The following is a 115,343-nucleotide window of genomic DNA, read 5'->3' on the forward strand; positions in this document are numbered from 1 at the left end:
AAACAAGAACATTTAGATGCCTTAAAACAGGCATCTTTTGAAAATATTAAGATGCCTTTGGAAATCGAGGGATTATGCTTATTTGAGATGATAATGGAATAAGGTTTACATCATCCATTCCACTGGAAAATAAGACACGAAATGCATGCTAAACCTTTGGAATCTAGTGCTCTCAGGGTCGTGATGATGTTCAATGACTTGACCATTTTCCTTATGTTCATACCAGACAATATTGCCATCTGCATCAAGTTTAAGTTGATAGGCGACTTGTAGCATGTGTTCATCCAGAAGTGCGGTAACTTGATTCTGTAATTGATCTGATTCAACCACCAAACCGACCTCGGTATTTAAATGCGCAGAACGAGGATCAAAATTAAAAGAACCAATAAAAACTTTACCATCTACATCAAAGAATTTTGCATGTAGGCTTGAGCGATTTTTACCTTTTACAGGAATCACGCTACCCGTTGCGATTTCATACCAAGTCCGTTTTTTTCTTTCGATGTTGGGTTTGAACTCGTAAAGTTGTACGCCATTTTGTAGAAGCGGTTTACGGTATTGACTATAAAATGAATGTACCACAGCGACATCATTTGCGACCAAACTATTGGTGAGCACCCTAACTTTGATACCGTTATTCGATAATTGGCTTAAGTATTCTGTTCCGCGTTGCGTTGGCACAAAATAGGCCGAAACCAACTCCATGTGCTGCTCGGGTTTCCCCATAATCTTTAAGACTTGTGCATAAAGCAGTTCTTGCTCTTTTGCTTGTCCCGATGCTTTATTCGGTCGATCCGCAACAAAGTGTGCTTTTGCCCATTGAACAGGGTAGTTTTGAAGACGGATTTTTAAATAATCCTGCGCAGCTTCAAGCTTCTTTTCAGTAAGCGTATTTTCTTCATCAAAAGCCTGATAACTTTGCCTAATACTTTCAAATTGCTGCGGTGTGCCTTGGCCAAGTAACTGTTCAGTAGAATAACTTAAAGGACTTTGCCAAAACTCGTCGAAGACCTCAGCAGCGTGATCAACAGACGCGCCATAAAATAAAATGTCCATGTCACTAAATTGGAATTGATCACTGGCGTCAAAGTATTCACTACTAATATTTCGACCACCAGTAACTGCGATTGATGAGTCAGCGATGGTGAGTTTATTGTGCATGCGATGGTTAATTTGATTTAACCTGAAAATATAGTCAATAAATCGCAGATGTCTAAACTTATACGGATTGAAAATACGAATGTCTAGATTTGGATGTTGCGACAGTGCTTTAAGGGTTTTATCGAGTTTGACTCCATTTTGGTCATCAATGAGTAATCGGATTTTTACCCCTCGGTCAGCAGCATTGAGTAATTCATAAAGCATCAAGTTGCCAATTGGATCATCATTCCAAATGTAATATTGCAAATCTAAACGATGTTTAGCATTCCTGATTAAGTGAATACGAGATGCGATACTTAAAAATGCATCATCCAAAGCTAAAAATGCAGTTAAACCATTTTCAATATTAAGATCGGTTTGAGGATCATTTATCCATTTTGTTTTTGTTTGCAAGGGATTACTCCGATCATGGTTTTGATTAGGCGGCAATGAACAGCCACTTATTGCTAACATAATAACAAGTGTCATTATCTTGAAAGGGTATGAATTATTTTTCATTTTATTTATCAAGCGTATGAGTCCAACAATAATTTGTAGATTATTAATTTTCTTATATATCTAAATACGTTTTCTTTCCAAGGTTTAAATGTAATTATAAATATAATCAACAGCTTATATTTTAATTTATATACTTTCCCTATGTAAATACTCTGAATCAATACAGATGTAAAGTGTATAAATCAATAAATATTGAGCCATAGTACTATACTGGTGTATAGTATATTTTTAGATTTAATGTGATCGACATTATGCCTAAGCAATTAGAGGACAAAAAAAAGATCCTCACTCGTGTAAGACGCATCCAAGGTCAAGTCCAGAGTGTTGAGCGTGCTTTGGAAAATGACGCAGAATGTGCAGATATTTTGCAGCAAATCTGTGCAGTTCGTGGTGCTATAAATGGTTTGATGAATGAACTTCTCGAAATTCATTTAAAAGATACTTTGGTTGTCGGTGACTCTTCTGAGTTGCAACGCAGTCAAGAGCTCATCCAAGTCAGTAAAATTCTTAAATCTTATTTAAAGTAAAATTCAGGAGTGTCATTGTGATTAAATCTCGTGCAGCCGTTGCTTTTGCCGCTGGTGAACCATTACAAATCGTAGAACTTGATGTTGAGCCACCGAAAGCAGGCGAAGTCCTCATTAAAATTACGCATACAGGTGTATGCCATACAGATGCCTTTACTTTATCAGGTGATGATCCCGAAGGTGTTTTTCCTGCCGTTTTGGGTCATGAAGGCGCAGGGGTTGTGGTTCAAATCGGTGAAGGTGTAACCAGTGTTGCGGTTGGCGATCATGTGATTCCGCTTTATACGGCAGAATGTAAGGAATGTTTATTCTGTAAATCGGGCAAAACCAATCTATGTGTAGCGGTTCGTGCAACTCAAGGTAAGGGTGTTATGCCTGATGGCACAACCCGTTTTTCTTATAATGGTCAGCCAATTTATCACTATATGGGTTGCTCAACCTTTAGTGAATATACGGTTGTGGCGGAAGTTTCTTTGGCAAAGATCAATCCTGAAGCCAATCATGAACAAGTCTGTTTGTTAGGTTGTGGGGTGACCACTGGTATTGGCGCAGTTCACAATACAGCGAAAGTACAGGAAGGCGATAGCGTTGCTGTGTTCGGTTTAGGTGGAATTGGTTTAGCCGTTGTGCAAGGTGCACGCCAAGCCAAAGCTGGACGTATTATCGTAGTTGATACTAATCCAGATAAATTTGAACTTGCAAAACAGTTTGGTGCAACGGATTGTTTAAATCCAAAAGATTATGATCAACCCATCCAACAAGTGATTGTCGAAATGACAGGTTGGGGCGTTGATCATTCTTTTGAGTGTATTGGCAATACCAATGTGATGCGTTCTGCTTTGGAATGTGCACATCGTGGTTGGGGGCAATCCGTGATTATTGGCGTGGCAGGTGCAGGTCAGGAAATTTCGACACGTCCTTTCCAACTAGTCACAGGTCGTAAGTGGATGGGTACAGCCTTTGGTGGGGTGAAAGGTCGTTCGCAACTCCCGAAAATGGTAGAAGATGCAATGAAAGGTGAAATCCAACTGGAGCCTTTTGTAACGCATACCATGCCACTTGAGAATATTAATGAAGCCTTTGATTTGATGCATGAAGGTAAATCTATCCGTACTGTGATTCATTTCTAATTTTTAAGTTTAGATTTGATGGTGCAAAAAGTGCCATCAAATCATCTATGAGCATCTATTCATGACGAAAGCACGTTTAAAACTTCATGTTCGTATATTGTCTGAAAATGAAATTGCTTTTGGACCTGGAAAAGCTGAGTTACTTGAAGCGATTCAACGTACAGGTTCAATATCTCAAGCCGCTAAATGTATGAATATGAGTTATCGGCGTGCATGGCAGTTGGTAGAGACAATGAACCAATGTTTTCGTTCCAATCTTGTTGAAACTCAGACTGGCGGAATACATGGTGGTGGTGCAGTGGTCACGGAATTAGGACAATTGGTATTAAATAAATTTAGAATAATGGAGCAACATGCGATTCAGGCAGTCGAATCAGAATTTGAAGAGCTATCAAATTATATGAAAATGAAATGAAGAATAGGAAGATTGTCCAGTGAATTTTTAAAAGGCATCCACTCTATAATGGTGACACAAATCGTCACAAATAGACGAAACTGTCTGAACATATCATCCATTTTTCCTGTAAAATGCCTTTACGTTTAAAAAAACTCAATAAGAAGCAATGTTCAAGACTATTTTTTCTGCATTAGAACAACTTGGCTTAACTGCACAAAAACGTGCAATTCATATTCAATTTTCGAATCCTGCTTTAGCCAATCAGGTGTTTTTGCAGCGCATTGAAGGTGTACATGCCATTAATGAAGGTGTAAATGCCCAGCTTATCTGCCTTTCAACGAACGCGACCATTCCATTAAAACAATTCATTGGTTGCCAAGTTGCTGTCGATACCGTTACGGACACAGGTACTTTATTTAGAAACACAGGTATTATCACTGAAGCCGTCCAAGGGCAAAGTGATGGTTCACTGACTTTATATAAACTCAAACTACAAGACGCCACCGCACTGTGGCATAAACGCCGAAACTCCCGCGTGTTTATGAATAAGACTGTTGTGGATATCGTACAAATACTGTTCAAGGAATGGCAGTCCAAAAGTCCATTATTCGCATCTAGTCTCACACTTGACCTCAGTGGACTCACTCAAGATTACGATGTCCGCCCCTTTGTGATGCAGTCCAATGAACTTGATATTGCGTTTATTCAAAGATTGCTAGCCTCTGAAGGAATTAGCACTTTAATCGATGAAGCCCAACTGACGGTTCCCAACAGCAACAGTCCAATCCAAGCTCAAAAACTGCGCTTGATCGATGATAACAACCAATACCAAGCCCTTACTCGAAGAAATATCCGTTACCACCGTAGTAGTGCTACCGAACAATTTGACAGCATGACCAGCCTCATTGCTGAACGTAGTCTACAACCGACCGCAGTCCATATCCAACGCTGGCAAGCCGATGCCCTAGAACAAGAGGACGGTGCAGGCAGCGTCCAAAGCAAACATCGGCATAGCCAACAACATGATGTCGCATCACTTGGACTTGAAGATGCATGGTGCATCACGCCTGCATGGATGCAAGACCTCAATGGTGAAGATGGCGCAACACCATCAGGCAACAACCAAATTGAAAAACTTAATCAAAACCTCGGTCATTACCATGACGCTCAAGCCAAACAGTTTATCGCCAATACCACGGTACGCGATACCCAAGTGGGCTACTGGTTTAAACTAAACGAACACCCTGAAATCGATCAACACAGTGGATCAGACCAAGAGTTTCTAATCATCAAAAAAGATTGGTTTAATCAAAATAATTTACCTAAAGACTTAAATCAACAAATCAGGCAATTAGTTGAACAAAGCCAATGGCAATATTCAAACAATAGCGGAGAACGCCAAGCCAACCAACTGACCCTACAACGTCGTAATATCAAAACTGTACCCGAATACCAACCCCTACAACACCGTCCAGCAGCTCACCCGCAACGAGCCAAAGTGGTTGGACCATCAGGTGAAGAAATCCATGTCGATGAATGGGGACGCATAAAAGTTCGCTTCCTGTTTACTCGAAATGACGACCACAGTCATGATGGTGGTGCAGGCAGCAACGACAACGATACCGATTCAGCATGGGTGGATGTACTAACCCCATGGGCAGGCGAAGGCTACGGGGCACGCTTCCTGCCACGCATTGGTGAGATCGTGGTCATCGACTTCTTTGATGGCAACATCGACCGACCTTATGTCACAGGACGACTGCACGAAGCACAGCGTAGCCCGACTAAATTCGACGACCAAGGACAACTCCCCGACACTAAGAAACTGGCAGGGATTAAGTCCAAAGAATACCAAGGCTCAGGTTACAACCAACTGCGCTTTGACGACACCACAGGACAGATCAGCGCTCAACTACAAAGCAGCCATGCGGCAAGTCAACTCAATCTCGGTAAACTCAGCCACCCTAAAGCCCAAGCAGAAAGCGAAGATCGAGGCGAAGGCTTTGAACTCCGCACTGACCAATGGGGAGCGATCCGAGCAGGCGAAGGCTTACTGATCACCACCCATGCACAAGACCAAGCTGAAGACGATCATCTCGAAGCGCAAACAGCCAAACAACAACTAGAAGGCAATCAAAGTAATGCCAAAGCCTTAAGTGAAGTGGCAAAGAACCAACAGACGGATGAACTCGAAGCTTTAGAACAACTCAAAGCGTTCGCCGAGACAATTCAAGACAAGATTGCTAAATTCAATGAAGCAATCCTATTACTTAGCTCACCGAATGGTATTGGACTGAGTACTCCAGAAGACATACACCTTTCAGCAGATGGACAACTGAACCAATTTGCAGGGGACAGTATTAACCTGAGCACACAAAAGAACCTAATCGCCCAAGCCAGTCAAAAGATCAGTTTATTTTCAGCGCAAAGCGGGATTAAACAGGTTGCAGCAAAAGGTAAGTTTGAGATACAGGCGCAAAGTGATGGTCTGGATATATTCGCTAAAGCGGGGATACAAATCATCTCGACTGAGGATTCAATACATTTTATTGCGAAAAAGAAAATCGTCATGGTTGGCGATAGTTCGCAACTCGAAATTAGTGGTGGTGGTATTTTTCCAACCACAGGTGGAAAGTTTGAATGTAAAGCTGGGCAGCATTTGTTTATGGGAGGTTCTAGTGTGAATCTGAGTGTTCCTCAGTTACCTGTTTATGGTGAAAAAAATCACCACAATTTACGGTATCTTTTGAAAGATAAAGAAGATATTCCATTTGCTCATCATAAATATATTGCTTTTATGCCAAATGGAGAAAAGCTAGAAGGTCTGACTGATGAAAATGGATATACTCAATTATTTAATACTGTACGCCCAGAAGATATATCTATCCACTTGTATAATAATGAAGAACTTGATATAGATTAGCCATGAAAAAATTCTATCCATATATTATTTTAAAAACCAATGTTTCAACTAAGTTGTTGAAATATAATATCTACATATATAATACAGTGCTCAATAAGGCTGAGACAGCTATTGTTTTTAAAGATAGTGCATTTAAAAAAATAGGTGATCAGCTTTATCAAACCAAGCCAGTCGAAATCGATAGTTCAAAAATAGGATTAGAAAGACTTAGAGACTGCGTTATTATTCTTAATTTATATCGACTAACTTCATCAGGGAAAGAAAACCTAGTGATAAGTCGTTACATTATTCCAGATAAAATTGAATCTTACCCTTATCAAGATCATGCAAAGAACAAAAATATTCCCGTAACAACGTACGTTGAGTCAACGGCTGTAACTAAAATTGTCAAAGATGACATCTCTAAAAATGATTTTGAACTCGCTTTAAATCGAAATAGAATTTTTCAGTGTATTGATTCTGGCTGTAGACCAGGAGAAACTAAAGATCCTTTTTCTAAGGCTCAAATTGAGGCTGGACTACAATCGAGATTAAATGAACCTCTTCCAAATCAAGATCAGACATCTCTATGTGGTCCTGCTGCATACTTTTTTTGTTTAATCAGTTTAAGTCCTTCCAGATATAAATTAGCAGTAAAGCAGCTATGGGAAGTAGGTCAAACCAAAATTGGAGAGCTTGATATCAAACCATCACTGAATGGAAGTAGACGAGTAAAGAATTTCTATCGTCCTAATGGTGCGCCTAATATCCCGCCAATTGATTGGATTACATTTGCGAGTTTACGTGAATCTGAGAACTTAGCTCTTACGCTTAGTGATCCTGAACAAGAAGTAGCAGGAATTACGCTCTGGACAGAATTAAGTAGCTGGTTTAAAAGAACAGGCTTTAAGGGTTTAAAAACATATCCCTTTTATCTTAATGGATACAATCCCAGTTTAATTGGTGAAATTAATCAATATGCTGGTGAGGAATATTATGTAGTCACATTAATATCAGCAAGTCTTCTAAGTAGTGGTAGTAGTTCTGGAACTCAAAGTTTTCCCGATCATTGGATTGTCTGGACAGATAAATTAAGAGATACAAAGGGACAAGCTATTACAAGCTATTCAGATCCTTATAGAACTGAAGTTAGACTAAAAATGTTTACTTGGGGGGAAAACACACAGAGACTCGGTGCAGGAATATCTCTATATAATTTTGAAAAAAAAGTATTTTTTGCCTTACTTATTAAAAAGGAAAAATTTTGATGAAAATTAAGCTGATCGTTATTTTTTCAATTTTGTTGATACTTGTAGGCTGTGGTAAAAAATATACCATTACTCCCGATAGCTTGCCTGTAGCTAGTGTTAATCAAGAATACAAACAAACTATAAAAATATCTGGGGGTAAGGTTGTTGATCAATACGCTAGTTTAGAAACAAATATTCCAAAAGAATTAGGAATAATTATTCAACCTGTAAATGAACTAGATGGATATAACATTATAGAAATAAAAGGTACACCAAAATATAGTGGAGAATATACTATAACGATAAAAGCGGACTTTTTTGGTGGTGGCGGCGCTGAAATCAATAAAACATATACGCTTACAGTTCAGTAAGAGCTTTTAAGAGATTAAATTTTTTGGGCCTGTGCTAGATAGCATTGTGACAATCTACTTTTATGAAGATAACTAGACGTAGATTAAATTGCAGGTCCTTAAGGATTCTTTTCTGGAGGTTTTTATAGTAATTGGAATCGTTCATACTCGCCCTTATCGGTTGGGTAAATAACGTATTCACCGCGATTACTTGTGCATATTCCCAATGCGCCTCATTTGGGAGATTCATCGGTATCCCCACTTGTTCACCTATCCACTGACAGTAATCATTGGCTTGTTGCCAACTTGATCCCAGCAGGTGCATTAGGAACATGGTTAATTTTAGAGATTTCTTGCATCCCAACTTTGTGCTATCCAGTTGCTTTTGTATAGATATTAAAGTCGTTGAAAGTAGTTTTATAGGCATTTAGGCTAAAACTATCGAGCGTGACTTTGTGTACTAGCATGGGCTGCATAGAGTCCCGTGATCAGTAATTTATCCTTGGGTGCGTAATGGGGTTTCCCATCATAAAAGAACCACCTTCGACAAAGTGCAGTTAAGGCAATACTAGAAAGTAATTTGGACATACTAGATAAAAATTTCATTCTCAGCATTATCTCTAGAATTGTGCAACAACAGTGATTTCAGCACCAATAATAAGCATATTTATCAGACCTAAAAATAACACAACCATAAATACATGATTTATATTAAAAAATAATTGTGGCATGGTTTCTGCTTTTATTAATTCAAACTTGTATACAAGATAGGATTCATAAAGTGCACGAAATTAAAACTTTAGGCTGGACAATTTTTGAATGGCAAACGGCTTACTTAAAAAAAGAGATTCAGCTCGATACTTTAAAAGATTTAGTTGCAGCAATTGACTCTCAAGACAATGCATGGATTTCAATTGCGACGGTAGATCAAATTGAACAACAAATCCAAGCATTGAATCACTCGACTCAAGATGCTGAGAATCTGCATAAACAATTTCCACTTTACGGCGTGCCATTTGCAGTTAAAGACAATATTGATGTTGCTGGATTTGCAACGACAGCCGCATGTAAAGCACTAACCGAGATAGCAGAACAAGATGCAGAAACAGTACGTTTGTTAAAACAAGCGGGTGCGATTGTGATTGGAAAAACCAATCTTGATCAGTTTGCTACAGGTTTAGTGGGGACACGTTCACCATTTGGTGCAGTGCCAAATACATTTAAAGCTGAATATGTCAGTGGTGGTTCAAGCTCAGGTTCAGCAAGTGCTGTAGCTCGTGGATTCGTGCCATTTGCATTGGGTACAGATACTGCGGGTTCAGGTCGTGTACCTGCGGCATTTAATAATATTGTCGGTTTAAAGCCGACCAAAGGGCGTTTTTCAAATCGTGGCTTAATACCTGCGTGTAAAAGTCTCGATTGTATTTCGATATTTGCTTTAACGGTTGCCGATGCGGATCTAGTCGCTCATCAAATCGAAGCCTACGATGCTCTGGATAGCTATTCACGTAAGCACCCTAAAAATGTGCCTGCACGTTTCTCTAGCAAATTAAAATTTGCAATTCCAAACCAACTGAATTTCTTTGGTGATCAGCAAGCCGAAAAAGCATTTCAACAAACTGTGCAATTGCTGGAAAGTTTAAACGCTGAAATCACCAAAATTGATTTTTCAGATTTTGAGAAATTAGCAGCGCAACTCTATCAAGGTTCGTGGGTCGCAGAGCGTACTGCTGCTGTTGAAGAATTACTCAAATCTAATCCTGAAGCTTTTGATCCAACCGTATTGGAAATTATTAAAAATGGAGAAAATTATTCAGCGGTTGATGCCTACAATGCAGAATATTTAAAACAGGATCTTGCTCGAAAAATCCAACAACGATTGGCTGAATTTGATGCCTTAATCGTACCAACAGCACCAACCATTTATACCATTGAGCAAGTACAGCAGCATCCAATTGAATATAACGCTCACTTTGGCACATATACCAACTTTACCAATTTAGCTGATCTCAGCGCACTGGCATTACCAGCAGGCTTTAGAGCGGATCACTTACCGTTTGGCATCACGCTAATCGCACCTGCTTGGCACGATGCGGCATTGGTTCATTTCGGTAAGGCATGGCAAAACTACTTGTCACTTAAGTTAGGTGCTTTAGATAAGACTCAGCCTCTAGGTTCTGTAACTCCAGTTTCTCCTCATCATATCCGTGTTGCTGTGGTCGGTGCGCATCTCACTGGGATGCCATTAAATTTTCAATTGACCACACGTGATGCAGTGCATATCGAAACCACAAAAACCTCTAAAAATTATGCGCTCTATGCTTTAAACGGCACAGTTCCGCCAAAACCAGGCTTAGCTCGTCAACAAGACGGACAAAGCATCATTGTTGAACTTTGGGATGTTCCAACCGCTCGATTTGGCGAGTTTGTAGCAGAGATCCCAACACCTTTGGGCATGGGCAATGTCGAGTTAGAAGATGGTCGTTGGGTTAAAGGCTTTATTTGTGAGCCTTATGGCATAAATGATGCAGAGAATATTAGTCATTTTGGTGGATGGAGAGCCTATATCCAGCATCGTAACAGTCAAGCGAATCATCAAACAACAAACACAGCGAATTAATTGGGGGAGTCATCATGTTTAAAACTGTACTTATTGCAAACCGTGGTGAAATTGCTGTTCGAGCGATTCGCACACTGAAAAAATTAGGCGTGACTAGTGTTGCTGTTTATTCAGATAGCGATTGTTATGCACAACATGTTGAAGATGCTGATATTGCAATTGCATTGGATGGCTTAAAACCAGCCGATACTTATTTAAGTATTGAGAAATTAATTCAAGCTGCTAAACAAACGGGTGCTGAGGCGATTTTTCCGGGTTATGGTTTCCTCTCAGAAAGTGCTGATTTTTCACGTGCATGTGAAGAAAATAATATTGCCTTTATGGGACCAACTGCCGAACAAATTTTAGAGTTTGGTTTAAAACATCGTGCCCGTGAATTGGCCGCAGAGGCGAATGTGCCAATGACACCAGGGACAGGATTACTGGATAGTTTAGAAGAAGCATTGACTGCTGCTGATCGTATTGGCTATCCAATTATGCTGAAAAGTACCGCTGGCGGTGGTGGTATTGGCTTGACCCGTTGCGACACCCCGCAAGCATTGACCGATGCCTATGAAAGTGTCAAACGTTTAGGCGAACAGTTCTTTAAAGATGCCGGCGTATTTATTGAGTGTTTTATCGATAAAGCGCGTCATGTCGAAGTGCAAATCTTTGGTGATGGCAAAGGGCAAGTGGTTGCTTTTGGTGAGCGCGATTGTTCTTTGCAACGTCGAAACCAAAAAGTGGTTGAGGAAACGCCTGCGGCAAACCTACCAGAAGCAACACGCAAAAAATTGCATCAGGCTGCGGTGGAGTTAGGCAAATCTGTTAATTATCGCAGTGCTGGTACAGTAGAATTTATCTATGATGCCAATCGCGATGAGTTTTATTTTCTTGAAGTAAATACGCGTTTACAGGTTGAACATCCAGTCACTGAAATGGTGACTGGTTTAGACCTCATTGAATGCATGCTCAAAGTGGCTGCTGGTGATGAACTTGATTGGGCATACCTTAGCAATATTCAGCCTAAAGGTGCAGCGATTGAAGTACGAGTTTATGCCGAAGATCCTGTTAAAAATTTCCAGCCAAGTCCGGGTGTTTTGACAGAAGTGAGTTTTCCAGAAGGAATTCGTGTTGATACTTGGGTCAAAACAGGTACAGAAATTTCGCAATATTTTGATCCAATGATTGCCAAGATCATCGTTCATGCTGAAGATCGTGCTGCTGCGATTGAGAAACTACAAACTGTCTTAGCTGAAACTCGTTTAAATGGGATCAGCACCAATTTAGATTATGCGCGTGCCATTATTTCTGATGAACGTTTTGAATCCATGCAGATTTGGACACGTATGTTGGATGACTTCAACTATACGCCAAACGTGATTGAAGTGGTTCAAGCAGGAACTTTGAGTTCAATTCAAGATTATCCGGGTCGTACAGGCTATTGGGATATTGGTGTGCCACCATCAGGTCCAATGGATGATTATGCATTTCAGCTTGCCAATCGTATTGTGGGAAATGATACTAAAGCGGCAGGGTTTGAATTTACCTTAGTTGGGCCAACATTAAAATTCCATGCGGATACAACCATTGCTTTAGCAGGAGCGAGTTGTAAAGCATTCTTGGATAATGAAAAAATTGATTTTTGGCAACCTGTTGAAGTCAAAGCAGGGCAAACTCTTAAAATCGGTCAAGTTGAAACAGGCTGTCGTACTTATTTAGCTGTGAGAAATGGCTTAGATGTGCCTGTTTATCTTGGCAGTCGCTCTACTTTTGCACTTGGTAATTTTGGGGGGCATGCAGGTCGTACCTTACGTGTCGGTGACATGATTAAAATGGTTGATCCAACATTTGCCAGTATAGAACTTCCAATTGCAACTGACGTGCCTCAAGCATTATCGGCTGATCTGATTCCTGAATATGGCAATGAGTGGGAAATCGCAGTTTTATATGGTCCACATGGCGCACCTGACTTCTTCAGGCCTGAATATGTGGAGGAGTTTTTTGCATCTGAATGGACAGTACACTTCAACTCTAACCGTTTAGGTGTACGTTTATCAGGTCCGACACCAAGCTGGGCGCGAGAAAATGGTGGTGAGGCAGGCTTACATCCATCCAATGTTCATGACTGTGAATATGCCATTGGCGCAATCAACTTTACTGGTGATTTCCCTGTTATTTTAGCAAAAGATGGTCCGAGTCTAGGTGGCTTTGTATGTCCTGTGACCATTGCCAAAGCAGAACTTTGGAAAGTTGGACAGTTAAAAGCGGATGATAAAATTCGTTTCTACCCAATCACGGTAGAACAAGCCAATGAATTAGAACGCAAGCAAATTGAAAATATCCAAAACTTTGCTGATGCGACCAAAGTCGTGGAGACGATTGAGCCAACTCAAGATGTGTTAACAACAATTTTGGCACAACGAGAACCAACTGATTTATCCCCAAAAACAGTTTATCGCCAAGCAGGTGATAGCTATATTCTCTTAGAATACGGCGAAAACGTTTTGGATTTGGCTTTACGTTTACGTGTGCATCAATTGATTCAAATGATTCGTGCAGCAAATATCGATGGCGTATTAGAACTCTCGCCGGGTGTACGTTCACTGCAAATTAAATATGACGGCTTAGTAATTCCACAATCAGAACTGATTACTCAATTACTTAAACTTGAAGAAGAAATGGGAGATTTGAGTCAGTTAAAGATTCCATCACGTATCGTGCATTTGCCAATGGCATTTGAAGACAGTGCAACTTTAGGGGCTGTTGAGCGTTATCAAGAAAGTGTTTGTGCCAAAGCGCCTTGGCTACCAAGCAATGTTGATTTTATTCAACGAATTAATGGTTTAGCTCATCGTAATGAAGTCAAAAATATTATTTTCGATGCGAATTACTTAATTCTTGGTTTGGGTGATGTTTATCTGACTGCACCATGTGCCGTTCCAATCGATCCACGTCATCGCTTACTCAGTTCTAAATACAATCCTGCACGTACCTTTACCGCAGAGGGAACAGTGGGGATTGGCGGTATGTACATGTGTATCTATGGTATGGATTCACCGGGAGGCTATCAGCTAATTGGTCGTACTTTACCGATTTGGAACAAGTTTAAGAAAAATAAACAATTTGGTAATAAGCAATGGTTCTTACAGTTCTTTGATCAAATTAAATATTTTGAAGTGTCTGAAGATGAACTGAATTTATGGCGTGCAGATTTTGAAAATGGTCGTGCGGAAATTCAGATTGAAGAAACTGAATTTGATTATGCGGACTATGTAAAATTCTTAGAGAATGAAGCCGAAAGTATTGCTGAGTTTAAAGCCAAGCAGCAACAAGCATTTACCACCGAAGTGAGCCGTTGGAAAGAAGAGTTTGCTGCACAGCCAGAAGAACAGATTGAACTTTGTAACAATGCGGACTATAGCCATCTTTCATCCCTCAACGCATCGATGACTGGCAATATCTGGAAAATCTTTGTTGAAAGCGGTCAGGAGGTTAAAAAAGGTGAGACTATTGCTATTATTGAAGCAATGAAGATGGAACTTCCTGTTTATGCAGAAGAAGATGGCATCGTGAAAGCCATTATTTGCAGAGCAGGGCAAACGGTACATAGTGGCGAGCCACTGGTCTATATGGAATAAGGCAAGGCTGCATGAAAGAAACCAAAATAAAAACAACAAAGAGCTCAGACAACTTGTCTGAGCTAGTTTACCAACGCATCAAGAATGATATCTTTGATTTCAAATTGATGCCGGGTGAACGCTTCACTGAATCCGAAGTTGCAAAAGCTTATGATGTGAGTCGTACCCCAATCCGACAAGCCTTATATCGTTTGCAACAAGAGGGTTATGTCGATGTGAGTTTTCGTAGCGGTTGGCAAATCCGACCGCTCAATTTTCGTTATTATGAAGAACTTTATGATGTGCGGATCGTGTTAGAAAAAGATTCGATTCGTAAACTTTGTCAGATGGATCATCAAAACTCGGTTGAGTTATCCGTTTTAAAAGATTTATGGATGATCGAATCGCATCAATATTTAAAAGACATCAAACAACTCTCACAACAAGATGAAGATTTTCATTGCGCATTGGTTCGTGCCTCAGGTAATAATGAAATGGCAAGGATTCATCGTGATTTGAGTGAACGCATCCGTATTATTCGTCGTTTGGATTTTTCCAAAGATTACCGTGTAGAAGCAACTTATCAAGAACATCAAAAAATATTAGGTTTTATCTTCGATCGCAAAGTGGATGAAGCAATCCACGCGATTGAAGCGCATATTATGCAAAGTCGTGATGAAGTGAAAAAAATTACTTTGCAAATGTTAGATTCGAGTCAGTTTTATTGATTTATGAGTTATGGATTACGAATGCTTAAAAATGAGTTAACTTATAGTATTCAAAAATTTATAGATAAGAAGGATATATCTGTAAAGAATGCTAATAAAATTGAATTTTTGCTTGAAAGTTTAAATTCAGAGCAGGAGTTAGTTGAAAATACTATTTTAATGTTGGCTTCTTATCTACCTAATGGTGGAACGTATATGTACGACGAAGACCAAGTTGCTTATGAGCTAAAGAAAATATTGAAAATTTTGTAATAGATAATTAGGTTTTATTTATCACGATTAGAATAAAAAATTAATATTCTATTAAAACACTCTAATTTTCATGCCTAATCCTGCATAAAACTAACATCTTTCATTACTTTTCTATTTAATAATAAAGATCAAACTTCCAATCATCAGATGAAACATGATGAATGATCAAACACTCACGGCACTATTTCTAAAAATCGTTCATAAAGAAGGCTTTTTTACTACGGCAATAGATGGCATTACCCTGATGCGAGTCGATCATGACACACCGCCGATTGCTGTATTGCAAGAACCGACTTTAGTTTTTGTTTTACAAGGTCAAAAACGTGGCTATATAGGAACAGAAACCTATACATTTCAACAAGGAGAATGCCTGATTGTTTCGGTATTGATGCCATTTGATTGCGACACAATTGCAAGTCCTGAATTCCCCATGATTGCGATTGGTATGAAATTAGAGGTTGATACTGTCAATGAATTATTGGCAAAGACCTATTTTGAGAATTATCAGTTTAAGCCGTTAACGACGGGAATGAGCGTCATTCAGTATGATCAGAACATCTCAAGTGTATTATTTAGGCTACTCAATACGCTTACATCTGAGCAAGATATTTTGATTTTAGGTGATCAAATAAAACGAGAACTCTTATATAGAGTGATTCAACACTCAGGTGCAGATGCTTTAAAAGGGCTAGTGGCTCAAGGAAATTTAAGACCAATTTATAAAATTTGTGAATATATTCAACATCATTTTACTGACAAGCTAACCGTTGAAATGCTTGCTGAGCAAGCCAATATGAGTACTTCCGCTTTCCATAAAGCCTTCAAACAAGTCACCCAACATCCACCTTTGCAATATTTAAAAATAGTTCGATTGCATAAGGCCAAACAATTGTTGCAAAACGAAAACCAAAGCGTTGCTCAAGCCGCTTATGCTGTTGGTTATCAAAGCTCATCACAATTTAGTCGAGAATTTAAAAAACAGTTTGGTTTTTCTCCTAATCAGGCTGAGTTAAATAAGGAATAAACAAATCATGAATCATAGTCGTGTAGATCAAATGAAATATATCGAAATTACTCAAGCTGGCGGTCCTGAAGTTTTAAAAGTTGTGCAAGGCGATCGTCCAGAGATTAAAGAAGATGAAGTGCTCATTGAAGTCTACGCAACAGGTATCAATAGGCCTGATATTTTGCAACGTCAAGGACTTTATCCAATGCCGAAAGGCGTAACACAAATTCCGGGGCTGGAAGTTGCTGGCGTTATTGCACAAGTAGGAAATAAGGTACAAAAATTTAAAATCGGCGATAAAGTTTGCGCACTTACCAATGGTGGTGGTTATGCTGAATACTGTGCTGTGCCAGAGAATCAAACTTTAGCTATTCCCAAGAATCTCAGTTTGATAGAAGCGGCTGCTATTCCTGAAACTTACTTTACGGTATGGGCAAATTTATTTCAGATCGGGATGTTAAAGAATCATGAAACGGTCTTAATTCATGGTGGTGCGAGTGGTATTGGTTCAACCGCAATCAGTCTATGTCATGCGATGGGAATTCAAAATTTTTCAACAGTTGGCAGTGACGATAAGGTTGAAAAACTAGCTTCGATGTCTCAAGTTATCAACTATAAGACTCAGGATTTCGAAAAAGAAATTTTAGAACGCACCGATGGTCAAGGTGTCGATGTGATCTTGGATATTATTGGCGCATCTTACTTTAATAAAAATTTACGCTTGCTAAAACGAGATGGTCGACTGGTCATCATTGGCTTTATGGGTGGCAGAAAAGTCGATGGCTTTGATATACAAGAATTGATGTTAAAACGTGCGACTGTTACAGGTTCAACCATGCGAGCGAGAACCAACGCAGAAAAAGCAGAAATTACCGAAGACCTTGAGCAATACGTATGGCCATTGATTGAAGCAGATCAATGTAAACCGATTATTTATAAAACTTTTGCTTTTGAAGATGTCGCGCAAGCTCATCAATGTTTGGAGAGCAGTCAACATATTGGCAAAGTTGTACTCGAAGTTAAAGCTGAATTTGCCTAATTATATTCATTACATGCCTGTTTATGCAGATCAGTTGAGCATGACCCAAATCTTGAGCAGTATGTATAAATAAAACAATCCTATGAGGACACTCAAAATGACAACTAATACTGATGATCGTAACCCAACGCCTGATGTTGCTGAAGATAATGCTTTTTTCCCATCGCCATATTCATTGAGTCAGTACACAGCACCTAAAACGGATTATGATGGAACAACCTATCCAAATCCGTATCAAGGCGATAAAAAAATTCTTATGATCGCAACGGATGAACGTTATATCTTGATGCAAAATGAGAAATTCTTTTCTACAGGTAATCACCCTGTTGAAATGTTATTACCGATGTTTCATTTAGACAGTGCAGGTTTTGCATTTGATGTTGCAACGCTGTCAGGCAATCCAGTCAAACTTGAAATGTGGGCGATGCCCAAAGAAGAGCAAGTTGTTTTGGATACCTATAAGAAGTATGAGAAACAACTTAAAGCACCCCTGAAATTAGCCGATATTTTGGATAAAGCACTTAGTAAAGACTCTCCTTATGTTGGTGTCTTCATTCCTGGTGGGCATGGCGCAATGGTAAAAATACCGCATAGTAAAGACGTTAAATCCGTGTTGAAGTGGGCTGTTGAAAACGATAAATATGTGATCACACTTTGTCATGGCCCAGCATCATTACTTGCAGCGGCAGTCGATGAACATCCAAACGATTATCTCTTTAAAGGCTATCAAGCCTGTGTGTTTCCAGATGCTTTAGATACAGGTGCAAATATAGATATTGGCTATATGCCGGGTCAACTACCGTGGCTGGTTGGTGAAAGTTTAGAGAAACTCGGTGTGGAAATCCTAAATAAAGGAATCACAGGTCAAGTTCATCAAGACAGAAAATTATTAACAGGTGATAGTCCTTTGGCTTCAAACAATTTAGGTAAGCATGCAGCGAATGCTTTATTAGCAGATACAAATATTGTTTAAAGGAATACATCCCCAAACGAATAAAACCGCCTTCAAGTTGGTGATTTGTCAAACTTCAAGGTGACAATAAAAAACAGCGTATCACTTGATACGCTGTTTTTTATTGAAGAATAAATCTATTAGGGTGTTGTGACCGCGTCCTTAGGACCAAAACGAATGACCCAGATCCCAAAAATAGTCGCAAAGATATACATAAAAATAGAATAGACCGCAGCAGGCATTGCAATGGTAGTGCTCGCCATCACGGTAAGCGCAATCGTCATCGCTAGCGTACTGTTATGGATCCCAATCTCAAAAGCACAAGCACGCGCTTGAAATGAGCTAATGCCGAGCAGACGAGGAACAAAATAACCAACGCATAAACTAATCGCACAGAATAGAGCAGTGGCTAAACCAATTTGGCCAATGTACTCTACTAAATTTGCACGTTCTGTGATGATTGCACCTAAAATAATAATCACGAGGAAAATGACGGCAAAAATACGTACAGGACGATTCAATTTTTCAGCAAAATGCGGCGCATAGTGACGAACAAGCATCCCAATACCAACAGGCACTAGAATAATTAAAAATACCTGCATTATTTTAGAAAACTGTAGTCCAACTTGTTGACCCTCATTCATAAAATGTAGGATGGAGAAATTGACGATAAAAGGTAAAAAAACAGCGGCGAGTACAGCATTGATCGCAGTTAGGCTAATATTTAACGCAATATCACCTTTATATAAATAACTAAATAAATTTGCGGTCGTTCCACCGGGTGAGGCCGCAAGGAGCATCAAGCCAACAGCCAATAATGGTGGTAAAGCTAAGATTTTACAGATTAAAAAGGCTATGCCGACCAATAAGACCAATTGACAGAACAGTGCAATCAGGACAACTTTGGGATGTTTACTTACTCTGGCGAAATCTTTGACCGTTAACTCTAAACCCAAACCTGCCATGACGATTGCAAGGGCGATAGGTAAAAAAAGTGTGATCAATCCTGAATCCATAATCATTTTTTCCTTTTAATAGATATTATTTATATGAAAAGATGTTGTTTGGTCGTACCCAGTACGAAATCGAATCCTTCGATTTGTATCGCTCTTGGGAAAGCTGGTACGACACAAGCAACAAATTTAAAAAACCAATACTTTATGCACCATGAATTTAGTTATTTTTACTAAATAATTTCACTTATTAATATGTGCATTTCTCCATTGGAATGTGTCTACTCTACGACAATTTCATAAAATTTTAATATGTCACTTTTAGACTGAGCATTCATTTTCTATGTTTGGTTACATATTTACGACGATTGAGGGTGATGACCGTTCTGTCTTGATCTTGAAGCAAAATGTTCAATCTAGACTGATTTTAGACAGGTTTGTAGTGTTCACTTATCTAGTAAAAGTTCAATATAAACAATTACATATTTCTATTCGGTTAGGCGGATTACGATCAAAGCACAAATAGTAATGATTATTGTTTCACTGATTTTTTTTGAAAAGTAATTGGCATAAGTGCACAACTGTATCTTAATTGTGGTCAATGACACTAAATTACATCGAGCATGATAATTTGCGCCAATTTGATATTTGTAACTATTTATTTGGCCTGAATAAGTGAAAGTTATAGAAATCTATAAATCGAAATAGAAGAATTTATATTACAACATGTGGAATAAAATATGGATACCATAGCTCGTGTAGAGGTGGGAACGGATACGAAGGTCCAAAAAAAGCAAAAAGTTACTTGGATCGTTTTTTCACTACTTTCGCTATTTTTATTGATTGGGGTAATGTACTACTTCTTTGTTTTTCGATTTTATCAATCTACCGATAATGCTTATATCCAAGCCGATGTGACATGGGTCATGCCGAAAATTTCGGGTGAAGTTGTTGAATTAGTCATAAATGACAATCAGTTTGTAAAACAAGGTGAGACCCTAGCCATATTAGACCAGCGTGATTATCAGGCACGTTATGATCAAGCCCAATCTTTGGTGACATTAAAAGAAGCTGCGCTTATTGTTCAGCAACAAAATGAAAGGTCGGCAAAATCAACCATTAATGAAGCGAATAGCGGGGTGCTTGCTGTACAAGCAGATTTATCTCGTTTGAAAAAGGATTACGCCCGTTACCAAGACTTATTAAAAGACGGCGTGATTACGCGTCAAAACTTTGACAGTATTCAATCCCAATATCTTTCTGCTCAAGCGCAATTAAACAAAGCATTAGCAACCGTCAATTCAGCAGAAGCGCAGCTCGGAAGCCTACAAGCAGGTCGAGCACAACTTTTGGCAGATATTCAAAATGCAAAAGCAAGCTTGGATCTTTTTCAAATTGATTTAGCATCTGCAAATGTGACTAGCCCTGTCTCAGGTAAGGTAGGGAGTTTAGCGATACAAAAAGGTTCTCGTGTTGGCCCGCAAACACGATTAATGGCGATTATTCCAGAAAATAGTTTATATGTTCAAGCCAACTTCAAAGAAACACAAATAGAAAAAATGCATATTGGTCAAGAAGTTAAATTAAAAATAGATGCGTATCCAAGTTTAACCTATACCGGAAAAATCGAAAGTTTTTCACCTGCATCAGGTGCAACGTTCTCACTGATGCCACCAGATAATGCAACAGGCAATTTTAATAAGGTCGTTCAGCGGATACCTGTGCGTATTGCGATAGACAGCAACGCTCATATCGATCTGATCAAACCCGGTATGTCGGTCAAAGCTACCGTGAATTTAAGAACTTAATCATCGCGATTTTAGGTGCTAAACATGGATAAGCGTTTAGATGAGGACTGGAAGTTCCCGACCAAAGTCGCGTGGGTGATTTTTATTGCCATGATTTTTGGCAATTTTATGGCGATTTTGGATATTCAAATCGTCGCAAGTTCTCTGAATGAAGTTCAAGCAGGTATGAGTGCCAGTCGCTATGAGGTGACATGGGTTCAAACTGTGTACTTGATTGCTGAAATCATCGCTATTCCGATGTCCAGTATTATTGCGCGAGTGTTATCGACACGAATTTATTACACCATTTGTGCGGTTGGATTTACGATTAGTTCTTTACTGTGCGCGATGGCTTGGAATCTAGAAAGTTTATTGGTATTTCGTGCAATTCAAGGCTTTATGGGAGGCGGCATGATTCCGACTTCCATGACCGCTTTATTTCTACTATTCCCTGAAGCGAAACGTACTTTGCCACTGGTACTCTTTGGCATGATCAGTACTTTAGGACCAGCTATTGGGCCGACTGTGGGTGGGTGGCTCACCAATAGTTTCTCATGGCACTGGATGTTCCTGATCAATATTATTCCAGGCATCATTATCGCAACCATTATTTTCTCTGGGCCTGATATTGATCGTGCTGATCATTCTTTGCTGAAAACAATGGACTGGATCGGTCTTATCGCGATGGCAATGTTCTTGGGTGGATTGGAATACTTTTTAGATGAAGGCGCTCGACATGATTGGTTGGTGGATAGTGGAGTGCGCATGGCATTTATTATCTGCATTCTCGGCGGTATTACGTTCTTTTATCGGAGTCTTACCCAAGAAAAACCCTTATTGGATTTGAGTGTTTTTAAGAATAAAAATTTTACCTTGAGTGCAATCATCACCTTTGTTATTGGCATGGCACTGTACGGCTTGGGTTATATGATTCCTGTTTTTCTTGGGCAAGTTCGGGAAATGAACAGCAGTCAAATCGGCCATATTATGATGGTAACAGGCGTAGTCATGTTCTGTTTTGCACCATTCCTTGCATGGTTGATTCCAAATTTTGACACTAGAAAAACGGTCTTTGTGGGCATGATCTTGGCTGGATTTGGTGTTTGGTTAAATTCGCATTTAAGTATCCATAGCGATTATGACTTTATGTTTTGGCCGCAAATCTATCGTGGTATTGGCTTAATGATTTGTTTGATTGTAGTTTCGCATTTAGCCATGAGTACCTTGCCGATGAGTAAAGTTGCTGATGCCAGCGGTATTTATAATCTAATGCGCAATATTGGCGGTGCAGTGGGACTTGCTTTGATCAACTCTTCCCTAGATTGGCTTACGGCGATCCATGTCACTGAGCTAAATCAATATATGACGCCTCAGAATTGGATTTTTGTAGAACGACTTGAACAACTCACCGCGCAATATCAAGAAGTGGGTTCAAATGCGCAGCAAATCGCGCTGAGTATTATTTATCGAGATATTCATTATCAAGCACTGACATCAAGTTTTAATGATTTACTGCGTATGCTGTCTATCATTATGTTCATTGCTGCTTTCCTTACATTTTTTATGGATAGGGGGAAGAAAATGAATATGTAAAAAACATATTAGAGGGTGAGTTTTTTTAATTAAAAAACTGGAAAGGTGTATCTCTGTATATGCCCTTTAAATAAAAATAATAGTTATATAAGTATCGAGATGTCTTGGGGACAAGAATACTTATGTATAAATTTAAAGGTTAAAACTATGATTAAGACAACATATAAGCTGATTTCTAAATTAAACAATAAAGAAAGCACTTATGGCCAATATATAGAAAAAGAGAAGATTGATATTGATAAATTGAAAACGATGTATTCAATTTATGAGCAATATTATGAAAACACCAAGTTTTCAGTCTTTGTTGAAGATTTCCAAAAGAAAAGTGGCGCTATATTAATTTTCAACAAAGAAAGTAATGAAATTGTCGGTTTTTCAACGGTCGCTGTACAACATTTCTATTTTGAAGGTAAAGATTACACCGTTATATTTAGTGGTGATACGGTTATTTTAAGAGCGTATTGGGGGACTCGCACCCTGCAAAGTACCATGTTCAAACTGATTATGAAGTTAAGAGTTAAATATCCATTTAATGAACTTTATTGGTTATTGATATCTAAAGGTTATAAAACATACTTGTTATTGGCAAATAATTATTATGCATACTATCCAAACATAATGGATGAAAACCAACACTTGTCAGCGGTGGTAGAACATTACTGTGAGAACTTCTTTGGTGAATATTATGACAAAGAAGTCGGCTTATTAAACTTTGGTAATGACTATCAACCATTAAAAGGGGAAGTCGCACCAATTACGGATGAGATGAGAATAAAAAATCCAAAAATTGAGTTTTTTGAGCAACTCAATCCAACTTGGACAGTCGGAACGGAGTTACCGTGTATTGGACGTTTGGCTTGGAAAGATATTGCCCGTTTCCCAGCAAAACTAATCTCGAAGCCGATCAGCAAAGGTCGATGCGATGCAATTGTGACCAAGCACACACGTCAACGAGGAGCCAGCAAATGAGATATCAAGACTGGCTGACCTCTGGATCGCATTTTATTTTAAAACACTGGTGTGATATCGCAGATCAAAAGTTTAAGAAGGGTTTTAATGATCTCGAAGCAGCGCAACGTCAAATTTTAAGTGTTATTTTACAATCATCTACTTTGGCACAACAGAACGATGTCAAAGATTATGAACAATTCGTCGTGTCTTTTCCTGCAACGCGTTATAGCGCATGGCGAGAGGATATTCAACTTTATCGGGAACAGAAATCCTCACTTTCCAGTAGTAAATTGATCCGTTTTCAGCCAACCAGTGGCTCAAGTGAACAGATCAAATTTATCCCTTATACCCAAGCATTTTTGCATGAACTTGACCATGCCATCGCACCTTGGTTAGCGAGTATGTATCGTAAATGTCCGCAATTACAATCAGGCACTCATTATTGGTCAGTTTCATGGTTGCCTGAAAGCCAGCGTGAGGTTTTAAAAGATAAAAACTTAAATGATGACAGTGCATTACTCGGTATAGGTAAGCGCATCTTATCCAAGTTTACTCAAGCAGTTCCGAGCAATATCGCCTTTGCAGCAAACGCTGATGATGCCTTGTTTGCCACAATCTGTTATTTGGTTGCAAACCGTAATTTAGCCATGATCTCAGTGTGGAGTCCGACTTTTGCTTTGCAATTGTTAGATCGCTTGGAAGCGATGCAACAAGACGTTGCAGAAGTTCTATGCAGTGGTTCATGGGGTGCGCGTCAGCTTTCTTTGCAACAAGTTGATGCTCCGCATAGTCCAGAAAGCGCTGAACGTTTAATTGATTGCTCGGATGGTGAGCAAATTGATTTTAAAGCCTTATGGCCGAAACTCAGTTTAGTCTCAAGTTGGGATACCGCTGGTTCAAAAGCTTGGGCGGATCAATTACGACAGAGGCTGCCTGCGGTACAGTTTGAAGGCAAAGGTTTGTGGGCGACTGAAGGAGTGGTTACGATCCCTTATGCAGATCAATATCCACTGGCGTATCAAAGTCATTTTTATGAATTTGAATATTTAGAAGGCGAAAAACAAGGGCAGATTATCCCATCTTGGGCATTGAAACTTGGTGATGTTGTGAGTCCAATCATTAGCTCAGGTAATGGTTTACTCAGATATTGTTTGGATGACTGCTTAATTGTGACTGGTTTCTTGGATCAAATTCCGTGTTTTGAGTTTCAAGGGCGGCGGTTTGGTGTCGATCTTGTGGGAGAAAAGCTAGCACCTGAAACAGCACAACAGCTTTTATCTCATTTAAATCAAACGAATTCTAAAGCGATTTCTTTACTCGCGATTGATACGCAGCAGCACGTTAAACCGTTTTATTGCGTATTGTTTGAAGGCGATATTCATCACACCGTTGATCATGACTATATCGACAATATTTTACGTCAAAATTTTCATTATGAATTGGCACGGAATTTAGGGCAGTTGGATCAACCTCAGATTCGACAGGCAAAAAATGGTTGGAATGCCTATAAAAAGTTGGTGATGTTCGATGGCATCATTGAAGGCAATATTAAGCCAGAACCTCTGAAAAAAGTGAGCTTGAATAGTTTGGCTCAGCTATGAAACAAGGAGGATGCAAGGTGCAGCGATTCAAAAAGCGAGTGTTAAAACTTCATTCTTTAATGTTTGTCAGTGTTTTACTCATGTCGGGGGCAGTCAATGGAATGACTTTAGAGCAAGCCTTGAGTGCGAGTTTAAAACATGAAAGCCAACTAGAACTGAGCCGTTTAAGTGTCAATCAGTCCACTGCCATGCTTGAACAAGCAAGACAACGTGATGGTTTAAAAGTAAATTTGGTGGGGCAGTTGGACTATGAAAAAATAGAGACACCGGCAACAGTTTTATTTCCGACAGAGGGAAATAGGCGTGGTCGCAGCTTACAACTACAGATGGACTATCCGATTTACACATCAGGTCGTCATCGTTTGGGTGTAGATGCCGCTCAAAGTCAGCTTTCTGCACAGACCCATGCATTTTCCGATCGACGATCTGAAACGATTCTAAATACAGTGATGGTCTATACCGATGTACTCAAAAAGCAGTCGATTTTAGCACTTAGAAAAAAAACACTAGCGAATCTACAACGCTCGCTTTTTGAATCACAACGGCGCTTTGATGTTGGCATGATTACCCGTGCTGATTTGGCTCAAGTCTTGGCGCAGGTCGCGCAAGGGCAAGCAGATGTGACTCATGCACAATCGAGCCTCAGCATTAGCGAAGCGCAATTTTATCAAGTGACAGGTGTTCGAGCTGATCAATTGGTTGCCATCACTCAAATCCCAAATCTATCAAATGATTTAGAAGACATCCTATCAAAAACCAAAAATCATCCAGCATTGATCCAAGCCAAATATCAAAAGCAAGCGGCAGAGCAACAATTCGCCTTAACAAAACGTGAGCTTTGGCCAACTGTGATGTTGACCAGTCGCGCTGGGAAACAAGAAGAAGCGAGTTACATTGGTTCTGAAAGTAATAATTATATGGTGGGCGTACAGTTAAATATGCCTTTGTTTGATGATGGTTTAAATCGCGCCAATGTGCGAAAAGCACAAACGGATGTGGATCTCGCCAATCAGAAAATTAGAAGCCTAGAATTGGATCTGAATCAACGTGCGCAAACGACCTATGCACAACTTTTAAGTATCCGTCAAAATAAAAATGCACTAAAAAATGCAATAGATGCAGCAGAAATCGCGCTGCTATACACACGTAAAGAATTTGAAATAGGCACCAAGACAACCTTTGACTTACTCAATACAGAGCAAAAATTGTTGGATGTTCAAACTCAGAAAATCGTCAATGAACAAGATGAAATCGTATTTGTCTATCAGTTATTGGATCAAATGGGCGAGCTAAATCATCTGGTGTCTAATCAATATCCTGAACAGGTGAATCTACAATGAATATAAATCCTGCATTACAACCGCCTGAAAAAAGTCATCTCATTACAAGGGAAGCAACATTAGAAGATGACCAAGCCTTGCGAGCATTGATCGCTGTTCCAATGACAACGAAAGGGGTTCAAATCAGTTTTCAACGTGAGCCGAGTTATTTTAAAGCATCCGATATTTTGTATAAGCATAAATTACATGTGGTGATTGAAGACACTGCGAGCCAGAAAAAAGTGGCTTGTTATAGCAATGGCTATCGTCCGTGTTATGTCAATCGCAGCATACAGAATTTTCGATATGCCAGTGACCTGCGCGTTGATCATCGCTATCGAGGAAAATCATTAGTTAAGGTGCTCGGTGCACATGTAAAAGAAAATATGCATGCGCCTAATTTTAGTCAGATGATTATTTTTGATGATAATCATGCAGCCCGTGCTGCGATACAAGCGCCTAAAACAGGTATGCCTGATTATTATGATGAAGGACTCATTGAGACTTTAACGCTGACAGATTTAGGCCCACGAAGAAAAATTACGACTTTCCTGAATGCTTCAAACCCACATCATACGGACATAGCGCAGATTCAATCTTGCATAGCCAAACCAGAACATATACAGGCGATGAATCAGTTTATTACCGAGATGTCAGATTACTATAACTTTATCCCTGCTTATAATTTCGAAGAATTGGCTGAGGGGAATTGTTATTTTTCTGGCATAAAACTATCAGACTTTCTTCTTTATTTTCAGAATGACAAAATTGTTGGCATGTTTGGGTTATGGGATCAGCACGGCCTCAAACAAACCAAAATATTACATTACAGTCCAATGATCGGTGTACTCAGACCGATATATAACTTTTACACCAAGTTCAGTAAAAGCATGCCTTTGCCCAAGCGAGGTGATGCGGTGAAATATCATGTACTGCATACTTTATTGTGTCATCCAACCGCTTTGTCTTTGCATCATCAGATGTTAAAAGACGCCTATCATCGTTCTAAGCAACTGGGTATTGGTGCTGTTAGTTTTACGCTATCGCATAAAGATCCTCGCTTTCAACTGAATCAATTCTATAAAGGAGAACGGTTGACTGGTATGCATGGTTTTATTAGCTTTGAGGCAGATCCGCGTCCTAGCTTTGATCAAACACTCATTCCATATCTTGAAGTGGGGCGGATTTGACGCTCAATCAAAATGGCTGTGAAATGTTTTATTGAGCAGTCATTTTCTATTTAACATGCTTCAATATGGCGTATTTTTAAGCCATTCCTTTTAAATCCATTAGAAAAACAGACAAAAGTTATCAATTTCATAAAATACTTCTATAATAATGCCCATCATTACGAGTTGCAGTGAGTCGTATGACGACTACGATCAATTGCAACTACGCATTATTAAGTCAATTTTAACGCTATAATTCGGCTTATTTATCAATATTTTCAATCTCTTGTGTTAAAACACATCAGATCAGTTTAGGTGCTAGCATGGAAATCAAGGTTAATTACCTCGACAACCTTCGACAAGAAGCCAAATTCGATGACTTTACCGTAATCGCCGACCAACCGATTCGCTACAAAGGAGATGGTTCAGCACCGGGTCCATTTGATTATTTCTTGGCATCATCAGCATTGTGTGCTGCTTATTTTGTAAAAGTGTATTGTGCCGCGCGTGATATCCCGACTGATAATATTCGTTTATCGCAAAACAACATTGTAGATCCAGAAAACCGCTACAAACAAATTTTTAAAATTCAGGTTGAATTACCTGCTGATATTTCAGAAAAAGACCGTCAAGGTATCTTGCGTTCAATCGACCGTTGTACAGTGAAGAAGGTCATACAAACTGGCCCAGAATTTATTATTGAAGAAGTCGAAAGTATTGATGCCGATGCACAGGCATTGTTGATGCCAAGCTTAGCATCGGAAAATACGACCTATATTGCAGGTAAGGATCTGCCATTAGAAGAAACCATTGCCAATATGTCAGCGATCTTGGCTGGTTTAGGCATGAAGATTGAAATTGCATCATGGCGCAATATCGTGCCGAATGTTTGGTCACTGCATATCCGTGATGCCCAATCTCCAATGTGTTTTACCAATGGTAAGGGCTCAACCAAAGAAAGTGCTTTGGCTTCAGCACTCGGTGAGTTCATTGAACGTTTAAACTGTAACTTCTTCTACAACGATCAATTTTGGGGTGAAGAGATTGCAAACGCTGAGTTTGTACATTACCCAGATGAGAAATGGTTTAAACCAGGTCCAAATGGCGAATTACCAAAAGAAATTTTAGATGAATACTGCCTAGAAGTTTATAACCCTGACGATGAGTTACTGGGTACACATTTGTACGATACCAACTCAGGTAACATGGAACGTGGTATCTGTTCACTGCCATTTGTGCGTCAATCTGATGGTGAAACAGTCTATTTTCCATCAAATCTAATTGAAAACCTATATCTAAGTAACGGTATGAGCGCGGGGAATACTTTAGAAGAAGCGCAAGTACAATGTTTATCTGAGATTTTTGAACGTGCTGTAAAGCGTGAAATCTTAGAAGGTGAAATCACATTACCAGATGTACCTGAAGAGGTTTTAGCGAAATATCCAAGTATCGTGGCAGGCATTCAAGGGCTTGAAGAGCAAGGTTTTCCAGTATTGGTTAAAGACGCTTCTTTGGGTGGTCAATTTCCAGTGATGTGTGTCACTTTGATGAACCCACGCACAGGCGGTGTGTTTGCTTCATTTGGTGCGCATCCAAGCTTTGAAGTCGCTTTGGAACGTAGTCTGACTGAGTTATTACAAGGTCGTAGTTTTGAAGGCTTGAATGACTTGCCACAACCAACCTTCCAAAGTGAAGCAGTGACCGAACCAAATAATTTTGTGGAACACTTTATTGATTCAAGTGGTTTAGTCTCTTGGCGTTTCTTTAGTGCCAAATCAGACTATGATTTCGTCGAGTGGGATTTTACCAATGATGGTGAAAACTCAAATGCTGACGAAGCCGCAGAACTGTTTGGTATTCTTGAAGAAATGGGCAAAGAAGTCTACATGGCTGTCTATGAGCATCTCGGTGCAACAGCTTGTCGTATTTTAGTACCTGATTATTCAGAAATTTATTTGGTTGAAGATTTGGTTTGGGATAATACCAACAAAGCTTTATTGTTCCGTGAAGATATTTTGAACTTGCATCGCTTAGACGATGAGCAACTTGAAGCATTGCTTGAACGTTTAGAAGAATGTGAATTAGATGATTATACTGAGATCACTACGCTGATTGGGGTTGAATTCGATGACAATACCGTGTGGGGACAGCTCACACTGCTCGAATTAAAATTATTAATCAATCTTGCATTGCAGCAATTTGAAGAAGCCAAAGAACTGGTCGAAACGTTCTTGCAATACAATACCAACACAGTTGAGCGCGGCTTGTTCTATCAATGCATGAATGTCGTGCTAGAAGTCATTCTCGATGATGAGATGGAATTGGAAGATTACGACAAAAACTTCCGTCGTATGTTTGGTGATGAACGTATGGATGCGGTAATCGGTTCGGTCGAAGGCACTGTTCGTTTCTATGGTTTAACGCCGACCAGCATGAAACTTGAAGGCTTAGATCGTCATTTACGTTTGATTGAAAGCTATAAGAAATTGCATGCTGCTCGTGCGAAATCAGTGATAGTAAGCTAGGAACGAGAATACACGACACTGGACTGCAAGATGATATTCATTGAGCAGTCCAGTATTTTTTAAATATCTAGCACATTTGAACAAAAAAATTAAAGAAATAAGAATGACATAAATATTTAGCTTCTGTCGGTATTTCAACTATGCATTACGCTATTAGCTAAACCCCTTTGATCATTATTTACACTTGCTGGTATTACCCTTATTGAGATAAACAAAAGGAATTTATATAAGAAGTGTGTTGCTTTAGATTATGAATATAATTCATATTTTTACATTAGAAAAAATCATTTCATGCATATCCAAATTGTTTGTAAGCTCGGAAAATAAGTTAGAGATGGTCATCATCTAATAACCGAAGCTATTTATGTATGAATAAATACAAAGATGCGTTTATATATAATCAATAGAGTAGAAAAATGAATCCCTTAGATTTCGCAATTATCGATCCACATATACACCAATGGGACCCTTATCACACACCACATTCAGCAGCTCTATTGGTCAAAACATTGGGGAAATATCCAGCGCTCATGGATAAGGTGATTCGTCTAGTAAAGCCCAAGCCATTATTAGATACGCTCGGAAAGACCGAACACATCTTAAATCCTTATTTACCGATGCATTACCATCAAGACTTAGGCGGTTTGAATGTAGAGAGTGTGGTGCATGTTGAAGCCAATTGGCATCATCATAAAGGGTTTGACGTTGTTGAAGAAACGAGCTGGTTAAGCCATTTAGATTTTTCAAAATATGATTTAAAACTTGCTGCAATTGTTGCCACGGCAGACCCAAGTCACCGCAAATTCGTCGATATTTTAAAAGCTCATCGAGATGCAAGTCCTTTGTTTAGAGGAATTCGAAAGATGTCTTCTTGGCATGAAGATGACGGCATCTATCGCTGGTCTAAAACACCTCATTTATATCAGTCTAAAAAATTCTTAAAGGGATTTGAACAACTCGCCAAAATGAATCTATCTTTTGATGCTTGGGGCTATTCAACTCAATTAAATGAGATCACTGCCTTGGCCAAGCAATTTCCAGAAACACGCATTGTGGTGGATCATCTTGCAACACCTGTTGGTTTGTTTGGTGCAGTGGGTAAGAAGACTGGAAAAACAGCAGCTCAACGTGATGCAATATTTCAGCAATGGCAAAATGATCTGAGCACTTTGGCAGAACAGCCGAATGTAAGTGCGAAAATATCAGGTCTCATGATGCCTGTATTGGGACATAGATTTTATAAAGAAAATCGGACGGCAACTGTTGCTGAAATGGTTCAATTATTAACCCCATTGATACAGCATGCGATCCATGTCTTTGGGGTAGATCGAATTATGTTCGCTTCGAATTATCCAATGGATAAACCTAACGCACGTTTAAATGATCTGATAGAGGCTTATATCAAAATGATTGAGCCTTATGGTGCTGAAGCTTTGCAAGCGATTTTTAGACAAAACGCAATCCATTTTTATCAATTAGACATCAACTAAACAACGAGCCATGCTATGAAAAATTTTAATCAAAAAGTTGCCGCGATTACAGGTGCGGGTTCTGGAATCGGTCAACAACTCGCTATCTTATTGGCACAGCAGGGTACACATTTAGCCCTGAGTGATGTCAACGAGCAAGGCCTAGCTGAAACATTAGAGCTCGTTAAATCTTATCCGATCAAAGTGACACTCACGACTTTGAATGTTGTTGATCGCGCTGCTGTAGAGGAATGGGCTGCGAATACCGCTCAAGAACATGGAAAAATTAACCTCATTTTTAATAATGCAGGCGTGGCATTGGCAAGCACGGTTGAAGGAATGAGTTATGAGGAAATGGAGTGGGTATTTGATATTAATTTTTGGGGTGTAGTACATGGTACCAAAGCATTTTTACCCTATTTAAAGCAAAGTGGTGAAGGGCATATTATCAACATTTCCAGTCTATTTGGTTTAACAGCACAACCAACGCAAAGTGCATACAATGCGACTAAATTTGCAGTGCGTGGTTTTACCGAATCACTTCGTCAAGAGCTTGACTTACAAGCCAACGGCGTAAGTGCAACTTGTGTCCATCCAGGAGGAATACGCACTAATATTGCGAATAGCGCACGCATGAGTGATAGTATTCGGGCCTTAGGACTAAATCCTGCAAAAGCCAGTAAAGCTTTTAATAAGGTGCTCAAAACGCCACCTGAAGAAGCAGCAAAAGTAATTTTAAATGCGGTTAAAAAAGATCAGCGCCGAGTTTTAATAGGCAATGATGCCAAAATTTTAGATCTAATTCAGCGTGTAGCACCATCACATTATGCGCAAGCATTGAATTTGTTCACCAAAAAGAAGAAGTAAGATTTGAGTTCATCTTTTATTTGATTCACAAAGCTCTAAAGTGAAATGTAATATAGGGCTTTGTGAATCAATGGTTTATGTTAAATATTGAATGTTAAATTCTCTATAAAACATTCCCAAAGCCAACATAGCCATCATGACAGACAGTGTTCTTAATAAAATGGTTTGTACTTTTATATCACTGAGTACTTTCTTTAGATTCCACGAAAAAAAGACATAAAGTCCGCCAATGATGGCAAGCGTGAAGATGGTAATAGACACTAAAAACCAGCTTTGCTTTTGCAATGACTGCGCGCCGAAGATAGCAGGTACAATCGCAAGATAAAATGAAATAGTTTTAGGATTACTCAAGGTAATTAGCAGCCCATCTTTATAGGAAAAAAGCGTGTCTTTGAGATTTGCAGGCGCTTCGCTTTCTAATAAATTACCTTTAAAAAACCAAAATTTATAAGCTAAGTAAAGCAGGTACGAACTTGATAGTAGTATCAAATAAAAAGCCAAATGTGGACTGAAATGATGAAGAGAAGAAAAAAGAAAAATTGAAACCAATAAAAAAGTGATATCTCCCGTGATGAGGCCAAACAGCATCATCAATCCATTTTTATATCCCTGCACTAAGGTTTTAAACATAAGACCGGTCATGCCCGGTCCGGGGAGTATCGCTGCTAAGGCCAAAGTTAAAACATAGGTCATTGTTTGTGTGAGATGTTCCATGCCAATTAAAACCAAATGAAATCGGATCTCTATTTTTTAATAAATACACAGGTAAATTTGATCTATATATTCTAGTAAATATCAAAAATAGGGTATAAATAACCCTATATTTAACTTTTATGAAAATATTATGCCTAATTTAAAAATTGATAAAACTGATGCAAGAATTTTAGAGTTGTTGCAAAAAGACTCAAGAACCACAAATGCTGACTTATCTGAACAGTTAGGTCTTTCAACCTCGCCATGCTGGCGAAGAGTCAAACATTTAGAAGACACCAACGTCATCAAAGGATACGGCGTTTTACTTGATCGCAAAAAACTTGGCCTAGGCGTGATGGTGTTTGTACGTGTATCGATAGATAGCCATAGTGAAAGAGAGGCAAAAAAATTTGAAGAAGAAGTCACTGCTTTAGATTATGTCGTTGCATGTTATAGCATTGGCGGCGATGCTGACTTTTTGTTGCAAGTCGTATCACCAGATCTCGATACCTATGCTGAGTTTTCAATGACCACCATTCGAAGATTGCCCGGAATCAAAGAAATGCAAAGTATGTTTGTCCTGAAAGAAATAAAGCCCTTTTTATGTTTTCCAGTAAAGCCTCAGAAATAAACACTAGTGCACTGATTTTGACTGATCACAGTGCATAGAAAATAAAAATGCATTGTTTTAATGCCAAAAAAGTATGACGAAATAGAAAAATCGTATTACTAAACTGGCACGCCATTTGCTTCATTAATTCCATCATAAAGTGATCTAGGGTTCCGATAGACGACTGCTCAAAGTTGGCTATGACTGAGACCGAGAGTTCACGGTTCGCAAGAACTACACGGAGGGATAAAAGCCCGGGAGGTTGGACTTAAACCTTAAAAGAGGTCATGCGAATGAGCGAATATCATAACAACCAGATCCTTTGGACTGAAAAACTACCGGGTGGTCATCATTGGTCTGGACGAGTTCAGAAAGGGACCGTTCTTCAGTTTAAAGCTCTGGCTTCAAACGCCAATGTTTCACTGTTTTGTGTGAATGCTGAAGATAAACTCGAACGTTACAACATGCCAGACACCTTAAAAGGGCAACACACTGCATTTTTAACGACGGGCAATGTTTTGTATTCAGATTTAGGGCGTGTCATGGCATCGATCGTTAAAGATGACCATGGTTGGAATGATACGTTCTGTGGGGCGAGTCGTCCTGAGCAAATCAGCAAACAGTTTGGTCAACGTCGTTTTCAAGATGCACGAAATGAAATGTACCAAAACGGTGTAGATGGCTTATTGGTAGAGATGGCGAAATTTTCACTGTCACAAACTGATTTAAGTGCAACCGTAAACCTTTTCTCAAAAGTGAGCCCCAATGATCAAGGTGCTCTAAGCTATACCCAATCAGACAATACCAGCCAAATCATTGAATTACGTTTTGAAATGGATTGTTTGGTTTTCCTTTCTGCTGCTCCCCATGGTTTAGATAACAGTTTGCTCTACCAACCAAGCGATATTCAATTGTCTTTATATAAAGCCAATCCTTTAGCTAACCACGATATTTGTCGTGATGCCTGTGCACAAAATCAGCGTGCTTTTCAAAACAACGCACGTTACTACGCATTAAGTTCAGCATATTAAGCTATAGGAGAAGCATCATGACGGTCTTACATACTTTTGAAAAAGCTACATTAAATGAAGTGTGTCCTGCGGGTGAAGCATGGATGTGCGAAGTCAAAAAAGGGCAATACTTTCGGATTATCGATTTAGAGGGCAATCAAGCTGTTGATACATTATTTATCTCAGCAGAAAATCCTGAAGAGCGTTATAGCGCTACAGATACGCTTGCCATGAATCAATATATCTATTTAGAAAAAGGTACATCTTTATACAGTAACTTTGGACGGCTAATTGCAGTCATTCATGATGATAACTGCGGTCGTCACGATACGTTGGGTGGCGCATGTTCTTGCGAAAGTAATACTGTGCGCTATGCACATGAAACTTATCCTATGCATAGTTGCCGTAACAATTTCATGTATGCCTTAGCTAAACATCCCATCGCGAAAAAGCACAATTTGAATGTGCGCCACATTGGTCCAAATATCAATTTCTTTATGAATGTTCCAGTTACATCTGATGGACATTTGAAATTTGATGATGGTATTTCTGCACCGGGTAAATTTGTCGAGATCAAAGCAGAAATGGATTTAATCGTGCTGATCTCTAATTGCCCGCAACTGAATAATCCATGTAATGCCTATAACCCAACACCGATCCAATTAGTGATTCGTGATGGTGAGGAGTCTTAGTCTATGTTTAATAAAGTTTTAATCGCCAATCGTGGTGCGATAGCATGTCGTGTTATTCGAACACTAAAAAAATTAGGTATTCAATCGGTTACTGTCTACTCTGAGGCCGACCGAGATTCATTGCATGTGACCTTAGCAGATGAAGCGATTTATATCGGTGATGCACCTGCGAGTCAGAGTTACCTCAACGTTGACAAAATTTTAGAAGTCGCCAAACAAACAGGTGCAAATGCCATTCATCCGGGTTATGGTTTTCTATCTGAAAATGCTGAATTTTGTGATTTGTGTGAATCACAAGGAATTGCATTTATCGGCCCAAACTCAGCTCAAATGCGTGCATTTGGCTTGAAACATACCGCACGAGAACTTGCAATCGAAGCAAATGTGCCACTATTGCCAGGTAGCCAACTTTTGGCTGATGAAGCAGAAGCATTGGTTGAAGCCGAGCGCATTGGTTATCCTGTGATGCTAAAAAGTACCGCAGGTGGTGGTGGTATCGGCATGCGCTTGGTATGGAATGCTGAAGAACTTAAAGATGCTTTCGCAACAGTTTCTTATCTTGCGCAGGCAAACTTTAAAGATGCAGGACTGTATTTAGAGAAATTCGTACAGAATGCTCGCCACATCGAGGTGCAAATATTTGGTGATGGTCAAGGACAAGTTTTAGCGCTAGGTGAGCGGGATTGTTCTGTTCAACGTCGCAATCAAAAAGTCATTGAGGAAACGCCAGCACCACATTTAAATGATCAACAACGTTCATATATTCAGACTGTTGCGATTCAACTCATGCAATCCGTGAATTATCGTTCAGCGGGTACTGTTGAATTTGTGATGGATACGGACACACAAGACTTTTATTTTTTGGAAGTAAATACCCGTCTACAAGTTGAACATGGTGTCACAGAGCAAGTATACGGCGTGGATTTGGTTGAATGGATGATCACACTTGCAAGTGGCGACTGGACAGCACCAACGCAACCTTTGAAATCAGAAGGACATTCGATACAAGTTCGTTTGTATGCTGAAGACCCGATCAAAAACTTCCAACCGAGCGCAGGTTTGCTGACCTTTGTCGAATTTGATGATCAAGCACGTAATGAAACATGGGTAGAAACTGGCTCAACTGTTTCCTCATTTTACGATCCTATGATTGCCAAAATTATCGTCATGGCAAATGATCGAGATGCGGCTATTCAAGCAATGAATCATACCTTAGCCAAAACTCAGGTGGCAGGTATCGAAACCAATCTTGAATATTTACAGAATATTATTGATTGTGAAGTGTTTAAAGTAGGTACTCAGACCACACGTTTCCTCAATACTTTTGAATGGAAAACTCAAAAAATCGAGGTATTGCAAGCAGGTATTCAAACTTCCATACAAGATGTCACTGGGCGTTTAGGTTACTGGGATGTGGGTGTACCACCGTCTGGAGCAATTGACCCTTTATCTTTAAATGTGGCAAACCAACTACTTGGTAATGCATCTAATAGTGCAGGTCTAGAATGTACCTTGCATGGACCTACACTAAAGTTTCACTGTGATAGCCAAATCGTTCTTACTGGTGGTGACATGCCATCAACCTTAGACGGTGAACACCTTCCAATGTGGCAAACGGTGAATGTCAAGAAAGGGCAAATTCTTAAATGCGGTAAAATCATTACAGGATGTAGAACTTATATTGGCATCAAAGGTGGTTTGAATGTTCCCAAATACTTGGGTTCACAAGCGACATTTACTTTAGGTCAATTTGGTGGTCACGCAGGGCGTAATTTGTTAATTGGTGATATGTTGCCCATCACTGCTTTTAGTTCAGATCAACAAACAAGTTTGAATGCAGAACAAGTCCCGACATTTTCAAACAGTTGGGAAATTGCGGTAATGTATGGTCCGCATGGTGCGCCTGATTTTTTCACCAAACCAGATATTGATACATTCTTTGAGCATTCCTTTGAGGTTCATTTCAACTCAAGCCGTACAGGGATTCGATTGATCGGACCAAAGCCTGAATGGGCGCGTGAAGATGGAGGCGAAGCAGGTTTACATCCTTCCAATATTCATGACAATGCCTATGCTATTGGAGCAATCGACTTTACTGGAGACATGCCGATCATTTTAGGGCCTGATGGTCCGAGCCTTGGGGGGTTTGTTTGCCCAGCGGTCGTTGTTCATTCTGAACTTTGGAAATTAGGTCAACTAAAAGCAGGAGACAAAGTCAAATTTGTTCCTATTCGATATGAACAAGCAACTCAATTAAATCAAACATATCATCATATGCTCAGTACGGAGCATCTAAATGATGCGCAATTTGGTCAAAGCTTTTATGCTGAATTTGATAGTTTAAATGATGCTGTATTGGATCGTTTAGATGGTCAAGATCATACGCCAAATGTAGTGTATCGCCCCGCTGGTAATAACTACATGTTGGTTGAGTATGGCGAATTGGTTTTAGACCTGAATTTGCGATTCCGCATACATGCATTAATGCAGTGGGTTAAAGATCAAAACATCATAGGTATCATTGATTTAACACCGGGAATACGTTCACTTCAAATTCATTTTGATTCACTCAAACTTGATCAACAGAATTTATTGAATCTACTCAAACAAGCCGAAACAGAATTACCTGATGTGACTGAAATGCAAGTTCCTTCACGTACCGTATATTTACCTTTGGCTTGGGAAGATTCTCAAACGCAGTTGGCAACTGAACGTTATATGCAAACAGTGCGTCCTGATGCACCGTGGTGTCCAGACAATATCGAATTTATCCGTCGCATTAATGGTCTAAAAGATAAACAAGCTGTAAAAGACGTGGTGTATAACGCAAATTATTTGGTGATGGGCTTAGGTGATGTATATCTCGGTGCTCCAGTTGCGACACCGCTTGATCCACGTCAACGACTCGTAACGACCAAATATAATCCTGCTCGAACTTGGACACCTGAAAATGCAGTCGGGATCGGCGGTGCGTATATGTGTGTCTATGGGATGGAAGGACCGGGTGGCTATCAGTTTGTGGGTAGAACAACGCAAATGTGGTCTCGCTATCGTAGAAATGCAGATTTTGAGCAAGGTAAACCGTGGTTATTACGCTTCTTTGATCAGATTAAATTCTATGAAGTTTCTGAAACGGAACTCATGCAAATGCGTGAGGATTTTAAGGCAGGACGACTCAAACTCAGAATTGAGGACGGTGTTTTAAATCTCAAAGAATATAATCAATTTTTATCAGACAATGCTGAAACCATTTCAAGTTTTAAAGCAACTCAACAAGCTAACTTTGATGCTGAACGTCGTCGTTGGCATGAGGCAGGGCTAGCAGAATATGTCTCTGAAAGTTTGGATGCAGTCGATGGTGGTGAAACCGTCATCATTCCTGATGGTGGTTGTGCTGTTGAATCACATATGCCGGGTTCGATTTGGAAAATTGAATGTCAATCTGGGGATATTGTTGAGGAAGGAGCAACACTTGCGGTCATCGAGGCTATGAAAATCGAAATTCCAATTCTTGCACCCGAACGTATGAAAGTTGAAAGCATTACTATTGAAAAAGGACAAACAGTAAAAACAGGACAGGTATTATTTACTTTAGCGCCAGTGGCTTGATGAAAGTAGTGATTTCAAGGGACCTATTAATAGGTCTCTTGAAAGGTCTGATATGCTCAGCCACACATTGATGCATTTAGCGTACCTAAATGGTGCGAATTGGTACATTTTTTAGGCATTTTTAAAATGAGGAAATTAGCCTCAATTCTTGCTGCCTACACCTATGTAGCTTATTTATCTTGTTATTCTGACCAAATCCACACTATTTGATATTTTGGCATGCTTTGTGCTTTTATTTATATACAACATAAATAGAGGAGAACAATAAACTTGATCACTAAATCACACACATCGGTTCATTCCAACATGTATAAAAAGAATAACCAGTACATGAGCAGTAACAATGGAATAAACTGATGAAATACTCTGCTTTCAAGCAAGCCCCATCTCAACGTAGTGGGGCTTTTTTATTATTTAATTTAAGTTTATTCAACTAATCTCAATCACTATAAATTGGCACATATTCTGCATTCTAAATAAGTAATACAAAAACTAATTTTAGTAATACCCCTATAGGAGCTGCAATATGAGTGAAGCCAAAACCAACACTGTAGAAAAACACCCTATTAAGAAATTCTTAGTCGATTTATTCAGTGCAAGAGCAGGTCTGTATTTCAAACAAAATCACCAAATAAGCAAAGTAAAGGGATAAGACTGTGGCCAAGCAAAAGTTAGCTCGAATCAGTATTACCGTACCTGAAACTACATTGAATGCGCTGGATCAAAAAATCGTAGATCAACACTACGAAAGTCGTTCACAAGCGATTTTGGACATGATCAATCGGCACTTAATCGATGACCTAGCTAAACGCGATGAAGTGATGGTTGGCACATTAACATTGTTATATGACGTGAGCTTAAAACCACTGCGAACGCAACTTGTTGATTTGCAGCAACAATACTTAGCTCAGGTGATCAGTTCATTACATATTCAATTGGATGATGACAAAGTTCTACAAGTCATGTTGATGCAAGGTGTGAGTAGTGATTTGAAAGCCATCAGTCAACAGTTCATTGCATTAAAAGGGGTGATTAAAGGGCATTTGGAATTGATGGATGCCGTCATGCCACCAATCGCACAAAACACTTAGGCACATAAACATTCGTAAAAACGAAAAGTTCTCAATATCAGAGCACAATAGGAGCAAGCATAAGATGATCAAAAAAACACTGATTTCAGCATCTGTGCTGACAGCGATTTTTTTAGGGGGCTGTGACAACACAGCAAAAATTCCAGAGTCTAAAGCAAAAACTGAAGGTAGCACCAACACTAAACCAATCACGATTGGATATAGTGATTGGCCAGGTTGGGTCGCGTGGCAAGTTGCTATTGAAAAGGGATGGTTTAAAGAAGCGGGGTTAAATGTCGAATTCAAATGGTTCGATTATTCCGCATCAATCAATGCATTTTCTGCCAATCAACTCGATGCAGTTTCCGTGTCCAATGGTGATAACTTGGTGATCGCGTCAGGAGGCACAAAAGGCATCATGATTTTGGCAACCGATTATTCCGCAGGAAATGATGTCATTATTGCCAAAAATGGAATTAACAGTATTGCTGATTTGAAAGGTAAAAAAATAGCAGTTGAGAAAGGATTAGTTGATCATCACTTACTTAATACAGCTTTAGATGATGCCAAAGTAGCAAACTCTGAAGTGACATTAGTGAATGCAGTAACCAATGAATTACCTCAAGTGTTTGCAAGTCCTGATGTGTCGGCAATTGCAGTTTGGCAACCTGTAGCCAATCAAGCTTTGAAAGCGGTTGCAGGTTCTAAAATCATCTATTCATCCAAAGATAAGCCCGGACTGATTTATGATACTTTGACCGTCAATATGACGCATCTTGCTGCAAATAAGGAAGATTGGAAAAAAATCATTCAGGTATGGGATAAAACTGTTAAATATATCAATGATCCAGCAACACGAGACGATGCTGTGGCAATCATGGCAAAACGAGTTGGTTTAGATGCCGCTCAATATGCTCAATTTATTGACGGAACCCATTTACTTGATCTGCAAGCAAATAAGAAGGTATTTACCAAAGCCGATGGTTTTGATTCTATTTATGGATCAAGTTATCACGTCAATGAATTTAATTTTAAAAATGGTGTCTACACCACTAAAGTGGATGTTGATGGCGTGATCTTTCCAACGCTCGTTGAAGAAATCAATTAACTTCTAAATTGATCACGGCAATCCTTTGTACATTTGATCAATCATTAACCCTTAAAAAGTCTCCCGGAAAATAGGGAGATTTTTATACATTCATACATGTGAAAAATAATACTTCGATATAAAAAAGCCCACTTTTAAACGTGGGCTTTGCAACGTTTTGCTTTATTTAAGTAGGCAGGCATTAATCATCGCTTACTTTGGTCATACGAGGAATTAAAGGCAAATCCTCGAGTGCTGGATCGAGTTGATCTTCATCAGCATGAACCAGTTGATCTACACGTTTACGCAATGCTTTAAATTCAGGGCAAAGCATTTGATCTGGATGACGTGGGCGGGGTAAATCTACTTCGATAATTTCTTTAATTTCACCAGGATTGGCTTTGAGTGCGACGATACGGTCAGCGAGTAATATTGCTTCATCCATATCGTGGGTGACAAAAATAATCGTAATATCAATATTTTGCCATAAATCCATCAAGTGTCGTTGCATCTTCTGACGGGTATGAGGATCAAGTGCGCCAAATGGTTCATCCATCAATAGAATTTTGGGTTCATTCACCAATGCTCTAGCAATCGCAACACGCTGTTTCATTCCACCAGAGAGTTGATGAGGATACTGATTTTCATATTTTTCTAAGCCGATAATATTAATCCATTCTCGTGCTTGAGCCTCGGCCGTACTATCACTTTGTCCCTTCATTTTTGGACCAAACATCACGTTTTCTTTGACGGTTTTCCACGGAAACAGTGTATATCCTTGAAACACCATACCACGCTCAGGACTCGGCCCCACGATCGGTTGACCATCAATCAGAATCTCTCCTCCTGAATAAGAATCAAGTCCAGCAACGATACGGCTAAATGTTGACTTACCACAGCCAGAAGGACCGATCACACAAATAAATTCACGTTTATGAATCTTTAAATCAATTTGGTTTAAAACCGTTCGTTCAGTTTTGCCATGTTTGAAGCTTTGCGTCAGTTGTTTCGCTTCTAAGATGACAGCACGTTCATAAATATGATCAAAATATTCACGAGCATTGAAATGGGTATTTGTCATTAGTGTGCTCCTGATTTCCATTTAAAAAGCTGCTGCCCAAGTTTCATTAAAATGACATCACAGATCAGACCAATCACACCAATGATGAGAATGGCTGCATAAACATTGTCAAAATTTTGATAACGTGCTTGTTGGGTAATAAACCATGTAATACCTGATGTGCTCCCAATCAATTCAGCAACGATCAAGTAAGTCCACGCCCAACCCAACAAAACTCTCAAATCTCGATAAATCTCAGGCAAGGCAGCAGGAATCACCACATGAATTAAGCTTTTGGTTTTGTTCGTTCCAAGTGTAAAACCTGCTTCAATCAAACTACGATCGACCAATCGAGTGGTATTGGCAATAATAAGTATCTGTTGAAATAGCGTACCGATGATAATGATGGCTATTTTTGGTGCATCATTGATACCTAATATAGCAACAGCTAAAGCACCAAAGGCAGGGGCAGGCAAATAACGGAAAAATTCAACAAACGGCTCTGTGAGTTGTGAAATTGTCTTAGAAAAACCGCATAAAATCCCCAAAGGTATACCGATGAGCGATGAGATAAAAAATGCAGTGAACACCAGTTTAATACTGTGCCAAAGACTTTCATGAAACCACGGCGCATTGGCTTGAACGGGTGGCGTCGTAAATGCAGTGACAAGCGCTTTGGCAACTTCGTGAGGGGCAGGCAAATAAATGGGGTTGACTAAGATTCCTTGGGGTGGTTTTAAACCATGATCTACAGCACTTTGTGCTTCAGAATAAAAAACCTCTTTGGCAATACGACTATCGACCTGTAGATATGCCACGCTGCCTGTATCCGTAATTTTGACTTGTGGGTGCCATACAAATGGCAAATAACTTACAGCACACCACAACAAAATTGGTATTAAAAATGACCCTAGACCAAATAACAATTTGTTGGTTTGGCTGAGTTCGCGCGCAACGTAACTCATATTTTTTGCCTCTTAATATTACATTTTTTATAAAACGTAATACTGATTAAGCAAAATAAGTGCCAATCAGATTAAAACTAATTTGCGGCGAAAATGGATAAGCAGAGAAACTTTATTTTTATTCTTTCTTGATTTTATAAATGATAATTATTATCATTTATAAATACTTTGTTTTGAGTCAATGATTGTGAACAAAACCCCGATACTCGTTGATGAATTATACAGGAACCATAGCGGGTGGCTTCACCATTGGCTGCGAAAGAAAATCGGAAGTTCTGAACAAGCTGCTGACTTAGTCCAAGATACATTTATTAAAATCCTTCAGACACGCGATGAGTTGTTGGGCGTCAAAGAACCAAAAGCTTATTTGACTTCAATTGCGAAAAATTTATTGATCGATCAAGTAAGACGGAAAAGAATTGAGCAAGCGTATCTTGATGGTTTGAGTGAAATGGAATACATGCTTGAAGCGGTTGTTTCTCCCGAAGAGCAGGTGCAAATCATTCAAGCAATTCATCAGTTATGCAAAGCATTAGAAGCGGTCTCTGAAAAAGCCCAACAGGCTTTTATCTTGCACTATTTAGAGGGTTATACGCATAAAGAAACGGCTGAACAACTCGGTGTTTCGACCAAGATGATCCAAAAGTATTTGGCCAGTTGTTTGGTACAGTGCTATCGAACCCGAATGGATATGGATGTGTTGGTTTAAATGACAAAAAAGCATAATCAACAACTGGTTGAAGAAGCAGCGCAATGGATTGTTAAATTAAGCGCGGATGATGAGGTGACTCGTCGTAATGCAGAAGTACAATTCAAACAATGGAAAAAAAATAGTCAGCAACATCAAAAAATTGCCAACAATATTGAACACTGTCTCGGTTCGATTCAAAAGTTATCACATCATCATCATAAAAAAATTACCAAATCGGCACTCAAAGCTGGCTTGGGATCTGGAAAGGTTTATAAAAACATCCGAACTGGTACAGCATTTGCGATCGCCCTATGCACTTTGGGTATTGGTACATTATATTTATCAGATACATCGCTAGGTTATATTGCTGCGGATATTCGCAGTAATTCTAGCCAGTGGACCACTCAAACATTACAAGATGGCTCACAAATCATTCTTCGCGGTAAAAGTGCCGTCAATATTGATTTTAAGTCTGACCAAAGAGTGGTTGAGCTGGTGCAAGGCGAAATATTTGTTGATGTCGCCAAAGACCAGCAGCGACCTTTTATTGTCCAAACCTCTCATGGACAAATACAGGCACTCGGAACAGCTTTTAGTGTTGCTTATAGACCTGAGATAACAGCATTAAAAATGCTGCATTCAAAAGTACAAGTGCGAGCCAAACCATCCAAGACAACATCTACAAATACTGTCAATCAAGCAATAGTTAAAGCAGGGCAAGCGATTGGAATAGATCAAAATGGTTTAACACCAATTTCAGTACTAAATCGCTATAATGAGCAGCAAAAGTGGAACAAACATCAACTGATGGTTGAAGATCTACCACTTAATCAGGTGCTAAAAGCCTTGGATCAGAACTACAAAGGAAAAATTATTTTTAATGATTCAGCAATGAGTAATATACACGTCAATGCCGTATTACCACTTGATCAAACACAAGACGCACTTAAGCTACTCGGCGCAGTTTTTCCTCAATTAAAAATATATCAAATTACGCCTTATGTGATTTTTGTGACGACTTAGCAAAATTTTTTAATTATTTGGTTCCACTTTTTTCTTACTTGTTCGTCATAGTAAATAGAAGCAATAAATTTGGATCATTTTAATTATTTATATTGAATGATTCTTATTTCTATTTACTGGGGTGTGTAATGGAAAACTTGGGAAATGGCCAGCAACAGAGAAACAGTCTGTTTCAACTATCAAAGCTTGCGCTTGCAATCTATACCGTGGGAATCGGGAGTATAGCCCTACCGTTACATTCTGCATATGCAGCAACGATAAATACCAAATCTTATAATATTTCAGCAGGAACATTGGCAAATGTGTTAAATCAATTTGCAGAGCAATCGGGCACTTCGATTGCAATCGATGCACAACAGTTAAAAGGCAAAAATAGTACTGGCTTAAAAGGAAGTTACTCCATAGAGCAAGGCTTTCAACATATTCTCATGAACACAGAATTTTATGCTGTGAAAGTTGGGCAAGGCTATACACTCACAAAAAAAGCACCACCATTAACGGCCAATCAAGTTGCTTTAGTTTCTCCTATGAGTGATCAGCGCGATTCAATGAACGAAGCCTCAGCGCGTTTAGCTCCCATCGTTGTCTACGGTCAAGAAGATCGTGATACTCAAGGCTATAACAAGGTTTATGACGCAAATCATTCTTCAGTGTATGCAGGTAAAGAATATGTAGAGCGTTTTAAAGGTACAAATCCTGCTGATGTATTACAAGGTATGGTCGGGGTTTATAGTGGTGATGCTCGGAATAGCGGCGCACTTGATCCAAGTGTTCGAGGTGTGCAAGGTGTTGGTAGAGTACCATTAACGATCGATGGAACAGAGCAGTCGGTCGCTGTTTGGCGAGGGTATAATGGGGTTAACAATAGGAACTATATTGATCCGAACTTGATCGCTGGGATCGAGGTCATCAAAGGACCTTCACTAGAACGTAATGCCACAACATCTGTGGGTGGTGGGGTGTTAGTTAAAACACTTGAAGCTGATGATATTATCCGCGCAGGAAAAACCTTTGGTGCTGAATTAAAAGTAGAAGGCTCAACCAATTCAATAGATCCATCGCTACCCAACATGAGTAAAGTCGGTCGTGATTATAGTGAGACAACACCATGGATTGAAATAGATCGCGCCCGATATGATCCTGATATTTACAAGAAAAATAGAACCCGAAAAGATAACTCTAATTTCTCTGGCGATGATTTAGCCGGTCGACTTGCACTGGCAATGAAACAAGATCAATTCGATTTATTGGCTGTTTATGCTGTTCGTGAACGTGGCAACTATTTTTCAGGCACACACGGTGCTGGTTATTACAAACGTGCTGAACCCAATAATGACAATTTCGATTTTATTCCATACTTTGCACATGCTTACAAACCGGGTGATGAAGTTCCAAATACATCTAGCCAGATGGAATCTTGGCTTTTCAAAGGAACCTATCGACCTACAGATTTCCAAACCTTAAAACTCACTTATCGAGATACTAAAAATAAATTTGGCGAAATCATGCCATCTCGCATTCAATGGGGAATAACGCCTGATTTGGGTGTACCTCAATGGCCGCTCAGTGACATCCGTTCAAAAGCATACAGTTTGGAATACAAATTTAAACCTGATAGCAATCAGTGGGTCGATTTTTATGCCAATGTTTGGCAAACCGATACTGAAAGTCAGACTTATACTCGTGGTGGCTGGCCAATTGATATTGATTTTCGAGACAATCGCCTTATCAATACTGCGATCAGTCACTCTGACAATCAACGACAGGGTATTAGCATCAGTAATAAAGCAAGATTGAATGATCAGCTTGATTTGACTTTAGCTGGGAGCTTCTTAAAAGAAAAGCTGACTTCTGATGATGTCTATGGTGAATATGGCCCAATGTATAGCATATTTCAGGCCTTACCGCGTGCTGGACGACGTGAAGAGAAAACGTTTGATTTTAATTTTAATTATCGTCCCTTGTCTTGGTTAAGCTTCGATGCGGGTATGCGTTACCGTTCTTATTGGGCTTTTGATGACTTCTTAAATAAATCGATCCGCGATGGGGTTGATCCTACGCTAAATCCATTATTTACCAAGAAAAATAGACTCAAAGAATATAGTTTTGAATATCGAACCATGCCTGAAAGCTATAATGCTCAGCAGCAGCGCATGCTCAACCTACTATCACAACGCTATGCAACGAGCAATCCTGATTGGGATGGTCGCTTAGAGACAGTACCTACATCCGAGACAAATTTATATAGCCGAATTTGGTCACAAATCAATACGTTGACATGGAAAGCAGATCTAAATGGTCATTTGGCTTTGGCTGACAACATTTTGGATCAACTGAACGCTTTAGATCAGAAATATGTAGTGATCGGAAATGGCTTTAAGCCCGCTGTAATTGAACAAGTTCCAATTGAATCTGTAAACAAAGTTAAAGATAGCGGTTGGGCGCCTCAGTTAAGTGCAGCGATTCAACTGACCGAAAATAACCGACTCTATGCACGATATGCTGAAGAATATCGTTTGCCGAGTTTATTTGAAAGCACTGTCGGTTTTTCAGCAATGATGCCTTATCAAGCTGTTAAACCTGAACATGCTTTTAACTATGAAGTGGGTTATGTCTATGATATGCGTGACTGGTTCAGTTCAGCACGCAATGCTGACTTTAAACTGGCGTATTACTACAACAAGACCAAGAACGTGATTGAACGAAATCAAAATCTGATTTTTACCAACATGGATGAGCAAAAACTTTCAGGTTTAGAACTGCAAAGCCGTTTTGACAATGGTGCTTTCTTCACAGATTTAAGTTTGGCTTATAACCTCAAAAATGAAGTCTGTGATAGCAATAGTGCGATTGACAGGATGATCAATAGTGGCACTGTACAAACAGATCATGGCATTCAATTCCGAGATGCTTACCAACGCTGCGTCGATGACGGCTTTCCCAATGGATATCTGGTGACTATGTCTACACCAGAGCTCAGTGCACATGCATTATTCGGCGCACGTTTCTTTGATGAAGCACTTGAACTTGGGGCACGTGCAACTTTCTATAAAGCTTATGAAAGCCCACTGCGTAAAAACAATGATGATGGCGTCAATAAAGGCTATTACCTCAATGTTCCTTTGGCGTGGGACGATACATGGATTTTTGATGCTTATGCACGTTATCAAGTCGATACCTACAACACCGTTGAGTTTGTAGGAAATAATCTTTCAAACCAATTCTACATTGACCCACTCACTAGGAGTGCGATGGCTGCACCCGGTCGTACCCTTAAAATCAGTTGGACAACTAAGTTTTAGCACAGAATTTAATTCCAGCTTTAAGTGAATTGGAATTAGATAGGCGTAAATAATATATTTGAATGATTATTATTTACATAACTAAAAAGCAGTTTTATAGATTCAACTGCTCATACAACAACATGATAGCGATAGCGTTATCCTCATTGAAACAATAACTTATCTTTAAATAAATGGAGTAACAATAAATGAAAATCTCTCAACTGTTCATCGGTCTGGTTGCATGTTCTGCTGTATTTTCTCATGCAGCTATTGATGGTGCTTCTAGCAATGAAGCAAACATCAGAATCGGCGCCGCTGCAAATGCAAGCCATCCAGGCGGTGCAGCAGCAATATCTATAGAAGCGGCAGGCGCACCATACAATGCATTTACAGGTTTTAGTTCATTAAAAGGCTTGGCACAAGCATTTGCAGCACAAGGTACCAGTAATACCAATGTCACAGTGGGTAGCAAGAGCTTTAATATTTCTCACATTCCTGTATCGGCTATGCCACCTTCACATAGTGCTTTGGGTAACTTTAATTTTGGTCAGGTGGGTACGCAGGAAGTATATTTTGGTGAGTGGTGGAAGGCTGGCGATACAGCAGCGAGTGCGAGCCATACAGTTTATTATGCGGGTGACAATAGTAATACCACCGTACCAACAGCAGGTACTGCAACTTATACCGTTGCAGGGATTAATGGATCAGCGACAAATCTGTTAACTGGTAATTTCACTGCAAATTTTGGTACGGGAACGCTTGAAGGTTCTTTAAATGGAACAGGTACAGCGGTTTCAAACTTAACATTGAATGGTGTGACATTTAATCCGGGTACTGCTGAGTTTGCTGGTGCAGCAAGCGCCAATGGTACAGCTGGGCTAAATAATTCAGGTATTGTCCAAGGACATTTCTTTGGTGCAAATGCTGCGGCTTTGGCAGGTATCGCCGAGTTTAATAACGCATCTTATAACACTGCATTTGGCGGTGCGAAAAACTAATCGTGGCAAAAGGAATCTACATTTGTAGGTTCCTTTTGTTTTTTATGCGTTGATGATTTTACTTTTTTGGTTTGCGGTTGATATGAAACGAACATTGCTGTGTTGCTTGGCTTTATGGGGAAATACATCACTCTATGCGGATGATGAGACTCAACTTCGCCTAAATCAAAGCCTCGATCAGCAGCTATTCCAACAACAGCGTTCACTTCAAGCACAAGGTACGATTCGGAGCACTGAAAAGTTACCTGAACTCCAAATCAATGGAAAAGTCTATGTCGTAGAGAAAAATCAAGATGATCTAGCCAAAGCGCTATATCTCGCTGTTATGCAAAAACAATGGGTAAATGTTCAAATCTATTTAGTGCATTATCAAAACTATCCTGAGCATGATCAGGCTTTAACTGATTTTGCAGAAGGAGCATTGGCACGTGCTCAGGGACAACAAAAACTGGCTGAACGAAAATTCCAAAGCAGTTTAAATAAACAACCTAACAATCTAATTTGTGAACTCGAGTTAGCGCGTGTGCTGTTTGAACAACAGAAGAACAAAGAGGCAGCACACCTTTTTATAACGATTCAAAATAAATTAGAACAAAGTGATCACAGTGTCATCCCACCGGAAGTACAAAAAACGGTTCAGCTTTTCGTCAAAGCGCTTGCTCAACGAGATTCATGGCATGGTTCTATTGCTGTAGGTCCTACTTATGCGAGCAATCTAAACAGTTCATCAGAACAAAGTAAAACTTGGACGCTGTATGGTATGGATAAAGAGGGCAACATTATCCCAGCTCAAATTACTAGAGAAAGTCCAAAAGCAGTTTCAGCTCAAGGCTTGGATTATGATGCAAGTTTGATGAAACGTTTTTCCATCAAAGAAAATCATGGCGTTGCACTACGTGCTCTAGCTTATGGACAGTCTTACGATAATCAAAGCAATTATAATGAATCCACCCTCAACGTAAATGCAGGTTATAGCTATTACGATTTAAAAAACCAAATTAATTTCAGTCCACTATTTGAACACAGACGTTATGGCAACGAGAGTTTGTACGACGCTTGGGGCGGGCGGATTGAATGGATGCGGTTTATTTCAGGCGATAAAGCACTCAAACTTGAAGCAGAAATTAAAGATTTTGATTACCACACCTATAAAACACTCAATGGGCAAGAGCGTTCGGTACTGGCGACTTTTTGGAAAATTTTACCAGAACAATGGACATTGTTTGGTGGACTCGACCTCCTTGATCGTTCGACACAAGAACAATATATCGCGGCTTACCAGCAACAAGGAATTCGTCTAGGTATAAGTAAACCTTGGAATATTGGAATTAATACAACATTATTAAGTTCTTATCGTTGGCGACAATTTGATCAATACGCAAAGGTTTATGAAGCAAGACGACATGATTTTGAACAAAATTATACTTTTGTTGTGCAAATGCCACGCTTCAAATTTTATGGCGTAACACCGAATTTAACTTATCGTTATAACCACAATGATAGCAATGTGGATTGGTTGTACACCTATGACAAGCACAATGTCAGCCTGAAACTCGAACACCGTTTCTAGGAGAGGCTGATGAAATTAAAAAATTTATCTCCAAGTTACAAACAACAATTATCTCGCTCTGCTGAATTAACACATCATCATTTCGGGAAATGGGGCGTTGTAGGTACGGTCATACTTTTGCATATCGCGGCATTGTGGTTGCTCAGCCATCTGATAGAACCGTATACATTGGATAGCGCACCTAAAGTGAATGCATTAAAAGTGCATTTCGTTTCATTGTCCAGTGCCGAACAATCATCACCACGATCGTCTGGACAAAGTGCTGTTGCAATCAAGTCAGAGAAGCAAAAACGAAGCGTATCAGAGAGTTCAAATGCAACTGTATCGTCTATAACCGCCGCAAATACTCGCACACTCAGCAGTACACATGCTGATCGTGTGATATCAGATAGCCAGCCAAAACATAATCATAAAAATGAGCAAGCTACCCCAACTCAAGTATCTGTAGATTCAGAGCCATCCCTGAATAAAGATCTAACGTTAAAAACAAAAGATATCGAACAACAGCTCACAACGAAGCAAAGTCCAAGTACATCTCAACAACAAGGAGAGAGCCATTCCAACGCTGGTGGAGTGACGACACCCGCGATAGAACAGGAACTTGCACGTGCTCCAGATAGCCAAGTCGCCCCAAATGAACCATTACAAGTGAGTCGTGTAGATGTATTGAGTTTTGCAAAACTAAGCTATGAGGATCGTGAACTAAAACAACAAGATCGCACGGTTGAACTTCGTATTCGTATTAATGAAAACGGTCAGGCGACAGATATTCAATTACAACAAAGCTCAGGCATCAGCAGCTTGGATCAACGTGTCATACAAGCTGCACTTAAATCAAAATTTAAACCTTATCAAGTGAACGGTCGAGCAGTGGCCGTGGTCGTGGACTTCCCAGTCCAACTTAAACTCAGTCGGAATCGTTGAACCATCCGTGATATCTATTTTAGGAGAAAGAAAATGAATGCAGCAACAGAACAGATGATTGCTAATCAATTGTCCCAACGTTTAAAACATGAAACCGCAACTGAACATGAGCGTATGCACAAACTGATGGCTGATGCAGCGGTATTTTCGAGTAAAGAGCGATATACACAATTCACCTTGTCACAGTACTACTTTCAGAAAGAGATTGAACATCTTTTCGAAAAACAAGGTGTTGCGGAACTCATCCCAGATTTAGGGATTCGTGGACGCTCTCAACAAGCACTTGCGGATTTGCAAGACTTGGGACTACAACCCAAAGGTGAACCATTACAGAGTAAAAATGTCGAAATGCCTGAAGCATTAGGCTGGATCTACGTTTCGGAGGGTTCAACTTTAGGCGCAGCCTTTTTATTTAAAGAAGCACAAAAGCATTTAGGTTTTTCTGAAACTTTTGCTGCTCGAAATCTTGCTGCCTATCCTGAAGGACGTGCCAAGGTGTGGAAACGTTTTGTACAAGCTTTGGATGAGACAGGCTTTGATCAATCTCAGCAAGACCGTGTGATCCAAGGTGCTTTAGATGCTTTTGGTTATTTTGGTAACGCACTCAATCGATTGGATGAATTGCACTAAATCTTTGAGAAGCTATTTTTATTTTTCCAGATTGGGGAAATACACAGCAAAGATTAGAAAATTCTCAAAGCACTTAACTCATCAAACTATGCCTAACTGAGTAGGAAGCATATGGATCACACAGACAATAAGTTAAATATGGAACTGACTTCCGCACCATTATCAGAAAGTAAAGTTGCACGTTCGATTTGGTGGCGCATGTTATTTATATGTCTCGCTTGGTTATGCATTGCTTTGGGAGTGCTCGGGATTTTTATTCCCGGTTTACCAACTGTCGATTTTATTTTATTGGCGGTCTTCTTTGCGGCGAGGGGATCAGAAAAGCTTCATCAATGGCTATTAAATCATCGCTTTATCGGTCCGATCATAAAAGAATGGAGGGAAAATCGTCGCATACCTAAAAAAGCAAAATATATGTCAACCATCAGTATGAGCATAGCAGCAGGAGTGATGATCTGGACGATTCCACACCCTTGGTTTGTCTATCCTGCAATAGGATGCATGTTGGTGGTATTGATCTGGATGTGGAGAAAATAGCTATTTTATTCATTCAAATAGATACAATCGTGTTTATTTTGAGGAAAAATAAACCAGATGCAAATGATAATGGTTGTCATTATTGTTATTTTTTTAGGTTTTGTGTATGCTTCAGGCAATTTTTAATAATAGATTAAGGTGGGGGTGATTTTGAGTAGTCGTCACCACTGTTGGTATTGTTATGACTATTGAAGCATCAGTTCCCTTCGTTGCCACTAAAAGTGTCTCCAAACATCGAATTCAACAATCATCATTGCTTAAATACCGCTTGATGGTTTTCTCACGTTTTGTGCTGGCAATTTTTGGTGGTTATTACTTTGCAGCCATCGCAACGATGCTGTTGGTATTTTTATTTCCAACTGAACCTTTAAAAGCAAATGCAGTTTTAAGCGTCACTATGCTGGCTTTTATCATTCATTGTGCTTTGTTCATTTGGGTCTTCATGGTCAATTCAACCCTTAAAGTATGGCTCTCAGTGGTATTGCCGAGTGTATTGATGACACTCATTTATTTATTCTTACAAGGGTAACATCATGCGTGTTGATGCTAAAAATGAAGGGCCACGCCAGTCGATGTCATGGTTGCATACTTGGACGAGTCTGCTATTAGGTTGGTTGTTATATGCCGTATTTTTAACGGGAACGTTGAGCTTCTTCCAAAATGAAATTACCGTTTGGATGAAGCCAGAACTACATCAATCAGTGAATACCACTTCACAGCAACAACAGCTCAGCCATGCCTTAACATATTTGAATCAAAAGGGGCAAAATGCTGAGAGTTGGAATATTCGTTTTGCCAATGAAAGACAACCCGCCATTATGTTGAATATTCGCCAAGCAGGTGAGGAGCGACGACGTGGTGGCGAGATTTACTTAGATACTCAAACAGGTCAAGAGATTAAGGCGAGAGAAACAAGAGGTGGAGCTTTTCTCTATCGTTTCCATTTTGAGCTATATGGTATGCCGCGTATTTGGGGACGCTGGATTGTAGGAGTAGCAACATTATTTATGTTTGTTGCCATCATTAGCGGCATTATCACGCATAAAAAGATTTTCAAAGATTTCTTTACTTTCCGACCTGCCAAAGGTCAGCGTTCGTGGCTGGATGGACATAATGCGACGGCGGTTTTTGCTTTGCCTTTTCACATCATGATTACCTTTAGTGGTTTATTGCTGCTGATGAGTTTGTTTATGCCTTGGGCGATGAATACACATTATGGCGATGTGCGCAGTTTCTATCAGATTCTCAATCAACCTGTTGCTCAAACACCTGAACAAGCCCGTTTACTGGAAGAACAAAAACAAAAAGGGTTGCTGACAGGACGAGGAAGTCGTGGTGGTAGTCGTGTTGAATCAGGACAAGAAAATAAGCCTGTTGAGGCTGCGGAAATGGTTAATTTAACTGCATTGACAAAAACTGTTCAACACGGTTGGTTAAACAATCCCATCTCTTCGATCAGGGTCAATAAACCCAATACTGTAGAAGCCGAAATACAATATAACGCGACACGCACCACAACGTTAATGGATCGTGAAAGTATCCCGTCATTAAAATTCAATGCAGTGACCGGTCGAGAAATAGACGAGGCGAAACCTGTCAATTCAACTCCAAAAGCGATTTATACCTTAGTGACATGGCTTCATATGGCACATGGGGTAGATTCAGTTTTGCGTTGGTTGTTATTTTTATCAGGCGTGTTAGGTACGATGATGATCGCTTCTGGACTTATTCTATGGGTGGTTAAACGCGCACCAGATGTCCAAAAGTTGGGCTACAAACCTGTCGGGCATCGTGTGGTTGAAGTTTTAAATATTGCAGCGATTACAGGTTTACCGATAGCCTGTGCAGCATATTTCTTCGCCAATCGTTTGATTCCAGCTCAAATTGTTGAACGTTCACCAATTGAAATTAAGGTATTTTTTATCGCATGGTTATTGTGTTTAGTCCATGCTGCGATTCGTCAGCATCGTCCTGCATGGTTGGAGCAACTCGCTTTGGCTGCGGTCATGTTTTTATTGATTCCAATACTCAATGTCTTTACTGGAGGTTTGCCACTCTGGAAAAGTATCTATCTTGGTCAGTGGATGATTGCAAGTTTTGATTTGGTTTCCATCACTTTAGGGCTGATCTTTATTTACGCTTATTACAAGCTAAAACGTTATCAAGGCTTACCGATTAAGAAAAAAGCACAACCTAAAAATAAGAATGCACAGGAGTCTATAGAATGACTGCTTTGCTATTATGGTGTGTTTGTGTGGTTGGATTGTCGAGTCTGGCCTGTTCGATGGCGAAGCATCAACGTGATATTTTTTCAAGTCCAGTCAGTCGACGAAATTGTCGTTTATTTCAAACTGTAGGTTGGGGCTTGCTCATTATATCTACGGGACTCGCCGCATATTTTAAAGGCATTTCAATTGGTTTGTCAGAATGGTTAGGGTACATTAGTTTTGCAGCTTTGGCGGTTGGATTGTTATTGACCTATTCGCCTAAAAAGATCTTGAAAGCGAATGCTATGGTCGCAGTGCTGTTTCTGATCTTATTGGTTATACACTTGCTATAGCATTGATATATGTATGTCATAAACAAAGCGTTAAGAGCTTAGCTTTTAACGCTTTGAATTTTCTTTTATAAAGTCATAATATCAACTTTATTTCTATTTCCTTATTTTTTGAGTGCTAATGACAACTCATCCCAACGTTGCATCGCTGTCTGCATTGCTTGGGTTTTAATATGACCAAAGCCACGTACTTCTACAGGTAACTGAGCAATTTCCTCAGCAACAGTTAAGTCATACTTTTCAGGTGAAGCAATCAGTGCTTCAACAAATGCAATATAACGATCACGCCAAGCCTGTTCACATCTGCGTTCTTCGTGACGTGCAAATGGATCGAGGAAGGTTTCCCGAAGCAACTGCAAACGAGCCAGCAACATCATTGGGAAACGAATCCAGTATCCGAAAGCACGCTTACGAATATTTTGATCAGCACCTAAAGTCGGTGGAGCAAGATGGTAAGTTAAGCGTAAGCCTTTACCAAAATGGGTTTCAATCGACTCTTTGAATTTTTTACCTGTTAAAAGACGAGCGACTTCATATTCATCTTTATAGGCCATGACGCGATACAGTTGTGTGGCAATAGTTGCGGTCAACTCCTCTGGTAATGTTTTCGATGCTTGTTCGACCAAGCTACGATATTTCATCGCGTACGCATCATTCCAATAATCAACCAGACGTGATGAGCGATCTTCGATTAATTCAGCCAATGTTTCTGGCGTTTTGGTTTTTGGTATTGCTGCGATTAGACGGGCTGCTAAACTTGGATCACTGGCAAGATGACATCCAATACGGAAAGCCTCTAGATTCTTTTCTACAGCCGTACCATTGAGTTGAATTGCTTTTTCTATGCTCTGACGTAATAACGGTATGCGACCTGATTGCCATGCCATACCCAGTAATAATTGATTGGTAAAGATGGCATCACCGAGTACTAAAGTTGCAATGCGTGTTGCAGATAGAGAAACCAGCGAACCTTGACGAGTACGACCACGAACGCGATGGATTAAATCCTTAATGGGTGCGTACCAGTCACGCGACTCGATAAAATCAGAGGTTGGGGAGGAGTCTTCATTGACGATCACCACAGCATCATCTTTTAAACGTGAAAGTGCTGCGCCACTACCTGCGACAACCGCATCTGCGCCAATTAAGAGATCACATTGACCCGCAGGGATTTTGGTCGAAGAAATTTGATCATCAGAATTTGCGACTTGGATATAAGAGTAAACCGTACCCCCTTTTTGAGCCAATCCAGCCATATCCATCACGCGTGTTGCTTTTCCTTCAAGATGCGCTGCCATACCGAGCAAAGCACCTATCGTCACCACACCTGTACCGCCAACACCACCTACCATAATGCGACTTGGAATATCATCAAGCACGGGAATCACTGGTGTTTCTGGCCAGCCTGCAGCGATGCCTTCAAATTTCTCAGGACGTTTCATATCACGGGTGTGTACCGTGACAAAGCTTGGGCAGAATCCTTCGACACAAGAAAAGTCTTTATTACAAGTGCTTTGATTGATCTGGCGTTTTGTTCCTAAAGCTGTTTCCACAGTTTCAATGGATAAACAGTTCGATTTTTTAGAACAATCACCACAGCTTTCACATATATCAGTATTGATATAGATACGTTCGGCTGGATCAGGATAGGCATCACGTTTACGACGACGGCGTTTTTCACTTGCACAGGTTTGTACATAAATTAGCGCAGTAACACCTGAAATATCACGTAATTGACGTTGAACCGCATCTAGTTCATTACGATGGTAGATTTCCACATTTGGCGCAATTCCTTCTTCTGCATGAATCAATTCAGGTTCATCAGTGACAATCACTTGTTTTTTTATGCCTTCTGCTGCTAACTGTCTGGTCAGTTGCGCAACACTCAAATGTCCATCGACATGTTGCCCGCCAGTCATAGCAACCGCATCGTTGTAGAGAATTTTATAGGTAATATTAATTTTTGCGGCAATTGCTTGGCGAATCGCCAGATAGCCTGAATGGAAATAGGTACCATCACCGAGATTTGCAAAAATATGTTTTTCATTGGTGAAATGCGATGCACCCGCCCAACTCACACCTTCGCCACCCATTTGAGAATATGTTTCTGTACCACGATCAAGTGAGACCGCAATATAGTGGCAACCAATACCACCTAGCGCACGACTACCTTCAGGCAGTGTGGTTGAGGTGTTATGCGGACAGCCACTACAGAAATAAGGTTTGCGCTCAGCAAGATCGATTACACGGCGAGATTCTTGTTCTGCTTTATGTAATAAGTCCGCTTTATTCTGAATTTGCGTTCTCAACGCTTCTGGTAAATCGAGACCTAAGAATCGAGCAGCTAACATTTTAGCAATTGGTTCAGGCTGGAATTCATAATGACCAATTAATGGTGCTTCTTCGATCGATGTACTCCATTCACCTTTGCCATCACAGGCTTTACCAATCACACGAGGGCGTTTGTTATCTGGCAGAGAATAGAGCTCATCTTTGATTTGGGATTCTAGAATTGGGCGTTTTTCTTCAACCACGATCAGCTCTTGTAAACCTTCAGCAAACTCGCGAATACCTTGAGGCTCTAAAGGCCAAATCAATTCAACCTGATAAACACGTAATCCGAGTTGTTCAGCCGCTTCACCTTCAATCCCTAATATACGCAATGCCTCAATCGTATCTAAATAGGCTTTGCCACTGGCAGCAATTCCGATACGCGCATTTTTGCAAGGCAAAGTCACACGGTTCAGTTTATTGGCACGTGCATAAGCCAATACCGCAGGTAGGCGATATTTATACAGTCGTTCTTCTTGTTGTATGCCATGATCTGGCCAACGGATATTGACACCACCCTCAGGAAATTCGACATCTTCTGGAATAATTGGTGTTACGCGGTCTAGACCGACCTTGACTGAAGCAGAGGTTTCTACAATTTCACTGACCAGTTTCATCGATGTCCAAACGCCTGAAAAACGAGACATCGCAACAGCATGCACACCTAGATCAAGAATATGTTGTACGGATGTTGGATAGAAAATAGGTATACCACAGCCAATCATGACATGTTCGGATTGATGCGGAACAGTAGAAGACTTACAGGAATGGTCATCACCAAATAGGGCAACAACACCTCCATGTTCAGACGTACCTGCAAGGTTAGCATGGCGCAGTACATCACCAGATCGATCAACACCAGGACCTTTGCCATACCACCATGAAGTGACACCATCATATTTGCCTTGTCCAGCAAGGTTGGCTTGTTGCGTGCCCCAAATTGCGGTTGCAGCTAAGTCTTCATTTACACCCGGTTGAAAGACCACATGATGATCTTTGAGTAAACCGCCTATTTGCCAAAGGAAACTGTCATAATTACCAACAGGGGAGCCGCGATAACCAGATATAAAACCTGCGGTTTGATAACCGTTTAAAGTATCTCGACGTGTCTGGGCAAGTGGTAAACGAACCAATGCCTGAATACCTGTCATATAAGCAGTACCGTCATCGCTTATATATTTATCTTCAAGTGAAACATCCTTTGTTGTAATCATTCTTGGTGTAAATTTTGTCGCTATATTCATTTATGTCTCCTTAGTATTGTGGTCGTTCGTGCGACTTTCTTTTCTCAACATCCGAGTTGAAGTTTGGAGCAATTGACATACGAAAAATTAAAATGGGCTGAGCATCCTTGAGAAAGGGCTGGCTCAATGTATGTACATATTTACCATTGTGGATGATCTAAACTGGTGCAACAATGCGTAATTTAGGAAAAGATATTTACGTTATGCGCAAAAATCACGAGGGTGGACTGTTGCATGCTATGCATGCTTTCCTGAAAGTGATCGACAGTGGAAGTTTTACCGCAGCGGCTGAGCAGATGGATCTGACCACAGCGCAGGTCTCACGTCTGATCAGTGAGTTGGAAACACGTTTAGGAATAAAACTATTACAACGCTCTACTCGACAGCATGCGTTGACCGATATTGGTGCAACTTATGCGGAACGTTGTCGGCAAGTGATTGCAATGATTGATGAGGCAGAGGCGGAGGCGACAGGAACAGCCACAAAGCCAAAAGGTCGATTACGTATCTTGAGTATGGCCAGTTTTGGTCATTACTACGTCGCACCTGTCATGGCTGAGTTTTGTAGAACTTACCCTGAACTGACTGTTGAATATCGTACGTCTCAAAATGCCCCTGATCTTTTAGCCAAAGGGATTGATGTCAGTCTTTATCTCACTGAATCTTTGACGGATTCTAGATTTGTTTCACGACGTATTGGTACTATATTTTCAGTGCTCTGTGCATCACCGACGTATTTGAAAAAACATGGCATTCCGCAGTCACCAGATGATTTGCAGGAGCATGCCTGTTTGCGTTTAGTCAATCCATCCATCACAGCACAATGGCATCTTGTCAGCAAAAAAAGCTGCTCTTATCAGATAGATATTACGGGACAATTAATTGCAGATACGCCAGAGTTATTGTTAGATATGGTTCAACAAGATATGGGGATCGCGCTTTTACCCATGTTTACGGTAATCGAGGCTGTTCGTGCGGGGCGACTTTGTCACATTTTGCCAGATTGGCGTTCTCCAGATATTGGCGTTTATACCTTATTGCCTTCACGGCACTTTATCGATGCCAAAACACGAGCATGGTTAGACTGGGTAGAACAGCATATTGCCCCAAAAATAGAGGCGGATACCTCTTATTTTTATCAATTAACCCATACTGAATAGGACATTCGGAACATAAAATAACTGAAATCAATCATAAAAAAAAATAATTTTTAAATGCTCCTTCAAATCAAATTTGTGGAGCATTGCTTGAAAATTCGATGAATTTATTTATGCGCAATGTTGCTGCAAATAGGTATTGGCATAGCTTGATAAATTTTTTCGATTCAGGGCTTTATTGATATTTTGGCTAGCTCTCATCAATTTCTCTAAATTAATTCCTGTTTCATATCCAATATGAGATAACAAATAATATAGATCTTCGGTGGCGACATTGCCTGATGCACCTTTGGCATAGGGACAACCACCAAGCCCAGCAAGAGACGAATCAAAAATACGGATGCCTTGTTGCAAAGACTGATAGATATTGGCGATTGCCATGCCATAGGTATTATGAAAATGCCCAGCCAAGACATTGCTATCCAGTTCAGCCAAGCAGGCTTGCCAAACTTTTTGAACACGATCTGGCGTCGCTGTACCAATGGTTTCACCCAATGAAATCTCATAACAGCCCATGTCATAGAGCCGTTTAACCACGCTAAGCACTTGTTTGGGATCTATTGCACCTTCATAAGGGCAATCTACCATACAAGAGACATAACCACGGACACGAACATTATGTATCTTGGCAGCTTGGAAAATTTCAGAAAACCGTTCTAAACTTTCATCAATCGAACAGTTAATATTTTTTTGGGTAAAACGATCAGAAGCCGCGGTAAATACCGCAACTTCTGTACAGCCAACTGCGAGCGCTGCTTCAAAGCCTTTGAGATTGGGCGTCAGCAAACTCAAGTTTAAGTCAGTACCTTGTGGCAGCAGTTTATATAACTCATCGCTTTGCGCCATCTGCGGAACCCATTTAGCCGAAACGCAAGAACCCACTTCAATTGATTTCAAGCCTGCATCAATCAGGTCGCTAATGAAATTGAAGCGTTGTTCTATGGTCAATGGCTGCTTTTCGTTTTGTAGTCCATCACGCGGTCCAACTTCCACGATTTTGACAAACTCACTCATGCAACTTCCTCCTCAGCAGCTTGAAACTCCACCAGTTCATCACCGACTTTAACTTGATCGCCCACTTGGAAATAAGCATCCACAATCACACCATCTTTCGGTGCACGAATGGTGTATTCCATTTTCATCGCTTCGAGTGTCATGAGAATATCGTCTTTTTTCACCGTATGATTCGCACCCACAAGTAACTGGGTCACTACACCCGGCATAGGCGCTTTCAAGTGTCCTTGTTCAGCTTGGCTGTCCGCCTGATTAAAGTCTTGACGAATATAGTCAAACTTATAGCTTTGCCCTGTATGGAACAAAGTAATGCCTTGTGAACTTCGGTTAAATGCGAGTCTTTGCTGAGTTGCATTGATTTGGATTGAAGCGCTATGTGGATCAATGAGTTCGCCAAAAATATGGAAAGTTTGATCATTAAATTCTGCATTAAAACCGTGTTCAGCCGCAGCGAACTTTATCTGAATATTTTGATTTAAATAATTCAGTTTAATACTGTGTTGATAAGCAACATTTAAACGCCATAACGGTTGTGCCTGCCAAAGTTGTTTTTGACCTGAGTGGTTGTTTTGCATTTGGCTTAAAAATTCAATAAATGCAGTTGCAACAACAAACTCAGATTTTATGTTGGCTGGGCTAAACAAAAACTGTTCTTCTCGTTGAATCAGGTTGGTGTCCAACTTGGCCTGTTTAAATGAATCACAGCGTACAATCTTTTCTAGAAAGGCTATGTTATTGCCTAAGCCATCAACATGAAATTGACTGAGTGCATGTTGCATTTGAATCAAGGCCGCTTCACGGTTTTTGCCCCATACGATCAATTTGGCAATCATTGGATCGTAGAAGGTGGTAATTTCATCACCTTCAACAATCCCACTGTCTACGCGCACGTATTGATTTTGAGTTGGGTAACGAAGATAGTCGATTTTACCGATTGCAGGTAAAAATCCCTTTTCAGGTTCTTCAGCGTAGATACGTGCTTCCAAAGCATGTCCATGAATTTGTAATTCATGCTGTAGTTTTGGCAAGGGTTCACCATCAGCAACACGAAGTTGCCATTCCACTAAATCTTCACCTGTAATCATTTCAGTGACAGGGTGTTCGACTTGGAGACGTGTATTCATTTCCATGAAATAGGCAGTACCGTCTTGCTCTACGATAAACTCCACCGTACCTGCACCGACATAATCTACCGCACGTGCAGCATCAATTGCAGCTTGACGCATCGCATCCAGTTTATCGCTTGGCATTTGTGGAGCAGGTGCTTCCTCTAGCACTTTTTGATGACGACGTTGTACCGAACAATCACGTTCAAACAAATGTACATAGTTGCCGTGCATGTCACCAAATACTTGCACTTCAATATGCCGTGGTTGAATCACATAACGTTCAATCAATACATCATCATTGCCAAAGCTTGACTTCGCTTCTCGTTTGCACGAGGCAAGGGCATGTAGGAAATCTTCGCTACGTTCCACTAAACTCATCCCTTTACCACCACCACCAGCACTGGCTTTGATCAACACTGGATAGCCAATCTCATCAGCTTGCTGTTTTAAAAACTCAGCATCTTGATTGGTACCGTGATAACCCGGTGTTAAAGGTACACCTGCTTTTTCCATCAAAGCTTTAGAGGTTGCTTTTAAACCCATGGCTAAGATGGCATCGACGGGTGGACCGATAAAGCAAATATTGTGTTGTTGGCAGGCAAGGGCAAACTGGTCATTTTCCGAAAGAAATCCATAGCCAGGGTGAATAGCTTGGCTGCCGGTATCAATTGCCGCTTGAATAATACGGTCAGCTTGTAAATAACTCTGCGTTGCAGGAGATTGACCAATATAAATCGCCTCATCGGCAAGTTTGACATGCTGTGCATTCGCATCAGCATCTGAATACACCGCAACCGTTGCAATACCCAATTTTTTCGCTGTACGAATCACGCGACAAGCAATCTCACCACGGTTCGCAATTAAAATCTTTTCAAACATTTTGGTCGTCCTTAATTGTTGTTATTGGAATTTGAAATCCATGCAGGAGATTGTTTATTTAGAAAGGCATTTAAACCTTCTTTTGCCTCACTGCCTTGACGGACTTGTGCAATATGCTGTGCAGTCTGCTGAAGCAAGTGATCATTCATACTTTGATTGCTGACCATTTGAATCAATTGTTTCGATGCGGCCTGAGCGTGTGGACCACCAAGTAATAATGCATCAATAATCTCTTGAACCTTTTTATCTAAATCTTCCGCATCCGCAATTTCATGTGCCAAGCCAATTTGTTTGGCTTCACGTGCTGAGATACGTTCAGCGGTTAAGAAATAGCGTGAAGCTTGTCTTGCTCCAATCGCACGGATGACATAAGGGCTAATCGTAGAAGGTGCAAGTCCCAAACGGACTTCAGAAGTTGCAAACTTCGCATCGGTACTGGCAATACAAATATCACAAGCCGAGGCAAGCCCCATACCACCGCCAAAAGCGATGCCATGAACCCGAGCGATCGTTGGCTGTTTTAGCGTTGCAAGCGCATCAAGCATCTGCGCGAGTTTCATCGCATCAGCTTCATTTTCTGCTGAAGAGGCTTGACCAGCTTGTTTCATCCAATTGAGATCTGCACCTGCTGAAAAGCTTTTACCACGACCAGCCAAAACCACCACTCGAATATCATCACGACTATTTAAGGTCTTAAAACAAGCATGTAACTCTTCAATCACGGTTGTATTAAAAGCATTGTGTAGTTCTGGTCGATTCAGCCACACAAATGCCACCTGATCATGCTGTTCCAATTGTAAAAATTGATAGCTCATAAAACACCTCTTACATGCGGAACACGCCGAATTTGGTTGGTTGAATCGGTGCATTCATGGCTGCTGCAAGGCTCAATCCAAGCACTTGACGTGTTTGAGCAGGATCAATCACACCGTCATCCCATAGGCGAGCAGAGGCATAGTAAGGATGACCTTGGCGCTCATACTGATCACGAATCGGTTGTTTAAATTCATCTTCTTCTTGCGCAGACCATTCTGCGCCTTTTTGCTCAATCTGATCACGCTTCAAAGTCGAAAGTACACTGGCTGCTTGCTCACCGCCCATCACAGAAATACGGGAGTTTGGCCAAGTCCATAAGAAACGTGGAGAATAAGCCCGGCCACACATGCCATAGTTACCTGCACCAAAAGAACCACCAATGATTAAAGTCAGTTTAGGGACATTCGCAGTTGCAACCGCCATCACCAGTTTGGCACCATGTTTGGCAATGCCTTCATTTTCGTATTGACGACCGACCATAAAGCCTGTGATATTTTGAATAAATAACAACGGAATATTGCGTTGGGTACATAACTCAATAAAGTGCGCGCCTTTTTGTGCAGACTCAGAAAATAAGATCCCATTATTGGCAATAATCCCGACTGGCATGCCGTATAGCGATGCAAAACCTGTGATCAGGGTTGAACCAAAACGTGCTTTAAATTCATCAAAACGGGAACCGTCGACGATACGAGCAATCACTTCACGTACATCAAATGGTTTACGTGCATCACTTGGCACAACCCCATAAAGTTCTTTAGCATCAAACAGTGGCTCATCAATCTGCTTGTTTAAGTCATTTGGCTTTTTATTGAGATTTGCAACGATATTCCGTGCAATCGCAATTGCATGTTCATCGTTTTCTGCCAAATGATCCGCAACACCTGAAAGACGGGTATGCACATCACCACCACCCAAATCTTCACTACTCACAACTTCACCAGTAGCAGCTTTTACAAGTGGTGGACCACCCAAGAAAATCGTGCCTTGATTACGCACGATGATGGTTTCATCTGACATTGCAGGAACATAAGCACCACCTGCGGTACAACTCCCCATCACGACCGCAATTTGGGCAATACCTTGGCTCGACATACGTGCTTGATTATAGAAGATACGCCCGAAGTGATCACGATCAGGGAACACCTGATCTTGCATAGGTAAATATGCACCACCAGAATCGACCAGATAAATACAAGGTAAATGGTTCTGCTCAGCAATTTCTTGGGCGCGTAAATGCTTTTTGACAGTGAGGGGATAATAAGTCCCACCTTTGACTGTGGCATCATTGGCAACGATCATGCACGTCACACCATTGACCTGTCCAATACCAGCAATGACTCCAGCAGCAGGGATGTCATCCTCATAAACCTTGTACGCAGCAAGTTGTCCGATTTCTAAAAAGGCAGTACCCACATCGATCAGTTGATCAATCCGTTCACGAGGAAGTAATTTTCCACGCGCCAAATGCTTTTGACGGGCATTTTCTCCACCACCTAAAGCGATAGACTGGGCAACTTGAGTCAAATCATTGACCAAGCTTTGCATAGCCTGCTGATTGGTTTTGAAGTCTTCACTTCTGACATTAATTTTGCTTTGTAATTGATTCATACGATGCATCCTAATTTATCGTTATTATTTGGTCTCATTAAACAATTCACGGCCGATCAACATACGACGAATTTCAGATGTGCCCGCACCAATTTCATAAAGTTTCGCATCACGCCATAGACGACCTGCAGGGAACTCATTGATATAACCATTTCCACCTAAGCTTTGAATCGTTTCACCCGCCATCCATGTGGCTTTTTCGGCTGCATAGAGAATGGCACTTGCGGCATCTTTGCGTAAGCTACGGTCATGATCGGCTTTGTCACACGCTGTACCAACGGCATATACAAGCGCTTTACAAGCCAGCCAAGTTGAATACATATCAGCAAGTTTGCCTTGCATTAATTGGAACTCACCTAATGCTTGTCCAAATTGTTCACGTTGATGCAAATATGGAATCACCACGTCCATACACGCATCCATAATCCCGAGTGGACCCGCACTTAATACTGCACGCTCATAATCCAAACCGCTCATGAGGACTTTTGTTCCATTGCCAACACCACCGAGTACGTTTTCAACGGGCACTTCAACATTGTCAAAAAACAGTGGATAAGTGTTAGAGCCACGCATTCCGAGTTTGTCTAAATGATGACCATGACTAAAACCTTTCATATCTTTTTCAATTAAAAAGGCTGTCATACCTTTCGCACCCGCATGAGGATCTGTTTTCGCATAGACCACGAGTACATCTGCATCACCACCATTGGTGATCCACATTTTTGAACCATTTAAAACAAAATGATCACCTTTTTGCTCAGCGCGTAATTTCATGCTGACCACATCCGAACCCGCATTTGGCTCAGACATCGCTAAAGCACCGACGAAATCACCAGAAATTAGCTTAGGTAAATACTTCTGTTTTTGTTGTTCGCTTCCGTTACGGTTAATTTGATTGATACATAAGTTAGAATGAGCACCGTAAGAAAGCCCGATGGCTGCTGAAGCGCGAGAAATTTCTTGCATGACAATGATGTGAGCAAGATAGCCAAGATTGGTGCCACCATATTCTTCGGAAACCGTTAAGCCGAATAAACCCATATCGCCAAACTTTTTCCAAAGGTGAGCGGGGAATATATTGTCTTGATCAACTTGTTGAGCAATTGGTGCGATTTCTTTTGCACAAAATGCGGCAACTGAATCTTGTAGTGCAATGATTGTTTCATCGAGACCAAAATTCAAGCTACGTAGGTTCATTGTGTTCATCCCATTGGTTATATTTGTTGTTCCATAAGCATTCTTGTAGGTGCTTAGGAAGTACCATACAATGATTTTTTAAAAAAGTGAATAGAGATTCATAAAATGATTTACAATTCACTTTATTTGTTAGAGAATAAAATTTATGAGCTATAAACGATCATCTTTAATGCAAGAGCGAATGGAGCAAAATCGTAAGGCGATTTTGAGTTCGGCGAGAAAATTAATTTCAGAAGGAGGCTTTAAAGACGCGCAGATACAAACAATTGCTGAGCAAGCAGGCGTTTCAAGTGGTCTGGTTTATCGCTACTTTGACAATAAAAGTCAGGTGCTGATTGAAGTTTTGTCAGAAGCCATCAATACCGAACTTTTGGTGATTGATGCAATCACAGAAAGTGATCTGACTGCAGAACATAAATTGCACAAGGCCGTTGCGACTTTCGTCAAACGAGCATTGAACAGTCCGCAGCTTGCGTATTCACTTATGTTTGAACCCGTTGACTCTTCGGTTGAGCATGAGCGTTTTCGGGTGAAGCAGTTGATTAAACAGAGTGTGATTAAAATCCTTGCGGATGGAAATGCAAGTGGTGAGTTTGTGTTAGAAGACCTAAATACCACGGCACTGTGTGTGGTTGGTGCCATGACTTTTGTGGTGGTCGAGCCTTTAGACCCAGCTCAACATACAAAGTTTGATCAGCAACACAAGGACTATTTTTCAAAACAGATTGCTGACTTTTGTGTGGATGCCGTACGGAAAAAGTAGAGCATGCACAACCCGTAAAATTACAAAATAGGCAGATTGAAGAGTAGTTGCAGTAACAACAATTAGAGCGAAGAGAATTACAAAGAATCAAGGAGAATGATTCAATGCAACACGTACAATTAAGCTATGCCTCTGGGCCAAGTTCGCAACCCCTGTTGGGGATGACGATCGGAGAGAAATTTGACCAAGCTTGTCAGCAATATGCCGAGCAAGAGGCAATTGTGAGTTCGCATCAGAACAGACGGTTAACCTATAAAGAGCTGCACGATGAAGTAAATGCATTTGCATGCCGTTTGCTTCAGCTTGGTTTGAAAAAAGGTGATCGATTAGCGATTTGGTCTCCAAACTGTGTGGAATGGACAGTCACTCAGTTTGCTGCTTTTAAAGCAGGGATTATTTTAGTCAATCTAAATCCAGCCTATAAAAGCCATGAACTCGAATATGTGTTAAATAAAGTCTCATGCAAAGGACTGATCATCGCGTCACAGTTCAAAACCACAGATTACCAAGAACTGCTCACCAGAATCGCGCCTGAGATCAGCTTCTGTACAGATAAAGTGATTCATTCCGAACGACTACCATTCTTAAAATTTGTGATCAAAATTGATGAGCAGCAACACATAGGAATTCATCGTTTTAGTGATCTTATCGTCGCACCGACACAAGAACAGCTCGAACAATTACAGTTAGTCGCGCAACAACTGCAATTTGATGAAACCATTAATATCCAGTTTACATCAGGCACGACAGGCAATCCGAAAGGCACGATGCTCACTCACCATAACATTTTAAATAATGGTTATTTTGTCGGTGAGGGTATTGGTTTAACCCCACAGGATAAAGTCTGTATTTCTGTGCCATTGTTTCATTGTTTTGGCATGGTGATGGGAAATTTAGCCTGTATCACACATGGTTCAACGATGGTGTATCCGTCTGCGGTATTTAATCCATTAGAAACACTCAAAACCATTCACAAGGAACGTTGCACAGCAGCCTACGGCGTGCCGACCATGTTCATTGCCACTTTGGAACATGAACAGTTTGATGAATTTGATCTATCTAGTCTGCGTACTGGCATTATGGCTGGCAGTCCATGCCCACGTGAAATCATGCAACGTGTGATTGATCGAATGCATATGTCAGAAATCACCATTTGCTATGGCATGACAGAAACTTCCCCCGTCAGTGTACAAAGCTCGGTCAGTGACAGCATTGATAAACGCGTTAGCACTGTTGGTCATGTCCACCCACATGTTGAAATCAAAATCGTTGATCCAGAAGGACAAATCGTTCCACAGGGTACTTTAGGCGAATTATGTGTCCGTGGTTATTCAGTGATGGCAGGTTATTGGGGCGAAGAAGAAAAAACCCGTGAAGTAATCGATGCTGCTGGCTGGATGCATACGGGTGATATCGCGGAAATGGATGCTGATGGCTTTGTCAAAATCAAAGGACGTATAAAAGATGTGGTGATACGAGGCGGTGAAAATCTATTTCCAAAAGAAATAGAAGACTTTTTGTATACCCATCCAGATATCAGCGATGTTCAAGTCATTGGTTTACCAGATACTCGCTATGGTGAGGAGCTGTGTGCCTGTATCATTCTACATGAGCATCATCAGAGCGATGAAGATGGTATCCGTAGCTTCTGTAAAGCACATATTTCTCATAATAAAGTGCCACGTTATGTCAAATTCTTTAATGAATTTCCAATGACAGCGTCAGGTAAAGCACAAAAGTTCAAGTTACAGGAAATTATGCGTGCTGAGCTTAATTTAACAGGAACGGTATTCGACTAAATGATGTTTTACATTCGCTAGAAAAAACACCATTTTAAAAGCCGTAAAAGTAAAGGATAAAACAAAATGGCAAAAGATTTCAGTAGTCCGAAAGTCGTTGAAGAATATGATCAACATATCCGTAAATTAATTCCGGGTTATGAAATCATCCATCAACAGGTGGATGCCATTTTACAATCAGCATTACCGCCACACGCGCACATCTTAATCGTTGGCTGTGGCACAGGCTATGAACTGGAATATCTACTCAAAAGGCATCCGAGTTGGGAGTTTACAGCAGTCGATCCCTCATTCACCATGCTTGAAAAAGCCCAGAAATTGGTCGCTGATTTAGGTCGATCCGCTCAAGTAAGATTTGTACATGGTGAAACCTCTATTTTACCTGATCACGCCTATTTTGATGCCGCACTTTCTATTTTGGTTGCTCATTTTATTGCTGATGAAAATAAGCCCACTTTTTTTAGCGAAATCTATGATCACTTAAAAGAGGATGGGATCTTGCTGACCTACGATTTAATGACTTGTACAGACCCTCAGCAGCTTCAAGCATTACGTTATGTATGCTTGGCACAAGGCTTGACGGAAGTGCAATGTCAGAAAATGTTAGAACGAATGGCACAGGAATTTTTTACGCTTTCCTTCGCTGACTATCAGCAACTGCTTCACAGTACAGGTTTTATGGATGTGCATTCCTATAGCCAAATTTTAATGTATCAAGGATTGATCGCGCAGAAAAAGAGGCGTCAAACGTTTTCTGCACAAGCATCCTAAACACGGACTTGAATCTATGACGGAATAAATATTAAAGGATTCATTTAAACTTATTTTTTACCAAATGGTTAATTAACAGTGGTTTATATCACCGCTGCTAGATCTTTTTGTCTTTAAAAAAGAGTGAGTTTATCAATATAAGTATTTTAAAGGAGGTGAAAACCAAATAAATCAATGTGTTAATGCTTTAAAACAAAAAAATGCGATGCAGTCATGATTTCTGCAAAGGATACAACGCAAACAAATAGCGATCTTAAAACGGTATTTAAGATCAAAAAAGAAGGAAACTTATTTTAATGAAAAAGTTCATACTAACGGTGCAAAAAAGCGTGCTGACGCTGTCCATTGTGGCAGTCATGTCATCTGCTCATGCAGCTTCGGAGAGTGCCGAAATTGCACAGCTTCGCCAAGAAGTACAAGAGTTAAGAGCAATGTTGCAACATTATGTACAGCAACCTGCATCGGCACAGCCAGCTAACAATCTAAACGCAGCAGCTTCGCCAGTAGCCAAGCAAGCGCCGGCAGCTAAACTAAAATCTGGTGCCGAAGTCAGTCTATATGGTTATATCCGTGCCGATGCGTCTTATCAAGCGAAAGGCGCATCCACGATGTACAACAATATCAGTGGTGTACCACTCAAGGGTACAGCGGAAGCAGCCCAACAAAAAGATCGTTTACATTCAACTGCCAATGTCTCACGCATAGGACTCAATTTCACCACACCAACAACAGCAGGCGATGTGGGCGGAAAATTAGAAATGGATTTCTTTGGTGGCGCTTCACGTGATCAGTTCCGTATTCGTCATGCCTATCTAATGCTTGATAAATGGTTGATTGGTCAGACTTGGTCTACCTTTATCGCACCTGAATACTATCCTGAAACGATTGATGCTGCGACCTATGTGGGCGGCGCATTACAACGCTCTCCGTTAGTACGCTATAGCGATTCTATATCTGCAAATACCAGCTTCGCGTTATCGGTTGAAGATCCAAAATACACAGCCACATCTGATCCGGAAAATAAAATGCGTTTGCCCGCATTTGTTGGGCGCGTAAATCATAAGTTTGAAAATGGTTCGATGCTATCTGGGCGTAGCTTTGTGGCTGAGAAGAAGACCAGCAATGATGATGAATGGGCGTGGGGCATTGGCATCGGGGGCAAATATCAGCTCAGTCCAAAAGCCTTTTTAAAGGCTGATTATAACCACATCAAAGGGAATGGACGTTTCTTGATGTGGACGAATAGTAGTTATGCCATTGATGATCAAAACAACATCCAAACGAATGAATTTGATTCCATTTCGACAGGGATTACCCATCAATTCACTTCGCAGTTCCGTTCAACATTAGGTTATGGCTATATGAAGGCCAAAGACGATAACGCATTTGCGCGTATCCATAAAAATAACCCAGCTCAAAATAAAGAACTATGGCAAGGCTGGATTAACGGCATGTACAACCCATACAAGCCGATTACTTTGGGGATGGAATATGTCTATGGCGAGCGAGAAACATTTGATGGTCGTTCAGGGGCAGATAGCCGTATCAACATGATGGCGAGTTATGATTTTTAATTTAAATAAAACCTTGAATAATATTGTTTTTCTTTAAGGTGCATTATGCCGTTTTAAATATGATGGAAAAATTATCTCATTGAGGAGATGCAGAATGACAACATCTACAGTTAATGTAAATGCAGTAATCGACCAAGCAAAATTTACCCCTTTTCACTGGAGCATTTTGCTTTGGTGCTTATTGATTATTATTTTTGATGGTTATGACCTTGTGATTTATGGCGTGGTATTGCCACTATTGATGCAAGAGTGGTCACTGACCTCAGTCCAAGCAGGAATGCTGGCCAGTACCGCATTATGCGGCATGATGTTTGGGGCAATGCTGTTTGGTGCTTTGGCAGACAAAATTGGGCGAAAAAATGTAATTTTAATTTGTGTCACTTTATTCAGCGGATTTACCTTTTTAGGCGCTTTTGCTTCCAATCCATTTGAGTTTGGTATTTTACGCTTTTTGGCGGGATTAGGGATTGGCGGAGTCATGCCAAATCTAGTTGCGCTCACGTCTGAATATGCACCAAAACGCATCCGCAGTACCTTAGTCGGCACTATGTTTAGTGGTTATGCGATCGGGGGGATTCTCTCAGCATTGATTGGGAGTTATCTGGTCGAAAGTCAAGGATGGCAAATCATGTTTTTGATTGCAGGTATTCCTTTGCTTTTATTACCTGTGATGTGGAAGTTTTTGCCTGAATCTTTAACTTTTTTGGTTAAAACAGGGAAAACTGAACAGGCGCAGAACATTATTCAAAAAATCTCACCTGAACAAGCAATTACCCGTAATACAAAATTAATGCTAAATGAAGAAAATATTCCAACAGGTAGCTCTGTCAAAGGATTATTTCAACAAGGTCGTGCCTTTAATACACTGATGTTTTGGGTATTATTCTTTATGTGCCTACTAATGGTATATGCCTTAAGCAGTTGGTTACCTAAACTGATGCTTGCAGCAGGGTATTCTCTCGGAAAGAGTATTTTATTCCTACTCGCTCTAAATGTCGGCGCAATGATTGGTTCGATTGGCGGTGGTATTCTTTCAGATAAATTCCACTTGAAGCCAGTAATTCTAAGTATGCTCATGGCAGGCGTTGCGGCATTGATTGGTTTAGGATTTAACTCACCAGCCTATGTTTTATATGGTTTAGTGACTGTTGCAGGTGCTGCGACCATTGGTACCTCAATTCTTCTTTATAGCTATGTTGCTCAATATTATCCATTAAGCGTGCGTTCTACAGGAATCGGTTGTGCATCGGGTGTCGGGCGAATCGGTGCGATCGTCGGACCTATTTTAACTGGCTTGTTACTGACCTTAAACTTACCGCACACTATGAATTTCGTGATGATTTCTATTCCAGCGATGATTGCAATCTGTGCAATTTTAAGCCTAAAACGTCATAAATTTGATGAAGAACAACAGGTAGAAGAAGTAAAAACTAATTTAACTGAATCAGGTAATGCTTAACTTGGTTTTTTGATGATTATTCAAATATTAAAGGCACATCAGATACGCTGATGTGCTTTTTTATTTAAGGCACAACCCAAAATATTATAGGGTTTAAAGGTAAATATTTTAAAATGAACTCAATTTCATATAGATAAAAAAAATGCACCTCTTATATGAGATGCATTTTTTAATTCTTATTTTAATTCTTATAACTTAAATTTCGATCGCGACAGCCGTTGCTTCACCGCCACCGATACACAATGCTGCAACACCTTTCTTTTTACCTAAACGCTTTAATGCATAGATCAATGAAAGAATAATACGTGAACCTGTCGCACCAATCGGATGACCTAAAGCGCATGCTCCACCATGGATGTTGACTTTGGTTTCATCAATACCCAACTCATGAATAGGTGCCATTGCCACCATCGCAAATGCTTCATTAATTTCCCATGCATCAACATCCTCAACTGACCAACCCGCACGATCAAGCACTTTTTGAATCGCACCAATAGGGGCAACCGTAAATTCACTTGGATGCTGTGAATGGCTTGAAGTCGCCACAATTTTTGCCAAGACATTTAAACCATTTGCTTGAGCATAATCTTCTGTAGAAAGCACCAAAGCGGCGGCACCATCCGAAATCGAACTTGAATTGGCTGCCGTAATCGTACCGTCTTTACTAAAAGCAGGGCGTAGGGTCGGGATTTTATCGAGATTTGCTTTGAGTGGTTGCTCATCTTGATCAATCACTTCAACACCTTTACGTGTTTTAATTTCAACAGGAACGATTTCTTCTTTGAAATATCCCTCTGTGATTGCTGTTTGTGCTTTTTTTAGTGAAGAAATGGCAAAGTTATCCATTTGTTCACGGGTAAAGCCTTTGGTGTTTGCCATGTCCTGTGCAAATGAACCCATTAAGCGACCTGTTTCCGCATCTTCAAGACCATCTAAGAACATGTGATCTTTGACCTCACCATGGCCCATACGGTAGCCACCACGTGCTTTAGGCAGGATATATGGTGCATTGCTCATCGATTCCATACCACCCGCAACCACAATATTTGCGCTGCCTGCTTTTAGGGTATCCGAAGCGATTAATACCGCTTTCATCGCAGAGCCACATAGTTTATTGATTGTGACAGCGCCTACATGATCAGGAACACCAGCTTTACGCATTGCTTGACGAGCAGGACCTTGACCAATTCCTGCACTCAGCACACAACCAAAAATCACTTCATCCACTTGCTCAGGTCGAATGCCTGCACGTTGAATAGATTCACGAATCACAGCAGCACCCAACTCAGGTGCTGTTAAAGCGGATAGACTACCCTGAAAACCGCCCATCGCGGTACGACTACCTGAAACGATAACAATAGAACTCATTTTTAATATCTCTTAAAATTTATGTTGTGATATAACTGCTCTAGTTGGAACCAGAGCAGAACATTTGATCAAATCAAGCAACTAAGGATTTATTAAAAATTAAAGGTACACCGGTCACAGCGCGTATTTGCTCAAGTGTCACATCTTTCGCCAGCTCAATCAGCTCAACACCTTGTGGTGTGATATCCATTACACCTAAGTCGGTGATGATGCGATGCACCACACCTTGACCAGTTAAAGGGAGACTACAATTCGGTACGATCTTTGGCGTACCATCTTTTGCACAGTGTTCCATCAGAACCACAACTTTCTGAACACCGACAACCAAATCCATTGCACCGCCCATACCTTTGACTTTCTTGCCAGGGATCATCCAGTTGGCCAAGTCACCTTGTTCAGAAACTTCCATTGCCCCTAATATTGCAATATTGACATGACCGCCACGGATCATGGCGAAAGATTCAGAACTAGAGAAAAAAGCTGCGCCAGCACGCGCCGTAATGGTTTGCTTTCCAGCATTGATTAGATCGGCATCAAGTGTATCTTCAGTTGGGAATGCATCAATACCGAGTAAACCATTTTCAGATTGCAACCAAACATTCATATTTTCTGGAATATAATTGGCAACAAGGGTAGGTAAGCCAATGCCTAAATTCACATAAAAGCCATCTTCGAGTTCTAGTGCAGCACGTTGTGCCATTTCATTACGTGACCAAGCCATTTTATACTGCCTCCATGCTTAAGGTTTTTTGTTCGATACGTTTTTCAGGTGAAGCATTCAAGATAATGCGATTTACATAGATGCCCGCCAAATGAATCTCATCTGGATCTAATTCACCAATCTCGACAACATGTTCAACTTCGGCGATGGTGATTTTCCCAGCCATTGCACACTCAGGATTAAAGTTCTGCGCGGTTTTACGGAACACCAAATTACCTGCTTTGTCTGCTTTGTAGGCTTTTACCAACGCAACATCAGCCGTAAGTGATTCTTCTAAAATATAGTTTTTACCGTTAAAGTTACGCTGCTCTTTACCTTCAGCGATCAATGTGCCTACACCTGTTTGGGTATAAAAAGCAGGAATCCCAGCACCACCAGCACGTAATTTCTCAGCCAAAGTACCTTGTGGGGTAAGTTCGACTTCAAGTTCACCATTGAGATATTGGCGTTCAAATTCTTTATTTTCTCCTACATAAGAGGAGATCATTTTTTTGATTTGTTTTGTTTGTAGTAAAATCCCTAAACCAAAGTCATCTACACCTGCATTATTAGAAATACAAGTCAGACCCGTTGCACCACTTTGTTTAACCGCCACAATTAATTTTTCAGGAATTCCGCATAAACCAAAACCGCCTACAGCAAGTGTTTGGTCATTGGCAATTACATCTTTGAGCGCTGCCTCTGCGCTGCTATAAACCTTATTCATTCTCTTGTTTTCCTACTATCCCTTAGTGTCTTTATTATTAGCACTTGGCTTTAGGGTATAGAAGTTGATTTTTCTTAAGGATTAATGAGAAAAATTAATAAATAACAATTTAGACAAAATAGAAAACCGCCATGAAAACTGTACTAAATATAGCAATCGTTTGTTTTATATTAATAAAATTATATTTATCAAAAATATCATTAGAAATAGAGTTGCTGAGTTATTAATAATTTAAAATTTATGATTGACTAAAGTCTCAATAAATTGCTCTGAAATATTGGATATTTCAAAATTCTTCTTATAGATGATTCCCACTGTTTTATGGATAGTATCAGCTTGTAACTCAAGCAAAATATTTTGTTCTAAATCGATATGTTTGGCAAAATGACGCGGAATCGCACTCACACCTATGCCGAGAGCAACAAAGCTTGAAAGAGAAGAAATTTGATGGCATTCAATTTTCAAATCCAATGTCATATTGTTGCGCAAGCAATTCTGTTCAATCAAATGGCGGACGATTGAAGGCTTTTGTAAGGTAATAAAAGGATTGGAAAAAAGTTGTTGCCAAGTGATAGCGGCAGAACCAGCTAAGGCATGATTTTTAGGCAATAAAGCGAGGAAATCTTCCTCAAATAAAGGTTTAAATTCTAGACCTTCAGTCAGATCAGGTTCAAAACATATACCTAACTCAAAAATACCATCTTGCACTTTTTCAATAATAGTTTCATTCGGAATATCATGGATGGAAAAGTTGAGGTTTGGATGAAGCGATAAGAACGCATGAATCACCTCGGGCAAGATTGCATGGGTGACAAATGGCATTGAAGCAATGCTTAATGTGCCGCGGTTCAATTTAAAGCGCTGTTTGACATCATTTTCCATCTCATCCCAATTTGCGAGTAATTTCTTTGCATAGGGAATCAGTGATTTTCCTTCCTGAGACAATTCAACACGGCGTGTATTTCGATTGAATAACTTGCCACCTAATTCTTCTTCTAGACTTTTAATGGAAAGACTCAGGGCAGATTGACTCAGGTGTAACTCAAGAGAAGCATTGGCATAATTTAAGGTACGAGCAAGTGCCAAAAAGGCTTTTAATTGCTTAAGTGTCATGTCTTTCCTTGAATTAAACCCATCCAAGGCAATAATGTATCGTAAAAATGAGCTGAATGTTATTTTAGGAATTGTTTTTTCAAAGAATGGTGGATAAATAGACTCAATAAAAACTCCCACCATCAGAAAATAGGGGAGTTTGATTCAAAAATTAGAAAAATTCGGTTTTCTCTAAAATTAAACTTTTAATTTCTTAAGCCCACGGCTCACACCATTTTGTAGTGCGACTTTAATGATTGCGCCAATAAACGGAACTCGACCTTTAAACATAATCGTATAATCCAAACGACTACGGTTATTGCCCAGATCAGTAAACTTCATCACACCGCGATGATCTTTGATCGGTGCAATGCCACTGGTAATCGCATATTCAATCCGTTCATTTTCGATGTAGACCAAATTTGTTTCGACAAATGATGGTGTCAATGGAATAGATAACTTACGTGCTGAACCCACACCATTACGCGCATCCTTGCCATCACTGAGACGAGTCACTTTTGCTGGTGCGAAAATTTTATTTAGATTTTCGTGCTCACTGAGGGTCGCGAAAACCTTTTCGACAGGCGCATTGAATTCTTGGGTTATCTTGACTTGTTGCATTTTTAGCATCTCAATTCCTTCTTTTAATTTGACATGATGTATTGTCATTTTTGAAATAGTAGCATGCTTTGAAAGACTCAGGAATTTTCCTTTGTCGGAAATTTGAATAAAGTTTGATGAAGATAATTCAACAAATCTGAGATATGTAAGGGAATATGCTTGTTCAATCCAACAAAATTGTGAATACTCATCCCATAAAATTCAGGCTGTAAGATTATCTTTTGGGGTTAGGCAACCACTGTGAAAACATATCCATTTTCTCGTTTACAAAAAGCATTATTGGCAGTTGGCTCATTTTCATGTCTAGGGCTTAGCTCAACAGTCGCACATGCAGAAAATGAAAATAATACACCACGTCTCCCGACCATTACCGTGGCTGCACAAGTAGAACAACCCATATATCACCAGCCAAAAGTGAATTTATCGGGTTTTACTCAGCAAAATCTTATAGAAATTCCTGCATCCATCAACACAGTCACAGCAGAACGCATTGCAGATCAGCATGCTAAAACACTTACCGATGTCGTAAAAAATGATGCGGCAGTCGGTGATGGCTATGCACCAATTGGCTACTATCCAAACTTTGTCATGCGTGGCTTTGCGTTAAATCTCGGTTCAAGCTATTTACTGAATGGTAACTTGCTACGAGGGGAACAAAATGTGGCGCTTGAAAACAAAGAGCAAGTCGAAATCCTAAAAGGCATAAGTGCGATTCAAAGCGGTATGTCGACACCAGCTGGTGTAGTCAATTACGTGACTAAACGTCCGAAAGATACTCGTTCTATTACAGTCGAAGCAGACAGTCATGGTGGCAGTCGTGTCGCGACTGACTTGGGTGGTTTTGTCGGTGAAAATCAGAAATTTGGTTATCGAGTTAATCTGGCTACAGAAGAAATCCATCCTTATGTTGAGCATACCGATGGTAAACGTTTATTTGGCGCTTTGGCTTTAGACTGGAACATTTCAGATCATTCAAAACTAGAATTTGATATCGAATCACAGCGCCAACGTCAACGTTCTGTCGCGGGTTATCAATTACTTGATGGAAAAACCGTACCTACTGGCGTTGAATGGGATCGCTTACTTGGCTATCAAAGCTGGAGTAAACCTGTCACCAATGAAAGCCTCAATGCCAGCTTAAAGTATAGTCATCAAATCAATCAGAATTGGGCTGCAAACCTGTCTGCATCACAAAGTCGTGTCGTGGTCGATGATTATTCGGCATTTCCATGGGGCTGTTACAGTGAAATATGTGAGACTACAGGCTTAGGCAATAGTTTTGACCAAAATGGGAACTATGATATTTATGATTTCCGCAGCCCTGATGACAGCTACCTGACCAATCAATTTAAAGCAGGATTAAACGGTAAATTTAATACGGGATCTTGGCAACATAAGCTGAATGTTGAATTGTCACAGACCTACAAACGCCGTGCCCAATATGATGCAATGAATGAGCTGGTGGGCACAGGTAACATCTACAGCAATACAGTAAACTATGAGCCTACAAATGTAGCTCTAGGTAATCGATATAAATCTTTAGATAGTCAGCAAACGGCTCTCAACTTGCTCGATCAGATTGATTTTAATAATACTTGGTCAGTTTTAGTGGGTGGAAAACTGCTGCATTTAGATGAAAAAGCTTATGATGCTGAAGCTAATACTATCCGTAATACGGACTTAAATCGATTCTTACCTCAGTTCGCGCTGATGTTTCAGCCTTGGGAAAATACCCATCTCTATGCGTCTTATGCCAAAGGCTTGAGCGATGGTGGACAAGCACCGTGGTTTGCCAATAATGCCTACGCAACTTTAGCGCCTGTAAAATCAGCCCAGTATGAATTGGGGATTAAACAACAAGTGCAGAATTTGCTGTTCACTGCTGCATTATTTGATTTGAAACAAGATAATCAATATACCGATATTTCAAATGATTTTGTCGCCAATGGTCAACAACACAACCTTGGCATGGAACTAGGCGTACAAGGGCGGCTAGGGCATAGTCTAGACATGATATCGACTTTAGCGCTTACTCGTTCACGCTTGAAGGATATAAATGCCTCAGATTATCAAGGGCATCAAACTCAAAATGTACCGAAAGTGCGTTTAGCCAGTTATTTGTCTTATCAAGTGCCGCAAGTAGATGGATTACGCTTGTTAACAGGCATGCAATACAGCAGTAGTAAATACGCCAATAAATCAGGTACAGCGAAAGTATCTGGTTATACAGTATTTAATGTCGGCACTGCCTATAACTTCCGTGCTTATGGGTATGACAATACTTTGAGATTTAATGTTGATAATGTATTCAATAAAAAATACTGGCGAGATGCAGGTAGCTTCTTTGGGGATGATTATTTATTCCTTGGTGCGCCACGTACCGCGCAGTTGTCTTGGAATGTGAGTTTTTGATTTGATTCAGATATTGCTATACCCTGAATAATTCAGTTAACTTTAATCTCAACATAAATATATATAATTAAAGGTTTTTTAGCCATCGGGGTTGGATGTGGAAAGTGATAAAACTGTTTTTAAGTTTCTTACTTCTTCTATTGGACTACGACCAAATAGACGTTTAAATTCTCTGCTAAATTGAGAAGCACTTTCATATCCAACTTTTCTTGCAGCGCTTTCAGCACTTACGCCTTGTCTGACCATCATTAATCTTGATTTATGTAATCGAATGGCCTTGATATATTGAATTGGAGAAGTAGAGGTAACTGTTTTAAAATACATATGAAAAGCAGGAATACTAAGATTAGTCTGTATTGCTAAAGTACTAACATCTATTTTTTTATCATAATTTAAATGAATGTACTGTAACGCGTTAGCAATCTTACCAAAACTACTATTCCTTAATAAAACTTCTCTAAGTCCATTTCCTTGTTCATTGCTAAGAACTCTATAAAGAATTTCTCTGTATATAGAAGGTCCTAAAACTTTAGCATCAATAGGAGAGGTTAGTGACTTTATCAAACGAAATACTGCATTTTCAAAATTCTCATCTACAGGACTAGAATATAACGCACTAGGAGGAGAGCTAGATGGCACAGAGTCTACAGGAAGATTTGTTATCAGTTCGGTCAATATCAAGGGATCAATGTGGAGTATAATGCCTAGCAAAGGGTTATCAGCCGTTGCTTCTGCCTCAACATTAAAAGGCAAAGGAATAGAGACCACAAGATAATTATTAGCATCATAAATATATTGTTTATCATTATAAAAACCGCATTTACGTCCTTGTAAAATAATTACAATACTAGGCTCATAGAAGGTCGACATGCATGTCAATGCACTATTCGAACGAATAAATGTGACATTTTTAAGTAATGACTCTGTAAATCCTTCCGAAGAAGCTAACTGATTTATTAAAGACAACATTCGCTGCTGTGAATTAAGGGTGAAGTTAGTGCTCATTCTTGAATTCCACATCCAGTTTTAAATAATTAAAAATACGAGTAATTTTTTCTTTAAGCAAGTTATTGATTACTTTTAGGCAAGCATTGAATACGAATAGGTCTTAAAGCTTCGACCCTTTGTATATAGGATAATTTTAGGTTTTTAATGCATTTAAGTTCATCTTTACGGTTTTAGAGGTTTCAATACATGTCAAAAACAATCCAATCAAAAATTATTATTGTTACAGGTGCAAGTAGTGGTATTGGTGAAGCCACTGTTAGAGTTCTCGCTCGTCAAGGGCATACCTTACTGATTGGTGCTCGTCGTACCGACAAACTAAAAGTACTGGCTGATGAACTCGGTTCTGAAGGGTGTAAAGTCGAATATCGTCCTTTAGATGTCACCCAAAAAGATGATGTTCAGGCGTTTGCTGATTTTGCGATACATCAATTTGGTCGAATTGACGTCATTATCAATAACGCAGGTATTATGCCATTGTCACCAATGGCATCTCTTAAAGTAGATGAATGGGATGCCATGATAGATGTAAATATTCGCGGTGTACTTTATGGCGTAGCAGCCGTACTTCCTATTATGCAAAAGCAAGGAAATGGTCAAATTATTAATATTTCTTCTATAGGTGGCTTATATGTCATTCCTACAGGAGCCGTATATTGTGCGACAAAATATGCTGTACGCGCTATTTCTGATGGATTACGCCAAGAACATAAAGAACTCCGTGTAACGTGTGTTTATCCTGGTGTGGTTGAATCTGAACTTGCGAATACCATTACAGATTCTGCCGCAGCTGAAGCTATGGAAGGTTATCGTAATATTGCTCTTAAGCCAGAAGCGATTGCCAATGCTATCGCACATGTCATTAATCAACCTGAAGATGTTGATACGAGTGAAATAGTTGTACGACCAACAGCAGCATTATAATTTTTTGTAAAAACGTGGTTATTTTTTCCACGTTTTTACTTATAAAAGCTAAAAAATTATTTAAGAACTAACATTATGAGGCATAAAGATGAATCAAGAACAGATTAAGAGTTTATTAGACAGCCAAAGATCGTATTTTCTTTCAGGCGAAACATTGGATCTAGATTTTAGATTAGAGCAATTGGAAAAACTAAAAACAAGTTTTATAAAATACCAACCGAAAATCATTGAAGCCGCTAAAAAAGATATGGGCAGAAATGAAATGGAAACGTATTTAATTGAGTTGAATTGGGTTTTAGATGAACTCAATAACATGATAAACAATCTAAGGGATTGGGCGAAAGAAAAGCACGTACAATCACCAGAAATCTTTAAAGCAAATGAAAGCATCCTAAAACCCGAACCCTTAGGAACAGTATTTATTTTGAGTGCTTGGAATTTTCCGACATGGCAAATTTTCGGTCCTTTACTTGGAGCGATAGCAGCTGGAAATACAGCAGTGGTAAAGCCTTCTTCTACTTCTGCGGCGTGTGGAAAAGTAATTAATGAAATTGTGGAAACTACATTTTCGCCAAACTACATTAAATGTATTTTGGGAGATGTGGAAATGATTAATCGTTTCTTAGAAGAGCGATTTGACCTTATATTTTTTACAGGTAGTCCGAGAGTCGGTAAAGTTATCCAATTAGCGGCATCTAAACATTTAACGCCAACAATTTTAGAGTTAGGTGGGAAAAGTCCAGCTATTGTAGATGAGACAGCTGATATAGAACATGCTGCCAAGAGCATTGTTAGGGCGAAATTATTCAACACAGGTCAAATTTGTGTTTCAGTTGATCATGTATATGTACATTCGAGCATCAAAGAGAAGTTTATAGAACTCTGCAAAAAATACATCGTGGAGTTTTATGGCGAAGATGCTTCTCAAAGTGAAGATTATGGATTTATTATCGACCAAAGAAACTTTGAAAGATTGGTGGGATCTCTAAATAATAATGGGACGATGGTTTTTGGTGGACAGACAGACGCAGCGAAACGTTATATTTCCCCAACTATTTTAGATGATGTCACAGAACGTTCTGAGATTATGCAAGAAGAAATTTTTGGACCGATTATGCCTGTGCTTGCCTTTGATTCAATTAAAGAACTGGTCGCTCTTCAAAAGACTAAAGAGAAACCTTTAGCATTATATTTTTTTAGTAAAGACAAAAAAAGCCAAGATTTAGTGCTTGCACATACCAGTTCAGGTGGCGTTACTATTAACGATTGTATGCAACACGCAGCATCGAGATATTTACCATTTGGTGGTGTAGGCAATAGTGGCATGGGTAATTATGTTGGTGAAGCAACATTCAAAGCCTTTACGCATTTCAAACCAATCATGATAGTCCACACCAGTGAGTCGATGGATGATTCATTGAGTTATCCACCTTATGCTGGCAAAGTGGAAAAGCTAAAGAGCATTATGGAAAGTGCAGATTAATTGGTGTGATTCTAGGCGCACAAACACTGACGATGGCGCTTTATGTAGCATTTGAGACTTTAATTATTGGTCAAAATACGATGTTGCAGGGCACTGTTGTTTGGTATGTGCGCCACATCCATACAATGCGACAGTTACTCAACTGATTCTTAAGTTTATCGCATAAGTCTAAATTTAATAATTAACAGCTCTCGATGGAAGATTCCATACATAAAGCTGCTTAATGAAACCGTCCAATTTTCGTGGGTCAGATCAGATTTATTTTTCTAAGATTAGGTATTTAATAATAGATTTCAGAAAAGTATTTGACCTTTTTACGAATTATTTTTGAGAACCATAATATGTCCGCAGAGGCCCACTCCGTTGGCTTGCTAAGCCCCGTCATTCTATTGGCAGCAGCCGTGATTGCTGTACCTATTTTTAAACGTATTGGGCTTGGCTCTGTACTGGGTTACCTTACCGCTGGGCTCATAATTGGTCCTTTTGGACTTGCCTTCTTTTCAGACTCAGCTTCAATATTACATATCGCCGAACTCGGTATCGTTATGTATCTATTTTTGATTGGTTTAGAAATGAAACCATCACATTTATGGAGTTTAAGGCGAGAAATCTTCGGATTAGGTGCATTCCAAATAACCTTATCTTCTTTAGCATTGACTGGCGTTGGTTTGGCTTTTGGTTTTAGCTGGCAAATTGCATTCATTGCCGCGACAGGTTTTGTATTAACATCGACAGCGATTGTGATGCAACTATTGGGTGATCGGGGAGATACCAATCAACCAAGAGGACAAAAAATAGTCGCCATATTATTGTTCGAAGATTTACTGATTGTTCCTCTTTTAGCAATTGTTGCATTCATGTCGCCAGATCCAGTAGTAGAAAGTGTTAGCTCTCGTTGGCAAGGAATTGGTATAGGAATTATAGCAATTGCCGGGCTAATTGCTGCAGGCTATTGGCTTCTTAATCCTTTATTTAGGTTGTTGGCTGCCGCCAAAGCTCGTGAGGTAATGACTGCCGCAGCCTTGCTCGTTGTGTTAGGTTCAGCATTGTTGATGCAGGTAAGTGGTCTATCTATGGCTATGGGGGCTTTTTTAGCAGGTGTATTGTTATCAGAATCTACTTTCAGACATCAAATCGAAGCGGACATTGAGCCTTTTCGCGGGATTCTACTTGGGTTGTTTTTCCTTGGCGTCGGAATGGCGCTTAATTTGTCGGTAGTTGCAAACAATTGGCAATTAATTCTCAGTGCTGTTGTAGCAATGATGACCGCCAAAGCACTTATGATTTATGTGGTTGCTCGTATTACAAAAACATCTCACCCTGATGCGCTTGATCGTGCCTTACTGATGGCTCAAGGAGGAGAGTTTGCTTTTGTTCTTTTTGCTGCGGCAACAAGTGCTCATGTGATTGATGAAACAATTAAATCAACCCTGACGGCCATTGTTGTTTTATCTATGGTATTGACTCCTGTGATTGGAATCATTTTCAAAAAAATCTACAAACCAAGTCATCAAGAAAACTTAGACGGTATTGATGAAGCCAACGGTCTTAATGGTAGTGTACTAATCATTGGTTTTGGTCGCTTTGGACAGGTAATGAGTCAATCATTATTGGCAAATGGTTTAGATGTCACCATTATTGATAGTGATATTAAAATGATTAAGAATGCAGAAAAAATTGGTTTTAAAGTCTATTATGGCGATGGAGCAAGATTAGATATTTTACATGCATCAGGTGCTGGTAATGCTCAAGTTATTGCTGTTTGTATAGACGACAAAAATTCCGCAAATCAGATCGTAACGCTTATCAAACATGAGTTTCCTTTTGCTAAGGTACTTGTGCGAGCCTACGATAGAGAGCATTCCTTACAATTAGTTAAAGCTGATGTAGACTTTCAGATTAGAGAGACCTTTGAATCTGCTTTGCTCTTTGGCGAGGCGACACTAAAAGCAGCTGGAGTAAGTCAAAATGAAGCTTCCAATATTACTCAGGAAATAAGGGAACGCGAGAAAATACGTTTTGATATGGAGGTTTCAGCAGATGACTTATATGCGAGTTTAGGTGTTCGATATAATAATACAACATCTAAAACAACAAAGTCTTTGATTGAGCCCAAGCGAGATAGTGATATTTAAAGAAACGAGTTGTGCTGAAACTAGTAGGGACTTTTACTTGTATGATTATGTAATCAACTTGTAAAAGTCCAATACAGCCGTTTAGTTCGGAATGCCAATCTATATATCGAATAAATACTTAACAAATCAATAGCAGTCTATATTCACCATCCTTTTCAACAGGAGCGCGATGAACACAAGGCAAGACCTGTTGTGTTGGATGATCTACCGCCAGCCGCCAAAGATGTCCTAAACCTAAGTTCACAGGTTTTGTGTTAGGTTTAGGCTGATAATGCAGATCAAAGAAATTCTCTTCTAGAAAACTTTCAAATTCAGCTTCTGGGCCGTCATGTAATTTTTTTAGTTTTTCCCTAATTTCTGGAATTAAAATCTTTTTTTCAACTTGATCATGGGGCAGGATATCACTTGCAGAACCATGATAGGTGCACAAAAAAGTATCTGTTGGGATGGGTGATCGGTCAACATGAAACGAATATACATCTGTTGAAATAAAATCTAGCTCTTCATCCCGTTCGTAATTTTTAATTAAATTAAGCGTAGGCGATGCCCCAAAGTCAGTTAAGAGTCGCATATCTCTTAAGATAATTTCTCTTGCTAAATTGCCATTTTCCGAAAGTTGCAATGCTAAAACATCTTCAACTAAAACTTCCGTAACATTCTCTTTTAACTTAAGTTTAGACACAATTTCTTCAAAATCACCGACCAAATTTCTATACCAGCAAATGGCATTCATATCACCTTGAAAATTGGAATTTACCAATTCAGAAAAAGTGGAAACCACGCTAATTTGAGTGTTGTCAGAAAATGCATTCTTCATAAGAGAATTAGATAATAAACAGGGTCTAATAATAACACTTAGCTTTATAAAAACATTGCATTTCAATTAAAGTAGGTTGGTAACTCTGCTATTAAGAAACATGATTGTAATGAAGCCATGGTTATAAAAATTACTGTAAATAACGAGGGGCATGGATATGACAAAGCTATGGAAACACTGGTTTTTAGGTGGGCGGTGAATATGTAGGGAGATAGTATTTAGTAGTTATTTTAATTATCTTAAATAGTTTGGTGAAAACTAGCTTTCAGAAAAATCAGGAAAAATAAGTTCAAAGCAAATTCCATCTGGTGTGTTGTAGGCCAAATATTCACCTTGATGAAGGGCCATAATTGAGGCAACGATGGATAAACCAAGACCTCCAGTTTGACTGCTTTGATGGCGACTTGATGTGCATTGATAAAAGCGCTCAAATAGAGAATCAAGATGCTCATCTGCAATGCTCGTATCACTTGTGATCACATATAAACTAGTTGCGGGACTTGAGCTATCTTGCTGTTTTTTTCGACTGCCAATATAAATCTGACGTTGCAAACCACCATGTGTCAGTGCATTCGAAATTAAATTATAAAGCGCTCGTTGTAATAACTCAGGATCAGCCAATATTTGGATTTGTTCTAATTGCACAATAAACTGGCAAGCTTGTTCTTCGGCTTGATGCTCAAAGATGTCACAAATCGTCTCAATCAAGTTAGGTAGATCCACCCATTGTTTATTTAACATTACCATCTGACGATCTGCACGTGCAAGAAACAGCATGCTATCAATCATACGTTTTAGACGTTGGTAATCTTCTAAATTTGAATACAGCAGTTCTTTATATTGCTCATCTGTACGCTCACCCATCAGCATGATTTCCGTTTGTCCAATCAGGTTGTTGAGTGGAGTACGAAATTCATGCGCAATGTCTTCTGAGAATCGATTGAGTTGCTGGTATCCGATTTCAATTCGGTTCAGCATGGTATTGATGTCTGCTGTCAGTTGTTCAATTTCTGATGGAGCTTGATCAAGCTGAATTCTTTGCTGCAATTGATGGACATTGATTGCCTGAGTTTGTTGTTGTAGTTTTTTTAAAGTGCTTAATCCAAAACGGCTAGCCAGAGCAGACAACATAAAAATCATTACAATCCCGATGCTCACTGAAACCAATAAGCCATTACGGAATGGCTCAAGAATATTGAGACGTTCAGACCATTGCTTTCCAGCGATTAACACATACGGCTTTTGATGGATGTTGATCGTTTTCCATGACAAGCGTGTTGGGTGTTCGGTCTGAGTCAAATCAGTAAATTGGATGCTACTTGATGTTGCCAATTTGGGAAGGGGAATATTTAAAGGATTAATATCAATCAGGCGTTGTTTGTGATCCATTAAAATAAACAAGTTATCTTGGTTGCCTAACATATTTTGATAAAGCTTAGGGCGAGCAACAATTTGATTGATATTTTCACTATCTTGTAGAAGTATTTCGAGTCGTTCAATTCGATCCGTCAGAGCACGGTCTTGTTGGATAATTAAAATTTGATTGATCCCAACATAACTAATCATTGCCACTACGCATAAAACTAGAGCACTACAAAAAGTCACCAGTAGGGTGAGTCTCAATTCTAATGAGCGAAAGATATGATTCATCATGTTTGAACCGATAGCTTATAACCTAAGCCCCGAACCGTATGAATTAACTTTAAATCATGTCCATCATCAATTTTGCTGCGTAAGCGACGTACAGCAACATCAATAAAGTTAGTATCTGTATCAAAATTAATACTCCAAACTTCTGAGGCAATTTGGCGGCGCGTAATAATTTCATCTTGGTGCAGAAGCATAAATCGAAGTAGGTTAAATTCCTTTTTGCTGAGGTCGATTAATGAATCTTCTCGCCATACTTTGTGTTGTGTTAAATCCATCTTTAATGAAGCAATCGAGAGTTCATTTTCTTGATTATATTGTTGGCGTCTTAAAAGACTTTTGATACGAGCAAGTAGTTCGATATAGGAAAATGGTTTTGCTAAATAATCATCTGCACCCAGCTCTAAACCTTTGACACGATCTAAAATCTGATCTTTTGCAGTTAAAAAGATCACGGGAACCTTTGAAAATTGGCGAAGTATTTTCAACACATCCCAACCATCAAGATCAGGCAACATTACATCTAAAATCACCAAAGAATAGGATTTCATTTTTAATCTTTCCAAACCTTCTAGTCCTGAATGGACGCACTCCGCAGCATAACCTGACTCAATTAAGCCTTTTACTAAATAAGACGCGATCTTCGTTTCATCTTCGATAATCAGAATACACATTTTGTTCAGACTCTTTGTGAACATGACAATTTTGTAATGTGATTGTCATGCTGGGGAGGAATGGATTTGTTTAAGATTTTCAAATCATATCAGGCAGGAATCAATATGAATAAGCTTAAAATTCTTGGTTTAACATTACTGTTCAGTAGCACTGTTGCACACTCTGTGGAGTTGAAGCAAGTTTATTCATTGGATCTTCAAACCGCCAAAGTATTAGCCAGTGAAGCTGAGCGTGTATGCAAAGATATCAAGCAAAATATTGCAGTCGCAGTCGTCGATCAAGGTGGTAATACACTTTATGCACAACGCCATGAGTCCGTCGGTCCACACAATTTAGTTGCTGCTGAGCAAAAAGCATTTACTGCATTATCAACAAAAACAGCAACCTTAGCTTTGAGTCAAACAGCAAATAGCAATTCTGATGCAAAAAATTTAACCACTGTATCTAAGCTGCTGTTATTGGGCGGCGGATTACCTATTCGATACCAGAATCAAGTGGTCGGAGCGATTGGCGTTGCTGGAGCAGGCGGTGCTAAAAATGATGATTACTGTGCTACATCAGCCATTCAAATATTAAAAAATCTTTAAGGAGTTTATGATGTTAAAGAAAATCTTACCTTGTTCACTTATCTTGCTCGGCTCAGCGGCATTTGCTGAACAGAATCCATTGAGTGTCCATGTTCTTAATTTAGAAAATGGTTTACCTTCAGCAAATGTTGAAGTTGTTCTTGAGAAAAGCTTTGGTGATCAGTGGATTAAGCTGAATCAGAAACTTACGGGTGAAAATGGGCGGATTACTGCGCTATATCCTGAGAACAAAGCGTTAGAAAAAGGAGTTTACAAAGTGACCTTTAAAACCGAGGCTTGGTTCAATCAACAGAAGCAGCAGACCTTTTTTCCAGAAGTTCCTGTGATCTTTAAAGTGGATGGAACGATTAAACATTATCATATTCCGTTGTTACTCAGCCCTTATGGTTATTCAACCTATCGTGGAAACTAAAAAATAAAACTGTTGAACAGATATTTATTCTTATGTCGTACAATAAATTAACTAGCGGTGAATGTCTCATTCAACACTTGCTGTACGGCATTTTATTTATTTAATTTTTTGTAGTAGAAATAGTAGTATGATTTAACTTTAAATTATTTTATTCATATATAAACAATATGAATATTATTTTAATTTGACTATTACAACTTTCGCATAACTAAAAAATAAATCCTAAAAAAGGTTATTTAATATCAAATACGAAGAACTGCTGCATCATAAGTTTTAAAATTTAAGAGGGTACATGTGCTCCCTCTAATGCTATTTTCCCTACTAAAAAGATCTTAAGAATAGACTAAATTTTTCTAGGAGAGTGGTGGCAGTCCACCACTAATTAAAAGGTGTCTACAAAATCAGTAGCTATTCAATAAGTGTAGTTTATGCTGAGGCTAGGATTCTGATAGCTACGATTTCTGTTTAGCTTTTTGGCGTAAGACATACAAATATAAGCTTTCTACTTTTTCACGTGCCCATGGTGTTGTACGTAAGAATCGTAATGATGACTTAACACTTGGATCTATGCAAAAACATCTAATTTCAATTTTACGACTTAAGCCTTCAAAGCCACCGTAGTAATCCAATAATTCGTCCAAAATGTCAGCAAGTTTTTTGCCATGTAGAGGGTCATTGGAGGCGTTCATAATAGATCAACCATATTTTGGGAGACCATAATTATAACCTGAGCTAGGTGAAAAATGAGAGGGTTAGAATTTAAACGTAATTAACATAGAAAATTACAGCTTAAGAGCAATGTCGATGATCAAGAGATTATAGATGGTCTGGGCAATACAAGATGATTAGGATAATCGTCAACGTGAATTATTATTTCTAAATTCACGTTGACGATCTGTAGCTACAAACAGTGTTGTGTAGGCTACAGTCTTAGATATTCTATTTAACATAATATACATTATACGCACCGAACCATTATTAATCAATACTAAGTTATCGTTGTAATAGTTATTCCGTTATTCATGTTGGTTAACCACCCACGTAATTTAGGTATAAACCCAACGCGATCATTGCTTACGACTCACATCGATTAAAATATTTAATAGAAATTACCCTTAGCAACTTCTCGATAAAACTTAGGCGTAACGTTTGTCCATTTTTTAAAAGCACGGGAAAAATGAGAAATATCTGCATATCCCAGACGCTCAGAAACCTGCTCAATTGATAACTTACGTTGTCTCAATAAATGCTCAGCATGCTTTCTACGAACTTCGGCAGCAAGAATTTGGAATGCCGTCTGTTCATTCGTTAATTGTCGTTGTAGTGTCCTTTCTGAAATATGAAGTTTCTCTGCGACCTGTTTTAAAGATAAAAAGCCCTCAAACTCATCATAAAGTAGCTCCTTTACTACTGATGTCACGTTATTTTTACTTCTTCTTTTTAAAGTTAAGTTCTGAACGTCTTGTTTACATTGCTGTTTAGTTAACCGAGCCACTAGTGTATCTGCCGTTTTCAGAGCTAAACCGAGCACATCCTTTTTTAGGATTAGACAATCATTTTGATGACCAAAACTCACATTTAATTCATTAAACTTTCTAAGCACTTTATAAAAAACAGGTTTATCTTGCTGAAATCTAAAAGTGATTTCCAATTTGTGTTGAACTAAATTTTCCAATATTTGTGCAAATCCAAAAACCAAGAACGTAATACCATGCGTATTAAGCCTAAACTGTTGTAAAGGCTGATTAAAATATAGATACGCCATTTCTTCATCGATTTTAAGCCTAGGCTTAAACACCGAACAATGTAAGCCAATAAATTGCTCTAAAACCTCTATTGCATCCCCCAGAGTTTCTGATGCTGTTGCTGCAATTCCAACATGCCCATAACAAGAAACGCTCATCTCTTTTGCAAGATATAAACTTATTGCTGGCTCTTTTGTAAGTAATGCCGCTTTTTCTAATAAATAGTTAAAAATGTTGAAATCCACATACCAAAATGGAGCATTTAATTTTTGCGAGGAAATACCTGTGCCAGCCAAAAGCTGTTCTGAAGAAATATTCCACTTTTTAACGACATCTACCAATAGATTGACATATGTACCAGGTAATTCAGGGTTCATCATTCATCCTTTTAGATGTTAAATTTGGCGTAAAATGGTAAATATTGGCGGTTTAAGAACTATGCCATTTTTTAGCTTTTAGGCATAGTAGATCTATCTAAAAATTTACATATTAAGGTTATTGATCAATGAATGTTTTGATTGTTCATGCACATCCTGAGAAACTTTCTTTTACTGCGGCGCTAAAGAATACGGCCCAACAAACTTTTGAGCAATTAGGTTATACCATTGAGATTTCAGATTTATATGAAATGAATTTCAATCCAATAGCATCAAAAGATGATTTTGAGCAGCTTAATCAGCCAGAATATTTCAATTATGCACTTGAGCAACGTCATGCGTTGAAGCAACAACAATTTTCTAAAGATATTGAACTCGAAATTGAAAAAGTAAAACGTGCGGACCTGATTCTATTTAGCTTTCCATTGTACTGGACCTCTGTTCCCGCCATTTTAAAAGGTTGGATAGATCGCGTTTTTGTTTCTGGTCTTTTTTACGGTGGTAAGCGTTTTTATAATCATGGCGGGATGACTGGGAAAAAAGCGATGCTTTGTTTGACTTTAGGCGGCCGCAGCAACATGTTTGGTGAGAACACAGTACATGGTCCTATTGAACATTATTTATCATCTATCCAACGCGGCACACTCGCCTATGTTGGTTTTGAAGTTTTACCGCCATTTATGGCTTATCATGTTCCGTATATCAGCGATGAAGATAGACAAAATATTTTAATGAATTTTGAAAACTATATTAAAAATTTAGATGATTTAGAAGCGCTAGAATTTCCACATTTAGAAAATTTTGATGAAAAAATGAATCCACTTACTTAAAAATGAGAATAGAGACTGTGACTAAGTCCCCAAGCAAAGTCACAGCCTCTATATTTGTGAAATTCTTACTTGTGCGCCTGTTGCAGCTTATAACATTCATCTAACGCAAGTTCATAATAAGCCAAACCTTCTTGAGCAGCTAAAAATGCTTTTCGCTGTAGGTCAGGATCTTTATCACAAAGTCTCTTTATCAGTTCCATTGCTTCATAAGGATGCAAGTCATCATAGTGAGCGTGTGCTCTTAACCAAGCCAGCGATCGTTTATTGATATTGACCTCTGGGTTTTGGGTGTAACTTTGCACCCCTTTATAAACTTGTATGCTCCAATCCCCTGTCGCCCATTCTATTGCCAGATTCGTAGCCGCAATACTTTCAGCTAAGCTACCTCGAAAGTTGACATCCCATAAAAAATGATTGACGGCATTCATCGCTGCGGGTGGTCTGACCGTATTTAACATTTCAACCGTCAGCCCAAAACCGCCTGCCCAATCCTGATACCAACTCAGATGGCGCTCTTCAACTTTAATATTTTGAATCAGCCAATCACGAGTTTCTGTGACACCATGCTGTGAGAACGATGTGGCTTTGGCCAAGGTTCCAGCCATATATGAGGGAAAATGAGCAACTAAAGGATAAAAGTTCAATAATGCTGAACGAAAACATTCAAGGCTTAATGAACCACTAGCCATATCTAAAAATAAAGGGTGTTTGCTAACTCGTTCTTTTGCAGGCAAAAGTTCATCCCAGAACTTTTGTGACCACCCAGAATGAGCTGTAATTTCCAGTTTTGTTCCATATTGACTCATAGCAGTCATTGCGATGCATCCTATTTCGTATGACTTGACTCAATCACATTCCATGATTGCTGCTTTTTTATAAATTGTATCCTAATATCCTAAATATACAATCACCATTCTTCGATTTGTAGTTGTTTTGTTTACCGATCATCTTTTTTATTGAAATCATTCTATTAGATTGCTTGAAAAACTCTAAAAACCCGGAATTAGTGTAAGTTTTAAGCATAAAAAAGCCATTGTGACAAAAAATTGAGTTTTTTTGATTATCTAATACACATTTTATTTAATTCAGTGTAACGTAGTAAAAAAGAATACCTATATCTGACTTATATAAAAAATCTTTGGGAGTGGTGAGAGATAAAATGAAGTTGAAAGCTTCCAATATCTTGGGACAAGAACAAATCGACTTGTTAATATCTCGCGGGCTAAATTTAGTTTGGTTTCCTAAAGAATTAGAAGCGATCTATCGAGATCAGTATAGAAATGAGGCTGCACACGAGTTTCGTTACCGTGGTCCCATCATTCTAGGTCTGTACCTTTTTCTTAGTTTCGGTATTTATCAAGTATTACCACCTGACATGCGACTTGAATGGATTGCCTACTATGGGTGGGTGGGTATTATTATCCTATTCGCATGGTTACTTTCCTTTCTTCCAGTTATGAATCGGTGGTTCGATCATTACGTCTGTATAGGTTCAACAGGTGCTGTTGCCATTACATTTACTTTGATCAACGTATTGGAACAAGGCCAACACAACGTATTATTTCATGCTGCTATGATGTATGCAGTGGTCATTATCTATGGTTTTGTGGGGATGCGTTTCTACACAGCGATCATTGCGGGTTGGTGTGGCGGTCTTGTGGGTGTTGCTGCCAGTACATGGTTAAATGGTTCAATAGATTGGACTTTTCTAAATAGGACATATACGTTTAGCAGTTTCTTAGGTATGGCCCTCGCCTATGCCACTGATCGCCAACATCGAGAGAATTATTTACAAAATTGTATGATCGAATTAAATCGATTAGAGCTGATGCGTCAAGCACAACAGCTATCTATTCTATCGCAACAGGATGCTCTAACGGGTTTAGCAAATCGTCGCTATTTAGATGAAGTGCTTGAAAATGAATGGAAACGCGCAATGCGCCATGAAATGCCAATCACCATCATGATGATTGATATTGATTTCTTCAAACCATACAACGATACCTTGGGGCATATACAAGGCGATCAATGTTTAAGACGTATTGCGATATCACTAGGTTCGCTCACCTCAAGAAGTGGCGATCTGGCCGCACGCTATGGCGGAGAAGAGTTTTTACTCCTGTTTTCAATGACTGACCAAGAACAGGCATTGATACAAGTCAAGAGACTGATGGAGGTGGTACGTAATATAAATATTAACCATCCTAAAAGTCCTGTTTCTAAGTACGTTACCATTAGTGTCGGTGTGACAACCATGACACCTAATATAAATGATAGCCTGTCAGGGTTTATTGCTCAGGCGGATCATGCTTTATATACTGCAAAGAGTAATGGCCGAAATCAGTATCATATCTCTGCTTCAGAAAACATGATTTCTGAGGCGCTATAACGTATTGTTTAAGCATCACCTAAAACGATAAAAGCCACGCACATAACTAATATGTGCGTGGCTTCGAATTTATGAATTAAGCTTCAATTGGTTTAAATGGTGGTACTACATCCGCATTTTGTGCGCGGTGACGTAAAAAATGATCCATTAAAACAATAGCTAACATTGCTTCTGCGATTGGTGTTGCTCGCACACCAACACAAGGATCATGACGACCTTTGGTTAACACATCTGTGTTTTCACGCTCAATGTTAATGGTTTTACCCGGTGTGGTAATACTTGCTGTCGGTTTTAGTGCAATGGCGACACGGATGGTTTGACCACTCGAAATCCCACCCAAAATCCCACCTGCATGATTTGCAAGAAAACCATCTGTGGTCAATTCATCACGCGTCTCATGACCAAACTGTCCTGCAACAGCAAAACCATCACCAATTTCCACACCCTTTACCGCGTTGATGCTCATCATCGCATGGGCAATATCAGCATCCAAACGATCGAATACAGGCTCACCCCAACCCACAGGTACTTTTTCAGCCAAGATCTCTAACTTTGCACCACAGCTTGTGCCTTGCTCACGCAAAGAAGTCACCAGTTGCTCAAAGCGTGGAACCGCATCGACATCACCACAGAAAAATGGATTATTCGGAACTTCAGCCCAATCTAGTTTCTCTGTAACTTCATTACCGATTTGAGTCACATGTCCGCGAATATTGATACCAAACTTTTCAGATAGATACTTTTTCGCAATCCCACCCGCTGCAACACGCATTGCAGTTTCACGTGCGCTTGAACGGCCACCGCCACGATAGTCACGGAAGCCATATTTTTGTGTATAGGTATAATCAGCATGACCAGGGCGGAAAGTTTGCGCAATATTGCCATAATCTTTAGATTTTTGATCTGTATTACGGATCAATAATCCAATCGGTGTGCCCGTAGTTTTACCTTCGAAGACACCTGAAATAATTTCAACTTGATCAGGCTCTTTACGTTGCGTGGCGAACTTAGATGTGCCCGGTTTACGGCGATCTAAATCTTTTTGCAAATCTTCTTCACAAAGTTCAAGACCTGGCGGCACACCATCGACAATTGCCATTAAGCCAACACCGTGTGATTCACCACATGTTGTCACTCGAAAGAGTTGCCCAATACTATTCCCTGCCATGCTTTTGCCCCTTAGTTTTGAACGGATTGCTGAAATACGTCTTTATAACGACGGCATTGTTCAGCTGTTAATGCAAAAATCCCAGAACCGCCTTTTTTGAACGTTAGCCAATGAAAATCAACTGTGTTGAAGTTTTGACGCATTGCCCATTCTGAGTTTCCAACTTCAATAACGATTAGACCATCTTCAGTGAGATAATCAGCCGCTTGCGCTAACATTTTACGAACTAAATCCAAGCCATCCTGACCAGCAGCCAATGCGAGTTCAGGCTCATGCAAGAATTCTTCTGGTAAATCTGCCATATCTTCTGCATCCACATACGGTGGATTGCTGATGATCAGGTCATATTGGTTTTCAGCAGGAATTTTTGCAAATAAATCAGACTCAAGCAAAGCGACTTGATACTGTTTATCATGATGTTCAGCGTTAATTGATGCGACTTCCAATGCTTCTTTTGAAATATCAGTTGCATCAACTTCAGACTCTGGGAATGCATAAGCTAGTGCAATTGCGATACAACCAGAACCTGTACACATATCTAAAATACGTTGTGGTGTTTTAGGATTCTTATTTTCAGGCAAACTATTGATTGCCTCAAGCATCTGTCCATTTTCATCTAAGCAGTAAGGTGCAAAACGTTGTTCAATCAATTCTGCAATTGGTGAACGAGGAATAAGTACACGCTCATCTACATAAAATGGCTTATTAAAGAAATAAGCAAGATTTAATAAATAAGACGTTGGAATCCGATCATTGACACGGCGTTCCAATAAGCTCAAGAATTCAGCTTTTTCACTTGGCAATAACTTAGCATCTAAAATCTCTGGGTCAGCTTTCCACTCAAGTGAGAGTGTTTGCAAAACCAGTGCAGCGCTTTCTGCAAAATAATCTTCTGTACCTTGTCCTAAGTGTGCGTCGTATTGACGAAGTGCAGTTACACCAAAACGAATAAAATCTCGAATGGTTACTAGATTTTCAGCCGCTTCTTGTAAATGTTCAGGGCTGATTGTAGGTCGCTCCACTTAGGCGTCTCCAAAAGTGCTAATTGCAAAACGGTTTATTTTACCTGAGCCAAGAAAAGCAAAGCAACGCTTTAACAAGTTTCTAACCCGCTTGAGGCTTATTTAACAAGAAAAAACCGCTTCAAATCAAAGAAACGGTTTTATATCGTATTTATTTAAATTTTTAACGTGACAAATATCTCGTCAGATCTTCGATACCTTTCAAAGTCATTGGATACATATGATCTTCAAAAGTTTCTTTAATCCATTGAATCGTTTGGGTGTAATGCCAATAACCTTCCAATTCAGGATTGAGCCAAGCGGTTTTGTCAAAGTGTTGGCGTAATCGTCTTAACCAGACTTCACCAGCTTCTTCATTCATGTATTCGACAGAGCCACCAGCAGACTTTAACTCATATGGTGCCATACTCGCATCACCCACAACGATGACACGATAGTCACGCCCATAGGTATGAAATAGATCCCACGTATTTATCCGTGTTGAGCTACGCCGATGATTATCTTTCCAAACATAATCATATAGACAGTTATGGAAATAAAAATATTCTAAGGTTTTGAATTCGGACTTCGCAGCACTAAACAGTTTTTCACATTCAGCAATATGAGCATCCATTGAACCACCGACATCAAATAACATCAGTACTTTGATACGATTACGACGTTCAGGAACAAGCTGTACATCTAAAATGCCCTGCTTTGCTGTTTCGCGAATCGTACCATCAACATCCAGCTCTTCAGCAGCACCTTGACGCGCAAACTTGCGTAAACGGCGCAAGGCGATTTGCATTTGGCGTGTACCCAAGACTTGATCATCATCTAGATTTTGGTACTTACGTTGTTCCCACACTTTTACCGCTGAACGTTTACGACCCGGTCCACCGATACGCACACCTTCAGGATGATCACCAAAAGCACCAAAAGGTGAAGTTCCACCTGTGCCCACCATGCGATTACCGCCTTGGTGCTTCTTATGTTGCTCACGTAGACGTTCTTCCAACATCTTCATCAGCTCTTCAAGGGAACCTGCTTTTTGTAGTTCGGCTCGTTGTTCAGGAGTCAGATGCTTCTCTAATAGCTCCAGATCAAACCAATCTTTGGGCAGCTTATGAACTTGTTTAAGCAATTCATCTAGATCGAAAGTTTCAATGCCATCGAAATAGTCTTTCATGGCACGATCAAACTTATCAAAGAAGCGTTCATCTTTAACTAAAACTGTTTTAGCCAGTTGATAGAACTGTTCTTGATCAGCAAACACAAGTCCTGATGCAACCGCCTGATTGAGATCAATCAGTTCACGCGTTGTGACTGGCACCCCATATTTGCGTAAGGTGTAAAACAATCGAACAAACATTGAAAAACACTCTTAACGGCGTGACATAAAGGCTAAACGTTCAAGGAGTTGTACATCTTGTTCATTTTTAATCAAAGCACCATAAAGCGGAGGAATCGCTTTAGATTTATCATGATTACGTAATACATCTTCAGGCATATCATCTGCCATTAATAGACTTAACCAATCAATAAGTTCTGAGGTTGACGGCGGTTTCTTTAGGTTTGGTACTTGACGTAACTTAAAGAAGACTTGCAAAGCCTCACTGACCAAGGTATTTGAGATACTTGGAAAATGAACCGCGATAATGTCACGCATCGTTGCTTCATCAGGGAATTCAATATAATGGAAGAAACAACGGCGCAAGAATGCATCAGGCAATTCTTTCTCATTATTCGAAGTAATAATCACGATCGGACGCTGTATCGCGGTGACCGTCTCACCTGTTTCATATACATAAAACGACATTTTATCGAGTTCATGCAATAAATCATTTGGGAATTCGATATCTGCTTTGTCGATTTCATCAATCAACAACACACAACGTTCTTCACTGGTAAACGCTTCCCACAATTTACCCGGTTTAATATAGTTTTTAATGTCGTAGACACGATCATCACCTAACTGGCTATCACGCAGTCGTGACACTGCATCATATTCATACAAACCTTGCTGCGCTTTGGTCGTTGATTTGATATGCCAAGTAATGAGCTTTAAACCCAGACTTTCTGCAACCTGTTCAGCAAGTAATGTTTTACCTGTGCCCGGCTCGCCTTTTACCAATAACGGTTTTTGTAGCGCACGTGCAGCTTTGACTGCAAGTTTCAGGCTATCAGTAGCAATATATTGATCTGTACCAGCGAAGTGTTGTGTATCAGCAGACATTTTTAAAACCTTATTTTTCTATCTTTAACAATGTGTGGATGTATATCTAAACTGAACGTGCAGTTTTATTTGCCGTGTATTTTGACCAGCAAAAGCCAATCAATAGACCAGTACCAATGACGAATAAAATCAATGATAAGTTCGACCAGATTAAAACATGTTCTTTGGTGAGCACACCAAAAATCAAACCAAAAATGGCAGGTGCTAATGCTGAATTAGGACCTTCTGAAATCGTAGGTGTTGCAAGAATCGCAAAGGCAACAATCCACAAGATTCCACCAATTGGGGTTGGTAAGCGTGTCATCAAACGATACCAGCACCACAATGCAATGAGTGTTCCCGTAACATATACAATGATTGCAACATTCTCTTCAGGAAATTGATCAAGTACTGAAAGAATGTTTGCCCATATTGCAGTTAAAGTTTCAAGCACCACGCAAACCCTCTGGTTCTACCGCATTTGGATTGATTAATCCCTCAGGCGGCATCTGCATAAAAAAGCCTTTGGTCTGTAATGAGTCTAAAACATGAAGCACATTTACACGTGCAAGTTTACGTTCAGGATGAAGTTCTAAATGCATCACAAAAGTTGCTTTACCAAATGCTTGTAGAACTGTTTCAGGAACACCTTCAAATGGATTTTCGAGTTCCTTGTCATCAGAATGATTTGGACGAGCAATATACATATACATTTCGTCTTTTTTGCTCGATCTATAAATATCGCAGTGCATGTTTACTCACAACTCTTAACAATCTTAGGGGCTATTGGTCTAGATATCATCTCAACAGACCATAAACAGCATACATGAAAAAAAACACAGGTACATTAATGAATGTTAACGCAACAGTCGATTTTTTGACTACCTTGTTTATCTAGAAATTTTCATTTGTGTGGCTAAATATTCAGTGTCCTGTTGCAACAATGCAATCAATGGTTCTGTGAGAACATCATAACGCCACCCAAGTAAATAGCTTGGTAACTCTTGCTCAGGCAAATGAAAAACCACATGCTCATAAATGGCATTCAGCCATTTTTTACGCAGCAAGACTTCTTTTGGTATTCCTGTTTGCATAACAATATCATCTATCAGCGCATCTACTTTAGGCGCGACTTCTTTAGAGTTACTTTTTACTGGTCGAGCCATTTTTAATGGCCAATCATCTTCTGGCGGTAAAAACTTCAATAGATCTAAAATCGTTCGACCATGCTCACGCACTACATTCGGTCGTATTTCTTTAATCTGAGCCAGTTGAAAATTATTATGTGGGTTCTTTTCTACCAAATCCAACATGGTGGTGTTTTTCAGAATGAAACTGCGTGGCTGGTTCATTGCTTTGGTAATTTGATCTCGCCAAATACTTAATTGTTGTAGCTGCATCAACTCACGGCGTGTATGACGATAATTACCAATATTGGTATAAAGCTCAGGAAGCGGTGTTTCCATTGCAATTTCTTTGGTTAAGTTTTGACAATCCTCTAGAACATATTGGTACTGACCTTTACGTTGTAGATCATTTTTTAAAGCATCTGCAAGCTTTACCAAATACAGTACATCGTTGGCTGCATAACACATCTGCTTTTCAGTGAGCGGTCGAGCTAACCAATCTGAGCGTGTTTGATCTTTTTCTATATCAATATTTAAGCACGTCTTGAGCGCATTCTGATAACTCACTTGAAGCCCATGTCCAAGAAATGCCATTGCCACTTGGGTATCAAAAATATTCTTTAAAGGTTTCTGATCAGCATAGTGATAGATCAGATCAATATCTTCACTACACGCATGAAAAATATTTTGTTGTGCGTTAAATACTTTTTGCCAAAAATGCGATAAGTCCAGTGCTGCCCCATCCAATAAGGAAACATGTCCATTTAGATTGATTTGGCAGACTCCAAGTTTTGGATACAAGGTATCGACCTTAATAAACTCAGTATCAAGTGCATAGGTGGAACATTGTTCCATTTGGGAGAGGAGAACAGCTAAATCGTTTTGCTGTTGGATAAATTGAAACATATTTGCTCAAATACAATAATAAAAGAACCATTGGCGACTAAACTGTTAAAATACAGTCATCGTACATGCGAGATTAAATGTAAAAAATTAATCAGTATTCCACATACACAACATGAAATTACTCCTATTCCCTTTAATCAAAAAACGAAAATCCTTTTCGCTCGCCAATAGTGCCATAAATTCCAGCAAATAGATCTAGAATAATGTTAGACAAAATGTAAAAGTTAATTATTTGTTTAAATTAACAACATGAATTTAAAATAAATATAAGAAAATAGCATGAATATGCTATTTCATCCGCATCCGATTATGTACTGCCTGACTCAAAGTATGACTATCCACATATTCTAACTCGCCACCTTGTGGTACGCCTTGTGCGATCCGAGTCATATGAAGTGGTAAGTGTTTGGTTGCTTCTACCAAATAATGTGCAGTAGCCTGACCTTCAACCGTTGCGTTGGTGGCCAAAATCACTTCTTGGATTTTGCCTTCGCTTAACCGTTGGATCAGATATGGAATACCGATTTCTTCTGGACCAATACCATCTAAAGGCGACAAATGCCCGCCCAATACATGATACTTACCCCGAAAACTACCACTTTGCTCGATTGCCATCACATCTGCTGGGGATTCAACCACACATAACAGTTGCTCGTCTCGTTCAACTGAAGCACAAATATCACAGATTTCATTTTCAGTTAAAGAATGGCAAATATGACATTCATGAATATGACTGGATGCTTCATGCAAAGCATAAGATAAAGCAAATGCACCTTCACGATTTTTCATTAATAAATGTAATGCCATACGTTGGGCTGATTTCGGACCAACACTCGGCAAAATACGTAATGCATGAACCAACTGTTCAAATCGTTCGCTAAACATAAAAATTGATACTTCTTAGGAAATTCCTCCTCTCTCATTCTTACAATGCTTGAGTTGCATCGCATGGAGAAATCCCAAAAATCAATTATTGCCATTTAAGGGAAAGCTCCCTTTATGACAAAGGGAGCTTAGAGGAAGGATTAAATTTAAATTAGAACAAACCTGATAAGCCTGGTGGTAAACCCATGCCTGTATTTGCGCCTTGTAGCTTCTGTTCAGAAATAGCTTCAACTTGACGCGCTGCATCATTGATTGCAACAACAATCAAATCTTCGATAATATCAGCTTCGTCTTGCAACAGTTCTGGACTGATTTCGATACGCTTAACGACATTACGGCAAGTCATGGTCACTTTAACCAAGCCACCACCCGCTTCAGCATGAACCTCGGTATTTGCAAGCTCTTCTTTCGCTTTTTTAAGATTCACTTCCATGTCTTTTTGCATGCGTTGAGCTTGCTGCATGAGCATATTAATGTTCATAAGTCTCTCTCGTTAAATTAAATCTAAACCACGTGATATATCGCGAATAATATCATCAATATCTTCTAAGCCTACAGAAACACGAATTAAACCTTCTTCAATTCCTGCAGCTTGTTTGGCCTCAGCCGACATTCTACCATGCGAGGTCGTTGCTGGATGCGTGATTGTCGACTTTACATCACCCAAATTACTGGTAATAGATAAAAACCGAGTATTATCAATCACAGTCCAAGCACCTTGGCGTTCACCTCTCACAACAAATGATACGACTCCACCAAAACCTTTTTGCTGTCTTTTCGCAAGTTCATGACCCGGATGATCAGGTAAACCCGCATAGTATACTTTTTCAACTTTATCATGTTGGTGTAACCATTCAGAAAGCTTTTGGGCACTTTCACAATGTGCTTTCATACGAATACTGAGTGTTTCTAAACCTTTAAGGAAAATCCACGCATTAAACGGGCTCATTGAATTGCCTAAAGTACGAATAACACCATTTACTTCTTCAAGTAAATCATGTTTTCCCACCACTGCACCGCCTAAAGCTCGACCTTGGCCATCAATATATTTAGTTGCTGAATATACAATCAAATCAGCACCAAACTTAATCGGTTGTTGTAAAACTGGTGTGCAGAAACAGTTATCAACCGCAAATAATGCACCATGCGCATGGGCAATATCAGCGATGGCTTGCATATCACCCACTTGAGCCAATGGATTAGACGGCGTTTCAATAAACAGTAAACGTGTATTTGGTCGAATCGCCTGTTTCCAGCCATCAAGATCGCCTAGATCGACAAAAGTCACTTCAACCGCAAATTTAGCGACATATTTTTCAAACAAGGCAATGATTGAACCAAAAACAGCACGTGAACAAATCACATGATCGCCTGCTTTCAGATACGCCATACAGATTGCATGTACAGCCGCCATGCCTGAACTAGTTGCAACCGCACGCTCTGCACCATCAAGTACGGCTAAACGCTTTTCAAAAGCTTGTACAGTTGGGTTGGTATAACGTGAATAGGTATTTCCTGCAATTTGCCCAGAAAATTTAGCAGCAGCATCAGCCGCACTTTCACAAACAAACGATGACGTTAAAAAAATAGGCTCACTATGTTCACCTTCAAAAGTACGATTATGTCCCGTACGAATGGCGAGTGTTTCAAGTTGATATTCTAAATCATCGCTTGGATTCATGGTTTTATATGCCTTATGATCAATGGTCCTAATCCCCCTTTATAAAAATGCTTTTTCATAAAGGGATTATCAAATCCTATCTATATATGCCAACATTTTGATCGCCTAAGGTATTTGAGGTCAAGGTATAAGATGAAATTATCGCTTAGACTTCGCGCAATCTTGACTCATGATGAGACTTTAAAAGATGAAATCACTTGTGGAACTACGAAAAGTAAATTTTAAACACCTCGCAATGCGCATATTTGAAGCAGACAAACTGGTGTTATCTCAATCTACCCCCTACCAAGTGATTGCTCAGTTTAAACAAACCCGTGTCCGCTTTTACGCTTCAGAAAACAAACGTTTTAAAGAACCTCTTGTATTTGTTGCTCCTCTAGCGATTAATATGGATATTTACGACTTATATCCCTATCGCTCTTTGGTCAAGCATTTTCAAGAAGCTGGATTTGATGTTTATTTGATTGACTGGGGTAAGCTCACCTATAAAAATTATCGTGTTGATTTCCTATCTTTTATTGATAAATTTATTCCTAAATGTATCGACGCGATTCAGCAACACTCAAACTCAGAAAAAATCTCTTTACATGGATGGAGTATGGCGGGAGTATTCGTCACGCTTTATACCGCGCAGCATCAACCAAGTGTGGTGAAAAACTTAATTGTTCTCGGCAGTCCGATAGACAGTTATGCTTCAGGCTATATTGGCAAACTGTATAAAACCTTGGCATCGATCACCACTCGTAATGCCACAATCAAGGACTATGTCTACAATCGACTCCCTAAATTGATGATTCATTCACCGGGTTTCCTAAATTCACTCGGATTTAAGTTACTTGATCCCAAAGGTTGGATCGATGGCAATATTCAATTATTAAAAAATCTGGATAATCTTAAATTAGTCCAAGAAGATGCAACGCTGAGTCACTTCTTAAACAATATGATTGATTATCCGGGTGGTGTGAATCAAGACATGCTTTTTAATGTCTGGCTACAAAATCCTTTAAAAAATGGCGCGATCACACTCCAAGATAAAACCATTGAACTAAAAAATATTGATTGTTCTTTACTGGTGGGTGCTGGAAAGTCAGATCAACTTGTTACTTCCGAGTCAGCATTTCCGCTGACCCAGTTGACAAATAGTCAAGATGTCACGTTTACTCTTATACCTGGCGGGCACTTAGGTTTAATGTCTAGTCAAAACAGTTCAATCGAGTTTTGGCCGACATTCACCACTTGGTTAGCTGAACGTTCAACTCCAATGAAGGAATAAGCGATGATTCAATCTGTTGCATTTATCGGTTTAGGCGCGATGGGCTACCGCATGGCGGCACATTTACCAAAACATTTCGATCAAGTCTTGGTCTGGAATCGCAATTTTAGTAAGGCTGAACAACACGCAACAGAATATGGAACTATTGCTGCTGAGTTGTCTCAGGCTGCACAAGCAGACATTATTTTTTCTTGTTTACCGACGAGTAATGATGTTGAAAGCTTAATAGACAGTATTCAAATCAAGTCTGGGGCGATTTGGATTGATTGTACCAGCGGTGTTCCTGAGGCAGCTCAGCGTCTTGCAGAAAAACTTAAACTTCAAAATGTTGATTTCTTAGATGCACCTGTCAGCGGTCAAACCGTTGGCGCTGAAAATGCAACCTTGACGGTTATGGTGGGTGGAAATGTTGACGCTTTTGAACGTGCATACCCTGCGATGGCTGCGGTTGGGAAATTGATTCAACACGTAGGTGATTCAGGTGCTGGTTTTGCGGTGAAAGCGATTAATAATATGTTACTCGCCGTGAATTTATGGTCAGTTGCGGAAGGTTTTTCTACACTAAAAGCGCATGGTGTCAATTTGGATGCCGCGCTTAATTGTATTAATGCTTCTAGCGGTAAAAGTTTAGTCACCGAAAATATCTTTCCTCAGCGTGTTCTGAGTCGTGAATTCCCTGTGACCTTTGCTCTACCTTTACTGGCTAAAGATACAGGGATTGCTTTGGATTTGGTTCATCAAGCAAAACTGCCAGCGCCTATACTCGCTTTAACGCAAAGTTTGATTCAAGCTGCGAGTTTAACTGCCGAACCCAATAGTGATTTCTCTGCTGCTGTAAAAATGTATGAGTCTTGGAGCAAAATCACGCTGGAATAGGATTTCCATGTGAAAGTAATTGCTTAATTCCATATTGAGATTTTAGAGCGTAATTGAGAGGAAGAACTTTAAATCAATTAACAACTATTTCTTTCGTTACTTTCTGTCCATTACGCAAAATTTCAAACTTGGTTGCCCCTTTCTTTAGATAATTAGAGGTTTCTATAAAATTAAAGCCTTTGTATCTTGATCCAAATTTTCTGTTTTAAATTTTTTTACTTTCTTTTTTTGAGCAATAATCTGCTTATTTTCTTAAAGTTTTCATTTTTCAGAATATTTTTTCATGAGAGGGTTTATAAGTAACATATAATGCGTTATCTCTATGAGCATAGGTTGTTAGCAATAAAAAAAAGAAACTTACGATAGATAAAGTTTTTCTCATTAAATTACCTATTAAATTTAAATATAGACTTGACTACAGTGACCCCTACTAATGTCTGAATCACTGCGGCAAGAATCAGTGTGTTTCTTGTGTAGGTAGTTTTCTGAAGTTAACTTCGGTAAAACCTACATTAGTTCTTTAATGATATATCAATCAATGACTCAATTTTTTGAGCCGCTATTGAATTGTAATAAGTACATTCATTTTTTATCTCTTCAATCGCACCTGTATATGAAATTGTATCAACATATCCATTATACCCTTCAAGAGATTTTTCATATTCTTTAACTAATGATTCAGTTGTTGTATTAGGGTTTTTACTTAAGTAACCACCAGCAAGTTTATTATTAATATTCATATATATACTTACTGCATAATATGTTGGATCATTCGCAATTTTCTTTGAATATGCCCATTGCGTGTTCCCCCATTTACCAGTCTTTGCATCTCCACCTAAAGTTGAAATATAGTCGTTTAAGTTATTAATAAGTTTTGATTCAGTATAGAAAGTAGTCTCAGGGGCAGTAACAACATAAAATGGAGTTGAATATGTCGTTTTTTCTACTTTGTAGCATTTAGCACCACTAGGAAAAGTTGTTTCTCGTGTTAATTCTAAAAAATTTTTAAATTGAGTTCCTAAAATATCTTTACTAAAAAACACGCTTGTAGGGATTTTCTGAGCAAGAAAATTCCAGTAAACAGCTGTTCTATCGCTTACACGCACATTATGTAAATCAATCCAACGACCTTTTTCTTCTATAACAAGATTTTTATGTCCTTCTTTGTTATATGGCGTTTTTCTGAGCGTAGTACCATCCAGTGAAATGGACCTTATATTGAAACGTCTATAGCCTAATGGATATTTAGTTTCATCAGGAGTATACAAGCCATCATAACTTAACATTAACCTTCCTATATCTGGCTGACTCTCTGAATCTAGCAACTGATAGTCTGCATATAGGATATCGGCATTTCTTGTATTTCTAACAATCTCAACAAAAGTAGTATTAAACTGAATTGAACCCCACTTGTAAGATATTGTATTGTCTAAACTATTATTTAAAATCTCATCTTTCTCTTTTTTTGTACTAGTGGTTTCAGAATTACTCCCTCCTCCACAACCTACAAGAAGACTAGAGAAAATAATTAAGCTAGTTACTCTATTCAATTTCATAAAAATACTCTTTTATATTAATAACTTGAAAATTAAAGGATAAGCCACATGGGGAATTTTACCAAATATTACATTTTTACAATAGAATCAACAACTGTTTAATTATGAAACCTGCACTTCACATATCTTTCTATAAAAATATCAATTATTTACTATTCACATCAATTTTAAATATCTTTCCATTACAGACCCAAACGGTATAGGTCTGCATATCAATCTCATAGACATATTCTGTTGCACTACAGGAATATCGACCATCTCTATGTTTAAAATACCTTGGATAAGATTTCCCCATTTTTCTGAGTAAATCGCTTTCACTATCCCCTACACTAACAAGCTCATAGGAAGAACGCATTGAGTTGGTTTCTCTTGCAAAAGTACTGACTGAGATAAAAGTTGAAATTATTGCTAGTATTATGAAGTATTTCATTTTATGAACCATTTGTTATTTAATTCTCACAATTTATCAAATGGTAAAACTAAAGTCATTAGAAAGCACATGATAATGCCTGACTTTATCGCTGCTTAGAACAGCGGACTCATAAACCCGTTGTTCAATTCGCATGTTAAACAATATGAATAGATAATTTTCAACATCCACACCATAACAATAATAAAGACTTAAACACTCAAACATATAAGAAAAATTGCTTTTAGAATCTAATCTTGTCCTTAAAACCTCTTTAATGTGCATTTTTGTCCCATCAGCACATGGTGATCTAACTTACTCAATGTTAAAAATTACTTGGTCAAATTTAATTCGCAATTTCATCTTGGGTGACATGTATGATCACAGAAAATCATCAAATTAAAGCAAGAAAAGTATATTTCGATTTTTCTGAATCGTCCGTATGTTGGATGCCGAACGATCCTCTCTGTTCGCACATAGCCAATGGTATAAATATGCTTTTACCTGCAGGTGAGTTTTGGTTCTGTCGAGTATTTAATAAAGCCATCCCATATATTACTGATGCGAAATTAAAAGAAGAAGTTATCGGATTTGTCCGCCAAGAGGCAGCCCATGCCCGTGCTCATGAAAAGGCACAAGATTTTCTCAGGGAAAATGGCTACGACATACAAGATCCGTTAAACCGTGCTCACCTTGTTTTCAACATCCTATTAGGAGATAAACCATTAGGTATCCCTTTTTTAAAAGGTGAGAAACTTGATGAATATTGGTTACTGTTTCGTGTAGGTGTGATTGCCGCAATTGAGCACTTTACAGGTACCATTGGGCAATGGACGCTTGATAGCAAGTCTTGGGATAAAGCAGACCCTGCTATGACCGATTTATTCCGTTGGCATCTAGCTGAAGAGGTTGAACATCGATGTGTCGCTTATGAATTATTTGAACATCTCTTAACAAACAAGTTAGGTTTCTATGTTTCTCGTCAGGTCATTATGATGGCAATTTTTCCACTGTTTATTTACTTCCTTGCAGATTTCGCTCGCAGTCTTGGGAAACAGGATTTAGAACATCAAGACATTCAGAAATTAATGCGTCGTGGATTCTTTGCTTTTATTCGTGAATTTGAAAAAACGGCTACCAAAACAGACAACCTCCCGACTATTAAATATCTATGGAAAGCGACTTTACGTTGGGTATCTCCAAAATTTAATCCGATCCATGAAGGTGATACTGTACAAGCTTTAGCATATATGGCCCGCTCACCTGCGGTGCAGTACTTTGAACAAATGACACAACATAGCTCAAATACTGTTTCGTTAAGCTAAGTAAAAGATGCTTTTTATGTAGTTTATTAGCCATCAATTTGTTTAAAAACAAACCCCACTTAAAGATAACTTTAAATGGGGTCGGTATTATTGTGTACACGTCTAGCAGCTCTTTGTGAATTATATTCTTAACGCAAAACTTCAATGGTAGAGTTACCGAGTAAGGATATCTGTCATTGTTTTCAGAATAACGCGCTAATAAAGTTTAAAAGAATGAGTATAAAACCTTATAAAAATGCTGATAATTTTCTTCTATATGTATGATTTTAATAAAACCATTGATATCTATAGTTTTTCTATATGATTAAGGATAGAATATGGAGTAAAATTACATTCAAATAATACAGTTTCATTGAAATTTCATCTATACACCTTATATTAGTACTTGCGCTGCGCTCAACGCAGTGCTTGCTCATAACGAGAGGAACACCTCATGAATAAGTTTACAGTTGCCGCTTTTGCTACGTTAATGACCCTTACAGGTTTCAGCATGCAAGCTTCGGCATCGGAACAAGAATGTAAAAAGTTACAAGATAACTATAACCTGATCTATGCATCTAAAGGCTTCTGCTTTAAAGATGCAGATGCTAAAGCCAAGTATGGTAATGAGAACTGTCATACCACTAAGCCAAAGTTTTCTGACAAAGAACAGCAACGTTTAGATGAAATCAAAGCGCGTCAAAAAGAACTGAATTGTAAGTAATATTTCTTCGCCCCTCTTTGCAAACATCGAGGGACATTCCAACATCTATGATTTAAATTAAAGGACTAAGCATGGCATACGATGACCAGAATATTTTCGCAAGAATTCTTCGTGGTGAGTTACCCGCGATTAAAATTTATGAAGATGAGCAAGTTCTTGCGTTTATGGATATCATGCCTCAAGCCGATGGTCATACCTTAGTTATCCCTAAGACACAAGCAGTTACCTTACTCGACCTCCCTGCCGATGCAGCCGCCTATACGATTCAAATCGTTCAAAAAGTTGCTCAAGCGATGGAAAAGGCACTCGATGCCAAAGGGATAGTGCTTATGCAGCTTTCGGGTGCTTCTGCAGGACAAACTGTTCCGCATGTGCACTTCCATTTAATTCCGAGTTCTGTCCATGAGTTAGGACGTCATGCGGTGCAAATGGGTGATCAAGATAAGATTCAGGCACTCGCTGAAAAGATCAAAGCAGCACTTTAATCTTTGGAAATATCTTAAACGGAGCAATGACTCCGTTTTTTTGTTTTTGTAATTATATAAAAATCAATAACAAACAAAATTATCATTCCATATAAATCGTCACCAAACTGTCATTTTTCTTTCACTTCTCTGTAACAAAGTTTGTCGATACTGCATACAAGTTAGTGAGCTATGTAACTTTTTGTACACGAGCAAACTTATAACAGTAACTAAGGCAACTGCCATTTACAAAAAAGTGTTTTGGAGAAATCTCAATGAAAAAATTGCTTCTTGCTGCTACTGTAGCAACATTAGCCATGAATGCAGCGCAAGCAGCACCAACATTGTATGGTAAGCTCAATGTGACGCTCGATCAAATCGATAAGAATGGCTTTAAAGACGAAAGCGTAACAAAAGTAAATTCAAACGCTTCTCGTATCGGTATTAAGGGTGAAGAAAAATTAACAGACAACCTTTCAGCAGTTTACTTAATTGAATGGCAAATCAATGCAGATGGTGACGGTGATCAATCTTTTACTAACCGTAACCGCTTTATTGGTCTTAAATCAGATGGCGTGGGTACATTAAAAGTTGGTCAATACGACTCTTACTTCAAAACTGCAGCGGGCAATAACCAAGATATCTATAATGATCACAACGAACTTGATATGACCGCTATCTTAGCTGGTGAAGATCGTTTAAAAAATGTGATCGGTTTTGAAACTGACAAAAAATTGTTAGGCGGCTTGGCTTTCAACATCATGTTCCAACAAGGTGAAGAGTCTTCTGCTAAAGAAAATGCAGCTAATGGTTATAAAGGTAGTCGTGATGGTTTTGGTGACGGCGTTTCTACTTCGATCACTTATGACAATAAAGACTACGGCTTTGCTGCTGCGGTAGCAGGTAACTACGGTATCGCATCTAAATATGGTGCTTATAGCTTATCTGGTATCTATACCGATGCAATCCGTGTAACTGGTTCACTTGATTTCACTAAGTTAGGTCTCGATGGGTTTGTATTGGGTGCTTTATGGCAAACAGCTCAACCAACAGATGACACTGTTACAACAACAAGCGGTTCTGATGTAACATCATATAAAGGTTTACAAGAAGATGCGTATGGCGTAACTGCAGCGTACAAGATCCCTTCTACACCGATCAAGTTAAAAGCGCAGTATATCTCTGCAACAACAGAATCAAATGGTCGTGATGATCGTAAACAAGATCTTTATGGTCTTGGGGCAGACTATCAAATCAACAAACAAGCACGTTTCTATGGCGTAGTTGGTCAACAAAAACGTGATTGGTTAGTGAAAGATGATAAGAAAACAACTATCGGTTTAGGTATGGAATATAACTTCTAATTTGAAGATTATTTTCTAACAAACTAAAAGGGCTTGATGCCCTTTTAGTTTTAGGTTGAAAAAAGAAAAATCGTGGCTAAGCTATTCACACAAACAATTAGAACAAAAAACCACCATAAAAATCTAAAGAAACTATATTTCCTTAGAACAAAATAAATTAAAAGTATGATCAATAATGTAATCGAGAAAAACAACCAAATTGCCCCATTTAATTGTGCATTCCCCCAAATATTATTTTCTACGGTGAATCTCACTTCTTTGTATAATGACGGTAAAAATAAAAGGGATAAGGTAGAGGAAAATATTAATAGCTTTTGTCGAAACTCTTTAATAAAAACAGCGACAAGAATCAACATTGGTAAAGTGATAATGAAATAGATAAAGAATATTAAGAAAAAACCAACTCCTGAACCTGCTACGCTCATTTAATCTCCCCGAAAATATAATTTCTAGATGCGTATTTATTCACAAATCACTAAGTCGATATTTAATAAAAACATTTATTGTCTTTACACCTACGGGATGCATCTAATCAACATGCGATTTAAATTATAAAAGAAATAAAGCCCATATTTACATGAGCTTTATTCCTTGTTTTTATTGCACTTATAGGATAGGTTATTTCTTTAAAAACCCACTCACAATATTCATCACATTTTGAATATCATTATTCGCTTCTTGAGGACTCGTACTAGAACCTTGTGGAGTTAAAGAATCAATCACTTGTGGTAAAACCGATGCAATTGCGCCATAAATCGCTTGTTTAGGTGCTTGTGTTTGCTGTGCAACCTGCTCCACATCTTGATCATCAAACAAACTCTGCATATTTTGAGTCGGTATATCCGTATTATTCGGTTGATTAGGATCAACCCAACTTTGTACTTGATTGGCTAAACCCGCATTTTTAAGCTTATCCAGTGCACCTTGTAAACCACCTTGCTTTTGAATCCAAGCAAGTACCAATGGCAACACAACGATAAGAAGACTTTGCGGATTACTACGGTTAGAAGCAGTTGTTCCACCGCTCAATTGGCCAAGTACCGAACCTAAAACACCACCCAAACCACCTTGTTGGTTTTGCGTATTTTGTTGTTGTCCACCAACTTGGCTTAGTACTGATCCAAGTATGCCACCCAAACCGCCTTGTCCTGATTGTTGCTGACCGCCTAAAGCTTGTTTTGCTAACATTTCAACAATATTGCTTAAATCTGTCATGGCTTACACGTTCCTTTTGGAATTATTTATTCCAAAAGCATACGCTGCTTTGAAAGCCCAGAACAAAATTGAATTGTTAAATTTTGCAAGGGCTTGCAGTCAACCTAGTCTAAATCTCTATCTTTGAAAACAGAGACATTTTTTAGATTTACCAGCGAAATTTATTCCAGTTTTCAGGATTCGCCCAAAACTTGGAATTAAACCAATCAGGCACATGTTTATAGGTCAAAATATTAAATTGCCACAAAGCAAAATCGTTATCATGTGTGGTCTTGTCGATCAATTGAGTAAAGCCTAGCGAACGAAGTAATCTTTCGTCATCTAATTGACTCACGACTACGATACGTTTTGCCATTAAATCACGCAATTTGACAAGCAACTGCGCTTTTTGTGTTTGGCTGACGTTTTGCATCTCTACGGTATTAAAAAATACAAAACCTAAATCATAGCGCTGCGTAAATGGCAGACTTAGAAAGTCAGTTACGTTAAAATAATGCCATTGAATGGACGCATTTTGGTCAATCTGTTGACCAATACAAAGTGCAGTATGTATGGGCTGTTCTTTAGATAAATCGTCTAGCATAGAAGTGATGACATTTTGTTCAGCCATAACTGCAACCCTTGATTGAGAAAGATGAGAGTTTATTAATGGAACTACAAGGCATTTGTCATAAAATGCATGCAGCGCTCAAAACGCATAGTGTAACTGATCAACCAATACACAAGGCAAATGTTGAATATAAATTTATATTGGATCGTTCAGAAACTGATCTACCATTTGTGTTGGGTCAAGAACTAGAGATCGAATGGACAGGCAATATTTTCTGTACATCATGTGGTGCTAAAACACCTAAATCCTATTCCCAAGGTCATTGTTTCAAGTGTTTCAAGACCAAGGCAGAATGTGATCTATGTATTATGAAACCAGAAACTTGTCATTATCATCTTGGAACTTGTCGTGAAGATGATTTTGCACACAATGTTTGTTTCCAGCCACATATCGTTTATTTGGCCAATTCAAGTGCGTTAAAAATTGGTATTACACGTATCGTCAATATGCCAACACGATGGTTAGATCAAGGTGCGACTCAAGCACTGCCGATCATGAAAGTTGGTTCTCGCCGTTTATCTGGTCATTTAGAGACGCTGATTGCCAGTCAAGTCGCAGATAAGACGGATTGGCGAAAGTTGCTTAAAGGCGAAGCCGAACCTTTAAATTTGATTGAGCAACGTGATCAAATCATTGAAGAATTTGCACCAAAAATTCAAAGTATTCGCGAAGAGTTTAACCAAAATCTGGAGTTTGATGAAGGCTTAGAATTTTTAGAAAACGAAGCTCAACGTGAGTTTATTTACCCTGTTGATCATTATCCTGAAAAGATAAAATCACTGAACCTCGATAAAACCCCAAAAATTCGTGGTGTTTTACAAGGCATTAAAGGTCAGTATTTATTACTGGATATTGGCGTGATCAATATCCGTAAATATACGGGGTATGAACTTATCCTTCGTGCATAAGTAAAAAGGTGGCATCTAAGCCACCTTTTTATTCTTTTTAATCAGCTTCTAAGCATTTCAAAATGGCTTGCACTGGGTCTTCAGTATTTCCAGAGATTAACTGCTTATGCATACTCAAGTGTTGCATCATTTGAATATGTGCCGTTTCATGATCCATCAATTTTTCAATCTCAGTCGCAAGCTGTTTTGGCGTTGCATCGGATTGGATCAATTCTTCTATCACCTTTTTACCCGCAATAATATTGGGCAATGCGTAATATGGAATTTTGACGAGAAACTTGGCAATCATATAGGTAAGCCAATGCAGTTTATAAAAAGTCACCATTGGACGA

Annotated in this window: 101 protein-coding genes and 1 riboswitch (2 of these 102 cut by a window edge); of the genes, 62 read left to right on the forward strand and 39 right to left on the reverse strand. The window is 39.4% G+C overall.

Features of this window, described 5'->3' with window-relative positions; all coding sequences use genetic code 11:
- Window positions 1-102, forward strand: partial view of a class I SAM-dependent methyltransferase gene (locus J2Y37_RS02390; protein WP_349031720.1) — the end only. 522 nt of this gene lie to the left of the window's left edge; only the last 102 of its 624 coding nucleotides appear in the window; its start codon lies off the left edge, out of view; it ends in the stop codon at window positions 100-102.
- A 3-nt stretch (window positions 103-105) separates the two neighbouring features.
- Here J2Y37_RS02390 and J2Y37_RS02395 read toward each other — a convergent pair whose 3' ends face one another.
- Entirely contained in the window at window positions 106-1,554 is a 1,449-nt protein-coding gene (locus J2Y37_RS02395; protein WP_349031721.1) for a phospholipase D family protein, read from the reverse strand.
- A 356-nt stretch (window positions 1,555-1,910) separates the two neighbouring features.
- Between J2Y37_RS02395 and J2Y37_RS02400 the strand changes: the two genes are divergently transcribed.
- From J2Y37_RS02400 to hchA, 13 genes are all read left to right on the forward strand, one after another.
- Complete coding sequence (locus J2Y37_RS02400) at window positions 1,911-2,186, forward strand: metal/formaldehyde-sensitive transcriptional repressor (RefSeq protein WP_005196849.1); 276 nt, start codon at window positions 1,911-1,913, stop codon at window positions 2,184-2,186.
- Window positions 2,187-2,206: 20 nt separating this feature from the next.
- Complete coding sequence (locus J2Y37_RS02405) at window positions 2,207-3,316, forward strand: S-(hydroxymethyl)glutathione dehydrogenase/class III alcohol dehydrogenase (RefSeq protein WP_349031843.1); 1,110 nt, start codon at window positions 2,207-2,209, stop codon at window positions 3,314-3,316.
- A gap of 61 nt (window positions 3,317-3,377) precedes the next feature.
- Window positions 3,378-3,731, forward strand: a complete 354-nt coding sequence (locus J2Y37_RS02410; RefSeq protein WP_349031722.1) for a winged helix-turn-helix domain-containing protein — start codon at window positions 3,378-3,380, stop codon at window positions 3,729-3,731.
- A 148-nt stretch (window positions 3,732-3,879) separates the two neighbouring features.
- On the forward strand, window positions 3,880-6,636 hold the full coding sequence (locus J2Y37_RS02415; RefSeq protein ID WP_349031723.1) for a type VI secretion system Vgr family protein: 2,757 nt from the start codon (window positions 3,880-3,882) through the stop codon (window positions 6,634-6,636).
- A 2-nt stretch (window positions 6,637-6,638) separates the two neighbouring features.
- Window positions 6,639-7,883 (forward strand): hypothetical protein, encoded by a 1,245-nt coding sequence (locus J2Y37_RS02420; RefSeq protein WP_349031724.1) that lies wholly within the window; start codon window positions 6,639-6,641, stop codon window positions 7,881-7,883.
- Window positions 7,883-8,236 (forward strand): hypothetical protein, encoded by a 354-nt coding sequence (locus J2Y37_RS02425; protein ID WP_349031725.1) that lies wholly within the window; start codon window positions 7,883-7,885, stop codon window positions 8,234-8,236. Before J2Y37_RS02420 ends, J2Y37_RS02425 begins: the two co-directional genes overlap by 1 nt.
- Window positions 8,237-8,996: 760 nt before the next feature.
- Window positions 8,997-10,835 (forward strand): allophanate hydrolase, encoded by a 1,839-nt coding sequence (atzF, locus tag J2Y37_RS02430; protein ID WP_349031726.1) that lies wholly within the window; start codon window positions 8,997-8,999, stop codon window positions 10,833-10,835.
- A gap of 14 nt (window positions 10,836-10,849) precedes the next feature.
- The gene (gene uca, locus J2Y37_RS02435) at window positions 10,850-14,455 is read left to right on the forward strand and encodes an urea carboxylase (RefSeq protein ID WP_349031727.1); all 3,606 of its coding nucleotides are present in this window, start codon (window positions 10,850-10,852) and stop codon (window positions 14,453-14,455) included.
- Between the two features lie 53 nt (window positions 14,456-14,508).
- The gene (locus tag J2Y37_RS02440) at window positions 14,509-15,162 is read left to right on the forward strand and encodes a GntR family transcriptional regulator (protein WP_349031728.1); all 654 of its coding nucleotides are present in this window, start codon (window positions 14,509-14,511) and stop codon (window positions 15,160-15,162) included.
- 21 nt (window positions 15,163-15,183) lie between these two features.
- Window positions 15,184-15,414, forward strand: a complete 231-nt coding sequence (locus J2Y37_RS02445) for a hypothetical protein (protein WP_349031729.1) — start codon at window positions 15,184-15,186, stop codon at window positions 15,412-15,414.
- A 154-nt stretch (window positions 15,415-15,568) separates the two neighbouring features.
- Window positions 15,569-16,438 (forward strand): AraC family transcriptional regulator, encoded by an 870-nt coding sequence (locus J2Y37_RS02450; RefSeq protein WP_349031730.1) that lies wholly within the window; start codon window positions 15,569-15,571, stop codon window positions 16,436-16,438.
- Between the two features lie 7 nt (window positions 16,439-16,445).
- Window positions 16,446-17,459 carry an NAD(P)H-quinone oxidoreductase gene (locus J2Y37_RS02455; protein ID WP_349031731.1) on the forward strand — a complete coding sequence of 338 codons (1,014 nt, stop codon included), beginning with the start codon at window positions 16,446-16,448 and terminating at the stop codon, window positions 17,457-17,459.
- Window positions 17,460-17,556: 97 nt separating this feature from the next.
- Window positions 17,557-18,432 (forward strand): glyoxalase III HchA, encoded by an 876-nt coding sequence (hchA, locus tag J2Y37_RS02460; protein WP_349031732.1) that lies wholly within the window; start codon window positions 17,557-17,559, stop codon window positions 18,430-18,432.
- Between the two features lie 119 nt (window positions 18,433-18,551).
- Here hchA and J2Y37_RS02465 read toward each other — a convergent pair whose 3' ends face one another.
- The gene (locus J2Y37_RS02465) at window positions 18,552-19,427 is read right to left on the reverse strand and encodes a bile acid:sodium symporter family protein (protein WP_349031733.1); all 876 of its coding nucleotides are present in this window, start codon (window positions 19,425-19,427) and stop codon (window positions 18,552-18,554) included.
- A 677-nt stretch (window positions 19,428-20,104) separates the two neighbouring features.
- Here J2Y37_RS02465 and J2Y37_RS02470 point away from each other — a divergent pair.
- The 9 genes from J2Y37_RS02470 to J2Y37_RS02510 all read left to right on the forward strand — a co-directional run bounded on the left by J2Y37_RS02470 (window position 20,105) and on the right by J2Y37_RS02510 (window position 32,645).
- The gene (locus tag J2Y37_RS02470) at window positions 20,105-21,172 is read left to right on the forward strand and encodes an HlyD family secretion protein (protein ID WP_349031734.1); all 1,068 of its coding nucleotides are present in this window, start codon (window positions 20,105-20,107) and stop codon (window positions 21,170-21,172) included.
- A 24-nt stretch (window positions 21,173-21,196) separates the two neighbouring features.
- Window positions 21,197-22,744, forward strand: a complete 1,548-nt coding sequence (locus J2Y37_RS02475) for a DHA2 family efflux MFS transporter permease subunit (protein ID WP_005196875.1) — start codon at window positions 21,197-21,199, stop codon at window positions 22,742-22,744.
- A gap of 147 nt (window positions 22,745-22,891) precedes the next feature.
- Complete coding sequence (locus tag J2Y37_RS02480; protein WP_005196878.1) at window positions 22,892-23,713, forward strand: hypothetical protein; 822 nt, start codon at window positions 22,892-22,894, stop codon at window positions 23,711-23,713.
- Window positions 23,710-25,296: a GH3 auxin-responsive promoter family protein gene (locus J2Y37_RS02485; protein WP_349031735.1), complete on the forward strand. Its 1,587-nt coding sequence runs from the start codon at window positions 23,710-23,712 to the stop codon at window positions 25,294-25,296. Before J2Y37_RS02480 ends, J2Y37_RS02485 begins: the two co-directional genes overlap by 4 nt.
- A gap of 17 nt (window positions 25,297-25,313) precedes the next feature.
- Window positions 25,314-26,636, forward strand: coding sequence for a TolC family protein (locus J2Y37_RS02490; RefSeq protein WP_349031736.1), 1,323 nt, complete (start codon window positions 25,314-25,316; stop codon window positions 26,634-26,636).
- Window positions 26,633-27,805 carry a hypothetical protein gene (locus J2Y37_RS02495; protein ID WP_349031737.1) on the forward strand — a complete coding sequence of 391 codons (1,173 nt, stop codon included), beginning with the start codon at window positions 26,633-26,635 and terminating at the stop codon, window positions 27,803-27,805. Before J2Y37_RS02490 ends, J2Y37_RS02495 begins: the two co-directional genes overlap by 4 nt.
- A 302-nt stretch (window positions 27,806-28,107) precedes the next feature.
- On the forward strand, window positions 28,108-30,309 hold the full coding sequence (locus tag J2Y37_RS02500; RefSeq protein WP_349031738.1) for an OsmC domain/YcaO domain-containing protein: 2,202 nt from the start codon (window positions 28,108-28,110) through the stop codon (window positions 30,307-30,309).
- 416 nt (window positions 30,310-30,725) lie between these two features.
- The gene (locus tag J2Y37_RS02505; protein ID WP_349031739.1) at window positions 30,726-31,799 is read left to right on the forward strand and encodes an amidohydrolase family protein; all 1,074 of its coding nucleotides are present in this window, start codon (window positions 30,726-30,728) and stop codon (window positions 31,797-31,799) included.
- Between the two features lie 15 nt (window positions 31,800-31,814).
- Complete coding sequence (locus tag J2Y37_RS02510) at window positions 31,815-32,645, forward strand: SDR family NAD(P)-dependent oxidoreductase (RefSeq protein WP_349031740.1); 831 nt, start codon at window positions 31,815-31,817, stop codon at window positions 32,643-32,645.
- Window positions 32,646-32,720: 75 nt separating this feature from the next.
- Here J2Y37_RS02510 and J2Y37_RS02515 read toward each other — a convergent pair whose 3' ends face one another.
- Entirely contained in the window at window positions 32,721-33,359 is a 639-nt protein-coding gene (locus J2Y37_RS02515) for a LysE family translocator (protein WP_349031741.1), read from the reverse strand.
- Window positions 33,360-33,489: 130 nt separating this feature from the next.
- On the opposite strand from J2Y37_RS02515, the gene J2Y37_RS02520 reads away from it, so the two are divergent.
- The 7 genes from J2Y37_RS02520 to J2Y37_RS02550 all read left to right on the forward strand — a co-directional run bounded on the left by J2Y37_RS02520 (window position 33,490) and on the right by J2Y37_RS02550 (window position 41,437).
- A complete protein-coding gene (locus tag J2Y37_RS02520) occupies window positions 33,490-33,969 on the forward strand; it encodes an Lrp/AsnC family transcriptional regulator (protein ID WP_349031742.1) in 480 nt (159 codons plus the stop codon).
- Window positions 33,970-34,102: 133 nt separating this feature from the next.
- Window positions 34,103-34,211: riboswitch (guanidine-I (ykkC/yxkD leader) on the forward strand.
- A gap of 30 nt (window positions 34,212-34,241) precedes the next feature.
- A complete protein-coding gene (locus J2Y37_RS02525; protein WP_349031743.1) occupies window positions 34,242-34,979 on the forward strand; it encodes an urea amidolyase associated protein UAAP1 in 738 nt (245 codons plus the stop codon).
- Window positions 34,980-34,996: 17 nt separating this feature from the next.
- Window positions 34,997-35,650, forward strand: a complete 654-nt coding sequence (locus J2Y37_RS02530) for an urea amidolyase associated protein UAAP2 (protein WP_349031744.1) — start codon at window positions 34,997-34,999, stop codon at window positions 35,648-35,650.
- Window positions 35,651-35,653: 3 nt separating this feature from the next.
- On the forward strand, window positions 35,654-39,259 hold the full coding sequence (gene uca, locus J2Y37_RS02535) for an urea carboxylase (RefSeq protein ID WP_349031745.1): 3,606 nt from the start codon (window positions 35,654-35,656) through the stop codon (window positions 39,257-39,259).
- Window positions 39,260-39,785: 526 nt separating this feature from the next.
- Window positions 39,786-39,911, forward strand: coding sequence for a hypothetical protein (locus J2Y37_RS02540; protein ID WP_349031746.1), 126 nt, complete (start codon window positions 39,786-39,788; stop codon window positions 39,909-39,911).
- A gap of 4 nt (window positions 39,912-39,915) precedes the next feature.
- Window positions 39,916-40,350 carry a ribbon-helix-helix protein, CopG family gene (locus J2Y37_RS02545; RefSeq protein ID WP_113997270.1) on the forward strand — a complete coding sequence of 145 codons (435 nt, stop codon included), beginning with the start codon at window positions 39,916-39,918 and terminating at the stop codon, window positions 40,348-40,350.
- A gap of 64 nt (window positions 40,351-40,414) precedes the next feature.
- Entirely contained in the window at window positions 40,415-41,437 is a 1,023-nt protein-coding gene (locus J2Y37_RS02550; RefSeq protein ID WP_349031747.1) for an ABC transporter substrate-binding protein, read from the forward strand.
- A 181-nt stretch (window positions 41,438-41,618) separates the two neighbouring features.
- On the opposite strand, the gene J2Y37_RS02555 is transcribed toward J2Y37_RS02550, so the two are convergent.
- Window positions 41,619-42,497: an ABC transporter ATP-binding protein gene (locus J2Y37_RS02555; protein WP_349031748.1), complete on the reverse strand. Its 879-nt coding sequence runs from the start codon at window positions 42,495-42,497 to the stop codon at window positions 41,619-41,621.
- Window positions 42,497-43,441, reverse strand: a complete 945-nt coding sequence (locus J2Y37_RS02560; protein ID WP_349031749.1) for an ABC transporter permease — start codon at window positions 43,439-43,441, stop codon at window positions 42,497-42,499. Before J2Y37_RS02560 ends, J2Y37_RS02555 begins: the two co-directional genes overlap by 1 nt.
- A gap of 181 nt (window positions 43,442-43,622) precedes the next feature.
- Here J2Y37_RS02560 and J2Y37_RS02565 point away from each other — a divergent pair, with 181 nt between their 5' ends.
- The 11 genes from J2Y37_RS02565 to J2Y37_RS02615 all read left to right on the forward strand — a co-directional run bounded on the left by J2Y37_RS02565 (window position 43,623) and on the right by J2Y37_RS02615 (window position 55,658).
- Window positions 43,623-44,150 (forward strand): sigma-70 family RNA polymerase sigma factor, encoded by a 528-nt coding sequence (locus J2Y37_RS02565; protein WP_349031750.1) that lies wholly within the window; start codon window positions 43,623-43,625, stop codon window positions 44,148-44,150.
- The gene (locus tag J2Y37_RS02570; protein ID WP_349031751.1) at window positions 44,151-45,155 is read left to right on the forward strand and encodes a FecR domain-containing protein; all 1,005 of its coding nucleotides are present in this window, start codon (window positions 44,151-44,153) and stop codon (window positions 45,153-45,155) included.
- Window positions 45,156-45,283: 128 nt separating this feature from the next.
- Entirely contained in the window at window positions 45,284-48,457 is a 3,174-nt protein-coding gene (locus J2Y37_RS02575; protein WP_349031752.1) for a TonB-dependent receptor, read from the forward strand.
- Between the two features lie 188 nt (window positions 48,458-48,645).
- Window positions 48,646-49,437 carry a Slam-dependent surface lipoprotein gene (locus J2Y37_RS02580; RefSeq protein WP_349031753.1) on the forward strand — a complete coding sequence of 264 codons (792 nt, stop codon included), beginning with the start codon at window positions 48,646-48,648 and terminating at the stop codon, window positions 49,435-49,437.
- A gap of 82 nt (window positions 49,438-49,519) precedes the next feature.
- The gene (locus tag J2Y37_RS02585) at window positions 49,520-51,007 is read left to right on the forward strand and encodes a surface lipoprotein assembly modifier (RefSeq protein ID WP_349031754.1); all 1,488 of its coding nucleotides are present in this window, start codon (window positions 49,520-49,522) and stop codon (window positions 51,005-51,007) included.
- Between the two features lie 9 nt (window positions 51,008-51,016).
- Window positions 51,017-51,931, forward strand: coding sequence for a TonB family protein (locus J2Y37_RS02590; protein ID WP_349031755.1), 915 nt, complete (start codon window positions 51,017-51,019; stop codon window positions 51,929-51,931).
- 33 nt (window positions 51,932-51,964) lie between these two features.
- Window positions 51,965-52,561 (forward strand): biliverdin-producing heme oxygenase, encoded by a 597-nt coding sequence (locus J2Y37_RS02595; protein WP_349031756.1) that lies wholly within the window; start codon window positions 51,965-51,967, stop codon window positions 52,559-52,561.
- A 111-nt stretch (window positions 52,562-52,672) separates the two neighbouring features.
- Window positions 52,673-53,098 (forward strand): YbaN family protein, encoded by a 426-nt coding sequence (locus J2Y37_RS02600; protein WP_349031757.1) that lies wholly within the window; start codon window positions 52,673-52,675, stop codon window positions 53,096-53,098.
- A gap of 181 nt (window positions 53,099-53,279) precedes the next feature.
- Entirely contained in the window at window positions 53,280-53,627 is a 348-nt protein-coding gene (locus tag J2Y37_RS02605; protein WP_349031758.1) for a hypothetical protein, read from the forward strand.
- A 4-nt stretch (window positions 53,628-53,631) separates the two neighbouring features.
- Entirely contained in the window at window positions 53,632-55,326 is a 1,695-nt protein-coding gene (locus J2Y37_RS02610) for a PepSY-associated TM helix domain-containing protein (protein WP_349031759.1), read from the forward strand.
- Window positions 55,323-55,658, forward strand: coding sequence for a DUF3325 domain-containing protein (locus J2Y37_RS02615; RefSeq protein WP_349031760.1), 336 nt, complete (start codon window positions 55,323-55,325; stop codon window positions 55,656-55,658). The genes J2Y37_RS02610 and J2Y37_RS02615 overlap by 4 nt, the downstream gene beginning before the upstream one ends.
- Window positions 55,659-55,759: 101 nt before the next feature.
- Here the strand turns inward: J2Y37_RS02615 and J2Y37_RS02620 are convergent, their stop codons facing one another.
- Window positions 55,760-59,230, reverse strand: coding sequence for an indolepyruvate ferredoxin oxidoreductase family protein (locus tag J2Y37_RS02620; protein ID WP_349031761.1), 3,471 nt, complete (start codon window positions 59,228-59,230; stop codon window positions 55,760-55,762).
- Window positions 59,231-59,433: 203 nt separating this feature from the next.
- Between J2Y37_RS02620 and J2Y37_RS02625 the strand changes: the two genes are divergently transcribed.
- Complete coding sequence (locus J2Y37_RS02625; protein WP_349031762.1) at window positions 59,434-60,390, forward strand: LysR family transcriptional regulator; 957 nt, start codon at window positions 59,434-59,436, stop codon at window positions 60,388-60,390.
- 108 nt (window positions 60,391-60,498) lie between these two features.
- On the opposite strand, the gene J2Y37_RS02630 is transcribed toward J2Y37_RS02625, so the two are convergent.
- From J2Y37_RS02630 to J2Y37_RS02650, 5 genes are read right to left on the reverse strand one after another with little or no spacing between them, the layout of a single operon-like run.
- A complete protein-coding gene (locus tag J2Y37_RS02630) occupies window positions 60,499-61,401 on the reverse strand; it encodes a hydroxymethylglutaryl-CoA lyase (RefSeq protein WP_349031763.1) in 903 nt (300 codons plus the stop codon).
- Window positions 61,398-63,389 carry an acetyl/propionyl/methylcrotonyl-CoA carboxylase subunit alpha gene (locus tag J2Y37_RS02635; RefSeq protein ID WP_349031764.1) on the reverse strand — a complete coding sequence of 664 codons (1,992 nt, stop codon included), beginning with the start codon at window positions 63,387-63,389 and terminating at the stop codon, window positions 61,398-61,400. The genes J2Y37_RS02630 and J2Y37_RS02635 overlap by 4 nt, the downstream gene beginning before the upstream one ends.
- A gap of 11 nt (window positions 63,390-63,400) precedes the next feature.
- Window positions 63,401-64,204 (reverse strand): enoyl-CoA hydratase/isomerase family protein, encoded by an 804-nt coding sequence (locus J2Y37_RS02640; protein WP_349031765.1) that lies wholly within the window; start codon window positions 64,202-64,204, stop codon window positions 63,401-63,403.
- Window positions 64,205-64,214: 10 nt separating this feature from the next.
- Window positions 64,215-65,816 (reverse strand): carboxyl transferase domain-containing protein, encoded by a 1,602-nt coding sequence (locus J2Y37_RS02645; RefSeq protein ID WP_005196939.1) that lies wholly within the window; start codon window positions 65,814-65,816, stop codon window positions 64,215-64,217.
- A gap of 24 nt (window positions 65,817-65,840) precedes the next feature.
- Window positions 65,841-67,013 (reverse strand): isovaleryl-CoA dehydrogenase, encoded by a 1,173-nt coding sequence (locus J2Y37_RS02650; protein WP_349031766.1) that lies wholly within the window; start codon window positions 67,011-67,013, stop codon window positions 65,841-65,843.
- A gap of 145 nt (window positions 67,014-67,158) precedes the next feature.
- On the opposite strand from J2Y37_RS02650, the gene J2Y37_RS02655 reads away from it, so the two are divergent.
- From J2Y37_RS02655 to J2Y37_RS02675, 5 genes are all read left to right on the forward strand, one after another.
- Window positions 67,159-67,776 (forward strand): TetR/AcrR family transcriptional regulator, encoded by a 618-nt coding sequence (locus J2Y37_RS02655; RefSeq protein ID WP_004671136.1) that lies wholly within the window; start codon window positions 67,159-67,161, stop codon window positions 67,774-67,776.
- Between the two features lie 104 nt (window positions 67,777-67,880).
- Window positions 67,881-69,575, forward strand: coding sequence for an AMP-binding protein (locus J2Y37_RS02660; protein WP_349031767.1), 1,695 nt, complete (start codon window positions 67,881-67,883; stop codon window positions 69,573-69,575).
- Between the two features lie 66 nt (window positions 69,576-69,641).
- The gene (locus J2Y37_RS02665) at window positions 69,642-70,346 is read left to right on the forward strand and encodes a class I SAM-dependent methyltransferase (RefSeq protein ID WP_349031768.1); all 705 of its coding nucleotides are present in this window, start codon (window positions 69,642-69,644) and stop codon (window positions 70,344-70,346) included.
- Window positions 70,347-70,642: 296 nt separating this feature from the next.
- Window positions 70,643-71,920 carry a DcaP family trimeric outer membrane transporter gene (locus tag J2Y37_RS02670; protein WP_349031769.1) on the forward strand — a complete coding sequence of 426 codons (1,278 nt, stop codon included), beginning with the start codon at window positions 70,643-70,645 and terminating at the stop codon, window positions 71,918-71,920.
- Window positions 71,921-72,014: 94 nt separating this feature from the next.
- The gene (locus tag J2Y37_RS02675; RefSeq protein WP_241322437.1) at window positions 72,015-73,379 is read left to right on the forward strand and encodes an MFS transporter; all 1,365 of its coding nucleotides are present in this window, start codon (window positions 72,015-72,017) and stop codon (window positions 73,377-73,379) included.
- A gap of 195 nt (window positions 73,380-73,574) precedes the next feature.
- On the opposite strand, the gene J2Y37_RS02680 is transcribed toward J2Y37_RS02675, so the two are convergent.
- From J2Y37_RS02680 to J2Y37_RS02700, 5 genes are all read right to left on the reverse strand, one after another.
- Window positions 73,575-74,747: a thiolase family protein gene (locus tag J2Y37_RS02680; RefSeq protein WP_349031770.1), complete on the reverse strand. Its 1,173-nt coding sequence runs from the start codon at window positions 74,745-74,747 to the stop codon at window positions 73,575-73,577.
- 73 nt (window positions 74,748-74,820) lie between these two features.
- On the reverse strand, window positions 74,821-75,468 hold the full coding sequence (locus J2Y37_RS02685; RefSeq protein WP_349031771.1) for a 3-oxoacid CoA-transferase subunit B: 648 nt from the start codon (window positions 75,466-75,468) through the stop codon (window positions 74,821-74,823).
- A 1-nt stretch (window position 75,469) separates the two neighbouring features.
- A complete protein-coding gene (locus J2Y37_RS02690; protein ID WP_241322434.1) occupies window positions 75,470-76,174 on the reverse strand; it encodes a CoA transferase subunit A in 705 nt (234 codons plus the stop codon).
- 231 nt (window positions 76,175-76,405) lie between these two features.
- A complete protein-coding gene (locus tag J2Y37_RS02695) occupies window positions 76,406-77,287 on the reverse strand; it encodes a LysR family transcriptional regulator (protein ID WP_349031772.1) in 882 nt (293 codons plus the stop codon).
- A gap of 177 nt (window positions 77,288-77,464) precedes the next feature.
- Window positions 77,465-77,896 carry an SRPBCC family protein gene (locus J2Y37_RS02700; protein WP_004671119.1) on the reverse strand — a complete coding sequence of 144 codons (432 nt, stop codon included), beginning with the start codon at window positions 77,894-77,896 and terminating at the stop codon, window positions 77,465-77,467.
- 231 nt (window positions 77,897-78,127) lie between these two features.
- Between J2Y37_RS02700 and J2Y37_RS02705 the strand changes: the two genes are divergently transcribed.
- Window positions 78,128-80,299 (forward strand): TonB-dependent siderophore receptor, encoded by a 2,172-nt coding sequence (locus J2Y37_RS02705; protein ID WP_349031773.1) that lies wholly within the window; start codon window positions 78,128-78,130, stop codon window positions 80,297-80,299.
- Between the two features lie 78 nt (window positions 80,300-80,377).
- Here the strand turns inward: J2Y37_RS02705 and J2Y37_RS02710 are convergent, their stop codons facing one another.
- A complete protein-coding gene (locus J2Y37_RS02710; RefSeq protein ID WP_349031774.1) occupies window positions 80,378-81,304 on the reverse strand; it encodes an AraC family transcriptional regulator in 927 nt (308 codons plus the stop codon).
- Window positions 81,305-81,493: 189 nt separating this feature from the next.
- Between J2Y37_RS02710 and J2Y37_RS02715 the strand changes: the two genes are divergently transcribed.
- The 3 genes from J2Y37_RS02715 (at window position 81,494) to J2Y37_RS02725 (ending at window position 85,846) form a co-directional block, all read left to right on the forward strand.
- On the forward strand, window positions 81,494-82,228 hold the full coding sequence (locus J2Y37_RS02715; protein WP_349031775.1) for an SDR family oxidoreductase: 735 nt from the start codon (window positions 81,494-81,496) through the stop codon (window positions 82,226-82,228).
- Between the two features lie 88 nt (window positions 82,229-82,316).
- The gene (locus tag J2Y37_RS02720; RefSeq protein ID WP_349031776.1) at window positions 82,317-83,711 is read left to right on the forward strand and encodes an aldehyde dehydrogenase family protein; all 1,395 of its coding nucleotides are present in this window, start codon (window positions 82,317-82,319) and stop codon (window positions 83,709-83,711) included.
- 341 nt (window positions 83,712-84,052) lie between these two features.
- Entirely contained in the window at window positions 84,053-85,846 is a 1,794-nt protein-coding gene (locus tag J2Y37_RS02725) for a monovalent cation:proton antiporter-2 (CPA2) family protein (protein ID WP_349031777.1), read from the forward strand.
- Window positions 85,847-85,964: 118 nt separating this feature from the next.
- On the opposite strand, the gene J2Y37_RS02730 is transcribed toward J2Y37_RS02725, so the two are convergent.
- From J2Y37_RS02730 to J2Y37_RS02740, 3 genes are all read right to left on the reverse strand, one after another.
- Window positions 85,965-86,663, reverse strand: a complete 699-nt coding sequence (locus J2Y37_RS02730; RefSeq protein WP_349031778.1) for a DUF1826 domain-containing protein — start codon at window positions 86,661-86,663, stop codon at window positions 85,965-85,967.
- 258 nt (window positions 86,664-86,921) lie between these two features.
- Complete coding sequence (locus J2Y37_RS02735; protein WP_349031779.1) at window positions 86,922-88,316, reverse strand: heavy metal sensor histidine kinase; 1,395 nt, start codon at window positions 88,314-88,316, stop codon at window positions 86,922-86,924.
- Window positions 88,313-88,984: a heavy metal response regulator transcription factor gene (locus J2Y37_RS02740; protein WP_349031780.1), complete on the reverse strand. Its 672-nt coding sequence runs from the start codon at window positions 88,982-88,984 to the stop codon at window positions 88,313-88,315. The genes J2Y37_RS02735 and J2Y37_RS02740 overlap by 4 nt, the downstream gene beginning before the upstream one ends.
- Window positions 88,985-89,089: 105 nt before the next feature.
- Here J2Y37_RS02740 and J2Y37_RS02745 point away from each other — a divergent pair, with 105 nt between their 5' ends.
- Together J2Y37_RS02745 and uraH are read left to right on the forward strand one after the other, a co-directional pair.
- Window positions 89,090-89,572 carry a heme-binding protein gene (locus J2Y37_RS02745; RefSeq protein ID WP_349031781.1) on the forward strand — a complete coding sequence of 161 codons (483 nt, stop codon included), beginning with the start codon at window positions 89,090-89,092 and terminating at the stop codon, window positions 89,570-89,572.
- Between the two features lie 7 nt (window positions 89,573-89,579).
- Window positions 89,580-89,984 (forward strand): hydroxyisourate hydrolase, encoded by a 405-nt coding sequence (gene uraH / locus J2Y37_RS02750; protein WP_349031782.1) that lies wholly within the window; start codon window positions 89,580-89,582, stop codon window positions 89,982-89,984.
- A gap of 452 nt (window positions 89,985-90,436) precedes the next feature.
- Here the strand turns inward: uraH and J2Y37_RS02755 are convergent, their stop codons facing one another.
- Both J2Y37_RS02755 and J2Y37_RS02760 read right to left on the reverse strand, forming a co-directional pair.
- Window positions 90,437-90,673, reverse strand: a complete 237-nt coding sequence (locus tag J2Y37_RS02755; RefSeq protein WP_003651786.1) for a VF530 family protein — start codon at window positions 90,671-90,673, stop codon at window positions 90,437-90,439.
- Window positions 90,674-91,083: 410 nt separating this feature from the next.
- Window positions 91,084-92,109, reverse strand: coding sequence for a helix-turn-helix domain-containing protein (locus J2Y37_RS02760; protein ID WP_349031783.1), 1,026 nt, complete (start codon window positions 92,107-92,109; stop codon window positions 91,084-91,086).
- A gap of 125 nt (window positions 92,110-92,234) precedes the next feature.
- On the opposite strand from J2Y37_RS02760, the gene J2Y37_RS02765 reads away from it, so the two are divergent.
- The gene (locus tag J2Y37_RS02765; protein ID WP_349031784.1) at window positions 92,235-92,936 is read left to right on the forward strand and encodes an NAD(P)H-dependent oxidoreductase; all 702 of its coding nucleotides are present in this window, start codon (window positions 92,235-92,237) and stop codon (window positions 92,934-92,936) included.
- 65 nt (window positions 92,937-93,001) lie between these two features.
- On the opposite strand, the gene J2Y37_RS02770 is transcribed toward J2Y37_RS02765, so the two are convergent.
- Complete coding sequence (locus J2Y37_RS02770) at window positions 93,002-93,751, reverse strand: iron-containing redox enzyme family protein (RefSeq protein WP_349031785.1); 750 nt, start codon at window positions 93,749-93,751, stop codon at window positions 93,002-93,004.
- Window positions 93,752-94,095: 344 nt separating this feature from the next.
- Here J2Y37_RS02770 and J2Y37_RS02775 point away from each other — a divergent pair, with 344 nt between their 5' ends.
- The gene (locus tag J2Y37_RS02775) at window positions 94,096-95,325 is read left to right on the forward strand and encodes a GGDEF domain-containing protein (RefSeq protein ID WP_349031786.1); all 1,230 of its coding nucleotides are present in this window, start codon (window positions 94,096-94,098) and stop codon (window positions 95,323-95,325) included.
- 76 nt (window positions 95,326-95,401) lie between these two features.
- On the opposite strand, the gene aroC is transcribed toward J2Y37_RS02775, so the two are convergent.
- The 10 genes from aroC to J2Y37_RS02825 all read right to left on the reverse strand — a co-directional run bounded on the left by aroC (window position 95,402) and on the right by J2Y37_RS02825 (window position 104,308).
- Window positions 95,402-96,493, reverse strand: a complete 1,092-nt coding sequence (gene aroC / locus J2Y37_RS02780) for a chorismate synthase (RefSeq protein WP_349031787.1) — start codon at window positions 96,491-96,493, stop codon at window positions 95,402-95,404.
- Between the two features lie 11 nt (window positions 96,494-96,504).
- The gene (gene prmB, locus J2Y37_RS02785) at window positions 96,505-97,515 is read right to left on the reverse strand and encodes a 50S ribosomal protein L3 N(5)-glutamine methyltransferase (RefSeq protein WP_005196983.1); all 1,011 of its coding nucleotides are present in this window, start codon (window positions 97,513-97,515) and stop codon (window positions 96,505-96,507) included.
- Between the two features lie 163 nt (window positions 97,516-97,678).
- Entirely contained in the window at window positions 97,679-98,866 is a 1,188-nt protein-coding gene (locus J2Y37_RS02790; RefSeq protein WP_349031788.1) for a VWA domain-containing protein, read from the reverse strand.
- Between the two features lie 12 nt (window positions 98,867-98,878).
- Window positions 98,879-99,730, reverse strand: coding sequence for a MoxR family ATPase (locus J2Y37_RS02795; protein WP_005196988.1), 852 nt, complete (start codon window positions 99,728-99,730; stop codon window positions 98,879-98,881).
- Between the two features lie 46 nt (window positions 99,731-99,776).
- The gene (locus J2Y37_RS02800) at window positions 99,777-100,163 is read right to left on the reverse strand and encodes a hypothetical protein (protein ID WP_034595024.1); all 387 of its coding nucleotides are present in this window, start codon (window positions 100,161-100,163) and stop codon (window positions 99,777-99,779) included.
- Window positions 100,156-100,461 (reverse strand): YcgL domain-containing protein, encoded by a 306-nt coding sequence (locus J2Y37_RS02805; protein ID WP_005196992.1) that lies wholly within the window; start codon window positions 100,459-100,461, stop codon window positions 100,156-100,158. Before J2Y37_RS02805 ends, J2Y37_RS02800 begins: the two co-directional genes overlap by 8 nt.
- Before the next feature lie 138 nt (window positions 100,462-100,599).
- A complete protein-coding gene (locus J2Y37_RS02810; protein WP_004671061.1) occupies window positions 100,600-101,742 on the reverse strand; it encodes an HRDC domain-containing protein in 1,143 nt (380 codons plus the stop codon).
- A 288-nt stretch (window positions 101,743-102,030) separates the two neighbouring features.
- Entirely contained in the window at window positions 102,031-102,627 is a 597-nt protein-coding gene (gene recR, locus J2Y37_RS02815) for a recombination mediator RecR (RefSeq protein WP_004671058.1), read from the reverse strand.
- Between the two features lie 151 nt (window positions 102,628-102,778).
- Window positions 102,779-103,108 (reverse strand): YbaB/EbfC family nucleoid-associated protein, encoded by a 330-nt coding sequence (locus J2Y37_RS02820; RefSeq protein WP_004671056.1) that lies wholly within the window; start codon window positions 103,106-103,108, stop codon window positions 102,779-102,781.
- 12 nt (window positions 103,109-103,120) lie between these two features.
- Window positions 103,121-104,308: an O-succinylhomoserine sulfhydrylase gene (locus J2Y37_RS02825; protein WP_349031789.1), complete on the reverse strand. Its 1,188-nt coding sequence runs from the start codon at window positions 104,306-104,308 to the stop codon at window positions 103,121-103,123.
- Between the two features lie 187 nt (window positions 104,309-104,495).
- On the opposite strand from J2Y37_RS02825, the gene J2Y37_RS02830 reads away from it, so the two are divergent.
- Complete coding sequence (locus tag J2Y37_RS02830) at window positions 104,496-105,581, forward strand: alpha/beta fold hydrolase (RefSeq protein ID WP_349031790.1); 1,086 nt, start codon at window positions 104,496-104,498, stop codon at window positions 105,579-105,581.
- Window positions 105,582-105,584: 3 nt separating this feature from the next.
- Entirely contained in the window at window positions 105,585-106,457 is an 873-nt protein-coding gene (locus J2Y37_RS02835) for an NAD(P)-dependent oxidoreductase (protein ID WP_349031791.1), read from the forward strand.
- 512 nt (window positions 106,458-106,969) lie between these two features.
- On the opposite strand, the gene J2Y37_RS02840 is transcribed toward J2Y37_RS02835, so the two are convergent.
- Both J2Y37_RS02840 and J2Y37_RS02845 read right to left on the reverse strand, forming a co-directional pair.
- Entirely contained in the window at window positions 106,970-108,013 is a 1,044-nt protein-coding gene (locus J2Y37_RS02840; RefSeq protein WP_349031792.1) for a hypothetical protein, read from the reverse strand.
- A gap of 145 nt (window positions 108,014-108,158) precedes the next feature.
- Complete coding sequence (locus J2Y37_RS02845; protein WP_005197013.1) at window positions 108,159-108,368, reverse strand: hypothetical protein; 210 nt, start codon at window positions 108,366-108,368, stop codon at window positions 108,159-108,161.
- Window positions 108,369-108,799: 431 nt separating this feature from the next.
- Here J2Y37_RS02845 and J2Y37_RS02850 point away from each other — a divergent pair, with 431 nt between their 5' ends.
- From J2Y37_RS02850 to J2Y37_RS02865, 4 genes are all read left to right on the forward strand, one after another.
- Window positions 108,800-109,747, forward strand: a complete 948-nt coding sequence (locus tag J2Y37_RS02850) for a metal-dependent hydrolase (RefSeq protein ID WP_349031793.1) — start codon at window positions 108,800-108,802, stop codon at window positions 109,745-109,747.
- A gap of 469 nt (window positions 109,748-110,216) precedes the next feature.
- Window positions 110,217-110,450 carry a YARHG domain-containing protein gene (locus J2Y37_RS02855; RefSeq protein ID WP_349031844.1) on the forward strand — a complete coding sequence of 78 codons (234 nt, stop codon included), beginning with the start codon at window positions 110,217-110,219 and terminating at the stop codon, window positions 110,448-110,450.
- Window positions 110,451-110,521: 71 nt separating this feature from the next.
- Window positions 110,522-110,935, forward strand: a complete 414-nt coding sequence (locus J2Y37_RS02860; protein WP_349031794.1) for an HIT family protein — start codon at window positions 110,522-110,524, stop codon at window positions 110,933-110,935.
- A gap of 254 nt (window positions 110,936-111,189) precedes the next feature.
- Window positions 111,190-112,278: a porin gene (locus J2Y37_RS02865; protein ID WP_349031795.1), complete on the forward strand. Its 1,089-nt coding sequence runs from the start codon at window positions 111,190-111,192 to the stop codon at window positions 112,276-112,278.
- 50 nt (window positions 112,279-112,328) lie between these two features.
- Here J2Y37_RS02865 and J2Y37_RS02870 read toward each other — a convergent pair whose 3' ends face one another.
- The 3 genes from J2Y37_RS02870 to J2Y37_RS02880 all read right to left on the reverse strand — a co-directional run bounded on the left by J2Y37_RS02870 (window position 112,329) and on the right by J2Y37_RS02880 (window position 114,103).
- The gene (locus J2Y37_RS02870) at window positions 112,329-112,703 is read right to left on the reverse strand and encodes a hypothetical protein (RefSeq protein ID WP_005197017.1); all 375 of its coding nucleotides are present in this window, start codon (window positions 112,701-112,703) and stop codon (window positions 112,329-112,331) included.
- A 193-nt stretch (window positions 112,704-112,896) separates the two neighbouring features.
- The gene (locus J2Y37_RS02875; protein WP_004671041.1) at window positions 112,897-113,493 is read right to left on the reverse strand and encodes a YidB family protein; all 597 of its coding nucleotides are present in this window, start codon (window positions 113,491-113,493) and stop codon (window positions 112,897-112,899) included.
- A gap of 148 nt (window positions 113,494-113,641) precedes the next feature.
- The gene (locus J2Y37_RS02880; RefSeq protein ID WP_004671040.1) at window positions 113,642-114,103 is read right to left on the reverse strand and encodes a DUF6231 family protein; all 462 of its coding nucleotides are present in this window, start codon (window positions 114,101-114,103) and stop codon (window positions 113,642-113,644) included.
- 38 nt (window positions 114,104-114,141) lie between these two features.
- On the opposite strand from J2Y37_RS02880, the gene J2Y37_RS02885 reads away from it, so the two are divergent.
- Window positions 114,142-115,011, forward strand: a complete 870-nt coding sequence (locus J2Y37_RS02885) for a DUF2797 domain-containing protein (RefSeq protein ID WP_005197019.1) — start codon at window positions 114,142-114,144, stop codon at window positions 115,009-115,011.
- A 37-nt stretch (window positions 115,012-115,048) separates the two neighbouring features.
- Here the strand turns inward: J2Y37_RS02885 and lpxB are convergent, their stop codons facing one another.
- Window positions 115,049-115,343 carry the 3' end of a lipid-A-disaccharide synthase gene (gene lpxB, locus J2Y37_RS02890; RefSeq protein ID WP_349031796.1) on the reverse strand. It continues 983 nt past the right edge of the window, so 295 of the gene's 1,278 nt are visible here — the last part of the coding sequence; its start codon lies beyond the right edge, outside the window; its stop codon occupies window positions 115,049-115,051.

This window comes from Acinetobacter sp. 3657 (genome assembly GCF_031456775.1).
GTDB lineage: Bacteria > Pseudomonadota > Gammaproteobacteria > Pseudomonadales > Moraxellaceae > Acinetobacter.

Coding starts and splice junctions, on each gene's coding strand:
- J2Y37_RS02400 (WP_005196849.1), top strand. CDS start 1,911: ATGCCTAAGCAATTAGAGGACAAAAAAAAGATCCTCACTCGTGTAAGA.
- J2Y37_RS02410 (WP_349031722.1), top strand. CDS start 3,378: ATGACGAAAGCACGTTTAAAACTTCATGTTCGTATATTGTCTGAAAAT.
- J2Y37_RS02415 (WP_349031723.1), top strand. CDS start 3,880: ATGTTCAAGACTATTTTTTCTGCATTAGAACAACTTGGCTTAACTGCA.
- J2Y37_RS02420 (WP_349031724.1), top strand. CDS start 6,639: ATGAAAAAATTCTATCCATATATTATTTTAAAAACCAATGTTTCAACT.
- J2Y37_RS02425 (WP_349031725.1), top strand. CDS start 7,883: ATGAAAATTAAGCTGATCGTTATTTTTTCAATTTTGTTGATACTTGTA.
- uca (WP_349031727.1), top strand. CDS start 10,850: ATGTTTAAAACTGTACTTATTGCAAACCGTGGTGAAATTGCTGTTCGA.
- J2Y37_RS02445 (WP_349031729.1), top strand. CDS start 15,184: ATGCTTAAAAATGAGTTAACTTATAGTATTCAAAAATTTATAGATAAG.
- J2Y37_RS02450 (WP_349031730.1), top strand. CDS start 15,569: ATGATGAATGATCAAACACTCACGGCACTATTTCTAAAAATCGTTCAT.
- J2Y37_RS02455 (WP_349031731.1), top strand. CDS start 16,446: ATGAATCATAGTCGTGTAGATCAAATGAAATATATCGAAATTACTCAA.
- hchA (WP_349031732.1), top strand. CDS start 17,557: ATGACAACTAATACTGATGATCGTAACCCAACGCCTGATGTTGCTGAA.
- J2Y37_RS02465 (WP_349031733.1), bottom strand. CDS start 19,427: ATGGATTCAGGATTGATCACACTTTTTTTACCTATCGCCCTTGCAATC.
- J2Y37_RS02470 (WP_349031734.1), top strand. CDS start 20,105: ATGGATACCATAGCTCGTGTAGAGGTGGGAACGGATACGAAGGTCCAA.
- J2Y37_RS02475 (WP_005196875.1), top strand. CDS start 21,197: ATGGATAAGCGTTTAGATGAGGACTGGAAGTTCCCGACCAAAGTCGCG.
- J2Y37_RS02480 (WP_005196878.1), top strand. CDS start 22,892: ATGATTAAGACAACATATAAGCTGATTTCTAAATTAAACAATAAAGAA.
- J2Y37_RS02485 (WP_349031735.1), top strand. CDS start 23,710: ATGAGATATCAAGACTGGCTGACCTCTGGATCGCATTTTATTTTAAAA.
- J2Y37_RS02495 (WP_349031737.1), top strand. CDS start 26,633: ATGAATATAAATCCTGCATTACAACCGCCTGAAAAAAGTCATCTCATT.
- J2Y37_RS02500 (WP_349031738.1), top strand. CDS start 28,108: ATGGAAATCAAGGTTAATTACCTCGACAACCTTCGACAAGAAGCCAAA.
- J2Y37_RS02505 (WP_349031739.1), top strand. CDS start 30,726: ATGAATCCCTTAGATTTCGCAATTATCGATCCACATATACACCAATGG.
- J2Y37_RS02510 (WP_349031740.1), top strand. CDS start 31,815: ATGAAAAATTTTAATCAAAAAGTTGCCGCGATTACAGGTGCGGGTTCT.
- J2Y37_RS02515 (WP_349031741.1), bottom strand. CDS start 33,359: ATGGAACATCTCACACAAACAATGACCTATGTTTTAACTTTGGCCTTA.
- J2Y37_RS02520 (WP_349031742.1), top strand. CDS start 33,490: ATGCCTAATTTAAAAATTGATAAAACTGATGCAAGAATTTTAGAGTTG.
- J2Y37_RS02525 (WP_349031743.1), top strand. CDS start 34,242: ATGAGCGAATATCATAACAACCAGATCCTTTGGACTGAAAAACTACCG.
- J2Y37_RS02530 (WP_349031744.1), top strand. CDS start 34,997: ATGACGGTCTTACATACTTTTGAAAAAGCTACATTAAATGAAGTGTGT.
- uca (WP_349031745.1), top strand. CDS start 35,654: ATGTTTAATAAAGTTTTAATCGCCAATCGTGGTGCGATAGCATGTCGT.
- J2Y37_RS02540 (WP_349031746.1), top strand. CDS start 39,786: ATGAGTGAAGCCAAAACCAACACTGTAGAAAAACACCCTATTAAGAAA.
- J2Y37_RS02550 (WP_349031747.1), top strand. CDS start 40,415: ATGATCAAAAAAACACTGATTTCAGCATCTGTGCTGACAGCGATTTTT.
- J2Y37_RS02555 (WP_349031748.1), bottom strand. CDS start 42,497: ATGACAAATACCCATTTCAATGCTCGTGAATATTTTGATCATATTTAT.
- J2Y37_RS02560 (WP_349031749.1), bottom strand. CDS start 43,441: ATGAGTTACGTTGCGCGCGAACTCAGCCAAACCAACAAATTGTTATTT.
- J2Y37_RS02565 (WP_349031750.1), top strand. CDS start 43,623: ATGATTGTGAACAAAACCCCGATACTCGTTGATGAATTATACAGGAAC.
- J2Y37_RS02570 (WP_349031751.1), top strand. CDS start 44,151: ATGACAAAAAAGCATAATCAACAACTGGTTGAAGAAGCAGCGCAATGG.
- J2Y37_RS02575 (WP_349031752.1), top strand. CDS start 45,284: ATGGAAAACTTGGGAAATGGCCAGCAACAGAGAAACAGTCTGTTTCAA.
- J2Y37_RS02580 (WP_349031753.1), top strand. CDS start 48,646: ATGAAAATCTCTCAACTGTTCATCGGTCTGGTTGCATGTTCTGCTGTA.
- J2Y37_RS02585 (WP_349031754.1), top strand. CDS start 49,520: ATGAAACGAACATTGCTGTGTTGCTTGGCTTTATGGGGAAATACATCA.
- J2Y37_RS02590 (WP_349031755.1), top strand. CDS start 51,017: ATGAAATTAAAAAATTTATCTCCAAGTTACAAACAACAATTATCTCGC.
- J2Y37_RS02595 (WP_349031756.1), top strand. CDS start 51,965: ATGAATGCAGCAACAGAACAGATGATTGCTAATCAATTGTCCCAACGT.
- J2Y37_RS02600 (WP_349031757.1), top strand. CDS start 52,673: ATGGATCACACAGACAATAAGTTAAATATGGAACTGACTTCCGCACCA.
- J2Y37_RS02605 (WP_349031758.1), top strand. CDS start 53,280: ATGACTATTGAAGCATCAGTTCCCTTCGTTGCCACTAAAAGTGTCTCC.
- J2Y37_RS02610 (WP_349031759.1), top strand. CDS start 53,632: ATGCGTGTTGATGCTAAAAATGAAGGGCCACGCCAGTCGATGTCATGG.
- J2Y37_RS02615 (WP_349031760.1), top strand. CDS start 55,323: ATGACTGCTTTGCTATTATGGTGTGTTTGTGTGGTTGGATTGTCGAGT.
- J2Y37_RS02620 (WP_349031761.1), bottom strand. CDS start 59,230: ATGAATATAGCGACAAAATTTACACCAAGAATGATTACAACAAAGGAT.
- J2Y37_RS02625 (WP_349031762.1), top strand. CDS start 59,434: ATGCGCAAAAATCACGAGGGTGGACTGTTGCATGCTATGCATGCTTTC.
- J2Y37_RS02630 (WP_349031763.1), bottom strand. CDS start 61,401: ATGAGTGAGTTTGTCAAAATCGTGGAAGTTGGACCGCGTGATGGACTA.
- J2Y37_RS02635 (WP_349031764.1), bottom strand. CDS start 63,389: ATGTTTGAAAAGATTTTAATTGCGAACCGTGGTGAGATTGCTTGTCGC.
- J2Y37_RS02640 (WP_349031765.1), bottom strand. CDS start 64,204: ATGAGCTATCAATTTTTACAATTGGAACAGCATGATCAGGTGGCATTT.
- J2Y37_RS02645 (WP_005196939.1), bottom strand. CDS start 65,816: ATGAATCAATTACAAAGCAAAATTAATGTCAGAAGTGAAGACTTCAAA.
- J2Y37_RS02650 (WP_349031766.1), bottom strand. CDS start 67,013: ATGAACCTACGTAGCTTGAATTTTGGTCTCGATGAAACAATCATTGCA.
- J2Y37_RS02655 (WP_004671136.1), top strand. CDS start 67,159: ATGAGCTATAAACGATCATCTTTAATGCAAGAGCGAATGGAGCAAAAT.
- J2Y37_RS02660 (WP_349031767.1), top strand. CDS start 67,881: ATGCAACACGTACAATTAAGCTATGCCTCTGGGCCAAGTTCGCAACCC.
- J2Y37_RS02665 (WP_349031768.1), top strand. CDS start 69,642: ATGGCAAAAGATTTCAGTAGTCCGAAAGTCGTTGAAGAATATGATCAA.
- J2Y37_RS02670 (WP_349031769.1), top strand. CDS start 70,643: ATGAAAAAGTTCATACTAACGGTGCAAAAAAGCGTGCTGACGCTGTCC.
- J2Y37_RS02675 (WP_241322437.1), top strand. CDS start 72,015: ATGACAACATCTACAGTTAATGTAAATGCAGTAATCGACCAAGCAAAA.
- J2Y37_RS02680 (WP_349031770.1), bottom strand. CDS start 74,747: ATGAGTTCTATTGTTATCGTTTCAGGTAGTCGTACCGCGATGGGCGGT.
- J2Y37_RS02685 (WP_349031771.1), bottom strand. CDS start 75,468: ATGGCTTGGTCACGTAATGAAATGGCACAACGTGCTGCACTAGAACTC.
- J2Y37_RS02690 (WP_241322434.1), bottom strand. CDS start 76,174: ATGAATAAGGTTTATAGCAGCGCAGAGGCAGCGCTCAAAGATGTAATT.
- J2Y37_RS02695 (WP_349031772.1), bottom strand. CDS start 77,287: ATGACACTTAAGCAATTAAAAGCCTTTTTGGCACTTGCTCGTACCTTA.
- J2Y37_RS02700 (WP_004671119.1), bottom strand. CDS start 77,896: ATGCTAAAAATGCAACAAGTCAAGATAACCCAAGAATTCAATGCGCCT.
- J2Y37_RS02710 (WP_349031774.1), bottom strand. CDS start 81,304: ATGAGCACTAACTTCACCCTTAATTCACAGCAGCGAATGTTGTCTTTA.
- J2Y37_RS02715 (WP_349031775.1), top strand. CDS start 81,494: ATGTCAAAAACAATCCAATCAAAAATTATTATTGTTACAGGTGCAAGT.
- J2Y37_RS02720 (WP_349031776.1), top strand. CDS start 82,317: ATGAATCAAGAACAGATTAAGAGTTTATTAGACAGCCAAAGATCGTAT.
- J2Y37_RS02725 (WP_349031777.1), top strand. CDS start 84,053: ATGTCCGCAGAGGCCCACTCCGTTGGCTTGCTAAGCCCCGTCATTCTA.
- J2Y37_RS02730 (WP_349031778.1), bottom strand. CDS start 86,663: ATGAAGAATGCATTTTCTGACAACACTCAAATTAGCGTGGTTTCCACT.
- J2Y37_RS02735 (WP_349031779.1), bottom strand. CDS start 88,316: ATGATGAATCATATCTTTCGCTCATTAGAATTGAGACTCACCCTACTG.
- J2Y37_RS02740 (WP_349031780.1), bottom strand. CDS start 88,984: ATGTGTATTCTGATTATCGAAGATGAAACGAAGATCGCGTCTTATTTA.
- J2Y37_RS02745 (WP_349031781.1), top strand. CDS start 89,090: ATGAATAAGCTTAAAATTCTTGGTTTAACATTACTGTTCAGTAGCACT.
- uraH (WP_349031782.1), top strand. CDS start 89,580: ATGATGTTAAAGAAAATCTTACCTTGTTCACTTATCTTGCTCGGCTCA.
- J2Y37_RS02755 (WP_003651786.1), bottom strand. CDS start 90,673: ATGAACGCCTCCAATGACCCTCTACATGGCAAAAAACTTGCTGACATT.
- J2Y37_RS02760 (WP_349031783.1), bottom strand. CDS start 92,109: ATGATGAACCCTGAATTACCTGGTACATATGTCAATCTATTGGTAGAT.
- J2Y37_RS02765 (WP_349031784.1), top strand. CDS start 92,235: ATGAATGTTTTGATTGTTCATGCACATCCTGAGAAACTTTCTTTTACT.
- J2Y37_RS02770 (WP_349031785.1), bottom strand. CDS start 93,751: ATGACTGCTATGAGTCAATATGGAACAAAACTGGAAATTACAGCTCAT.
- J2Y37_RS02775 (WP_349031786.1), top strand. CDS start 94,096: ATGAAGTTGAAAGCTTCCAATATCTTGGGACAAGAACAAATCGACTTG.
- aroC (WP_349031787.1), bottom strand. CDS start 96,493: ATGGCAGGGAATAGTATTGGGCAACTCTTTCGAGTGACAACATGTGGT.
- J2Y37_RS02790 (WP_349031788.1), bottom strand. CDS start 98,866: ATGTTTGTTCGATTGTTTTACACCTTACGCAAATATGGGGTGCCAGTC.
- J2Y37_RS02795 (WP_005196988.1), bottom strand. CDS start 99,730: ATGTCTGCTGATACACAACACTTCGCTGGTACAGATCAATATATTGCT.
- J2Y37_RS02805 (WP_005196992.1), bottom strand. CDS start 100,461: ATGCACTGCGATATTTATAGATCGAGCAAAAAAGACGAAATGTATATG.
- J2Y37_RS02810 (WP_004671061.1), bottom strand. CDS start 101,742: ATGTTTCAATTTATCCAACAGCAAAACGATTTAGCTGTTCTCCTCTCC.
- recR (WP_004671058.1), bottom strand. CDS start 102,627: ATGTTTAGCGAACGATTTGAACAGTTGGTTCATGCATTACGTATTTTG.
- J2Y37_RS02820 (WP_004671056.1), bottom strand. CDS start 103,108: ATGAACATTAATATGCTCATGCAGCAAGCTCAACGCATGCAAAAAGAC.
- J2Y37_RS02825 (WP_349031789.1), bottom strand. CDS start 104,308: ATGAATCCAAGCGATGATTTAGAATATCAACTTGAAACACTCGCCATT.
- J2Y37_RS02830 (WP_349031790.1), top strand. CDS start 104,496: ATGAAATCACTTGTGGAACTACGAAAAGTAAATTTTAAACACCTCGCA.
- J2Y37_RS02835 (WP_349031791.1), top strand. CDS start 105,585: ATGATTCAATCTGTTGCATTTATCGGTTTAGGCGCGATGGGCTACCGC.
- J2Y37_RS02840 (WP_349031792.1), bottom strand. CDS start 108,013: ATGAAATTGAATAGAGTAACTAGCTTAATTATTTTCTCTAGTCTTCTT.
- J2Y37_RS02845 (WP_005197013.1), bottom strand. CDS start 108,368: ATGCGTTCTTCCTATGAGCTTGTTAGTGTAGGGGATAGTGAAAGCGAT.
- J2Y37_RS02850 (WP_349031793.1), top strand. CDS start 108,800: ATGATCACAGAAAATCATCAAATTAAAGCAAGAAAAGTATATTTCGAT.
- J2Y37_RS02855 (WP_349031844.1), top strand. CDS start 110,217: ATGACCCTTACAGGTTTCAGCATGCAAGCTTCGGCATCGGAACAAGAA.
- J2Y37_RS02860 (WP_349031794.1), top strand. CDS start 110,522: ATGGCATACGATGACCAGAATATTTTCGCAAGAATTCTTCGTGGTGAG.
- J2Y37_RS02865 (WP_349031795.1), top strand. CDS start 111,190: ATGAAAAAATTGCTTCTTGCTGCTACTGTAGCAACATTAGCCATGAAT.
- J2Y37_RS02870 (WP_005197017.1), bottom strand. CDS start 112,703: ATGAGCGTAGCAGGTTCAGGAGTTGGTTTTTTCTTAATATTCTTTATC.
- J2Y37_RS02875 (WP_004671041.1), bottom strand. CDS start 113,493: ATGACAGATTTAAGCAATATTGTTGAAATGTTAGCAAAACAAGCTTTA.
- J2Y37_RS02880 (WP_004671040.1), bottom strand. CDS start 114,103: ATGGCTGAACAAAATGTCATCACTTCTATGCTAGACGATTTATCTAAA.
- J2Y37_RS02885 (WP_005197019.1), top strand. CDS start 114,142: ATGGAACTACAAGGCATTTGTCATAAAATGCATGCAGCGCTCAAAACG.